Annotated in this window: 104 protein-coding genes and 4 tRNA genes (2 of these 108 running past the window's edge); 69 read left to right on the forward strand and 39 right to left on the reverse strand. The window is 61.4% G+C overall.

Annotation, left to right across the window (positions count from 1 at the left end):
- Window positions 1–774 carry the 5' portion of a 23S rRNA (adenine(2030)-N(6))-methyltransferase RlmJ gene (locus tag FKV68_RS06255; RefSeq protein WP_180940649.1) on the reverse strand. The gene continues 96 nt to the left of window position 1, outside the view, so the window shows 774 of its 870 coding nt (coding positions 1–774); the start codon lies at window positions 772–774; its stop codon lies beyond the left edge, outside the window.
- 69 nt (window positions 775–843) lie between these two features.
- On the opposite strand from FKV68_RS06255, the gene FKV68_RS06260 reads away from it, so the two are divergent.
- The 4 genes from FKV68_RS06260 to FKV68_RS06275 all read left to right on the forward strand — a co-directional run bounded on the left by FKV68_RS06260 (window position 844) and on the right by FKV68_RS06275 (window position 7730).
- Window positions 844–2976 (forward strand): molybdopterin-containing oxidoreductase family protein, encoded by a 2133-nt coding sequence (locus FKV68_RS06260; RefSeq protein ID WP_180940650.1) that lies wholly within the window; start codon window positions 844–846, stop codon window positions 2974–2976.
- 67 nt (window positions 2977–3043) lie between these two features.
- A complete protein-coding gene (locus FKV68_RS06265; protein ID WP_180940651.1) occupies window positions 3044–3640 on the forward strand; it encodes an NUDIX domain-containing protein in 597 nt (198 codons plus the stop codon).
- A gap of 104 nt (window positions 3641–3744) precedes the next feature.
- Window positions 3745–6357, forward strand: coding sequence for a bifunctional lysylphosphatidylglycerol flippase/synthetase MprF (mprF, locus tag FKV68_RS06270; protein ID WP_180940652.1), 2613 nt, complete (start codon window positions 3745–3747; stop codon window positions 6355–6357).
- Window positions 6354–7730, forward strand: a complete 1377-nt coding sequence (locus tag FKV68_RS06275) for a virulence factor family protein (protein WP_180940653.1) — start codon at window positions 6354–6356, stop codon at window positions 7728–7730. The genes mprF and FKV68_RS06275 overlap by 4 nt, the downstream gene beginning before the upstream one ends.
- 16 nt (window positions 7731–7746) lie before the next feature.
- On the opposite strand, the gene purN is transcribed toward FKV68_RS06275, so the two are convergent.
- Together purN and purM are read right to left on the reverse strand one after the other, a co-directional pair.
- Window positions 7747–8409 carry a phosphoribosylglycinamide formyltransferase gene (gene purN / locus FKV68_RS06280; RefSeq protein WP_180940654.1) on the reverse strand — a complete coding sequence of 221 codons (663 nt, stop codon included), beginning with the start codon at window positions 8407–8409 and terminating at the stop codon, window positions 7747–7749.
- Window positions 8406–9476, reverse strand: a complete 1071-nt coding sequence (purM, locus tag FKV68_RS06285; protein WP_180940655.1) for a phosphoribosylformylglycinamidine cyclo-ligase — start codon at window positions 9474–9476, stop codon at window positions 8406–8408. Before purM ends, purN begins: the two co-directional genes overlap by 4 nt.
- A gap of 251 nt (window positions 9477–9727) precedes the next feature.
- Here purM and FKV68_RS06290 point away from each other — a divergent pair, with 251 nt between their 5' ends.
- From FKV68_RS06290 to ppx, 4 genes are all read left to right on the forward strand, one after another.
- Window positions 9728–10849, forward strand: a complete 1122-nt coding sequence (locus FKV68_RS06290; RefSeq protein ID WP_180940656.1) for an AI-2E family transporter — start codon at window positions 9728–9730, stop codon at window positions 10847–10849.
- A 25-nt stretch (window positions 10850–10874) separates the two neighbouring features.
- On the forward strand, window positions 10875–11564 hold the full coding sequence (gene hdaA, locus FKV68_RS06295; protein ID WP_180940657.1) for a DnaA regulatory inactivator HdaA: 690 nt from the start codon (window positions 10875–10877) through the stop codon (window positions 11562–11564).
- Between the two features lie 64 nt (window positions 11565–11628).
- Complete coding sequence (locus FKV68_RS06300) at window positions 11629–13815, forward strand: RNA degradosome polyphosphate kinase (protein WP_180941423.1); 2187 nt, start codon at window positions 11629–11631, stop codon at window positions 13813–13815.
- An 11-nt stretch (window positions 13816–13826) separates the two neighbouring features.
- Entirely contained in the window at window positions 13827–15350 is a 1524-nt protein-coding gene (gene ppx, locus FKV68_RS06305) for an exopolyphosphatase (RefSeq protein WP_180941424.1), read from the forward strand.
- 61 nt (window positions 15351–15411) lie between these two features.
- On the opposite strand, the gene FKV68_RS06310 is transcribed toward ppx, so the two are convergent.
- Window positions 15412–16770 carry an esterase-like activity of phytase family protein gene (locus FKV68_RS06310; protein ID WP_180940658.1) on the reverse strand — a complete coding sequence of 453 codons (1359 nt, stop codon included), beginning with the start codon at window positions 16768–16770 and terminating at the stop codon, window positions 15412–15414.
- A 188-nt stretch (window positions 16771–16958) separates the two neighbouring features.
- Between FKV68_RS06310 and FKV68_RS06315 the strand changes: the two genes are divergently transcribed.
- Complete coding sequence (locus FKV68_RS06315) at window positions 16959–17366, forward strand: DUF2000 family protein (protein ID WP_180940659.1); 408 nt, start codon at window positions 16959–16961, stop codon at window positions 17364–17366.
- 77 nt (window positions 17367–17443) lie between these two features.
- Here the strand turns inward: FKV68_RS06315 and FKV68_RS06320 are convergent, their stop codons facing one another.
- The 4 genes from FKV68_RS06320 to FKV68_RS06335 form a co-directional block, all read right to left on the reverse strand.
- Window positions 17444–18508: an adenylate/guanylate cyclase domain-containing protein gene (locus FKV68_RS06320; protein WP_180940660.1), complete on the reverse strand. Its 1065-nt coding sequence runs from the start codon at window positions 18506–18508 to the stop codon at window positions 17444–17446.
- A 164-nt stretch (window positions 18509–18672) separates the two neighbouring features.
- The gene (gene rnd, locus FKV68_RS06325; RefSeq protein ID WP_180940662.1) at window positions 18673–19824 is read right to left on the reverse strand and encodes a ribonuclease D; all 1152 of its coding nucleotides are present in this window, start codon (window positions 19822–19824) and stop codon (window positions 18673–18675) included.
- A gap of 79 nt (window positions 19825–19903) precedes the next feature.
- Entirely contained in the window at window positions 19904–21304 is a 1401-nt protein-coding gene (locus FKV68_RS06330; protein ID WP_180940664.1) for a multicopper oxidase family protein, read from the reverse strand.
- Between the two features lie 99 nt (window positions 21305–21403).
- Window positions 21404–22636 (reverse strand): MFS transporter, encoded by a 1233-nt coding sequence (locus FKV68_RS06335; protein ID WP_180940666.1) that lies wholly within the window; start codon window positions 22634–22636, stop codon window positions 21404–21406.
- 295 nt (window positions 22637–22931) lie between these two features.
- On the opposite strand from FKV68_RS06335, the gene aspS reads away from it, so the two are divergent.
- Together aspS and FKV68_RS06345 are read left to right on the forward strand one after the other, a co-directional pair.
- Window positions 22932–24719 (forward strand): aspartate--tRNA ligase, encoded by a 1788-nt coding sequence (aspS, locus tag FKV68_RS06340; RefSeq protein WP_180940668.1) that lies wholly within the window; start codon window positions 22932–22934, stop codon window positions 24717–24719.
- 183 nt (window positions 24720–24902) lie between these two features.
- Window positions 24903–25283 carry a rhodanese-like domain-containing protein gene (locus FKV68_RS06345; protein ID WP_180940670.1) on the forward strand — a complete coding sequence of 127 codons (381 nt, stop codon included), beginning with the start codon at window positions 24903–24905 and terminating at the stop codon, window positions 25281–25283.
- 125 nt (window positions 25284–25408) lie between these two features.
- Here the strand turns inward: FKV68_RS06345 and groL are convergent, their stop codons facing one another.
- The 3 genes from groL to FKV68_RS06360 form a co-directional block, all read right to left on the reverse strand.
- Window positions 25409–27037, reverse strand: coding sequence for a chaperonin GroEL (groL, locus tag FKV68_RS06350; RefSeq protein WP_180940672.1), 1629 nt, complete (start codon window positions 27035–27037; stop codon window positions 25409–25411).
- Window positions 27038–27178: 141 nt separating this feature from the next.
- Window positions 27179–27403: a hypothetical protein gene (locus FKV68_RS06355; protein WP_180940674.1), complete on the reverse strand. Its 225-nt coding sequence runs from the start codon at window positions 27401–27403 to the stop codon at window positions 27179–27181.
- Between the two features lie 291 nt (window positions 27404–27694).
- A complete protein-coding gene (locus tag FKV68_RS06360) occupies window positions 27695–28888 on the reverse strand; it encodes a hypothetical protein (protein WP_180940675.1) in 1194 nt (397 codons plus the stop codon).
- Window positions 28889–29299: 411 nt separating this feature from the next.
- Between FKV68_RS06360 and parC the strand changes: the two genes are divergently transcribed.
- Window positions 29300–31576: a DNA topoisomerase IV subunit A gene (gene parC / locus FKV68_RS06365; protein ID WP_180940676.1), complete on the forward strand. Its 2277-nt coding sequence runs from the start codon at window positions 29300–29302 to the stop codon at window positions 31574–31576.
- Between the two features lie 229 nt (window positions 31577–31805).
- Window positions 31806–32138 (forward strand): ArsR/SmtB family transcription factor, encoded by a 333-nt coding sequence (locus FKV68_RS06370; protein ID WP_180940678.1) that lies wholly within the window; start codon window positions 31806–31808, stop codon window positions 32136–32138.
- 63 nt (window positions 32139–32201) lie between these two features.
- Here FKV68_RS06370 and FKV68_RS06375 read toward each other — a convergent pair whose 3' ends face one another.
- The 4 genes from FKV68_RS06375 to hemB all read right to left on the reverse strand — a co-directional run bounded on the left by FKV68_RS06375 (window position 32202) and on the right by hemB (window position 35585).
- Complete coding sequence (locus tag FKV68_RS06375) at window positions 32202–33104, reverse strand: DMT family transporter (protein WP_180940680.1); 903 nt, start codon at window positions 33102–33104, stop codon at window positions 32202–32204.
- 3 nt (window positions 33105–33107) lie between these two features.
- A complete protein-coding gene (locus FKV68_RS06380; protein WP_180940682.1) occupies window positions 33108–33884 on the reverse strand; it encodes an arginyltransferase in 777 nt (258 codons plus the stop codon).
- 141 nt (window positions 33885–34025) lie between these two features.
- Complete coding sequence (locus FKV68_RS06385; protein ID WP_180940683.1) at window positions 34026–34490, reverse strand: RDD family protein; 465 nt, start codon at window positions 34488–34490, stop codon at window positions 34026–34028.
- Window positions 34491–34571: 81 nt separating this feature from the next.
- Window positions 34572–35585, reverse strand: coding sequence for a porphobilinogen synthase (gene hemB, locus FKV68_RS06390; RefSeq protein ID WP_180940685.1), 1014 nt, complete (start codon window positions 35583–35585; stop codon window positions 34572–34574).
- A gap of 214 nt (window positions 35586–35799) precedes the next feature.
- Between hemB and FKV68_RS06395 the strand changes: the two genes are divergently transcribed.
- From FKV68_RS06395 to FKV68_RS06425, 7 genes are all read left to right on the forward strand, one after another.
- On the forward strand, window positions 35800–36237 hold the full coding sequence (locus tag FKV68_RS06395) for a DUF6163 family protein (protein WP_180940687.1): 438 nt from the start codon (window positions 35800–35802) through the stop codon (window positions 36235–36237).
- A gap of 130 nt (window positions 36238–36367) precedes the next feature.
- Window positions 36368–36880, forward strand: coding sequence for a transcriptional regulator LdtR (ldtR, locus tag FKV68_RS06400; protein ID WP_180940688.1), 513 nt, complete (start codon window positions 36368–36370; stop codon window positions 36878–36880).
- A gap of 468 nt (window positions 36881–37348) precedes the next feature.
- Window positions 37349–38674: a L,D-transpeptidase family protein gene (locus FKV68_RS06405; protein WP_180940690.1), complete on the forward strand. Its 1326-nt coding sequence runs from the start codon at window positions 37349–37351 to the stop codon at window positions 38672–38674.
- A 182-nt stretch (window positions 38675–38856) separates the two neighbouring features.
- Window positions 38857–40152 (forward strand): serine hydroxymethyltransferase, encoded by a 1296-nt coding sequence (gene glyA / locus FKV68_RS06410; RefSeq protein WP_180940692.1) that lies wholly within the window; start codon window positions 38857–38859, stop codon window positions 40150–40152.
- Window positions 40153–40164: 12 nt separating this feature from the next.
- Complete coding sequence (nrdR, locus tag FKV68_RS06415; protein ID WP_003529310.1) at window positions 40165–40638, forward strand: transcriptional regulator NrdR; 474 nt, start codon at window positions 40165–40167, stop codon at window positions 40636–40638.
- 18 nt (window positions 40639–40656) lie between these two features.
- Entirely contained in the window at window positions 40657–41745 is a 1089-nt protein-coding gene (gene ribD / locus FKV68_RS06420) for a bifunctional diaminohydroxyphosphoribosylaminopyrimidine deaminase/5-amino-6-(5-phosphoribosylamino)uracil reductase RibD (protein ID WP_180940694.1), read from the forward strand.
- Window positions 41745–42365 carry a riboflavin synthase gene (locus tag FKV68_RS06425; RefSeq protein ID WP_180940696.1) on the forward strand — a complete coding sequence of 207 codons (621 nt, stop codon included), beginning with the start codon at window positions 41745–41747 and terminating at the stop codon, window positions 42363–42365. The genes ribD and FKV68_RS06425 overlap by 1 nt, the downstream gene beginning before the upstream one ends.
- 63 nt (window positions 42366–42428) lie before the next feature.
- Here FKV68_RS06425 and FKV68_RS06430 read toward each other — a convergent pair whose 3' ends face one another.
- The 3 genes from FKV68_RS06430 to FKV68_RS06440 form a co-directional block, all read right to left on the reverse strand.
- Window positions 42429–42779: a hypothetical protein gene (locus FKV68_RS06430; RefSeq protein ID WP_180940698.1), complete on the reverse strand. Its 351-nt coding sequence runs from the start codon at window positions 42777–42779 to the stop codon at window positions 42429–42431.
- 269 nt (window positions 42780–43048) lie between these two features.
- Complete coding sequence (locus tag FKV68_RS06435; RefSeq protein WP_180940700.1) at window positions 43049–43585, reverse strand: GNAT family N-acetyltransferase; 537 nt, start codon at window positions 43583–43585, stop codon at window positions 43049–43051.
- Between the two features lie 35 nt (window positions 43586–43620).
- Window positions 43621–44124 carry a cupin domain-containing protein gene (locus FKV68_RS06440; protein WP_180940701.1) on the reverse strand — a complete coding sequence of 168 codons (504 nt, stop codon included), beginning with the start codon at window positions 44122–44124 and terminating at the stop codon, window positions 43621–43623.
- Window positions 44125–44595: 471 nt separating this feature from the next.
- Between FKV68_RS06440 and ribH the strand changes: the two genes are divergently transcribed.
- The 4 genes from ribH to FKV68_RS06460 all read left to right on the forward strand — a co-directional run bounded on the left by ribH (window position 44596) and on the right by FKV68_RS06460 (window position 49109).
- A complete protein-coding gene (gene ribH / locus FKV68_RS06445; RefSeq protein WP_180940703.1) occupies window positions 44596–45054 on the forward strand; it encodes a 6,7-dimethyl-8-ribityllumazine synthase in 459 nt (152 codons plus the stop codon).
- Window positions 45051–45530 carry a transcription antitermination factor NusB gene (nusB, locus tag FKV68_RS06450; RefSeq protein WP_180940705.1) on the forward strand — a complete coding sequence of 160 codons (480 nt, stop codon included), beginning with the start codon at window positions 45051–45053 and terminating at the stop codon, window positions 45528–45530. Before ribH ends, nusB begins: the two co-directional genes overlap by 4 nt.
- 29 nt (window positions 45531–45559) lie before the next feature.
- Window positions 45560–46765, forward strand: coding sequence for an MFS transporter (locus tag FKV68_RS06455; RefSeq protein WP_180941425.1), 1206 nt, complete (start codon window positions 45560–45562; stop codon window positions 46763–46765).
- A 208-nt stretch (window positions 46766–46973) separates the two neighbouring features.
- Entirely contained in the window at window positions 46974–49109 is a 2136-nt protein-coding gene (locus FKV68_RS06460; protein ID WP_180940707.1) for a sodium-translocating pyrophosphatase, read from the forward strand.
- A 68-nt stretch (window positions 49110–49177) separates the two neighbouring features.
- Here the strand turns inward: FKV68_RS06460 and FKV68_RS06465 are convergent, their stop codons facing one another.
- On the reverse strand, window positions 49178–49690 hold the full coding sequence (locus FKV68_RS06465; protein WP_180940709.1) for an outer membrane protein assembly factor BamE: 513 nt from the start codon (window positions 49688–49690) through the stop codon (window positions 49178–49180).
- A gap of 136 nt (window positions 49691–49826) precedes the next feature.
- Here FKV68_RS06465 and FKV68_RS06470 point away from each other — a divergent pair, with 136 nt between their 5' ends.
- The 6 genes from FKV68_RS06470 to FKV68_RS06495 all read left to right on the forward strand — a co-directional run bounded on the left by FKV68_RS06470 (window position 49827) and on the right by FKV68_RS06495 (window position 54338).
- On the forward strand, window positions 49827–50363 hold the full coding sequence (locus FKV68_RS06470; protein WP_180941426.1) for a ubiquinol-cytochrome C chaperone family protein: 537 nt from the start codon (window positions 49827–49829) through the stop codon (window positions 50361–50363).
- Between the two features lie 87 nt (window positions 50364–50450).
- Complete coding sequence (locus tag FKV68_RS06475) at window positions 50451–51002, forward strand: YceD family protein (protein WP_180940710.1); 552 nt, start codon at window positions 50451–50453, stop codon at window positions 51000–51002.
- Window positions 51003–51201: 199 nt separating this feature from the next.
- Entirely contained in the window at window positions 51202–52245 is a 1044-nt protein-coding gene (gene plsX, locus FKV68_RS06480) for a phosphate acyltransferase PlsX (RefSeq protein ID WP_180940712.1), read from the forward strand.
- A 19-nt stretch (window positions 52246–52264) separates the two neighbouring features.
- Window positions 52265–53236: a beta-ketoacyl-ACP synthase III gene (locus tag FKV68_RS06485; RefSeq protein WP_180940714.1), complete on the forward strand. Its 972-nt coding sequence runs from the start codon at window positions 52265–52267 to the stop codon at window positions 53234–53236.
- A 94-nt stretch (window positions 53237–53330) separates the two neighbouring features.
- Window positions 53331–53669 carry an integration host factor subunit alpha gene (locus FKV68_RS06490; RefSeq protein ID WP_180940716.1) on the forward strand — a complete coding sequence of 113 codons (339 nt, stop codon included), beginning with the start codon at window positions 53331–53333 and terminating at the stop codon, window positions 53667–53669.
- 135 nt (window positions 53670–53804) lie between these two features.
- Complete coding sequence (locus FKV68_RS06495) at window positions 53805–54338, forward strand: MerR family transcriptional regulator (protein WP_180940717.1); 534 nt, start codon at window positions 53805–53807, stop codon at window positions 54336–54338.
- 155 nt (window positions 54339–54493) lie between these two features.
- On the opposite strand, the gene FKV68_RS06500 is transcribed toward FKV68_RS06495, so the two are convergent.
- On the reverse strand, window positions 54494–54997 hold the full coding sequence (locus FKV68_RS06500; protein ID WP_245181247.1) for a hypothetical protein: 504 nt from the start codon (window positions 54995–54997) through the stop codon (window positions 54494–54496).
- A 231-nt stretch (window positions 54998–55228) separates the two neighbouring features.
- Between FKV68_RS06500 and FKV68_RS06505 the strand changes: the two genes are divergently transcribed.
- A tRNA-Pro gene (locus FKV68_RS06505) sits at window positions 55229–55305 on the forward strand.
- 384 nt (window positions 55306–55689) lie between these two features.
- Entirely contained in the window at window positions 55690–55896 is a 207-nt protein-coding gene (locus FKV68_RS06510; protein WP_180940719.1) for a hypothetical protein, read from the forward strand.
- Window positions 55897–56059: 163 nt separating this feature from the next.
- Here the strand turns inward: FKV68_RS06510 and FKV68_RS06515 are convergent, their stop codons facing one another.
- Genes FKV68_RS06515 through FKV68_RS06535 form a run of 5 tightly spaced genes read right to left on the reverse strand, consistent with a single transcriptional unit; the run spans window position 56060 to window position 61848 of the window.
- Window positions 56060–57238, reverse strand: a complete 1179-nt coding sequence (locus tag FKV68_RS06515; RefSeq protein ID WP_245181246.1) for a glycosyltransferase family 4 protein — start codon at window positions 57236–57238, stop codon at window positions 56060–56062.
- Window positions 57235–58479: an O-antigen ligase family protein gene (locus tag FKV68_RS06520; protein ID WP_180940721.1), complete on the reverse strand. Its 1245-nt coding sequence runs from the start codon at window positions 58477–58479 to the stop codon at window positions 57235–57237. The genes FKV68_RS06515 and FKV68_RS06520 overlap by 4 nt, the downstream gene beginning before the upstream one ends.
- Entirely contained in the window at window positions 58476–60038 is a 1563-nt protein-coding gene (locus FKV68_RS06525; protein WP_180940723.1) for an undecaprenyl-phosphate glucose phosphotransferase, read from the reverse strand. Before FKV68_RS06525 ends, FKV68_RS06520 begins: the two co-directional genes overlap by 4 nt.
- Before the next feature lie 59 nt (window positions 60039–60097).
- Window positions 60098–61267, reverse strand: coding sequence for a glycosyltransferase family 4 protein (locus FKV68_RS06530; RefSeq protein WP_180940724.1), 1170 nt, complete (start codon window positions 61265–61267; stop codon window positions 60098–60100).
- A 5-nt stretch (window positions 61268–61272) separates the two neighbouring features.
- Window positions 61273–61848 (reverse strand): polysaccharide biosynthesis/export family protein, encoded by a 576-nt coding sequence (locus FKV68_RS06535; protein ID WP_180940726.1) that lies wholly within the window; start codon window positions 61846–61848, stop codon window positions 61273–61275.
- Between the two features lie 196 nt (window positions 61849–62044).
- On the opposite strand from FKV68_RS06535, the gene FKV68_RS06540 reads away from it, so the two are divergent.
- Window positions 62045–64183, forward strand: a complete 2139-nt coding sequence (locus FKV68_RS06540; protein ID WP_180940728.1) for a GumC family protein — start codon at window positions 62045–62047, stop codon at window positions 64181–64183.
- Window positions 64184–64207: 24 nt separating this feature from the next.
- Here the strand turns inward: FKV68_RS06540 and FKV68_RS06545 are convergent, their stop codons facing one another.
- From FKV68_RS06545 to FKV68_RS06555, 3 genes are all read right to left on the reverse strand, one after another.
- Window positions 64208–65344: a GNAT family N-acetyltransferase gene (locus FKV68_RS06545; RefSeq protein ID WP_245181272.1), complete on the reverse strand. Its 1137-nt coding sequence runs from the start codon at window positions 65342–65344 to the stop codon at window positions 64208–64210.
- A gap of 354 nt (window positions 65345–65698) precedes the next feature.
- Window positions 65699–66439 carry a metallophosphoesterase family protein gene (locus FKV68_RS06550; protein WP_180940731.1) on the reverse strand — a complete coding sequence of 247 codons (741 nt, stop codon included), beginning with the start codon at window positions 66437–66439 and terminating at the stop codon, window positions 65699–65701.
- A gap of 15 nt (window positions 66440–66454) precedes the next feature.
- Complete coding sequence (locus FKV68_RS06555; protein ID WP_180940733.1) at window positions 66455–66667, reverse strand: DUF2842 domain-containing protein; 213 nt, start codon at window positions 66665–66667, stop codon at window positions 66455–66457.
- 241 nt (window positions 66668–66908) lie between these two features.
- Between FKV68_RS06555 and FKV68_RS06560 the strand changes: the two genes are divergently transcribed.
- Window positions 66909–68012 carry a COX15/CtaA family protein gene (locus tag FKV68_RS06560; RefSeq protein WP_180940734.1) on the forward strand — a complete coding sequence of 368 codons (1104 nt, stop codon included), beginning with the start codon at window positions 66909–66911 and terminating at the stop codon, window positions 68010–68012.
- A gap of 71 nt (window positions 68013–68083) precedes the next feature.
- Here the strand turns inward: FKV68_RS06560 and argC are convergent, their stop codons facing one another.
- The 3 genes from argC to FKV68_RS06575 form a co-directional block, all read right to left on the reverse strand.
- Entirely contained in the window at window positions 68084–69016 is a 933-nt protein-coding gene (gene argC, locus FKV68_RS06565; protein WP_180940736.1) for an N-acetyl-gamma-glutamyl-phosphate reductase, read from the reverse strand.
- 87 nt (window positions 69017–69103) lie between these two features.
- Window positions 69104–70060 carry an agmatinase gene (gene speB, locus FKV68_RS06570; RefSeq protein ID WP_180940738.1) on the reverse strand — a complete coding sequence of 319 codons (957 nt, stop codon included), beginning with the start codon at window positions 70058–70060 and terminating at the stop codon, window positions 69104–69106.
- Window positions 70061–70253: 193 nt separating this feature from the next.
- Window positions 70254–71045, reverse strand: a complete 792-nt coding sequence (locus FKV68_RS06575) for a phenylalanine 4-monooxygenase (protein ID WP_180940739.1) — start codon at window positions 71043–71045, stop codon at window positions 70254–70256.
- 112 nt (window positions 71046–71157) lie between these two features.
- Between FKV68_RS06575 and FKV68_RS06580 the strand changes: the two genes are divergently transcribed.
- Window positions 71158–71631, forward strand: a complete 474-nt coding sequence (locus FKV68_RS06580; protein ID WP_180940741.1) for an Lrp/AsnC family transcriptional regulator — start codon at window positions 71158–71160, stop codon at window positions 71629–71631.
- Between the two features lie 69 nt (window positions 71632–71700).
- Here FKV68_RS06580 and rpsI read toward each other — a convergent pair whose 3' ends face one another.
- The 3 genes from rpsI to FKV68_RS06595 form a co-directional block, all read right to left on the reverse strand.
- Window positions 71701–72168: a 30S ribosomal protein S9 gene (gene rpsI / locus FKV68_RS06585; protein ID WP_136504255.1), complete on the reverse strand. Its 468-nt coding sequence runs from the start codon at window positions 72166–72168 to the stop codon at window positions 71701–71703.
- Between the two features lie 2 nt (window positions 72169–72170).
- Window positions 72171–72635: a 50S ribosomal protein L13 gene (gene rplM, locus FKV68_RS06590; RefSeq protein ID WP_173510290.1), complete on the reverse strand. Its 465-nt coding sequence runs from the start codon at window positions 72633–72635 to the stop codon at window positions 72171–72173.
- Window positions 72636–72859: 224 nt separating this feature from the next.
- Entirely contained in the window at window positions 72860–73291 is a 432-nt protein-coding gene (locus FKV68_RS06595) for a PaaI family thioesterase (protein ID WP_180940743.1), read from the reverse strand.
- A 181-nt stretch (window positions 73292–73472) separates the two neighbouring features.
- On the opposite strand from FKV68_RS06595, the gene FKV68_RS06600 reads away from it, so the two are divergent.
- The gene (locus FKV68_RS06600; RefSeq protein ID WP_180940744.1) at window positions 73473–74294 is read left to right on the forward strand and encodes an enoyl-CoA hydratase; all 822 of its coding nucleotides are present in this window, start codon (window positions 73473–73475) and stop codon (window positions 74292–74294) included.
- 2 nt (window positions 74295–74296) lie between these two features.
- Here FKV68_RS06600 and FKV68_RS06605 read toward each other — a convergent pair whose 3' ends face one another.
- Window positions 74297–75133, reverse strand: coding sequence for an EamA family transporter (locus FKV68_RS06605; protein WP_180940746.1), 837 nt, complete (start codon window positions 75131–75133; stop codon window positions 74297–74299).
- A gap of 198 nt (window positions 75134–75331) precedes the next feature.
- On the opposite strand from FKV68_RS06605, the gene FKV68_RS06610 reads away from it, so the two are divergent.
- The 3 genes from FKV68_RS06610 (at window position 75332) to FKV68_RS06620 (ending at window position 77521) form a co-directional block, all read left to right on the forward strand.
- On the forward strand, window positions 75332–75760 hold the full coding sequence (locus FKV68_RS06610; RefSeq protein WP_180940747.1) for a CoA-binding protein: 429 nt from the start codon (window positions 75332–75334) through the stop codon (window positions 75758–75760).
- Between the two features lie 117 nt (window positions 75761–75877).
- Window positions 75878–77161 carry an O-acetylhomoserine aminocarboxypropyltransferase gene (locus FKV68_RS06615; RefSeq protein ID WP_180940749.1) on the forward strand — a complete coding sequence of 428 codons (1284 nt, stop codon included), beginning with the start codon at window positions 75878–75880 and terminating at the stop codon, window positions 77159–77161.
- Between the two features lie 15 nt (window positions 77162–77176).
- The gene (locus FKV68_RS06620) at window positions 77177–77521 is read left to right on the forward strand and encodes a cupin domain-containing protein (protein WP_180940751.1); all 345 of its coding nucleotides are present in this window, start codon (window positions 77177–77179) and stop codon (window positions 77519–77521) included.
- Between the two features lie 29 nt (window positions 77522–77550).
- Here FKV68_RS06620 and FKV68_RS06625 read toward each other — a convergent pair whose 3' ends face one another.
- The gene (locus FKV68_RS06625) at window positions 77551–78009 is read right to left on the reverse strand and encodes a MarR family winged helix-turn-helix transcriptional regulator (protein WP_180940752.1); all 459 of its coding nucleotides are present in this window, start codon (window positions 78007–78009) and stop codon (window positions 77551–77553) included.
- Between the two features lie 217 nt (window positions 78010–78226).
- Here FKV68_RS06625 and FKV68_RS06630 point away from each other — a divergent pair, with 217 nt between their 5' ends.
- Window positions 78227–79042 carry an SDR family NAD(P)-dependent oxidoreductase gene (locus FKV68_RS06630; RefSeq protein WP_180940753.1) on the forward strand — a complete coding sequence of 272 codons (816 nt, stop codon included), beginning with the start codon at window positions 78227–78229 and terminating at the stop codon, window positions 79040–79042.
- 70 nt (window positions 79043–79112) lie between these two features.
- On the opposite strand, the gene FKV68_RS06635 is transcribed toward FKV68_RS06630, so the two are convergent.
- A complete protein-coding gene (locus tag FKV68_RS06635; protein WP_180940755.1) occupies window positions 79113–80360 on the reverse strand; it encodes a cytochrome P450 in 1248 nt (415 codons plus the stop codon).
- Between the two features lie 215 nt (window positions 80361–80575).
- On the opposite strand from FKV68_RS06635, the gene FKV68_RS06640 reads away from it, so the two are divergent.
- The 7 genes from FKV68_RS06640 (at window position 80576) to FKV68_RS06670 (ending at window position 91268) form a co-directional block, all read left to right on the forward strand.
- Window positions 80576–81433 carry an endonuclease/exonuclease/phosphatase family protein gene (locus FKV68_RS06640; RefSeq protein ID WP_180941429.1) on the forward strand — a complete coding sequence of 286 codons (858 nt, stop codon included), beginning with the start codon at window positions 80576–80578 and terminating at the stop codon, window positions 81431–81433.
- Window positions 81434–81453: 20 nt separating this feature from the next.
- Window positions 81454–83013 carry a phospholipase D family protein gene (locus tag FKV68_RS06645; RefSeq protein WP_180940757.1) on the forward strand — a complete coding sequence of 520 codons (1560 nt, stop codon included), beginning with the start codon at window positions 81454–81456 and terminating at the stop codon, window positions 83011–83013.
- Between the two features lie 252 nt (window positions 83014–83265).
- On the forward strand, window positions 83266–83898 hold the full coding sequence (gene clpP, locus FKV68_RS06650) for an ATP-dependent Clp endopeptidase proteolytic subunit ClpP (protein ID WP_180940759.1): 633 nt from the start codon (window positions 83266–83268) through the stop codon (window positions 83896–83898).
- 290 nt (window positions 83899–84188) lie between these two features.
- Window positions 84189–85466 carry an ATP-dependent Clp protease ATP-binding subunit ClpX gene (gene clpX / locus FKV68_RS06655; protein ID WP_180940760.1) on the forward strand — a complete coding sequence of 426 codons (1278 nt, stop codon included), beginning with the start codon at window positions 84189–84191 and terminating at the stop codon, window positions 85464–85466.
- Between the two features lie 372 nt (window positions 85467–85838).
- Window positions 85839–88259 (forward strand): endopeptidase La, encoded by a 2421-nt coding sequence (lon, locus tag FKV68_RS06660; protein ID WP_180940762.1) that lies wholly within the window; start codon window positions 85839–85841, stop codon window positions 88257–88259.
- Window positions 88260–88479: 220 nt separating this feature from the next.
- Window positions 88480–88752, forward strand: a complete 273-nt coding sequence (gene hupB, locus FKV68_RS06665; RefSeq protein WP_180940763.1) for a DNA-binding protein HupB — start codon at window positions 88480–88482, stop codon at window positions 88750–88752.
- Window positions 88753–89072: 320 nt separating this feature from the next.
- Complete coding sequence (locus tag FKV68_RS06670; RefSeq protein WP_180940764.1) at window positions 89073–91268, forward strand: esterase-like activity of phytase family protein; 2196 nt, start codon at window positions 89073–89075, stop codon at window positions 91266–91268.
- 79 nt (window positions 91269–91347) lie between these two features.
- On the opposite strand, the gene FKV68_RS06675 is transcribed toward FKV68_RS06670, so the two are convergent.
- Window positions 91348–91821: a MarR family winged helix-turn-helix transcriptional regulator gene (locus FKV68_RS06675; RefSeq protein ID WP_180940765.1), complete on the reverse strand. Its 474-nt coding sequence runs from the start codon at window positions 91819–91821 to the stop codon at window positions 91348–91350.
- Window positions 91822–92127: 306 nt separating this feature from the next.
- On the opposite strand from FKV68_RS06675, the gene FKV68_RS06680 reads away from it, so the two are divergent.
- The 3 genes from FKV68_RS06680 (at window position 92128) to FKV68_RS06690 (ending at window position 97409) form a co-directional block, all read left to right on the forward strand.
- On the forward strand, window positions 92128–93402 hold the full coding sequence (locus FKV68_RS06680; RefSeq protein ID WP_180941430.1) for a metallophosphoesterase family protein: 1275 nt from the start codon (window positions 92128–92130) through the stop codon (window positions 93400–93402).
- Entirely contained in the window at window positions 93402–96896 is a 3495-nt protein-coding gene (locus FKV68_RS06685) for an ATP-binding protein (protein ID WP_180940766.1), read from the forward strand. The genes FKV68_RS06680 and FKV68_RS06685 overlap by 1 nt, the downstream gene beginning before the upstream one ends.
- Window positions 96897–97010: 114 nt before the next feature.
- Window positions 97011–97409 carry a (R)-mandelonitrile lyase gene (locus FKV68_RS06690; protein WP_180940767.1) on the forward strand — a complete coding sequence of 133 codons (399 nt, stop codon included), beginning with the start codon at window positions 97011–97013 and terminating at the stop codon, window positions 97407–97409.
- A gap of 57 nt (window positions 97410–97466) precedes the next feature.
- Here FKV68_RS06690 and FKV68_RS06695 read toward each other — a convergent pair.
- A tRNA-Val gene (locus FKV68_RS06695) sits at window positions 97467–97542 on the reverse strand.
- 456 nt (window positions 97543–97998) lie between these two features.
- Between FKV68_RS06695 and FKV68_RS06700 the strand changes: the two genes are divergently transcribed.
- From FKV68_RS06700 to FKV68_RS06790, 19 genes are all read left to right on the forward strand, one after another.
- A tRNA-Asp gene (locus FKV68_RS06700) sits at window positions 97999–98075 on the forward strand.
- Between the two features lie 72 nt (window positions 98076–98147).
- Window positions 98148–98224: transfer RNA gene (locus tag FKV68_RS06705), tRNA-Asp, on the forward strand.
- A gap of 306 nt (window positions 98225–98530) precedes the next feature.
- Window positions 98531–98896: an NADH-quinone oxidoreductase subunit A gene (locus FKV68_RS06710; RefSeq protein ID WP_180940768.1), complete on the forward strand. Its 366-nt coding sequence runs from the start codon at window positions 98531–98533 to the stop codon at window positions 98894–98896.
- Window positions 98887–99465 carry a NuoB/complex I 20 kDa subunit family protein gene (locus FKV68_RS06715; RefSeq protein WP_180940769.1) on the forward strand — a complete coding sequence of 193 codons (579 nt, stop codon included), beginning with the start codon at window positions 98887–98889 and terminating at the stop codon, window positions 99463–99465. The genes FKV68_RS06710 and FKV68_RS06715 overlap by 10 nt, the downstream gene beginning before the upstream one ends.
- An 18-nt stretch (window positions 99466–99483) precedes the next feature.
- Complete coding sequence (locus tag FKV68_RS06720; RefSeq protein ID WP_180940770.1) at window positions 99484–100089, forward strand: NADH-quinone oxidoreductase subunit C; 606 nt, start codon at window positions 99484–99486, stop codon at window positions 100087–100089.
- A gap of 57 nt (window positions 100090–100146) precedes the next feature.
- Window positions 100147–101337, forward strand: a complete 1191-nt coding sequence (locus FKV68_RS06725) for an NADH-quinone oxidoreductase subunit D (RefSeq protein WP_180940771.1) — start codon at window positions 100147–100149, stop codon at window positions 101335–101337.
- Window positions 101337–101591, forward strand: a complete 255-nt coding sequence (locus FKV68_RS06730; RefSeq protein WP_136504278.1) for a hypothetical protein — start codon at window positions 101337–101339, stop codon at window positions 101589–101591. Before FKV68_RS06725 ends, FKV68_RS06730 begins: the two co-directional genes overlap by 1 nt.
- A gap of 16 nt (window positions 101592–101607) precedes the next feature.
- A complete protein-coding gene (locus tag FKV68_RS06735; protein ID WP_180940772.1) occupies window positions 101608–102747 on the forward strand; it encodes an NADH-quinone oxidoreductase subunit E in 1140 nt (379 codons plus the stop codon).
- Window positions 102748–102758: 11 nt separating this feature from the next.
- Window positions 102759–104063 (forward strand): NADH-quinone oxidoreductase subunit NuoF, encoded by a 1305-nt coding sequence (gene nuoF / locus FKV68_RS06740; RefSeq protein WP_180940773.1) that lies wholly within the window; start codon window positions 102759–102761, stop codon window positions 104061–104063.
- 6 nt (window positions 104064–104069) lie between these two features.
- Entirely contained in the window at window positions 104070–104708 is a 639-nt protein-coding gene (locus tag FKV68_RS06745) for an NADH:ubiquinone oxidoreductase (RefSeq protein WP_180940774.1), read from the forward strand.
- Between the two features lie 114 nt (window positions 104709–104822).
- A complete protein-coding gene (gene nuoG, locus FKV68_RS06750) occupies window positions 104823–106904 on the forward strand; it encodes an NADH-quinone oxidoreductase subunit NuoG (RefSeq protein WP_180940775.1) in 2082 nt (693 codons plus the stop codon).
- Between the two features lie 20 nt (window positions 106905–106924).
- On the forward strand, window positions 106925–107968 hold the full coding sequence (gene nuoH, locus FKV68_RS06755; protein WP_180940776.1) for an NADH-quinone oxidoreductase subunit NuoH: 1044 nt from the start codon (window positions 106925–106927) through the stop codon (window positions 107966–107968).
- Between the two features lie 64 nt (window positions 107969–108032).
- Window positions 108033–108524: an NADH-quinone oxidoreductase subunit NuoI gene (gene nuoI, locus FKV68_RS06760; protein WP_026612510.1), complete on the forward strand. Its 492-nt coding sequence runs from the start codon at window positions 108033–108035 to the stop codon at window positions 108522–108524.
- Window positions 108525–108668: 144 nt separating this feature from the next.
- Window positions 108669–109283 (forward strand): NADH-quinone oxidoreductase subunit J, encoded by a 615-nt coding sequence (locus tag FKV68_RS06765; protein WP_180941431.1) that lies wholly within the window; start codon window positions 108669–108671, stop codon window positions 109281–109283.
- Window positions 109284–109311: 28 nt separating this feature from the next.
- Window positions 109312–109620, forward strand: coding sequence for an NADH-quinone oxidoreductase subunit NuoK (gene nuoK / locus FKV68_RS06770; protein ID WP_180940777.1), 309 nt, complete (start codon window positions 109312–109314; stop codon window positions 109618–109620).
- 7 nt (window positions 109621–109627) lie between these two features.
- Window positions 109628–111622: an NADH-quinone oxidoreductase subunit L gene (gene nuoL / locus FKV68_RS06775; RefSeq protein WP_180940778.1), complete on the forward strand. Its 1995-nt coding sequence runs from the start codon at window positions 109628–109630 to the stop codon at window positions 111620–111622.
- Window positions 111622–113133: an NADH-quinone oxidoreductase subunit M gene (locus FKV68_RS06780; RefSeq protein WP_180940779.1), complete on the forward strand. Its 1512-nt coding sequence runs from the start codon at window positions 111622–111624 to the stop codon at window positions 113131–113133. Before nuoL ends, FKV68_RS06780 begins: the two co-directional genes overlap by 1 nt.
- A 19-nt stretch (window positions 113134–113152) precedes the next feature.
- Window positions 113153–114598 carry an NADH-quinone oxidoreductase subunit NuoN gene (gene nuoN / locus FKV68_RS06785; protein ID WP_180940780.1) on the forward strand — a complete coding sequence of 482 codons (1446 nt, stop codon included), beginning with the start codon at window positions 113153–113155 and terminating at the stop codon, window positions 114596–114598.
- On the forward strand, window positions 114595–114746 hold the 5' end (the start) of the coding sequence (locus tag FKV68_RS06790; protein ID WP_180940781.1) for a biotin--[acetyl-CoA-carboxylase] ligase. It continues 616 nt past the right edge of the window; 152 of the gene's 768 nt are visible here — the first part of the coding sequence; it begins with the start codon at window positions 114595–114597; its stop codon lies off the right edge, out of view. The genes nuoN and FKV68_RS06790 overlap by 4 nt, the downstream gene beginning before the upstream one ends.

Consider the following 114746-nt stretch of genomic DNA (forward strand, 5'->3'; position numbering starts at 1 on the left):
CAGGATATCGAGCTCACCTTTCAACGTGAAGGGCGGGTTGACGATGACCAGCCCCGACCCGGCAAGCCCGGTCGTGTCGCGATCACTGCGCACCGAGAGTTCCACACAGAGCATTTTCGGAATCTCCAGCGCCTTCAGCGCCGCGTGGAAATCATTTATCGGCGCGCCTTTCTTCAGCGGATACCAGAGGCAGTAGATGCCGCCGGCGAACCTGCGGTATCCCTTCGCAAGGCCATCGACCAGCCGCTCGTATTCGCCCTCGATCTCGAACGGAGGATCGACGAGGATAAGGCCGCGCTTTTCCTTCGGCGGGAGGTGGGCGCCGAGCGCCAGCCAGCCGTCGAGATGGGTGATGCGGCTCTGGAAATCGCCGTCAAACTGGCGGTGCAGTGTCTCGTAGTCGTCCGGATGCAGTTCCATCGCCGAGAGCCGGTCTTGCGGCCGGAACAGCATGCGGACGAGTTTCGGTGAGCCGGGATAATGGGTGAGGCCGCCGTCGGGATTGAGGTCGCGAACGGCCGTGAGATAGGGTTCGAGAATCGCGGCGATCGGAGCGGGGAGCTCCGCGTCCAGCAATCGGCCGATGCCATCGCGCCATTCGCCGGTCTTCCGCGCCTCTTCGCTCGAAAGGTCGTAGAGCCCGATGCCCGCATGCGTGTCGAGCACCCGAAACGCCTTGTCCTTTTGCTTGAGGTAGGTGACGAGCCGCGCCAGCACCGCATGTTTCAGGACATCCGCGAAATTGCCTGCGTGATAGATGTGCCGGTAGTTCATGAGCGTTGCCGATGGCTCTGATCAATTGTTTCGATGGATTGGCGAATGGGGCTTTGAGCCCTTTGGCGCATGCCATATAGAAAAGCCATGAACGTTGCGACCCCTATCAAAGCAGAAAAATCGATCGGTTATTCGGTCTGTCCGCACGACTGTCCGTCAGCCTGCGCGCTTGAAGTCGATCTCACGGCCGAAGGCCAGATCGGTCGCCTGCGCGGCGCGGCTGGAAACAGCTACACCGCCGGCGTTATCTGCGCCAAAGTCGCGCGCTATGCCGAACGTATCTACCACCCCGGCCGGCTGATGGTGCCGCAGCGCCGCACCGGCGCCAAGGGCGCGGGAAGCTGGCAAGAGATTTCCTGGGACGCGGCGCTCGACGAGATTGCCGACCAGTTCGTCAAGGCCGAACAGAAGCACGGCTCGGAAGCGGTCTGGCCCTATTTCTACGCCGGCACGATGGGACAGGTCCAGCGTGACTCCATCGAGCGGCTGCGCCATGCCAAGCGTTATTCCGGCTTCTTCGGCTCGATCTGTACCAACATGGCCTGGACCGGCTTGACGATGGCGACCGGAGCCTTGCGCGGTCCCGACCCGCGCGAGATGGCCAAGGCCGACTGTGTCGTGATCTGGGGCACCAATGCGGTCGCGACGCAGGTGAACGTGATGACCCATGCGGTCAAGGCGCGAAAGGACCGCGGCGCGAAGATCGTCGTCATCGACGTCTACGAGAACCCGACCGTCAAGCAGGCCGATATGGGGCTCGTCCTGAAACCGGGCACGGATGCTGCGCTCGCTTGCGCGGTCATGCACATCGCCTTCCGCGACGGTTATGCCGACCGCGCCTACATGGCAAAGTTCGCTGACGATCCGGCTGGTCTCGAAGCGCATCTCCAGACACGCGGCCCGGATTGGGCCTCCGCCATCACCGGTCTGTCGGTGGAGGAGATCGAAGCCTTCGCCAAGCTCGTCGGGACCACGGCCAAAACCTATTTCCGCCTGGGCTACGGCTTCACCCGCCAGCGTAATGGCTCCGTCGCTATCCACGCGGCCGCTTCGGTCGCCACGGTGCTCGGCTCCTGGAAGCACGAGGGAGGCGGCGCGTTCCACTCGAACAATGACATCTTCAAGCTGGACAAGCGTGAACTCCTCGGTTCCGCATTCCACGATCCCGACGTGCGCATGCTCGACCAATCGCAGATCGGCCGTGTGCTGACCGGCGACGCCGAGGCGTTGCGCCATCGCGGTCCTGTGACCGCGCTCCTTATCCAGAACACCAACCCCGCCAATGTCGCACCCGAGCAGCGATTGGTGAAACGGGGCTTCCTGCGCGACGACCTCTTTGTTGCCGTGCATGAACAGTTCATGACCGATACTGCCCGGCTCGCGGACATCGTCCTGCCTGCCACCATGTTCCTTGAACACGACGATCTTTATCGCGGCGGTGGTCACCAGCATATTCTTATCGGTCCGAAGGTCGTTGAGCCGCCGCCGACCGTGCGGACCAATCTCTTCGTCATCGAGGAGTTGGCAAGACGCCTCGGGGTATCCGACCGCCCGGGCTTTGGGCTCACAGAACAGCAGCACATCGACCAACTGCTGTCCAATTACGGCATCGGTTACGAGCGGATGAAGGAGGAGAAGTGGCTCGATTGCCAGCCGGCCTTCGAGGAGGCGCATTTTCTCAACGGCTTCGGGCATCCCGACGGCAAGTTCCGCTTCAAGGCCGATTGGACCGGCACGCCCGCACCGAACCGGCCGCCGAAATCGATGGGTCTGCAAGGTCCGCACGGCAGGCTGCCGGACTTTCCGGACCATGTCGATCTGATCGAAGTGGCGGACGAACGTCATCCATACCGACTGGCGACGTCCCCGGCGCGCTCGTTCCTGAATTCGACCTTCTCCGAAACGCCGTCGTCCACACAAAAGGAGGGACGACCGGAGGTCATGATCCACGCTGAAGATGCAGTTGCGCTCGGCATTGCCGAGGGCGACGTCGTTGTGCTCGGCAACGACCGTGGCGAAGTCCGGCTGCATGCGAAGGTCGGCGGCGGGGCGCGCCGCGGCGTCGTCATCGCCGAAGGGATTTGGCCGAACGGCGCCCATCTCGACGGCGAGGGGATCAACGTCTTGACCGGCGCCGATGCCGTCGCGCCCTACGGCGGCGCGGCTTTCCACGATAACCGGGTCTGGATGCGTCGCGCCTGAAGATTGGCCGTGCGACCGCGCCTCGTCGGGTGCTTCAGCCAAGTTTCCCTTTCAACAAGGATCTCTCATGCCGAAACATGCCGACTCGCGCGTCCGGATCATTGAGCGCAAAACCCTCTGGAAAGGCTTCGTCAGTCTCGAAGAGATCACGCTTGAACAGGAAATGTCCAATGGTCAAACCGCCCGGCTGGTTCGTGAGATTCACGACCATGGTCGCGCTGCAACGATCCTTCTCTTCGATCCGGAGCGGCGGTCGGTGGTCCTCGTCCGCCAGCTTCGCATTCCCGTCTTGCTGCAGGGCGAGCCGGGATATCTGATCGAAGCGCCGGCTGGCCTTCTCGATGGCGAAGAGCCGGCAGTGGCGATTTGTCGCGAAGCGATGGAGGAGACCGGCTACAGCATTGAAAGTGCCACACATCTCTTCGACGCCTATATGACCCCGGGCTCGGTGACGGAGCGAACGAGCTTCTTCTTCGGCCGCATCGATGCATCGAGGAAGGTGGCTGCAGGCGGCGGGCTCGCCCATGAGGGCGAAGACATCGAAGTCCTTGAAATTCCCTTCGAAGAAGCGGTGGCGATGATCGGCACCGGCGAAATCTGCGACGCCAAGACCATCATGCTGCTTCAATGGGCAATGCTCAACCGCGCCGTTATTTCATCATAGGCCTTTGATTAATCGATATATTATACATTACCGATATTTCACTTTCTGATTGCGCTCGCGTGGGCTAAAGCCTTTGATGTCTTCAACAATGACACGGGCGAGCTATGACGTTCCCCTCCGCCTCAGAGACTGAAGTCGATGAAGAGCAAAGGAACGAAGCGGGGTGGCGGCCGTTTCTGAGGCGCAATCAGCGCTATTTTTCCGCCATCGCTACGCTTCTCATAATTGCGCTCTTCGGAGCGGCCATCTTTCATCTGACCGCCGAGGTGCACTATGACGAAGTCGTCTCGGCACTGGCGGACACGAGTTGGACGTCGGTCGCAGCCGCAATGCTGTTCACCGGCTTGAGCTTCCTCGCGCTCACCTTTTACGATGTCGCCGCCCTCGATTACATCAAGCGCAAGCTACCTTACGCGGATGTAGCGCTCACGGCCGCCTGTGCCTATGCCGTCGGCAATACGGCCGGTTTCGGACCCTTGAGCGGCGGAGCGATCCGCTACCGGTCCTACTCCCGACTCGGTCTGCAGCCGGAAGAAATAGCCCGCGTCGTCGCCTTCGTGACGCTCGCCTTCGGGCTTGGCCTTGCCACGGTCACTTGCCTCAGCTTGCTGACGGTCGGCGAATACGTCGCTCCGCTGACCGGGCTCGAACCGTTCTGGCTGCGGACGATCGCCATCATTGTGCTCGGCGGCCTGTTGACCACCTTCATCCTGGCCGGAGAGGGCCGCGAAGTCAGCATTGGACGCTTTTCCCTGCGTCTGCCCGACTCCAGAACCGCCTCCCGCCAGTTCCTGGTAACAGCGCTCGATCTTGCGGCATCGGCGAGCGTTCTCTACGTCCTGTTGCCATCGGGGACGATCGGCTGGCCCGCCTTCCTGGCGGTCTATTCGTTTGCGGTCGGCATCGGCGTGCTCAGCCACGTGCCAGCGGGGCTTGGCGTCTTCGAGGCGGTGATGATCGCGACGCTCGGCCGCACGGCCGACGTCGATACGATCCTCGGCGCGCTGGTTCTCTACCGTCTCATCTATCACGTGCTGCCGCTGCTGATCGCGATTGTGATGATTGTCGGCGTGGAGATTCGTCAGTTCGCCGGTCACCCTGCGGCATCGAGCGTCCGGCGCATAGGCGGCCGCATGGCTCCACTGCTCCTGGCTACGCTCGCACTCGTACTCGCCATCATGCTGGTGCTGTCGAGCGTGACGCCGACGCCCGACGAGAACCTGGCGTTTCTTGAAAGCTATGTTCCGCTGCCGCTTGTCGAAGGCGCGCATTTCCTCGCGAGCCTGCTCGGCCTGGCACTGGTCATCGTCGCGAGGGGACTGGCGTTGCGCCTCGACGGCGCCTGGTGGGCATCGGTAGTGATCGCGGCGGCTGCATTGCTGCTGTCGTTGCTGAAGGCGGTGGCACTGGCGGAAGCGGGCATGCTTGCATTCTTCGTTGTCGGATTGCTTGCCAGCCGCCGGTTTTTCGTTCGCCCCGCGTCGCTGTTCGGCCAGGCCCTGACGCCGCCGTGGCTCATGGCGATCGGCGTCATCTGCCTGGGCGCGTTCGTCGTCCTGCTCTTCGTTTATCGCGATATCGAATATAGCCATGAGCTCTGGTGGCAGTTCGAGTTTTCCGCCGAGGCGCCGCGCGGGCTGCGCGCCTTGCTCGGCGTTACAATCGGCGCGAGTGCGATCGCCATCTGGAGCCTTATGCGTCCGGCCACGACCACGGTGGAGCCGGCATCGGAAGAGGCGCTGGAGCGGGCGATCGCCATTGTCGACGCTCAGGGCATGTCGGATGCCAACCTCGTGCGGATGGGCGACAAGAGCATCATGTTCTCTGCCGACGGCAGCGCCTTCATCATGTACGGTCGCCGGGCGCGTTCCTGGATCGCCCTCTTCGATCCCGTCGGTCCCCTGGAGGCTTGGCCTGATCTCATCTGGCAGTTCATGGAGACCGCCCGGGCCAATGGCTGCCGGGCGGTCTTCTACCAAGTTTCGCCGGTAGGGCTCGCCTATTACGCCGACGCCGGCTTGCGGGCGTTCCGGGTGGGCGAGCTTGCCGAGGTCGATCTGACGCGGTTCGAACTGAAGGGTGGAAAATGGGCAAACCTGCGCCAGCAGGTCAGTCGTGGCCAGCGCGATGGGCTGGAATTTTCCATAGTTGAGCCCGAGGGAGTGCCGGCAATCCTGCCGGAGCTCGCGACAGTTTCGTATGCCTGGCTCGCGCATCACAGCGCACGGGAGAAGGGTTTCTCCCTCGGAGCCTTCGATCCCCAATACCTTGCGGCACAGCCGGTCGGCGTCCTTAAATGCGCCGGGCGCATCGTAGCCTTCGCCAATATCCTCACGACCGCGACCAAGGAGGAGGGCTCGGTCGATCTGATGCGTTTCTTGCCGGACGCACCCAAGGGTTCGATGGACTTCCTGTTCGTGCAACTGATGGAATACCTCAAGGCGCAGGGTTACCGGCGCTTCAATCTCGGCATGGCGCCACTCTCCGGCATGTCTTCCCGGCAGATAGCGCCCGTGTGGGACCGGGCGGGCCGGGCATTCTTCGAGCACGGCGAACGCTTCTACAATTTCAAGGGCCTGCGCGCCTTCAAGTCCAAGTTCCACCCGCGTTGGCAACCGCGCTACCTTGTTGCGAGCGGCGGACTCAACCCGATCCTGGCTTTGATGGACGCAACGTTCCTCATCGGCGGCGGTCTCAAGGGAGTGATAAGGAAATGACCGGCACGCGAAAGATCTGGAAGCTCGCGCTTTCCGCGGCATTGCTTGCCACGGCAGCCTTTTTGCATGCGTGGGCCGACGATCCGCCGCAGTTCGACACCGGCATGATCCCGTCGCCGCATATCCTTTTCCCCAAGGAACAGGCTTCCGCGGTTGTCGTGCTGCTTTCGGATGTGGCCGGGTGGACGACGAAGGAAGACACGGTTGCGCGTGCGCTTGCAGACGAAAAGGCGCTCGTCATCGGCATCGACCTCAAGGCCTATCTCGCTTCGCTTGCAAAGGATGACGGCGACTGCATCTACACGGTCTCCGATATCGAATCGCTGAGCCAGCAGGTCCAACGCGCTGCCAAGAGCAATGCCTACCAGCTACCGATCGTCGCGGGTGTTGGCGCCGGCGGGGCGATGGCGCTGGCGATCGCCGCGCAGTCTCCGGCTGCGACCATCGGTCAGACGCTTGCGGTCGATCCCGAAGAGGGCATCGCATTGACGAAGCAGCTCTGTACGCCGGCCGAGAAGGTTCGAAAGGGCGACCGCATGGCCTACGGCTTGGCCGACGGGCCGTTGCCCGATCCCGTGACCGTTACGTTTTCGCCCACTGCCTCCGCTGTGGGCAAGGATCACGTGACTGCACTTGTCGCCAAACACCCGGAGATCGCAACGCGCGATAGCGGGGATGATGCCTATACGGCGCTTTCGGATGCGCTTTCCGGGTCACTCGCCGAGGGCGGCGAAGCGGAAAATCCTTTCGGCCTTCCGCTGACGATCCTCGATGCGAAGCCAACGCGTGACACGATGGCTGTTATCTACTCGGGCGACGGCGGCTGGCGGGATATCGACAAGGAGGTCGGTAATGTCCTGCAACAGCAGGGCGTTCCGGTGGTGGGGGTGGATTCGCTGCGCTATTTCTGGTCCGAACGCCAGCCGCAAGCGACTGCCGACGATCTTGCGCGGATCATGACCTATTATCGAAAGCGGTGGAATGTCCGAAACGTGCTGCTGATCGGTTATTCCTTCGGTGCCGACATCCTGCCGCGCACCTACAACCTGCTCCCGCCAGCGGATCGCGCGCGTGTGCGTCAGCTCACGCTCTTGGCGCTCTCGCATCATGCCGACTACAAGATCTCGGTTCTAGGCTGGCTGGGTGCGGAGGGCGAGGGGGGTGATCCAGTCGACGATCTCAAGGCGATCGATCCCGCGCTCGTCCAGTGCGTCTACGGTACCGACGAAGACGACGACGCTTGCCGAGGTCTGAAATCTTCGGGCGTGGACGTGGTCGCCATCGAGGGGGGCCACCATTTCGACGAGGACTATCCCGCCTTGACACGGCGCGTACTCGACGCGCTCGACCGCCGCCTTGCGACGGCGAGGTGATGCGCAACGGCCTCTGTCAGATCGCGGGAGAAACGAGGATGCCCGATCCTTCGCCGACGGCATGGCTTGCAGCCCGCCCGTCTTTCATTTCGACCTTGCCCTCGGCAACCAGTCTCAGCGCCATCGGGTAGGTCTTGTGTTCCACCGTCAGAACGCGGGCGGCAAGCGTTTCCGCCGTATCGCCGGCGAGAACCGGAACCGCGGCTTGGGCGATGATCGGGCCGTCGTCCATGCCTTCGGTGACAAAATGAACCGTGCAGCCGGCGAGCCTCATGCCGGCATCGATCGCCCGCTGATGGGTGTGGAGCCCGGGAAATAGAGGCAGAAGCGACGGATGAATATTGAGGATGCGGCCTTCATGGCGCTGGATGAATGCTGCCGACAGCAGCCGCATGTAGCCGGCAAGGCAGATGATGTCCGGGCGGAGCCGGTCCAGTTCCGCAAGGATCGCCGCTTCGTGCGCTTCCTTGCTGTCGAAATCCTTTCGGACGAACGAAAAGGTCGGGATGCCGAGGGCGGCCGCCTTGGCCAGGCCACCGGCTTCCGCCTTGTCAGCAATCACGGCAACGACTTCGGCGGGGAAGTCCGGCTCCGCCGCTGCCTTCACCAGCGAAAGCATGTTCGAGCCGCCGCCGGAAATGAAGACGACGACCCGTTTCTTAGCCGTAGTCGTGCTCATAGAGAGAGGCTGCCCTTGTAGATCGTACCCGCGGCGCCCTCGGCACGCCCGACCATGCAGCCGAGCGTGAAGACTGTCTCACCTTCACCCGAGAGGATCGTCGCGACCGTTTCAGCCTCCGTCGCCGGAACGACGACGATCATGCCGACGCCGCAGTTGAAGGTGCGCAGCATTTCGTTGGCGGCGACCCCGCCGGTCTTGGCCAGCCAGGAGAAGACTGCCGGCGGCTTGATCGCGTCGAGGTCGATCTCGGCGGCAAGGTGCTTGGGCAGTACGCGCGGAATGTTTTCGGGAAATCCGCCGCCGGTGATGTGCGCGAGCGCCTTGATCGCGCTCGTCTCGCGGATCGCTTTCAGGAGCGGCTTCACGTAGATGCGCGTCGGCGTCAGCAGAAGGTCGGCAAGCGTGCCTTCGCCGAACGGGGCGGGCGCGTCCCAGGCCAGTCCCGAAAGCGAGACGATCTTGCGCACCAGCGAGTAGCCGTTCGAGTGTACACCAGACGAAGCAAGCCCGAGGATGACGTCACCTTCGGCAATGTCGCCCGCCGGCAGCAGCTGGCCGCGCTCGGCCGCGCCGACGGCAAAGCCGGCGAGATCATAGTCGCCGCCGGAATACATGCCCGGCATCTCGGCCGTCTCCCCGCCGATCAAAGCGCAGCCCGCATCGCGGCAGCCGGCGGCAATACCGGCGACGATCGCGGCACCCTGGTCCGGGTCGAGCTTTCCGGTCGCAAAATAGTCGAGGAAGAACAGCGGTTCCGCCCCCTGCACAACGAGATCGTTGACGCACATGGCGACGAGATCGATGCCAACCGTGTCGTGCTTGTTCGCGTCGATGGCGATCTTGAGCTTGGTACCGACGCCGTCGTTCGCGGCGACCAGGACCGGATCGGTGAAACCGGCGGCCTTGAGATCGAAGAGACCGCCGAAACCACCGATCTCTCCGTCGGCGCCCGCGCGTCGCGTGGAGCGCACATGGGGTTTGATCTTCTCCACCATCAGGTTGCCGGCATCGATGTCGACGCCCGCGTCGCTATAGGTGAGACCATTCTTGCCCGACTGGCTCATGCTCGTTCTCCAAGGCTCGCCGTATTTTGCGGATGCGATTGGCACGGCGGGGCAAGGAGTGCAAGCCAACTGCCAACGCTTGACGGCTTTTTTTGCCATTTTACCCGCATCTCACCGCGTTTCGACCGGCGAGGGGCCGATTTGCCTCCGCATCAAAGTCGGCGGGCTTGACCAGCGTGCGCACCGCGCCCTATCTCGTCCAAATGGATGAAACGCAAGGCGCTTGCGCCGGACGCGGGACGGGGAGCGCAATGGGCAGTCAGGTCAGCGGTGTGAGTCTCAAGCGCCAGATCGTTTTCTGGTTGCTGGTGCTCGCCGGCTTCATCGCCTTCCTGACGCTCTTCAGTTCGATCCTGCTGCCGTTTCTCGCCGGTATGGCGCTAGCCTATTTCCTCGATCCCGTCGCCGACCGGTTGCAGCGTTTGGGCCTCAGCCGGCTGATGGCGACGATCGTCATCCTTGTTGCCTTCGTCGTCGTGCTGGCGCTGTCGCTGATGATCATCATCCCGTTGATCTTCACGCAAGCGGCCGACTTCGTTCAGAAGATGCCCGGCTATATAGCCAGCCTTCAAGCCTTCCTTACCGATAGCCAAACGACGCTGCTCCCGGACTGGCTTGCGGACCAGATGGTGGCGATCAAGCAGAATTCGGCCAAGCTGCTCGAACAGGGCGCAAGTTTCCTCGGCACGCTGTTCCAGCAATTGTGGAACTCCGGCATGGCACTGCTGGACATTCTTTCGCTCTTTATCATCACGCCGGTGGTGGCCTTCTATCTGTTGCTCGACTGGGACCGCATGGTCGACAAGGTCGACAGCTGGATACCGCGCGATTATGTCGACATCGTCCGCCAGATCGCCCGCGAGATGAACACGACCATCGCCGGCTTCGTGCGCGGCCAGGGATCGCTGTGCATTATTCTCGGCCTCTACTATGCCATCGGCCTGTCGCTCGTCGGCCTCAATTTCGGGCTGCTGATCGGCCTTTTTGCCGGCATGATCAGCTTCATTCCCTATGTCGGGTCGATGGTTGGTCTAGTCCTCGCGGTCGGCGTGGCGCTGGTCCAGTTCTGGCCGAATTACATCACGATCCTGCTCGTCTTGGCCGTGTTCTTCAGCGGCCAGTTCATCGAGGGCAACATTCTGCAGCCGAAGCTGGTCGGCAAGAGCGTCGGTCTGCACCCCGTCTGGCTGATGTTCGCGCTGCTCGCTTTCGGTGCGCTCTTCGGCTTCGTTGGCCTTCTCGTCGCGGTCCCCGCCGCCGCCGCGATTGGCGTCCTTGTCCGTTTCGGCATACAGCGGTACCTTGATAGTGATCTCTATCACGGGCATAGGACAGCCGCGGAGAAGCAGCCGGAAGGCCAGGAGCCCCGCTGAGCCGCGCCATTGTCCAGAGTACAGCATGACAAGACGTCCGTCCGAACAACTGCCGCTCGCTTTCGGCCATGATCCGGCCACCGGTCGCGAGGACCTGCTCGTCTCCGACCGGCTGAGCGCTGCCATCGCCATCGTCGACCATTGGCCCGAGTGGCCATCGCCTGTCGTCATCATCGCCGGACCGGTCGGCTCCGGGAAGTCGCACCTTGCTAGCATCTGGCGGGAGAAGGCGGGGGCCGAGACGATCCATCCCGTCGTCGGCTCGGATGCCGCCGACGTCGCTGCGAAAAGACCGGTTCTCTTCGAGGATGCTGATCGCCAGGGCTTCGACGACACGGCGCTCTTCCATGTCATCAACAGTGTGCGCCAGCACGGCACTGCCCTGCTGATGACATCGCGCCTGTGGCCGATGTCATGGCCCGTGACGCTTCCGGATCTGCGCTCGCGCCTGAAGGCCGCTACGGTCGTCGAAATCGGTGAGCCGGACGACGAGCTGCTGACGCAGGTACTCGTGAAGCTCTTCGCCGACCGCCAGCTCTTCATCGACGAGCGTCTCGTCGGTTATATCGTGGCGCGCATGGAGCGTTCGCTGGAGGCAGCCCAGACGATCGTAGAGCGACTGGACCGCCTGGCCCTTGCGCGTGGCACGCGGCTGACACGCACCCTGGCGGCGGAGGTGCTGGCAGAGCTTGGAAATCCCCAACTGCCCGATTGACTGTCACAGTTCCGTCGTCAAAGTGGGATAGCTCGTGCATTTGGAGTAGTGGGGTCTGATGGGCATGGATAAGGCGACGTCTGCAATCATCGAACAGGAGACGTCTGCGGAGCAGATAGACCTGCTGACGAGCCCCGAGCGCTTCATCAATCGCGAATTCTCCTGGCTTCAGTTCAACCGCCGCGTCCTCGAAGAAACGCTGAACACGGCGCATCCTTTGCTGGAGCGTGTCCGCTTCCTGTCGATTTCCGCCGCCAACCTCGACGAATTCTTCATGGTCCGCGTCGCAGGTATCGAAGGCCAGGTGCGTCAAGGGATCGCCCTTCGTAGCCCCGATGGGAAGACGCCGGCTGAACAGCTCGACGACATCCTCAAGGAAATCGACAACCTGCAGATGGAGCAGCAGGCGTCGCTTGCCGTGCTGCAGCAATATCTCGCGAAGGAAGATATCCTCATCGTCCGGCCCGCCTCCTTGTCCGCTCAGGACCGGAGCTGGCTCGCCAACGAATTCGACCAGTCGATCTTCCCGGTGCTGACGCCGCTGTCGATCGATCCGGCGCATCCTTTCCCGTTCATCCCCAATCTCGGCTTTTCGATCGGGCTGCAACTGGTCAGCAAGACGGGCCGCGAGCCGATGACGGCGCTGTTGCGCCTTCCGGTGGCGCTCGACCGGTTTATCCGCCTGCCGGATGTGAAGAACGTCATCCGTTACATCACGCTCGAGGACGTGGTCAGCCAGTTCATCGACCGCCTCTTCCCAGGCTACGAGGTGCAGGGTTCGGGAACCTTTCGCATCATTCGCGACAGCGATATCGAAGTCGAGGAAGAAGCAGAAGACCTCGTCCGCTTCTTCGAGACCGCGCTCAAGCGCCGCCGTCGCGGTTCGGTCATCCGCATCGAAACGGATTCGGAAATGCCGGCATCACTGCGCCAGTTCGTGGTGCAGGAGCTCGGGGTTCCGGATAACCGTATCGCGGTGCTTCCAGGCCTTCTCGCGCTCAACACGCTTTCGGAGGTCACCAAGGCGCCGCGCGAGGACCTGCGCTTCGAACCTTACAATCCGCGCTTCCCCGAGCGCGTGCGCGAGCATGCCGGCGATTGTCTGGCGGCGATCCGCGAAAAGGATATGGTCGTCCATCACCCGTACGAATCATTCGATGTCGTCGTGCAATTCCTGCTGCAGGCGGCGCGTGATCCGGATGTGCTGGCGATCAAGCAGACGCTCTACCGCACCTCGAACGACAGCCCAATCGTGCGTGCCCTGATCGACGCCGCCGACGCCGGCAAGTCGGTGACGGCGCTTGTCGAGCTCAAGGCGCGATTCGATGAAGAAGCGAATATCCGCTGGGCGCGTGACCTTGAGCGTGCGGGTGTCCAGGTCGTCTTCGGGTTCATCGAGCTCAAAACGCACGCCAAGATGTCAATGGTCGTTCGCCGCGAGGAAGGCAAGCTCAGGACCTATTGCCACCTCGGCACCGGTAACTATCACCCGGTCACCGCGAAGATCTACACCGACCTGTCGTTCTTCACCTGCAATCCGGTGATCGCTCACGACATGGCGAACATCTTCAACTTCATCACTGGCTATGGCGAACCGGAAGCGGGCATGAAGCTGGCGGTCTCGCCGCACACGCTGCGCCCGCGGATCCTCAAGCATATCGAGGAAGAGATCGGGCATGCAGCGGCGGGCCGTCCTGCCGCGATCTGGATGAAGATGAATTCGCTTGTCGATCCGGAAATCATCGACGCGCTCTACGGGGCAAGCCGTGCCGGCGTCGAAATCGATCTCGTCGTGCGCGGCATCTGCTGCCTGCGTCCGCAGGTGCCCGGCCTCTCCGACAATATCCGTGTCAAATCGATCGTCGGTCGCTTCCTTGAGCATTCGCGCATATTCTGCTTCGGCAACGGTCATGGCCTTCCGTCCGAAAATGCACTTGTCTATATCGGCTCGGCGGATATGATGCCGCGCAATCTGGATCGGCGGGTCGAGACGCTAGTGCCTCTCATCAACCGGACTGTGCACGAACAGGTTCTTTCGCAGATCATGCTGGGCAATCTCATCGACAACCAGCAGAGCTACGAGATTCTTCCGGACGGCACGTCACGCCGCATGGAAGTCGGCAAGGATGCCGAGCCGTTCAATGCGCAGCATTATTTCATGACCAACCCCAGCCTCTCAGGCCGGGGCGAGGCTCTGAAATCCAGTGCACCAAAGCTGATTGCCGGCTGGAAAAGCGGTTGGCACAAGTAAACTGGAATTGCATGGTCGAATCTGAAGCGCAGGGGCGTCTGCCCGGCATCCGCCCGGTCTCCGTCGTGGATATCGGTTCCAACTCTATTCGTCTTGTCGTCTACGAAGGGCTCAGCCGCTCGCCGGCGGTGCTTTTCAACGAGAAGGTGATGTGTGGCCTCGGCAAGGGCATTGATGCGACCGGCCGGATGGCGGAGGAGAACGTCGAACGGGCGCTGAAGGCGCTTCAGCGCTTTCGGGCGCTGTCGGATCAGGCGCGCGCCACCACGATGTATGCGCTGGCGACGGCCGCCGCGCGCGAAGCCTCCAACGGTCCGGCTTTCATCGAAAAGGCAGAGGCCATCCTCGGGTGCAAGGTTCGCATTCTGACGGGCGAGCAGGAAGCCCATTACTCCGCCATGGGCATTGTCAGCGGCTATCATGACCCTGACGGGATCGTCGGCGACCTTGGCGGTGGTTCCCTTGAACTCATCGACGTCGAGGGCAAGCGCATCGGCAAAGGCATTACGCTACCGCTCGGCGGCATCCGTCTCTCCGAGCACAGCAACGGCTCGCTGCCGAAGGCGCGGACCTGGGTCCGCAAGTTCATGAAAGAAGCGGCCGTGCTGAAGGGCGGCACGGGGCGCACGTTCTATGCCGTCGGCGGCACATGGCGGTCGATCGCCAAGCTTCATATGGAAGCACGCAACTACCCGCTGCATATGATGCAGGGCTACGAGATTTCCTATGACGAGGCGATGTCTCTGCTGCCGGAGGTGATCGAGCCGAAGAACATCAAACCCTCCGCCTACGCGACAATCTCGAAGAGCCGCCGCAGCCTGTTGCCCTTCGGTGCGGTCACGATGCAGGAAGTCCTCTCGATCATGAAGCCGGGGCGGATCTCGTTCTCAGCGCTCGGCGTTCGCGAAGGCTATCTTTTCTCGCTGCTTTCCGAGGCCGAACGCGTGCTGGACCCGCTGTTGACGGCCGCCGACGAGATCGCGATCCTGCGCGCCCGCTCACCCGAACACGCCCGTGAACTCGCGGAATGGACCGGGCGCATGGTGCCGCACTTCGGTGTGGAGGAGACGGAAGAGGAGAGCCGATACCGCCAGGCGGCCTGCCTGCTCGCCGACATCAGCTGGAGGGCCCATCCGGACTATCGGGGTCTACAGGCGCTCAACATTATCGCGCACTCGTCCTTTTCCGGCATCACGCATGCCGGCCGGGCCTATATCGCCCTTGCAAACTACTATCGGTTCGAAGGCCTTAACGACGACGGCGCCACCGAGGCCCTTGCAGGTATCACGACGCCGCGCCTGCTTGAACTCGCCAAACTTTTGGGCGGCCTGCTGCGCGTCGCTTATCTTTTCTCGGCTTCGATGCCGGGTGTCACGCGCCATCTCGGCTTGCGGCAATCGCCCCGTCCGGACGTCGATCTCGAATTCATTGTGCCGGCGGCCTATTCCGGGTTCGACGGCGAACGGCTGGATGGCCGTCTTCAGCAGCTCGGCAAGCTGACGGGCAAGCGGCTGGCCTTCCATTTCGAGAGCTGATCGAGATTACGCAGGTACGCTGTGAAGGCGGCTGCGCTTGGATCGCGCAGCCGCCTCTGATTTATTCGGCCTTCAGGAACTCGCTGACCTCAAGCAACACGAACTCATTGTCATCCGCCTTGTCGATGGCGCGGCCGGCGGAGAAGGGCAGGTTGTTGTCGTTGCCGACGATGATATGCGTGTCGTCGACACGATCGACGTTCTCGATGGTGACCAAGGGCATGTCGTAGTAGCCGTCACCGCCGCCCTGACGCTTTCTGCCTTCCGGATCCGCGATCTTGAGAAGATCGATGTAACCGATCTTGCGCGCGGCCTTGCCGGCATTTTCGTCGCCCATCTCGATCTTGTAGATGCGCTTGAGCTTGGAGCCGACGGCGAAGCAGTCAGGCTTCGGATCCTTCGGGTCTGCGCAAGCCTTGTCGACAGTGCCGGCCCCGTTGTCGCGCTCGATGACCAGCGCGGTCTTCTCGTCGAGCATGTTGAAGTCGCCGATTGCTTCGCCGCCTTCGGAGAGCGGATAGAGCCAGCTGCGGCCGGTCCAGGCTTTGCTCGCGACATCGAGTTCGATGATTCTGAGCGCCGGTCGACCATCGGCCTGCTCGACCGTTTCGTTGTCGGTCCAGATTGGCCCTTCAAGGAGGCCGTAGAGCTTGCTGCCGTCCTTGGACATCGCCATGCCCTCATAGCCGCCGGACCGCTTCAGGTTGAAGGCCGGCGTTTTCTTGGACGGGTCCGCCTGCAGCGTCAGTGTGGGATTGTCGGGAGACATCACCGGCTTGCGGTCGACAGCCGTCGGAATGACATCGGTCAGTTTGCCGGCCGTATCGAACTTCAGGATGTAGGGGCCGAATTCTTCGCCGACCCAGAAGCCTTCGGCGACCGGCTGGATCGATTCCACGTCGAAATCGGCGCCGGTGAGATAGCGGTTGGCCGAGCCTTCCATGACGATCGGGAAAGGAGCCTTCCGGTCGGGATCGGACAGGAAGACGGTTTGCAGCGCTTCGACCTTGCCGGCATCCCAGTCGATCTTGAGATGATGCAGCATCAACATCGCGTCGGTCGAGTTCAGCTTGTTGCCGAACCCATTGTCGGAAAGACTCCAGAAGGTCCCGTCCGGCATCGTCTTGATGCCGGAAAAGCCCTGCATCGGCTGGCCATTGAAAGGCAGCGACAAGCCGGTCGGCCGCACGCCATCCGTGCCGGGCACGCTGGCGAGTTCCACGGCACGCTTCCGGTCGGCGGTCGAGAATTTCCCCGAGGTCTTGAGATAGTCAGCCGCATCAGCCGGTGCCGCGATGATCGTGTTGGCCGGCAGGATGGCATGTGCTTTCAGCGTCGCCGGAAAGACCTTCTCTTCGGCAGCGGCCGTCGTTGTCATCAAAAGGGCCAGTGCGGCGGAGGCCAAAAATGCTTTCGTCATGAAGTTCACCTTGGGTTGGAGGTCTGAGACCGGTCCCCGATAGGCGCGTTTGATGACGGCTGATTGATGCTTGTTTTACAGCCTCGTGAAGCTTTGGTGACACTCGATAGCTTGCTCGAACGTTCAAGATCTACAGTCATTTCGGGCGGTAACGTTGGCCGGAAAAATGCGGAGATAGAGCGGTTACTATGTTCGAGACGAAGTTTGCAATCGTCCTGCGGGACGACCTCGCCATGTGGCAGAAACTGAACGTCACAGCCTTCCTCGCCACCGGTATAGTCGGGCAGAAGCCGGGGATTATCGGGGAGGCGTATCGTGACGCTGCGGGCAATATCTACAACGCGCTAAGCGTCCAGCCCATCATCGTCCTGTCGGCAGGCGGCGCTACGCTTGGCGATATCCAGCGGCGGGCGTTGGCGAAGGATGTTCGCACGTCCATCTACATCGACGAAATGTTCTCCACCGGCCACGACGCCGCCAACCGGGAAGTCTTTTCCAAATCGGCGCCCGACAGTGCCCGGGTTGCGGGGATCGCGATCCACGCGGAGAAGAAGCTCGTGGACAAGATCACAAAGGGGGCAAAGCTGCACGGCTAGAGCGGGATGAGGAAAAGTGTGAGCGGTTTTCCGCCCGCATCCCGCTCTAACCTATTAGAATCGATCACGTTTATGATTTAGGTCGGCCTAAAATCATCGTGATCGAGAATCGGCGCCGCGGACTTCGACCCGCCTTGAAAGAGGCTGGCGGCGCGAAGGGAAGATACGCCAAGTTTCTGGCCGCGGCCCTTGATCTCATGTTCGCCGAGATCCTCGCTTCTGACCGAGGCCGGCAGGCGCATGCGGCGCAAGAGATCCGCGGAAATCAGGATCTGCCGATCGAGCGTTCGGCAAAGACCTTCGAGGCGGGCCGTGGTGTTCACCGTGTCGCCGAAATAGGTGATCTTGTGCCTGTCGACGCCGATTTCGGCCGCAACGATTGTTCCGCCGTGCAGTGCGGCGCGAAGGCGAGGGACCTCGCCGTAGTCTTTGCGCCAGCGGTGGGCCTCCGCCTCGATCCGGTCGAGAATATCGACGGCGCAACGAATGCAAGCCGCGTCGGCGGTGGCGCGATCGAAAGGCCATGTAATGACCGCCGCGTCGCCGACATAGTCATCAATGGAACCGCCGTAGCGAAGCACCGGATCGGCCATAGTTGCGAACAGTCTTCCGAGGTATTCTTGGGTGCGCAGATCGCCAAAGCGCTCGGCGAAGGAGGTTGATCCTGCGAGGTCGACAAAGAGGAACACACGCTCCTCTTGCACCGGCTTGCGGTAGCGCCCGGTCAGCAAGCTGATGAATACGTCGCGGCCAAGCAGTTCGCGCACCCTCAGGACAAAGATGATCGGGCCGGAGATTGCCAGTGCAATGAGGAGTACGTTCAGCGATGGCATCATCTCGCCGGGATGGCCCACGAGACGCAGAAGGGACCCTGCGATTGCAAAGCCGGCGTAGACAAGCGCGATATAGACGGCAATGGAAGATAGTAGAAAGCCTGGCGTCGAAAGGCCGTGAACCTTTCTGTAGACGCGCCGGAATATGATGCGCCGTTCGAAGGCGAGGATCGGCATGCAGACGAACAGCGCATAGATTGCGCCGATCAGTCCGCCATCGCCGTAGACCACCCAGGCATAGGCCACGCCGCTGCCCGCGACGACGAGCAGCAACAGGATGAACTCAAGCGTGGAAAATCTCCAGCGCATGCGCGGAAGCCTCGGAACGGGAAACCTAAAAGAACAATTGTGGATCGGGCGGCGATCCGCAATGCAGTGAGACGGCTCATCCAGCGCCGTTCGGGCCAGATCAGTTCTCTCGTCCTCGCTATTGCTGGATTCAGGCGGAAAGTTGTTTTCTCACCTGCGGCATTTCAACCGCCGATTTCCATCGCCTCGATCCGCTTGCCGACGAAGCGCAGGGCGACTTCGCCGTTGATGAGCTTCAGCGCCATTTCACCAAAGAGCTCCCGCCGCCAGCCCTTGAGCGCGTCCACATCGGCCTTCTCGCCTTCCGCGGCGATCCTGTCGAGGTCCTCGCTGTTGGCAATGATCTTGGCTGCGACGCCTTCCTTTTCGGCGATGAGCTTCAACAGCACCTTCAGCATTTCGCCGGCCGCCGCAGCACCCTCGGGCGCGTGGTTCTGGCGCGGCAGGCGCGGCAGGTCCGGCTTCGGAATGCCAAGCGCCTCGTTCACAGCTTCTACAACGGACGTGCCTGCGCTCGAACGCTCCCACCCCTTGGGGATGGTCCTGAGCCGACCCAGCGCCTCGGCGTCCTTGGGCTGCTGCTGGGCGATCTCGTAGATCGCGTCATCCTTGAGTATCCGTCCGCGCGGAACGTTGCGCGTGCGAGCCTCACGCTCACGCCAGGCCGCTACCTTCTGCAGCACCGCGAGTTCTATCGGCTTCTTGATGCGCATCTTCAGCCGCTGCCAGGCGTTGTCCGGGTGCAGGTCATAGGTTTCCCGGCTTTCCAGGATCGCCATTTCTTCGGCCAGCCAGGACGAACGACCCTCACGGGCGAGTTCCGCTGTCAGATACTGGTAGATCTCCCTGAGATGCGTGACGTCGGCGAGCGCGTAGTCGAGCTGCTTGTCCGTGAGCGGTCGGCGGCTCCAATCGGTAAAGCGCGAAGACTTGTCGATCTGCTCGTTCTTGATGCGATTGACCAACTGGTCGTAGGAAACGCTGTCGCCGAAGCCGCAGACCATCGCCGCGACCTGCGTGTCGAAGAGCGGATGCGGGATAAGGTTACCGAGATGATGAATGATCTCGATGTCCTGGCGCGCGGCGTGAAAGACCTTGACCACATCCGCGTTGCCCATCAGCGCAAAGAACGGCGCGAGGTCGATGCCCGGCGCCATCGGGTCCACGATGACGGCCAGATCGGGGCTCGCCATCTGGATCAGGCAGAGCTCCGGCCAGAACGTCGTTTCGCGCAGGAATTCGGTGTCGATCGTAATATAGCTTGATTGGGCCAACCGTGTGCAGGCGGCCTCTAGATCTACTGTGGTTTGGATCATCGGGTTTTTAATCACTGTGGCAAAAATGCGGCTTGCCCTTCCGTGTATCGTTTCGCGGCTGCTGTCACAATCGAAATTGTCAGACCACCTTGAAATAACCGGTCATCCCGGTCTTTTGATGTTCGATGATGTGGCAGTGGATTACCCAGTCGCCAGGGTTGTCCGCAACCAGTGCGACTTCCGCCTGCTCGTCCGGCAGGAGAAGGATGGTGTCGGTCGGCGGCGGCAGGAAGCTCCGTTTGTTGGAGTTCAGAATGCGGAAGCTCAGGCCATGCAGGTGGATCGGGTGCGCGTGTGGCGTGCGATTGGAGATCTGTAGCACGTAGCTCTTGCCAAGCTTCAACTCCTCGATCGGCGCGACCGGATCCGGTGTATCGCCAGGCCACGGAACCTGGTTGATCGCCCAGAATGTGTAGCCGAGCGAGCCGCAGATCGAGGGCGTTGCCCTGTGCTCGGCCGTTGCCGTCAGTTCGATCGGAATCCGTTTGGCGGTGGAGAGATCGGCTTCCGCGATCGGATTGGGGGGCAGGGGAGCGACGTCGCGCAGGTCGCGCTTCAGCGAGGCTCCCACCGACCGGAATGTCGCGATGGTCCAGGGCTGCGAGCCGCGGTCGTTGCCAAGTTTTGCTGTCTGGCCTTCACTCTCCGGCATCCGCACGACGAGATCCATGCGCTGCCCGGGGCCGACGTCGAGGCGATCCAGCGGGAAGGGGGCCTCCGTCGGGTTGCCGTCCAGGGCAACTACCTTCGCCGCCGCGCCCTCGAGCGCCATCGTGTAGATGCGTGTTACGTCAGTGGCGACAATCCTCACGCGGACCAGACCGCCGGCAGGCGCCTCGAACACCGGCTCGCGCTGCCAGTTCGTCGTCCTGACCGTGCCATAAGTGCCGCCCCGGGCCGCATCGCGGGGTTTGAACGGGTCGATGAACTTGCCGCCCGCCCCGAGCCGCCAATCCCGGAGGTTAAGGACGATCTCGGCGTCGAAGACCGGGTCCTCGGGATTCTCGACAACGATCACGCCCGCAAGCCCTCGGCCGATCTGCGTCAGCGTGTTGCAGTGCGGGTGGTACCAGAAGGTACCGGCATCAGGTGGCGTGAAGACATAGTCGAAGCTGTCGCCGGGATAGACGTAGGGCTGCGTTATCTCCGGCACGCCATCCATCGCGTTGGCGATCCGCAAGCCGTGCCAATGGACCGTGGTCGGTTCGTCGAGCCGGTTCATCAGTCTTGCCGCATAGGCCTCGCCTTTGCGCATTCGCAAGACCGGAGGCACGCTCGTGTGTAGAGCATCGCCGAGGCCGTAGGTCATGACCTTGGGCGTCACGCCATCGACCGCGATCCTTGCGTCCGCGAATTGTGCCGTCAGGACTTGCGGAGCGGGAGAGGCGCCGGCTCGAGCGGCAACGCCGGCGCCCAGCGCGAAAGCGCCTCCAAGCGCAGCCGAGCCCTGGAGAAACGTTCGGCGGTTCAACAACGGCATCATGACGTCCCATAGTGAGGATAAGCGATCGGGCCGGTTCTAAACCTGATTTTCATAATCAGCAATTCGCCGCGCCGGTCATCTTGCCGCAGAGGCCTGTCACGCGTCCTCTCGCTGACCGCCGGCAAGCTTGTTGAAGAAGGACGAGGTGCGCAGGAGATTGCGAAACGGCATGGCGCGCTCTTCCGTCGGAACTGGTGCACGCGCCGTCATGCGCCGGAGGGTGTAGAGCATGAAGAGGGCGAGGATCACCGCGGTATAAATGAAGAGCGCCTGCGGTCCGTAGAGATCGAGCATGAAGGAGGCGAAGAGTGGGCCGATGATCGCGCCGAGCGACCAGAAGAACAGCATGCCGGCGGAGACCAGGGCATGCTGCCCCTCGGCCGCGTGATCGTTGGCATGTGCCGAACAGAGCGAATAGAGCGGCATCGCAAATGCGCCGAAGGCGAAGATGCCCGAAAAATTCAGCCACTCGTCGCTGCCTGCGCCGAAGGCGAGGAACAGCCCGGCCAGAAGCGAACCGAACGTCGCGATCAGGATGATCAGCCGGCGGTCGATCTGGTCGGAATAGTGCCCGAGCGGATATTGCAGGACCACGCCGCCGATGATGCCCGCGCTCATGAAGGTCGCGATCGCGGTGACAGAGAGGCCGATGCCCTGCGCATAGATCGGCCCGAGCGAGCGAAAGGCCGCGTTGGTGAGGCCGACGACGATGCAGCCGACCGTCGCAAGCGGCGAGATGTTCCACAGCGCCTTGACGTCGAACCGGATCGCTTCCGGCGCCACGGGGCTTGATCGGTCGGCAAAGGAAATTGGCACCAGCGAGAGTGTCAGCGCCATCGAGATGATCGCGAAAAGCTCGAAACCGCCGATGCCGACTCCCGGAATCACATATTGCGCGGCGGTAACGAAACCGAGATCCACCAGACGGTAGACGGAAAGCGTGCGCGCCCTGTTGGCGTTGGTGACGCTCGCGTTCAGCCAGCTCTCGACGGTTGCAAAGAGGCTCGCGAAGCAGATGCCGGCAACAAGCCGCATCAGGAACCAGAACCACGGGTCGATGAGCAGCACCATCGAGATGGCCGCTGCCGATGCGATCGCGGCCATCGCCGAGAAGGTGCGGATGTGGCCGATTGCCCGGAGGATGCGAGTGACATAGACGCAGCCGATGGCAAAGCCGATATTGTAGCCGGCGCCGACGAGCCCGATCAGCGAGGTCGAGAATCCCTCCTCGAGCGCTCGCAGCGAAATGAACGTTCCCTGGAGACCGTTGCCGCCGATGAGAATGCCTGCGGTGACGAGAAGCGGGATGAGCGGGCGGATCTGGGACATGGGGGCAGGAAGCATCCGGATAACGGCCGCGAGTCAGGGGAAACACCGGCCTGCTTCCTGTTTAGCGGTGGCCCACCGTCGGGGACAGTCCTGATTTGTGGCCTTTTGCGTTCTTTTTGCGCCACCTGCCGGCAATGATAGTGACGACAGCAGCGCGCCGGCTTACTACTCTGGCCACCGGAACAAAGCCGCGGCCTTGACAAAACCGGCGCATCATGCGCTTTTCCGCCCGATTTTGATCTGCCGTGCGCCCCCATGCGGCTTGCGCGGTTTTCAGCAATTCCAGGATTAGACGATGCACCGTTACCGCAGCCACACCTGTGCCGCCCTCCGCAAGTCGGATGTCGGCTCCACCGTTCGCCTCTCCGGCTGGGTTCACCGCGTCCGCGACCATGGCGGCGTGCTTTTCATCGATCTGCGCGATCATTATGGCCTGACCCAGGTCGTCGCCGACCCGGATTCTCCGGCCTTCAAGACGGCGGAGACGGTGCGTGGCGAATGGGTCATCCGCATCGACGGAACGGTCAAGGCGCGCACCGACGAAACCGTCAACAAGAACATGCCGACCGGCGAGATCGAGCTCTATGCCCGCGAGATCGAGGTTCTGTCGGCGGCCAAGGAATTGCCGCTGCCGGTTTTTGGCGAGCCGGACTATCCGGAGGATGTGCGCCTTAAATTCCGCTTCCTGGATCTTCGTCGCGAGACGCTGCACCGCAACATCGTCAAGCGTACCGAGATCATTTCGGCCATGCGGCGGGGCATGAGCGAGATCGGCTTTACCGAATACACGACGCCGATCCTGACAGCCTCCTCGCCGGAAGGCGCGCGCGACTTCCTCGTGCCGAGCCGCATTCACCCCGGCACCTTCTACGCGCTGCCGCAGGCACCGCAGCAGTACAAGCAGCTTCTGATGGTCGCGGGCTTCGATCGCTATTTCCAGATCGCTCCCTGCTTCCGCGACGAGGATCCGCGCGCCGACCGGCTGCCGGGCGAATTCTACCAGCTCGACCTCGAAATGAGCTTTGTCGAGCAGGAAGACGTATGGGACACGATGGAACCGATGATCCGCTCGATCTTCGCGGATTTCGCCGGCGGCAAGCGGGTGACGCAAAAGTTCCCGCGCATTCCCTATGACACGGCGATCCGCAAGTATGGCTCCGACAAGCCGGATCTCAGGAACCCGATCGAGATGCAGAGTGTGACCGAGCATTTCGCCGGTTCGGGCTTCAAGGTCTTCGCCAACATGATCGCATCCAACCCGCGGGTCGAGGTCTGGGCGATTCCGGCCAAGACCGGTGGCTCCAGAGCGTTCTGCGACCGCATGAACGCCTGGGCCCAGAGCCAGGGCCAGCCGGGTCTCGGATATATCTTCTGGCGCAAGGAGGGCGAAAAGCTCGAAGGCGCCGGCCCGCTCGCCAAGAATATCGGCGAGGAACGTACTGACGCGATCCGCACGCAGCTTGGCCTCGAGGACGGAGACGCTTGCTTCTTCGTCGCCGGCGAACCGGCGAAGTTCTACAAGTTTGCCGGTGAAGCCCGCACCAAGGCGGGCGAGGAACTGAACCTCGTTGATCGCGACCGCTTTGAACTGTGCTGGATCGTCGACTTCCCGTTCTACGAATGGCTGGACGAGGAAAAGAGGATCGATTTCGCCCACAATCCCTTCTCGATGCCGCAGGGTGGCCTCGAGGCGTTGAACGGCGACGACCCGCTCTCCATCAAGGCCTACCAATACGACATGGTCTGCAATGGGTTCGAGATTGCGTCCGGCTCCATCCGTAACCAGCTGCCGGAACTGATGGTCAAGGCTTTCGAGTTGACGGGCAAGTCCCAGCAGGAAGTCGAGGAGCAGTTCGGCGGGCTCTACCGCGCCTTCCAGTACGGCGCGCCGCCGCACGGCGGCATGGCCTTCGGCATCGACCGTATCGTCATGCTGCTCGTCGGCGCCAAGAACCTGCGCGAGATTTCGCTCTTCCCGATGAACCAGCAGGCTCAGGATCTGCTGATGGGCGCTCCGTCGCTGGCGACGCCGACCCAGTTGCGCGAGCTGGCGATCCGTCCGATCCCGCAGAAGAAGGACTGAGGTTCTTAAACGTACAAACATGGCCCGGCGGTCTCTACCGCCGGGTTTTTTTGATCGAGCTGCAGGCCGCGCTGCGACCGTCGCCCCAAACGTTGCCGTCCCATTGCTCGCCTTGACAGCATTTCCCTCCAGGCGTTTCCTTTCTCCGCTGCTCCATGGCAGCGTTTTTGGGTGGAGTGAACGATGGCGAAGAACGTCAAGGACCTACTGGCGGAAGCAAATAGTGTTGTCCCGAAATTGTCGCCCACCGAGGCGGCCGAGAAGATGCGTTCCGGTGATGTGCTCATCGTTGATGTCCGCGATCCGACCGAGGTTCAGCAAACCGGGAAGATCAAGGGCGCGGTGAACGTCTCGCGGGGGATGCTGGAATTTCGCGCAGACCCGGAAAGCCAGTACCACAATCCGGCCTTCCACAAGGACAAGACGGTCCTGCTGCATTGTGCGTCTGGCGGCCGTTCGGCCCTTGCCGGAAAGACGCTGCAGGACATGGGCTACACGGCAGTATTCAACATCGGTGGCTTCAAGGAGTTGGTCGAGGCGGGCGTCGATACAGAACCGGCTTGAGGCGCCTGGATCGATCAGGTAGCCGAGATTGAGGCTCCTCGGGAGCTCCGCACCTGCTCGGCGGCATGACATGAAGGCGCCGGGACGCGTCTGCGCCTCGGCGAGCCTGCGTGTTGAGTTGCTTATTAGAAATCCATTCCGGGCGCGCCGGGCATCGGAGGCGGCGCTTCCTTCTTGGGTTTCTCGGCGATCATCGCTTCGGTCGTGACCAGCAGGCCTGCCACGGAGGCGGCGTCCTGCAGAGCCGCGCGCACGACCTTGGCCGGATCGATTACGCCCATGTCGTAGAGGTCACCGAATTCCCCCGTCTGGGCGTTCCAGCCGTAGGAGAAGTCCGATTTTTCACGCAATTTGCCCACGACGATCGACCCTTCGGCGCCTGCATTCTCGGCGATCTGGCGCACGGGTGCCTCGATTGCACGGCGAACGATCTCGACGCCGACGCGCTGGTCATCATTGGCCGTCGGTACGTTGCCGAGCGTCTTGACGACGCGCAGCAGCGCAACGCCGCCGCCGGGAAGGATGCCTTCTTCGACCGCTGCCCGCGTCGCATGCAAGGCGTCGTCGACGCGGTCCTTCTTTTCCTTGACCTCCACCTCCGTCGAACCGCCGACGCGGATCACCGCGACGCCACCGGCGAGCTTGGCGAGCCGCTCCTGCAGTTTTTCACGGTCATAATCCGACGTCGTTTCCTCGATCTGCGCCTTGATCTGGCTGATGCGCCCGCCGATATCGGCCTTCTCACCGGCACCATCGACGATGGTCGTCGTCTCCTTTTCGACGATGACCCGCTTTGCCCGCCCGAGCGTATCCATTGTCACGTTCTCGAGCTTGATACCGAGATCCTCGGAAACGACCGTGCCACCGCTGAGGATTGCGATATCCTCGAGCATGGCCTTGCGGCGGTCGCCGAAGCCGGGCGCCTTGACGGCAACGATCTTCAGGCCGCCGCGCAGTTTGTTGACGACGAGCGTTGCCAATGCCTCACCCTCGACGTCCTCCGCGATAATCAGGAGCGGCTTGCCGGACTGGATCACCGATTCGAGAATCGGGATCATGGCCTGGAGGTTGGAGAGCTTCTTTTCGTGGATCAGGATGTAGGGATCTTCGAACTCGACCCGCATCTTGTCCTGATTGGTAATGAAATAGGGAGAGAGGTAGCCTCTGTCGAACTGCATGCCTTCAACGACTTCGAGCTCGATCTCGGCGGTTTTGGCCTCCTCGACGGTGATCACGCCCTCGTTGCCGACCTTCTCCATCGCCTCGGCCAGGTAACGCCCGATCTCGGCATCGCCATTGGCGGAGATCGTTGCCACCTGGGCGATTTCGGCGTTCTTTGAAACCTTGCGGGCGTGGGTCTCGAGTTCCTTGACGATGGCCTCGACGGCAAGGTCGATGCCTCGCTTCAGATCCATAGGGTTCATCCCGGAAGCGACGGCCTTGGCGCCTTCCTTGACGATCGCCTGGGCCAGCACGGTCGCAGTGGTCGTGCCATCACCGGCAACGTCGCTCGTGCGCGAGGCCACTTCGCGCAGCATTTGTGCGCCCATGTTCTCGAACTTGTCCTCGAGTTCGATTTCCTTGGCGACCGACACTCCATCCTTGGTGATCCGCGGCGCTCCAAAGGATCTGTCGATGACCACGTTCCTGCCCTTGGGGCCCAAGGTGACCCGAACGGCGTTGGCCATGATGTCGACACCGCGCAGCATGCGGTCGCGGGCATCGGTATTGAATTTGACTTCCTTGGCAGCCATGTGCTCCTCCCTCAACACGGAAAATGTAGGATGATCGCCGATGGCCTCCGCAACAGGCTACCGGGTCACCCCTGTCATCAGGTCCTTGCGAACACCGACTCCAGGGCGGACGCTGTCGTCCGCCCTGGAGTCGGACTGCTACTATAATTCCTCGTTGTCTTCTTCAGGTGTCAGGATGTCGATCAACGCCGCGACGCGGCCGGCCGGAAGATGACGGCCTTCGCCGATCAGGGCCTCGTCATTGTTGACCCAAGCAATCGCCTCGGCGAGTTCGCTCGCTGTCGCGCCCGTCGCAAGTAGCTCGGCCATTAGTGTCTCGTCGACCGGGCCGAGGATAGCGGTGATATCCGAATGCTTCAGTCCCATGGCGTCCTCCTTCCGTTTCATCGGTCGGGAATGCGCGATTGTCGGCAACCATACGCAAAAATAGATAGGTGATCGCCTCAGAGCATCAAGCAGTGGATGATAGCATTAATCAATCGGGATAGAAAAAGCCCGGCGGGCGCCGCCGGGCTCGATCGGGATCGGAGTATCGCTTCGCGAGCGCCTACTGCGTCGCACGTCTTATCCGACGGGCAATGGACGCTGTAACACTTTGAATTGCTGCGTATTTTTATCCTTAAGTCGGATCCGATTTAAGGAAACCTGGAGGAGGCGTTAGTCGTTCGCTGTCACCTTCACGCCGAGTACCGAGGGGATCGTGTTCGGCGCACCCATGGCGGCGCCCATGATCATCGGGAAGGGAACCGGCTTCTCGGGCTTGGCGCTGATCGTCAGGCTCTTCGGTCCGTCAAGAAAGGCGTTGACGGCGGCCGAAACCTGGTTTTGCAACTCCGGTACGTTGAGCTGCGCCATCATGATCGGCACGAGGCCTTTCAGCGATTGTGCCAGTTGATCGCCTGTGACGCCCTGCTGGCTACCGGCGTAGTCGAGCGCCTTCTTGGTGATCGAAGCATCGTCGAAGCGGATCGAGGCGCTGTTGAACGTCAGCTGCTGCATGAGGCCCATCATTGCGAGGCCCATCGCCTGATTAGCCTCTTCCTTGTTCGGGTTGGCTTCTGCGGCTTTTGTCGCTTCCTGCAGCGCCTTCATGAACTGCAGCGTATATCCGGAAAAGTCCATGGCGATGTTCAGCCGGCCGACGTTCTTGAAGTCGAGGGCGTATTCATTGAGGGCAAGATTCCCGCTCTGCAGTGCCCAACTGCCCTTCATGGTGACCTCGCCGTCGAGCGTGGTCAGCCCCAGCTTTTCGATCGCTTCCTTTGCTTTGGCGTCCTCGACGTCAGAGAGATCTGCCTTGAGCCCGGCGAGCGATGCGTCGAAGTCGAAGCCGGCATCATTTTCCTGCCGCGTCAGATTGGCTTCGGTGCTCTCGACCGTGAAGACGTCCTTGCCCTTGACATTGACCACGATCGGTCCGGTTCCTGCCGTCTCGTAAAGCAGGATATCGTTGATCGTGTCGCCGGCCGGATTGCCTGGGATCGACAGGCCGCCGATCGACAGGTTCCGTGCGGAGAAGCTGGAGCCTTCTTGGCTGACATTGATGTCCGGGAGGGTAACGGTCTCGGCGTAATAGCCGCCATTTTCGCGCTCCTCGACACCTTCGAAGGTGACGTTACCGATGTTGGCCGCCTCTCCGGGGTTCGCCGCCATCTGCAGCTTGACGCCGGTCACAGTGACGACGTCGCCGTTCACGTCCGCCTTGTCGAACCGGATCGAGGTACCGTTGGCGGATAGAGCCGCATCAAGCTTTTTCATCATGTCCGCGCCATCCAGCGCGAAGGCGGGGCCGGCAAGTGTGAGAAGGGCGGCGCTCGCCATCATCAGGCGGATCTTGCGCGTATGCGTCATTATCGAGTTCCTTATCAAAAATGTTTGATGCGAAGCTGTTTCTGGGATCGGTTATCGCTAATCTGAGTGATCTCTGCGGGCTCCGTCAACTCGCCAGCCCCGACGGAGCCTGAAACGATCCCTGCGACGGTCGGCCTGCCCCTTGCAGACAGCCTGACATCTCGAACACGGATACCCTCACTCGAATCCTCAATTTCAAATCGGCCAAATCAGCACACGCTGAAGCTAATACGAAACAGGGCAAAATTATATTCGTCAGATCGGATGGTGCTTGTTCCCCGCGGATTATCCCTTCCGGAACCTTACCGGCCGTCGGCCGTCTAGAAGCGCGGCGCTGTAGAGGCCGCGTTCTCCACAAGGCGGTGCCTTGAAATTCTTGCCGTTGGCGGCCGGTTGCGGTAGCAAGAGGGCATGGGACAAAGCCTTTTGCCGCCATCGGGCGGGGACGACAACATTCAGCCGGTTGACCTCAAGGCGGCGCTGGAAGAGCGCTATCTCGCCTATGCCTTGTCAACCATTATGCATCGCGCGCTACCGGACGTCCGCGACGGCCTGAAACCCGTCCACCGCCGGATCATCCACGCCATGAGCGAGATGGGGCTGAGACCCAATTCCTCCTTCAAGAAATGCGCGCGTATCGTCGGCGACGTCATCGGTAAGTTCCATCCGCATGGCGACCAGTCCGTCTATGATGCCCTTGTGCGCCTCGCGCAGGATTTCTCGCAGCGTTACCCGGTTGTCGACGGACAGGGCAACTTCGGCAATATCGACGGCGACAATGCCGCCGCCTACCGTTACACCGAAGCGAAGATGACCGAGGTTGCGGCCCTTCTTCTCGAAGGTATCGATCAGGACGCCGTCGATTTCCGCCCGACCTACAACGAGGAAGACCAGGAGCCGGTCGTGCTTCCCGGCGCTTTCCCGAATCTTCTCGCGAACGGCGCCTCGGGTATCGCCGTCGGCATGGCCACCTCCATTCCGCCGCACAACGCCCATGAGCTTTGCGACGCGGCCCTCCATCTCATCCGCCATCCGGATGCGACGGTCGAGGACCTGCTGTTCGATCCCGCCAACCCACAGAAGGGTGGCATCGAGGGGCCGGATTTGCCGACGGGCGGCGTGATCGTCGAAAGCCGGGCTAGCATGATCGAGTCCTACCGGACCGGTCGCGGCGGCTTCCGGGTCCGCGCGCGTTGGGTTTCGGAGGATCTCGGCCGCGGCGGCTATCAGATCGTCGTCACGGAGATTCCCTATCAGGTCCAGAAGTCGCGGCTGATCGAGAAGATTGCCGAGCTGCTCGTTGCCCGCAAATTGCCGCTGCTCGAGGACATTCGCGACGAATCGGCCGAAGACGTGCGCATCGTGCTCGTGCCGAAAAGCCGCTCGGTCGATGCCGGCATCCTGATGGAATCGCTGTTCAAGCTGACCGAGCTCGAAAGCCGCATTCCGCTCAACATGAACGTGCTGTCGATGGGCCGCGTGCCGCGCGTCATGGCGCTGAACGAGGTGCTGACGGAGTGGCTGGCTCACCGGCGCGAGGTGTTGCAGCGGCGCTCGCGCCATCGGCTGGCCGCGATCGACCGCCGACTGGAAATTCTCGGTGGTTATCTCGTCGCCTACCTCAACATCGATGAGGTGATCCGGATCATCCGCGAGGAGGACGAGCCGAAGGCGGTGATGATGGAGCGTTTTACGCTCACCGATCTCCAGGCCGAATCGATCCTCAACATGCGCCTGCGCTCCTTGCGCAAGCTCGAGGAATTCGAGATCCGGACGGAGTTCGATGCGCTGTCGAAGGAAAAGGCGGAGATCGAGGCGTTGCTTGCCTCTGATGAGAAGCAGTGGCAGGCCGTCGCCTGGGAAATCGGCGAGGTCAAGAAGAAGTTCGCCAAGGCGACCGAGCTTGGCAAGCGTCGCAGCACTTTTGCCGATGCGCCGGAGGCCGATGTCGAGGCCATTCAGCAGGCGATGATCGAGAAGGAACCGATCACCGTCGTCATTTCGGAAAAAGGCTGGATCCGCGCCCTGAAGGGACACATCTCCGACACGTCATCGCTCCAGTTCAAGGAGGGAGACGCGCTGAAAGTGGCTTTCCCGGCGCAGACGACGGACAAGATCCTCATCTTCACGACGGGCGGCAAGGTCTACACCCTTGGCGGCGACAAGCTGCCCGGCGGGCGCGGCCATGGCGAACCCTTGCGCATCATGGTCGACATGGAGAACGATCAGGACGTGCTGACCGCCCTAGTCCATGATCCGGCACGCAAGCTCATCATTTCATCCGCTGCAGGAAACGGCTTCGTCGTTACCGAAAGCGATATCGTCGCCAATACCCGCAAGGGAAAACAGGTGATGAACGTCGGCATGCCGGACGAGGCGAAGCTCGTCGTTCCCGTCAAGGGCGATCATGTCGCCGTCGTCGGCGAAAACCGCAAGATGCTTGTTTTCCCGTTGGTGCAGATCCCCGAAATGGCGCGCGGCAAGGGCGTCCGGCTGCAGCGCTACAAGGATGGTGGCATTTCCGACATTCGATGCTTTACCATTGCGGAGGGGCTCACCTGGGAAGACAGCGCCGGTCGCGTCTTCACCAAGATGAAGGATGAACTGATCGAGTGGCTCGGCGACCGTGCCGCGGCCGGACGAGCCGTGCCGAAGGGCTTCCCGCGCAGCGGCAAGTTCAACGGATGATCTAGGATGCCGTGCGCCTTCAGGCGCATAAAGGATGCTGTAGTCTTTGCAACTTACGCATCGTGCTTTCCGAAAATCGATTCCGATTTTTGGGTCGATACGCTAGCACTTTGAATTGCTGCATATTTTGTCCTTAAATCCGCTCAGATTTGAAGAAATATGCAGTCAAAGGCGGCGCTGAGGCGATTGCCTTCGTGGTTCAATGTTCCTCTCCAGAGGGGTGAATGTCATGGCCTCCGCTCTTGACGCAGCCTTGCTGGCGCTTGCCGATCCGATACGCCGCCGCATATTCGAGGTCTTGTTTGCAGGCGCGACGCGTGCCGCGGAGATTGCCACTGCCGTCGGCATGAAACGGGATGACCTTTCCGGTCATCTTGCCATCATGGAAAGCGCAGGCCTGATTGCCCGGCAACAGAGCGAGGGCGGGGAGATCGTCACCGCCGATCCGGCGCCGCTCGAGATCGTGGCGAAGTGGATCAATACCAATCGCGAACTCTGGACAATGCGCTCGCAGATGCAGAGCGTTTCGCACGAGCCTGGACCCGGCGACGAGGGACAGTGATCGCCGACTCGGAGCCGCGCGTCTTATCGTGCGTGCAAGGAAGCTATCGCAGTAAAGGCGCGCCTATCCAAGTTCCGCACATTGCATCTGCGCCTTCATCGCCCTGCTGCGGATCTGCCAGAGCGAATGGCCGATCAGGGCGAAGATGAGGATGGCTCCCCCAAGGAGTGTCTGCGTCGTTGGCGTTTCCGAAAAGACGATCCACACCCAGATCGGAGCGAGGATCGTCTCCAGCAGATAGAACATGCCGACCTCCGGCGCGGAAAGAAACCGCGGGCCCGTCGCGAGGCAGAAGAAGGCAAGCGGGATCATCACCAGGCCGTTGAAGAGGATGTAGCCGGGTTCCGCAATCGAAATACCGCTCGACGGCAGGAGCACGAAGGCGGCGACGGCGGGGAAGATTGCCGTCGTCAGCGGCACCAGCGCCATGTCCCGGCCGCTCCTGCGCGCGATGGTGATCGCGCCTGCCAGGAGGAAGGCGGAGCACGCGGCCATCGCGTCACCGAAGAGATGTCCGCTTTCGAGCCCGTCCTGCACGATCACCCCGACGCCGAAAACCATAACGGCCATCGTCATGAGGGTGGCGTTCGAGGGCCGTTCCTTGAGGAAAATCCAGGAGAGGAGCGCCGCGAACATCGACGTGAAGGCCAGCACGAAGACGACGTTTGCCGTCGAGGTGTTGAACACGGCGAGCAGGAAGGTGAAGGAATTGATGGCGTAGAACAGACCGGCGACCAGACCCGCCTTACCGGGAATCAATGCAACGCGGCGGCCAAGTACGCGATTGAGCACGAACCAGGCCGCAAGTGCGACGAAGAAGGTTGAAAGGCTGCGCAAGGCGAGAATCGACCAGACCTCGCCGTTCGCCGAACGGATAAGCGGAATGTCGAAGGAAAGGGCGAGGCCGCCGAGGCCGGTGATGGCAAGGCCGCGCCGGTGCCGGGCGGCGTCAGAGGAAGGTGTCAATTCTCAGTCCGTTTCGGTGGGTGCGTCATCGTCGCCACAATAGCGTTCCCACCCACGGGCCATAAGGTGCTCTTGCGGCAAAAACTTTGTTTTATACCCCATTTTGCGCGAGCCCTTCACCCAATAACCCAGATAGACATGGGGAAGGCCGCGCTCCTTCGCCCGGCGAATATGATCGAGGATCATGAAGGTGCCGAGCGAACGCTCCGAGAGGGCCGGATCGAAGAAGGAGTAAACCATCGATAGGCCGTCGCTCATACGGTCGGTCAGGGCGGTGGCGACCAATGGTCCCCTGGCCTTGTCGTTGATGCTGTCGCCTTCGATCCGCAAGCGGTATTCGATGATCTTCGTATGCACGTGGGTGTCCTCGACCATCATGGCGTAATCGAGCACCGACATGTCGGACATGCCGCCCTTCTGATGCCGCCGGTCGAGATAGCGGCGGAAGAGGTTGTATTGTTCACTCGAGGGTTCGGCGGGGTATTCGGCCGACACCACGTCCCGATTGGCGGCGAGCACCCGACGCATCGAACGCGTCGGCGCGAACTCGTTCGCAAGGATGCGCACCGAGACGCAAGCGCGACAGGTTTCGCAGGCCGGCCGGTAGGCGATGTTCTGGGAGCGGCGGAAGCCGCCCTGCGTCAGGAGATCGTTCAGTTCCGGGGCCCGTTCGCCCACCATGTGGGTGAAGACCTTTCGCTCCATCTCGTTCGGCAGATACGGGCAGGGTGCCGGTGCAGTCAGGTAGAATTGTGGAGACGGTGTGGTCTGCGTGTTCATCGAGCGTGGGGGCCACTCTTCGTGCGGTTACTCATCGCAATAGCATGGCCTAAGAATGAAAAACGTCAACTCACTCGTTTAGGCATTCCTCACGGAATTGGTGCCTTGCCGTCCGCAAGGCGCAAAGATAACCCGCAGGCATTAGTACATATCGCGGCGTACCGTGACCGTGCCGATCAGAAGGTCGTGCAAAAGCCGGCCGCGGTCGGTGAAGAGACCGATCAGCAGGATGAGCGGTGTCAACAGCGCGTTGGCGATCCAGAAGATCACCAGATGAACGATCGCTGTCAGAAAATCCATCGGCCGTCCGTCCGTCCGGGCGATCGCCACGCCCATGATTCTCATGCCCGGCGAGGCCTGCTCGCGGCCGCCGACGGTCATCCCGAAATAGAGCATTGCCACAAGGGCGAAGAGCACGGGATAGAGGAGGAACCCGAGGCCAAGCGTGAGAATGCCCAGGAAAAACACGACGACCGCCGCCGGAATCCAGAGCAGGGCAATGATCACGTAGTCGATGATGAAGGCAAAGACTCGCCGCGACAGCACGCCCTGATAGGCGCGCCAGTCATCGCTCGGGAATCTGACTTGTTCGTTATGCATGCTCATCGGCGTGCCTCACATTGTTGCCGATCAGATATGGGGAAGGAGCCCGGACAAAACAATGCATGGCTGAATGCGGTCTGCCACTTAGCGTTTTGCCAGGATGCGCGCCACTTCGACCGAAAAATAGCTCAATATTCCGTCGCAGCCCGCCCGCTTGAAGGCCAGCAGCGTTTCCAGCATGACCCGTTCGCCATCGATCCAGCCATTGGCCGCAGCGGCCTTCACCTGCGCATACTCTCCGGAAACCTGATAGGCGAAAACCGGCAGGCCAAAGGCCTCCTTCATCCGCCAGCAGATGTCGAGATAGGGCAGGCCCGGTTTGACCATGAGCATGTCGGCGCCTTCCTCGACATCAAGCGCGGCATCGCGGATCGCCTCGGTACCGTTGGCCGGGTCGATGTAGTAGGTCTTCTTGTCGCCCTTGAGCAGACCGCCGGTGCCGATTGCCTCACGGTAGGGGCCGTAGAAGGCGGAGGCGAATTTCGTCGCATAGGACATGACGCCGACATTCTGGTGGCCGGCGGCGTCGAGCGCCTGCCGGATCGCGCCGATGCGCCCGTCCATCATGTCGGACGGGGCAATGATGTCCGATCCCGCATCGGCCTGCGTCACCGCTGCCCTGGCGACAACCTCCACGGTTTCGTCGTTTACGATCTCGCCGTCGCGGAGGATCCCGTCATGGCCATGGCTGGTGAACGGGTCGAGTGCGACGTCGGTGATGATGCCGATGTTCGGCACCGCCCTCTTGATCGCCCGGGTCGCCTCGTTGATCAGGTTGTCTGCGGCGAGGCTATTGGAGCCGGTTTCGTCACGCAACGCCATGTCGATGTTCGGAAACGTGGCAACTGCCGGGATGCCAAGGTCGGCCGCCTCTTTCACCGCCTCGACCGCTTTGTCGACGCTCATGCGGTTGACCCCCGGCATGGCGTCGATCGGCTGGACGATGCCGCTGCCCGGCACGATGAAGATCGGCCAGATCAGATCGTCGACGGTCAGGCGGTTTTCCCGCACCAGCCGTCGCGTCCAGTCCGCCTTGCGGTTGCGGCGCATGCGGCGGTGTCCGGTTATCCTGTCCACAAGATTCGTGTTGTCGCTCATCGCGCCGCTTCCTTCTGCATTTGCACTGGAGAACGCGCTTTACCATGTGCTGCCGTCGGTTGAAAACCGCACAACCTCGCCGTCGGCTGCGGCATTTGCTCCCGGCTCATGTTTCCTCTGCGTGTTCTGATTGGACGCACGGTGCTGCAGGGCTGCGCGAGCCTGTGGTTCTTGCTGGTAGATCTGACGAAGTACTCGGCCTATGTTGCCGCGCATGCTTCACGATTCTGCTCATGTCCCGAAGCCGTCGCTGACCGAAGTGCTCCTCGGCTGGTTCCTCCGCCTGGTCTCGGCGTCCTGCTTCTGGTTCGCCCTGAACTATTGGGCAATGCTCATCGGCTTCTCCCACAACGGTGCCGGCCGGTTCGATCTGCTGCCGCCGGAGTGGCGCGCCGCGGCCACCGCGCTTGCCGTCGTCTACCCGGTCGCTGCGATCGGCCTATGGCTTTTGGTTTCCTGGGGCCCCGTTGTCTGGGTCCTCGCCGCGGCGATCGAAATCGCCGTGCATGAATTTTACCCCGGCACTTTCGGTGCCCGGCCTTTGCTGTTCCTGCTCCACGGGGCCGTCGCCGTAACCTTCGTTCTTTTCCGCGTTGCGCTGTTCGTGCAGCGACTGCGGCAAGCGCGGAAGGTAAGGGTTGATTCACCCTGAGACAGGCTCGCCCGACGGTAAGCTCATGTTAAGGCTGCGGTTTAAGTAGAATTTTATACGTATTCGATAGGGTCTCACTCAAGGCGGGAAGACAAACAGACACCGCCAAACAGAACAGTGAGGCAGTCAAATGAACACGAAAATGAAGCCGCAGGCAGTTGCGCCCCGAGACCCGCAGGAAGAAACGATCCGTGGTCTCTACATGGAATCCCTTCACCTTGTCGAGCGTCTGCATCGCCGCTTGCTCGACGTTATCAAGGACGAGTTCGACCGTCAGGGCCGCAGCGACGTCAATGCCGTCCAGGCGCTGTTGCTCTTCAACATCGGCAACTCCGAACTGACCGCCGGCGAACTCCGCTCGCGTGGCTATTATCTCGGCTCGAACGTCTCCTACAACGTCAAGAAGCTGGTCGATCTGGGGCTCATCAACCATCAGCGCTCACGCGTCGACCGCCGCTCGGTCCGCATCAGCCTGACCGAAGAGGGCCAGGACATCGCCGAAACCGTCGCTAAGCTCTACGAGCGCCACATCGGCTCGATCCAGAAGGTCGGCGGCATCGGTTCCGACGAATTCACCCAGATGAACAAGCTCCTGCAGCGTCTCGATCGCTTCTGGAACGATCAGATCCTCTACCGCCTCTGATCAAATCGGAGACCTCCAATTCAAGGGTCGGGCGCAACCCCTGCGTGTCCGACCCTTGCTGCGTTCGGTCGTCGTGGTTCCCGCTGCAAATTCATGATCGGGCGCGAACGTGGCCGCCGCGGACGATGGATCGATAATTCCGAGACACGAATTGGCCATATTGCTGTGGGAGCGACGCTTTGATGCCGCAGGTGTGCTCTCGGGTTTACGACGGGGATTCGTTTCGTGTTCCGCCTGCCGGCTGGATGCTTTCGCTCGCACTACTGCATGATTCCTTGGATCGGAGTCGATTTAAGGACGAAATCATGCAGCTGTTCAAAGTGCTACGGCGACCTTCGCGCGTCCGATCGGACGCGGGGCGCTGTAACCGACGTGAGAGCTGGGTGGCACAGGGGTTGACCTTTGTTAACCACGTTCGTGCTAGGGCTCGGGCAGCGCGCCTCTCGGCGCATTGGGATGGTAGGGACTATGTCGAAAAAGAACGGAATTGATGCTTTCTCGCGCCGTGCATTTCTGCGCTCGGCCGCAACGCTCAGTGCTGCCGCATGGGCAGGTGCCGCCAGCGCGCAGGATGCTCTGAACGAGATCATCAATTCACCGCGCCGCGGCTCCTGGGACGACCAGTTCGACGCCAAGGCATCGCGCACGGCAACGGCCGTTCTTTCCAACACGCCGGTCTTCGGCCCCGAGACGATCAGCCACCTTCAGCAGGCGATCTATGATTATCAGCAGATCGTTGCCTCCGGCGGTTGGCCGACAGTCACCGCCTCGGTGAAGATGGAACTGGGCGTCACCGATGCCTCCGTTCAACAGCTGCGCCAGCGCCTGATGGTTTCCGGCGACCTGCCGCGTTCGGCCGGTATCTCCTCTTCCTTCGATTCCTATGTCGACGGTGCGGTGAAGCGTTTCCAGGCGCGCCACGGCCTGCCGGCCGACGGTGTCATCGGCGAATACACGCTGAAGGCGTTGAACGTCGATGCCACGACCCGCCTTGGTCAGCTTGAAACCAACCTTGTCCGCCTTCAGTCGATGTCCGGCGATCTCGGTCGCCGTTATGTGATGGTCAACATCCCGGCCGCCTATATCGAGGCTGTCGAGAATGGCCGGGTGGTGCTGCGCCATACGGCGATCGTCGGCAAGATCGACCGCCAGTCGCCGATCCTCAACTCGAAGATCTACGAAGTCATCCTCAATCCTTACTGGACCGCGCCGCGCTCGATCATCCAGAAGGACATCATGCCGTTGATGCGCAAGGACCCCACTTATCTGAAGCGCAACGCCATCCGCCTCTTCGACGGCAGCGGCAACGAAGTGTCGCCCGAGACTGTGGACTGGTATGCGGAGAAGGCGCCGAACCTGATGTTCCGCCAGGACCCGGGCAAGATCAACGCGATGTCCTCGACGAAGATCAACTTCCACAACGAGCATCAGGTTTATATGCACGACACGCCGCAGCAGGGCCTGTTCAACAAGCTGATGCGCTTTGAATCTTCCGGCTGCGTGCGCGTGCAGAACGTTCGCGACCTTTCGACCTGGCTGCTGAAGGAAACGCCCGGCTGGTCCCGCCAGCAGATCGAGGCGACGATCAAGTCCGGCGTCAACACGCCGATCACGCTCGCGGAGGAAGTGCCGGTTTACTTCACCTATGTTACCGCCTGGTCGGCAAAGGACCGGGTCGTGCAGTTCCGCGACGACATCTATCAGCGTGACGGTGCTGCCGAGCTCGCGCTCCAGACCACCACGGGAATCGAACAGTCGGCAGGCTCCATCGAGCAGGACGCTCTGCCGCAATAAGCAAACTCCCGACTTCACCTGTAAAGGCCGCGCATCTGAACGAACGCGGCCTTTTTCTTGGCGTGCGCGCTGACTCGTTCGGCGCGGCGGATGGTGGAAATGGCGCAAACCGCACAGCGGATATTGCTCTCCGCGTGCGAGGAAGCTAAAGAACGACCACCTTTGAGAGGAGCCTCGAGCCGATGCTTGCACAAACCAATGACGCCTTCTTCACCCGCTCTCTCGCGGAAAGCGATCCGGAGATCTTCGGTGCGATCGAGAAGGAGCTGGGGCGCCAGCGCCACGAGATCGAGCTGATCGCCTCCGAGAACATTGTTTCGCGTGCCGTGCTCGAGGCCCAGGGCTCGATCATGACGAACAAATATGCCGAGGGCTATCCGGGCAAGCGCTACTACGGCGGCTGCCAGTTCGTCGATATCGCCGAGGAACTGGCGATCGAACGCGCCAAGAAGCTCTTCGGCGTCAACTTTGCCAACGTCCAGCCGAACTCCGGCTCGCAGATGAACCAGGCCGTATTCCTGGCACTGCTGCAGCCGGGCGACACCTTCATGGGCCTCGATCTTAACTCCGGTGGTCACCTGACCCACGGCTCGCCCGTGAACATGTCCGGTAAGTGGTTCAACGTCGTCTCCTACGGAGTCCGCGCCGACGATCACCTGCTCGACATGGACGACGTTGCCGAAAAGGCTCGCAAGCACAAGCCGAAGCTCATCATCGCCGGCGGCACCGCCTATTCGCGCATCTGGGACTGGAAGCGCTTCCGCGAAATCGCCGATGAAGTCGGCGCCTGGCTGATGGTCGACATGGCCCATATCGCCGGTCTCGTTGCCGGTGGTCAGCATCCGTCTCCGTTCCCGCACTGCCACGTCGCCACGACGACGACGCACAAGTCGCTGCGCGGTCCGCGCGGCGGCATGGTGCTCACGAATGACGAGGACATCGCCAAGAAGATCAATTCGGCCGTCTTCCCCGGCCTTCAGGGCGGCCCGCTGATGCACGTGATCGCGGCCAAGGCCGTTGCTCTTGGCGAAGCGCTGCAGCCCTCCTTCAAGGAATATACGGCTCAGATCGTCAAGAACGCCCGCACGCTCGCCGAAACGCTGAAGGCGAACGGCCTCGACATCGTTTCGGGCGGTACAGACAACCACCTGATGCTCGTTGACCTGCGCAAGAAGAACGCGACGGGCAAGCGGGCGGAAGCCGCTCTCGGCCGCGCCTACATCACCTGCAACAAGAACGGCATTCCCTTCGATCCGGAAAAGCCCTTCGTCACGTCGGGCGTCCGTCTCGGTGCGCCGGCTGGCACGACGCGCGGCTTCAAGGAGGCGGAATTCAAGGAAATCGGCGAGTTGATCGTCGAGGTGCTTGATGGCCTCAAGGTTGCCAATTCCGACGAGGGCAACGCCGCCGTGGAAGCTGCGGTGCGCGAGAAGGTGATCAAGCTCACCGACCGGTTCCCGATGTACAGCTACATGTGATCGGACGGCTGCATGCGCTGCCCCTATTGTGGTTCCGAAGACAGCCAGGTGAAGGATTCCCGTCCGGCAGAGGACGGGAATGCCATTCGCCGCCGCCGCATCTGCCCGGATTGCGGCGGCCGCTTCACGACCTTCGAGCGGGTGCAGCTGCGTGAGCTCATGATCATCAAGAAAACCGGCCGGAAGGTACCTTTCGACCGGGACAAGCTGTTGCGTTCATTCGAGATTGCCCTCAGGAAACGCCCCGTCGATCGGGACCGCATCGAGCGCGCGGTGTCGGGCATCGTCCGCCGGCTTGAGAGTTCAGGCGAAACGGAAATCCCTTCCGAAGAAATCGGTCTGCAGGTGCTCGAGGCCTTGAAGAGCCTCGACGATGTCGCCTTCGTCCGCTACGCGTCGGTTTATCGCGATTTCTCGCACGCGGAAGATTTCGAGAAAGTCATCGCGGAGATCAGCGCCAAGATCGCGCGTGATCCTGGCGAATAGGCCCAAGCGGAGCACAGCATGACAGTGCCGACGCGCGAGGACGAAAAGTTCATGGCGGCGGCGTTGCGTCTCGCCCACCGCAACGTCGGGCAGACGTCGACGAACCCTTCTGTCGCATGCATCATCGTCAAGGATGGAACGATCGTCGGACGGGCGGTAACGGCGCCGGGAGGGCGCCCGCATGCCGAGACGCAGGCGCTCGCCGAAGCCGGGGAGAAGGCGAGGGGAGCAACCGCCTATGTCACGCTCGAGCCTTGCTCACATCACGGCAAGACGCCGCCCTGTGCCGACGCCTTGATCGCCTCCGGCGTCTCACGCGTCGTCATTTCAATTCTCGACCCGGACGAGCGTGTCGCCGGACGCGGCGTGGTGATGCTGCGCGACGCCGGCATCGCCGTCGACATTGGCACGCTCCATCGCGACGGAGAGCGGACTCTTGAGGCCTACCTCATGCGTCAGCGCATGAAACGCCCGCAGGTGACACTGAAGCTTGCAGTTTCCCAGGATGGAATGATCGGTCGTGGCGGGGAGGGGCAGGTTCGGATTACCGGCACGGTTTCGCGTGCGCAGGTGCAGGTGCTGCGCGCCGAGACCGACGCGATACTGGTCGGGGTTGGCACGGCGACCGCCGATGATCCGGAACTGACCGTGCGCTTGCCGGGACTGCAGGACCAGTCCCCAATTCGAATCGTTCTCGACCGCCGTGTCGATTTGCCAGTCGGGTCCAAACTCGTCCGTTCCGCGCGCGAAGTTCCGGTAATTGCGGTGGCAGAGGCAAGGCTGGATGAGGATGCTGCCAAGCGTCGCGCGGCGCTCGAGGCCGCTGGCGTCGAGGTGCTGGACGCCGGCAGCATCCCCGACCTTTTGACGGCTCTTGCCTCGCGCGGCATTTCCTCGCTGCTGGTCGAAGGTGGCGCGCGAGCAGCCCGCGCGTTCCTGGATCCGGGCTTGGTTGACCGTATCCTGCTTTTCACCGGCCCGATCACCATTGGCGAAGACGGCATTCGATCCCCATTTGATCGGCAGTCCGTTCCAGCCGGTTTCGTCCGTCGGCGGACGGCGCGTTATGGCGACGATATTTTCGAGGATTACGAGAGAGACATCTGATGTTCACAGGCATTGTCACCGATATCGGTACCGTTGAGGCGGTCACTCCATTGAGGGAAGGCATCAAGCTGCGCGTTGCCACCAATTACGATCCGAAGACGATCGATATGGGCGCCTCGATCGCCCATGCTGGCGTGTGCCTGACCGTCACGGCACTGCCAGAGGTAGGCAGCAACGAGCGCTGGTTCGAGGTCGAGGCATGGGAGGAGGCGCTTCGGCTGACGACGATCGCCGGATGGCAAAAGGGCACGCGCATCAATTTGGAGCGCTCCTTGAAGATCGGTGACGAGCTTGGCGGTCATCTTGTCTCTGGCCATGTGGACGACAGAGCCGAAATCCTCTCGGTGGAGCCGGAAGGAGACGCGGTGCGCTTCCGGCTGCGCGCGCCGGAGCAGCTTGCCAGGTTCGTGGCGCCCAAGGGCTCGGTCGCCCTCGACGGGACCTCGCTCACCGTCAACAAGGTGGATGGCGCCGAGTTCGACGTGCTCCTTATCCGTCACTCGCTCGAAGTCACCACGTGGGGCGAGCGGCGCGCCGGCGATCTTGTCAACTTCGAGGTTGATACTATGGCGCGTTACGCGGCACGGCTGGCAGAATTTCCCGCACCCAAGGCGAAATAGCGACGGTGGAAATGGATCCGCCCCCGACAAGCGGGGGCGGAACTGCCGCTCGGGGCAATGGCTTCAACGCACGTAGAGTGTGAGACTGCCGTCGGCCGCCTGCGCCGCGCCTGCGATGTTGTTCATCTCGACGTCGCGTGCCTTCAGCTTGGCGGCGAGCGCCCTGTTGGCATTGACGGCGGCATGGAGGGCTGCCATCTGTTGCGGGCTTTCCGCGTCGATCCTGGAGCGGGTTTCGCTCATCCGGCTCAGCGTGTCGACATCGACGATGCTGAAATTGTCGCCCTTGAAGTTTCGAACGGTCCGATCGATCTGGTTCGACCAGTTCATTTCGGCGCTGGCTGCGTAAGAGATGCCGCCGAAACTCAAGGCGGAGAGGGTGGCGATGACGGAGATTTTCGCAAAGCGGTTCATGGTCATGCTCCTTTGATTGCCCGCGGGTCTCCGGCGCGTGTCAACGGGGCCGAGGCGTCCCGCGATGGCCAGCACCCATCCTTGGCGGGTGAGGTCACCCGCGGTGAAAAAGGTGCTCGACTGTTTCGACTGGTTGAGGCGGCGCTCTCGTCGCGCGACCGAGAGTTATGTCGTTTCAACGGTTCACACGCTGGGCTGGAATGTGGCCCTTTCAAAGGCATAACGGACTGAAAAATAATTAAAAATTGTTCATGTTCGAGGAAGCTCGTCTAGGCCGCGAACTTCAGGTGCCGTTCGAACAGGATGACGTGGTTGCCGTGATAGGTCGTGCGCCAGAATTCCAGAAAGCCATGCTTGGCCGCCACCCGGATCGATGCCTGGTTGCCGATGTCGATGACGCAGGTCTTCTTCAAGGCCGGAAATCGGCGATCGGCCCAGGCGAGGGCCGCGGTCACCGCTTCCGTGGCCAGCCCTTTGCCATGTGCTCTGGGGGAAAGCGCCCAGCCCATTTCCATCGTGCCTTCGAGGGAGGGCGTGATTATCCGGTGGGCGTCGTGGAACCCGGCTTCGCCGATGAAGGCGGCGGTTGCCTTCTCCTGAATTGCGAAGAAGCCGAAGCCGAAATAGTGCCACATACCGACCTGGCGCAGGAAGCGCGTCCAGGACTGCTCACGCGAATAGGGTATTCCGCCGATGTAGCGTGTGACCTCCTCGTCGGCGAACAAGGCGGTATAGGCGGCAAAGTCGTCGCGCCGGTAGGGGCGTAGCAGAAGCCGTTCGGTTTCGATGGTGGGGACGCTGTGCATGTTTCGATCCAAATTTTTGGGAGGGGAGTTTTAGATCAGGCGCCCGGTTCGCCGTCCCAGTAGTCGGTCGTGGATGCGGCGCGGCCTATAAACCGGAATGAAGCTTTTGGCGAACCGGGACGCCGCGTCTTTGCCAGGAATTTGCCGGAATCGGGGTATTCGCAGATCTCCGTGGCCGCCATCGTCGAGATGGAAAGGTACTTGAGCGCCACCGTTCCGGTGTTGATCAGATGATGCGCGGTTTCGGGGCCACCGGCCGGCGCACCCAGCACGTCGCCAGGACCGACTTCGTGGCGTTCGTTGCCGAAGCGATAGGTCCCCTGTCCCTCCAGGACGATGAACAGCTCTTCCTCCACATGATGGTTGTGAAAGGGGCAGCCAGATTTGCCCGGCGGCACCTCGCCGTAGCCGATGCCCAAATCCTTGAGCCCGAGCAGAGCGCCGAAAGAAACGTCGCTCGACTCGAAAAACGAGCCACGCTGCCAGTGCTCGAGTTTGAGGTTCTTCAGGTTAACGATCGGCTTTCGCGCTTCCGTCATCGTGTTCCTCCCAATCTTTGCGACGCTGCCGTTGCCATCTCGATCACCGAACCTACAGCGCCGCGCGTATCATCAAACGCGCAAAGGTCGCTGTAGCACTTTGAATTTGCTGCATGTTTTTATCCTTAAACCGGCTGCGATTTAAGAAAATCAGTGAGGACAGCTCCACCTTGCAGGATCGACGCCACTGCACCTAAGGTTTAGCTGCAATTAAAGCTGTTGCAAGCAAATACGTTCCTGCAGGCCTGTACTTTTGGCAAGTTCATGGACCGGACTGTGCCCGCTTGGGCTTCGTCCTCGTTACTGTCTCACCCGGGCGGCGGAGAAGCCGTCGCGTCCGCGCCGCAAGCGGCAGCGGCGCGGCAAATGGCCTCCGGCTGGCGGAATTTGCTTGCCATTCTGCGTCGGGCGTGGTTTGACCGCCGCCTGCGCCGGTCAGGTCCGGCCCAAATTTTCAAAGACAGGTGATCCATGGCGAAGACCTCCGCCCACATCTTGATTGTGGAAGCGCGCTTCTATGATGATATGGCCGACGCCTTGCTCGACGGCGCAAAGCACGCGCTCGATGCAGCCGGCGCGACTTATGATATTGTGACAGTTCCAGGGGCGTTGGAAATTCCCGCGGCGATTGCGATGGCGCTCGACGGCGCCGACGAGGGGGGAACCGAATATGACGGCTTCGTCGCGCTCGGCATGGTTATCCGCGGCGAGACCTACCATTTCGATATCGTTGCGAACGAATCCTCGCGCGCCCTGATGGACCTCGCCGTCAGCGAAAGCCTTGCGCTCGGCAACGGTATTCTGACGGTCGAGAATGATGACCAGGCCTGGGCACGCGCCCGCCGGTCGGAAGGCGACAAGGGTGGTTTCGCCGCGCGTGCGGCGCTGACCATGATCGAACTGAAGAAGAAATTGGGCGCAGAACAGTGACGAAGACTCCCTCGGATCAGCCGCTGAAGCAGGTCAACCAGCGTGGTGCCGCGCGCCTCGCAGCCGTCCAGGCGCTTTATCAGATGGATGTCGGCGGCACCGGCGTGCTGGAGATCGTCGCCGAATACGAAGAGCACCGGCTGGGTCGGGAACTCGACGGAGAGACATACCTGAAGGCGGACGCCTCGTGGTTCCGTTCGATTGTGTCGGGCGTCGTGCGCGACCAGCGTATGCTTGACCCGCTGATCGGCTCCGCCCTTCAGGACGATTGGGCACTGTCCCGGCTCGATTCCACCGTCCGTGCGATCCTGCGCGCCGGCACCTTCGAAATGCTCGAGCGCAAGGATGTCCCGGTTCCGGTAATCGTTACCGAGTATGTCGAGATCGCCAAGGCCTTCTTCGAGGATGAGGAGCCGAAGCTCGTCAACGCTGTTCTCGACCGGATCGCCAAGCAGGTCCGCGGCCAGCGGAAATAGCAAAAATGGTGGCAGCGACTGCGGAAGACATGGGGGCGGTTCTCCGCGAGGCACGCCGCAACGTCCTTCTGTTGACCTTTGCGCAAGCGTTGCTCGGCGTGGTCGGGCCGATCAGCTTCGCGGTCGGCGGTGTCGCCGGCCACCAACTCCTCGGCGAAGACAAGTCGCTGGCAACGGCACCGCTTACCGGCTTCAACGTAGGCCTGGCGCTCGGTGTCGTACTTGCCGCGACGCTGTCTCGGCTGGTCGGCAGGCGCTCGGCTTTCATCGGCGGCGCCGTTATCGCCGCGTTGGGCGGGCTGGTTGCAGCCGCGGCGTTATTCCGTGAGAGCTTCTGGCTGTTCACCTTCGGCTTGGCCGTTCTCGGCTCGTCCAGCGGCTTCACGCAAAAGCTTCGCTTCGCGGCGGCAGACGCATCGCCCTCCTTCTACAAGCCGAAGGCGATTTCCTGGATACTGGGCGGCGGCATCATCTCGGCGATACTCGGGCCGCAGATCGTCATTTTCGCCGGTGACTACTTCGCGCCCGTATGGTTTGCGGGTGCCTTCGTGGCCTTGCTGCCGGTCTGCCTTGCGGCCATTGTTTTTTTTGTGCCTCTTCGCCTGCCGGATATCAGAAGCGTTTCGGACCTGCACGCGGCCGCGCCGGTTCGTCCGCTCCGCGAGATCGTCGGTAACCAGCGGTTCCTGAGCGGCATGATCTGCGGCGTTTCCGCCTACGCGCTGATGACCTTCATGATGACGGGCGCACCGGTCGCCATGGTTGTCGGCTGCGGTTTTTCGACCGACCTCGCGACACTCGGAATACAATGGCACGTGCTCGCGATGTTTGGCCCGAGCTTTGCAACGGGCTGGCTCATCGCCCGCTTCGGCGCGGAGCGCATCGTCGCCTGCGGCTTTGTGCTGCTTCTCGCTTGCGCGGCGATCGCTCACATGGGAGTGGCGCTTTGGAATTTCTGGGGTGCACTCGTTCTCCTCGGGCTCGGCTGGAATTTCGCGTTCATAGGCTCGACGGCAATCGTTGCGCAGAGCTATCGGCCGCATGAGGCGGACAAGGTTCAGGGCTTCCACGATATCGTCCTGTTTTCGACGGTCGCCATCGCGTCTTTCGCCTCCGGCAAGGTACTTTCCGCCTATGGGTGGGACGTGCTCAACGCACTCGTCTGGCCGGTTGCTGGCATCTGCCTCTTCCTTCTTCTGATGCTGATGCGGAGGAACGGGCGCATTGCCGCCTGAGCGACGGCCAGCCGAGGCTCAGTAAAATCTTCCGACTCCCTCCAAACGCGATCACTCCGGTATTTTCAGGGGCTTGACGATCCCCATTCGCGCCCGCACTCTGGCCGCGCCGTGAGGGGTGCCGCTTGAGGATGCGGCGCGCGATTCGCGGAATGAGGGGCCTGCGGGAGGGAGTGAACCTGCAGGTTGAAACGGAGGATAATGCGAAATGACCTTACTTTTAGGCGTTATCGCATGCGGGTTGCTCGCGGTGGCCTATGCCATCTGGGCAACGCAGTCGGTGCTTGCCGCCGATCAGGGGAACGCCCGCATGCAGGAGATCGCAGGCTTTATCAGGGAGGGGGCGCAGGCCTACCTCACACGTCAATACAGGACCATTGCCATCGTCGGTGTCGTCGTTTTCATCGCCGCGTGGATTCTTCTCTCGAGTGCAGCCGCAATCGGCTTCCTGATTGGTGCGGTGCTGTCGGGGGCGGCGGGTTTCATCGGCATGCATGTCTCGGTCAGGGCCAACGTTCGCACGGCCCAGGCCGCATCGGTCAGCCTCGCCTCCGGTCTCGATATTGCCTTCAAATCGGGCGCAATCACCGGCCTGTTGGTGGCCGGCCTGGCCCTGCTCGGCGTCTCGGTCTACTACCTCATCCTGACGGCGGGCTTCGGGCACGATCCGGCTTCGCGTGAGGTTATCGATGCGCTTGTGGCGCTCGGCTTCGGAGCATCGCTGATCTCGATCTTCGCCCGCCTCGGCGGCGGCATCTTCACCAAGGGAGCCGACGTCGGTGGCGATCTCGTCGGCAAGGTGGAAGCGGGCATTCCGGAAGACGATCCGCGCAACCCGGCGACCATCGCCGACAACGTCGGCGACAATGTCGGCGATTGCGCAGGGATGGCAGCAGACCTTTTCGAAACCTACGCGGTTTCGGTCGTGGCGACCATGGTGCTGGCATCGATCTTTTTCGCCGGTACTCCGCTGCTCGCGACGGTGATGGTCTATCCGCTGGCGATCTGCGCGGCTTGCATCATCACGTCGATCATCGGCACCTTCTTCGTCAAGCTCGGCACCAACGGCTCGATCATGGGCGCGCTTTATCGCGGCCTGATCGTCACGGGTGCGCTCTCGATCATCGGTCTTGGCGCCGCGACTTCGCTGACGATCGGTTGGGGTTCGATCGGGACCGTCGCGGGCAAGGATGTCACCGGCTGGGGACTGTTCATCTGCGGCATCCTGGGCCTTGTCGTCACCGCACTGATCGTCGTCATCACGGAATACTATACCGGTACCAACAAGCGGCCGGTGAATTCGATTGCGCAGGCCTCCGTTACCGGTCACGGCACCAACGTGATCCAGGGCCTGGCCGTCTCGCTGGAGTCGACCGCATTGCCGGCGATCGTCATCGTCGGCGGCATCATCGCCACCTACCAGCTCGCGGGCCTCTTCGGTACCGCCATTGCAGTCACCGCCATGCTCGGTCTCGCAGGCATGATCGTGGCACTCGATGCTTTTGGTCCGGTCACCGACAACGCCGGTGGCATCGCCGAGATGTCGCATCTGCCGCCGGAAGTGCGTAAGTCGACCGACGCGCTTGATGCCGTCGGCAACACGACCAAGGCGGTGACCAAGGGCTATGCGATCGGTTCCGCGGGCCTCGGCGCTCTCGTGCTTTTCGCGGCCTATTCGAACGACCTCACCTACTTCGCCGCCAATGGCGACAAACATCCCTATTTCGCCGATGTGGGTGCGATCTCGTTTGACCTGTCCAACCCCTATGTCGTCGCCGGCCTGATCTTCGGCGGCCTCATTCCCTATCTTTTCGGCGGCATCGCCATGACGGCCGTCGGCCGTGCAGGCGGCGCTGTCGTCGAGGAAGTGCGCCGCCAGTTCAAGGAGAAGCCGGGCATCATGGAAGGCAAGGACCGGCCCGACTACGGCCGCGCCGTCGACATGCTGACCAAGGCGGCGATCCGGGAAATGATCGTGCCTTCGCTGCTGCCGGTGCTGGCGCCGATCGTCGTCTACTTCGGCGTGCTGCTGATTTCCGGCTCGAAGGCCTCGGCCTTTGCCGCGCTCGGGGCGTCGCTCCTCGGCGTTATCGTCAACGGGCTTTTCGTCGCCATATCGATGACGTCCGGGGGCGGGGCATGGGACAATGCCAAGAAGAGCTTCGAAGACGGTTTCGTCGACAAGAATGGCACGCGCCACATGAAGGGTTCCGATGCCCACAAGGCTTCGGTCACCGGCGACACCGTCGGCGATCCCTACAAGGATACGGCTGGCCCCGCGGTCAACCCGGCGATCAAGATCACCAATATCGTGGCGCTGCTGTTGCTGGCTGTCCTGGCCTGACAGAGGCTCCCGCAAAAACAAAAAAGGCCCGCGAACCATGTTCGCGGGCCTTTTTTGCATGTCGCGACTTATGGGCCCTTGCCAAAGTCCTTGAAGAGGTTTCGCGCCGCTGCCTGTCCGGCGCCCGGGCCGCTCAGGAGCTGGCCGAGGAAGCTCGTTTCCTTGCCGCCGGTCGGCGTCGTGCGCGACAGCATGTCGAAGACCTTACCGTCCTTCATCGTATAATGTGCGAGCTGGCTTACGACGCCTTCCTTGTCGAAGTAGACGGCAAGGATCGATTGGTCGATGAGCTTCGGCTTCATGAAGGCGACCGGCCGCTTGCGCGTCTGCGAGATGTAATAGAAGACCTCGTTGTCGAAGGTGGCGGTCGTCGACGGCGTGCCCAGAGAGAGCAGCACCTGCTCGCGGCTCGATCCGACCGGGACAAGGTTCAGCGTTTCCTGGTCAACGACATAACCTTGATGGAGGACCTCGCCCATATTCGCCGTCGTGCAGGCGGCAAGCGTTGTTGTGCAAAGGGAAGCCACGAGCACGGCACGGCTTAGAACATTCAGGTTTGATATCAAATACCGCTTCGACAAGGACTGTTCCCCTGGAGTAACGATGGCAGATCCGCCATTGCAATTCGTGCCTGCTTCGGTAAACCAGCTTCGGCTATCATGCAATAACGTCGTGGGCGCCGCCCACATTTCGAGAAAGCCAGAGCTGGGCTTTGTGATGATTTTTGGACTGTTCAAGAGAAAAAGCGGCAATATTGCGATTGTGGAGCGCCAGTATGCGTTGCTGACCGCCGCCGCACGCCAGCCGTTTCTGTACACCGACCTTGCTGTCCCCGACACGGTCATGGGCCGCTTCGAGATGTTGTCGGCAATCCTGATTCTCTATTTTCGGCGGACACGCGCCTCCGCGCGCACCGGGCAGGAGATCGCGCAGGAAATCGTCGATGCCTTTTTCGAAGACGTCGACCACTCGATCCGCGAACTCGGCGTTGGTGACGTGGGCGTGCCAAAGAAGATGAAGAAGTTCGCCGGCATGTTCTACGGCCGCCTCGAATCCTATGCCGCCGCGCTCGAGCAAGGGGATGGAGAGGCGCTGGCCGCCGCGCTGCGCCGCAACTTCCATCCCGATGCCCACGAAGGGCCGGCGATGGACGGACTGGCCGCCTATCTTCTGGCCACCGAAGCGGTCCTGTCCGAGACGCCGGAAGAGGTGGTCGAAGCGGGCCAGTTGCGCATGCCGCCGGCAGGAGCGTAATAGGCCGATAGCGATGCCGCCCGAAGATCGCGCTCGGCGGCTGTATGCGCGGCATGGAGATCCGATGCCGCGAGGAAGGATCTTGTCATGAGAGACGATAGCAAACCGGCGTTCTCCTACCCGGTGAAGGTGGGACACATCTCGGCAAACGCGGTCAGCGTCCATCTTTCGGCGAGCGAGGCCGAGCGCCGGGCGCTTGCCAAGCTCTGGAATGTCGAAGAAGTGCTCTCGCTCGCCGCCGACCTCCAGATCGCGCGCTGGAAGAAGGACGGAGTGAAGATCAAGGGAGATGTCGCTGCCCGCGTTGTCCAGTCCTGCGTGGTGACGCTCGAACCGGTCGAGGCGGAGATAAACGAGTCCGTCGAGGCGATTTTCGTGCCGGAAGGATCGCGGCTTGCACGCCAGGCGCACAACGACGGTGGCGAGATGGTACTCGATCCGGATGGTCCGGACATTCCCGACACCTTTGCCGGCGATACCATCGATGCGGGCGTCGTGGTCAGCGAGCATGTCGCCCTCGCCATCGATCCCTATCCGCGCAAGGAAGGTGCGGTCTTCGGTGAGCGCATCGAAAGCTCTGCGGAGGATGACAAGCGGCCGAACCCGTTTGCCGCGCTGAAGGACTGGAAAAAGGATTGAAACGGCGAAAGCCGCGCCTACAATTCGGTTGTCACGCAGACGAAAAGCAGTATTTTGGCCCGACTCCAGCCGATGGGGCCGATGCGCCGTGACGTCGCATGTCGGCTCAAGCGTCAGAAGGAACAAGGATCGCCCCGCGTGAAAAGTGATGCGCAGGGCGAGACGCGTTGCGTGGGCAGGAAAAAAGGATAAGACACGCGTGGTCAGAATTTCACTTGACGTGATGGGGGGCGACTATGGTCCTGAAGTCGTCATCCCGGGCGCAGCAAGAGCGCTCGAACGTCACCCGGACATAAGATTCGTCTTGTTCGGTCAGGAAGCGCGATGCGCCGAGCTTCTGGCCAAGCATCCGAAGCTGAATGCAGCGAGCACTTTCAACGATTGCGAAATCGCCGTCGCCATGGACGAAAAGCCTAGCCAGGCGCTCCGGCGTGGGCGTGGCAAATCGAGCATGTGGAAGGCGATCGACGCGATCAATGCCGGCGAGGCGGATGTGGTCGTTTCCGCAGGCAATACAGGCGCGCTAATGGCGATGTCCGTCTTCTGTCTCAGAACCATGCAGGGGATCCAGCGCCCTGCGATTGCCGCCATCTGGCCGACACTCAAAGGGGAAAGCATCGTCCTCGACGTTGGCGCGACGATCGGCGCGGACGCGCAGCAACTCATGGATTTCGCCTTGATGGGCGGCGCGATGGCTCGCGCACTGTTCGAGGTCGAGCATCCTTCGGTCGGCTTGCTCAATGTCGGCGTGGAAGAAATCAAGGGCCAGGAAGAGGTCAAGGAGGCCGGACGGCTCATCCGCGAGGCCAACATCGAGGGCATCGACTATTACGGTTTCGTTGAAGGCGACGATATTGGCCGCGGAACCGTCGATGTCGTTGTGACCGAAGGCTTCTCTGGGAATATCGCCTTGAAGGCGGCCGAAGGAACGGCGCGCCAGATTGCCGAATATTTGCGCGCGGCGATGTCGCGCACATTGCTCGCGAAGATCGGTTACGTGTTCGCCAAGGGCGCCTTCGACCGGTTGCGTGAAAAGATGGACCCGCGGAAGGTCAACGGCGGCGTGTTCCTCGGCCTCAATGGCGTCGTCATCAAGAGCCATGGTGGCACCGACGCCGAGGGTTTCGCGGCCGCAATCGATGTCGGCTACGACATGGTAAAGAACGGCCTCAAGGCCAAAATAGAAAGCGACCTGGCGAAATATCACGGCGCGCAGCCGTCTGAACCCCTCCCGCCGGCATGAATGATGAGGTTTTGAGTAAATGATCCGTTCCGTCGTTCGCGGCTTCGGGGCAGCGCTGCCGAAGCAAGTGATGACCAACAAGGAAATGGAATCGAAGGTCGACACGTCCGACGAATGGATCGTGCAGCGGACCGGGATTCGCCAGCGTTACATCGCCAGCGAGGGCGAAACGACGGCATCACTCGGGGAAAGTGCCGCGCGCGCCGCGCTTGCGCGGGCCGATCTGACGGCCGACGATCTGGACCTGATCATCGTCGCCACATCCACTCCGGACAACACGTTTCCGGCGACGGCGGTGAACATCCAGAACCGCCTCGGCATGCGGCACGGCGCGGCCTTCGATCTGCAGGCGGTCTGTTCCGGCTTCGTCTATGCGGTGGCGACGGCGGATGCCTACATCCGCGGCGGCCTCGCCAAGCGCGCTCTGGTGATTGGGGCGGAGACGTTCTCGCGCATCCTCGACTGGTCCGATCGCACGACTTGTGTCCTCTTTGGCGACGGTGCCGGCGCGATCATCCTTGAAGCCCAGGAGGGCGCAGGCACGAATGCCGACCGCGGCGTGCTGACGGCACAACTGCGCTCAGACGGCATTCATGGCGACAAGCTTTACGTCGACGGCGGCCCATCGACCACGGGCACCGTGGGTCATCTCAGGATGGAAGGGCGCGAGGTGTTCAAGCATGCCGTCGGCATGATCACGGATGTGATCGAGGCGGCTTTCGAGGCAACGGGAACGACGGCAGATGACGTCGACTGGCTGGTTCCGCACCAGGCCAATCGGCGCATCATCGATGGCTCTGCAAAGAAGCTTGGCATCCCGCTCGATAAGGTTGTGGTGACGGTCGACGTCCACGGCAATACCTCGGCCGCCTCCATTCCGCTCGCGCTTGATACCGCGGCCGCCGACGGGCGGATAAAGAAAGGCGACCTCGTGATGCTCGAGGCGATGGGCGGCGGCTTCACCTGGGGTTCCGTTCTCATCCGGTGGTAAAGAAAATAATGAAGCACCGCAGGCGCTTGACCGCAAAAGGCAAGGGCAATAGTCTTCCTTCGCTGATCGGCATGCCAGACATCGGTGGGGGAAGATGAGCGGAAAAACAGTAACACGGGCGGACTTGGCTGAGTCGGTTTTTCGCAAGGTGGGCCTATCTCGTACAGAGTCGGCCGAACTCGTGGAAACGGTCATTGATGAAATATGCAACGCAATCGTGCGTGGCGAGAGCGTGAAACTATCCTCCTTTGCGACGTTCCAGGTGCGCGACAAGAATGAGCGCATCGGGCGCAATCCGAAAACCGGCGAGGAAGTTCCAATTTCACCGCGCCGGGTGATGACCTTCAAGGCGTCCAACGTATTGAAACAGCGCGTGCTGAAGGCGCATTTGAGCCGCAAGGCCAAGCAGAGGCCGGCCGCTCCGGCGTCGTGATCCCCTGCTCGAAACCACAAATGTGGTTGAAAACCTGTCCATAACCCATTGAAATGGGCGCGACTCGTGCGATCATCGCGCGGTGATCCGTCCATTGCGGTGCTGACAAGCCGCGTGATCTGTAATGGGGATGATATGGACAAAAGCCCGGACGCCTTCCGCACAATCAGCGAGGTCGCAGACGAACTCGATCTGCCGCAACACGTTCTGCGTTTCTGGGAGACACGATTCCAGCAGATCAAACCGATGAAGCGGGGCGGCGGTCGGCGATATTATCGCCCGGAGGACGTCGATCTCCTCAAGGGCATTCGCCACCTCCTCTATGATCACGGCTACACGATCAAGGGCGTGCAAAAGCTCCTGAAGGCCAACGGCAACAAGTTCGTTGCGGCGATCGCAAGCGGCGATCTTGCAACTGTCGAAGCACTCGCAGCTTCCAGCAACGAGGAGCCGCAACCGCCGAAGGTCGGTGTCGCCGACGAGGACCAGATCGTCGGTCGCGCGAAGGCTCCGGCGGGCCGGCGGTTTTTCTCCTTCGGCGGTGGCGGTGGCGACGACGCGGAGATATCGATCGGCAAGGCTTCCGTAAGCAAGGAAGACCGGGCGCTGTTGCAGGAGGCGCTTTACGATCTTCTGGAATGCAAGCGGCTGCTCGATCAGGTGCGGTGACACCGCTACTTGATCATTTCACTGTTTCATTGAAACAGGTGAAATGATCTAACTCGTTGAAACTGCGCAATTCCGGACGGAAAACCGTTACACACTTTTCCTAGAATTGCTCCAAGGCATCTAGATGAGTGTGATTGGTGGCTACCGGTGCAGGGCTATTTTGCTCTGCGCGGCTTGGAAGTGCCGTTCGTAAGTCGATCCGGAGTGAAGGCAAACGCCGGGAAATGAATACGCTCAAGGAAGGCAAGATCGTTCGCCCCTGCCTGAGGCTTCGCCGTCGGCGCGACTTGCATCGCCGCTGAGAGCTGATCGAGATATTCCAGCGCCTCGTGGGCCGCCAGGACCGTTAGCATCCTGCCGTCTGCCTGGCCCGCCTGCTGCAGGTCGTTCCTTGTACTCTCCACCGCCTCGCGGACGAAGCCTCGTGGGTCAGGGCTCTGTGAAGCGGCCCATTCGAGAAGGCGGCACATCATCATTTCATTCACACGCAAGGCGGCGACGGTTTGACCAAGTAGCAGCGTCAGTTTCTGAAGCTTATCTTCGTTTACCTTCCGGGACATCTGTATCTTTCCGTCGTTTGGCTTTCTTCTGGAGCGTCTCCCACGGCCAACGAAATGTGCGGGCGGCTCAGCCGGCATGGACCGAACGGCACCGCGCATGGTTTTGTTCCCCGTAGGTCTGGTCAGGTATATCCCGGCTTCGACCCCGCAAGTCCCCGTCGGCAAGCTTCGTCGCATCGCATTGGCGTGGGCGGTAGAGCGGTTACGGGCGAAGGCGCCTGTTGCATGAAGGTTCGTCCGACATATCGACGCGGGTGGTTCGTTTTTCCTGTCGACATCGAATTTCGGGCTTGCGCTCCCAGCGTTGAGAATATAGGGATTTTCTCGGTTCGGAGCGTAGCGCAGCCCGGTAGCGCACTTGACTGGGGGTCAAGGGGTCGTGGGTTCGAATCCCGCCGCTCCGACCATTTTTTCCCCAGCGATTTCAACGGATTGAGTTTTCCGATATTTGTTCGGCTAGGGGTCGTTGGTTCAAGTCCAGTTCGCTCCGACCATCTAATCACTTTGCAACTTCCTTTGCGATGAACGTCTGACTACGGCGTCGTTGAAGGTAAAGCCCATCAGCCCAAGCAAACTCCCTAAGTCCCTGAGGAAAATCCTGCGTCACGCGACAAGCAGGCTTGCGGTACCGGCTGGGAGCTGGTGCTTCCCCGCTTCTGGCTGCCTCCGTGTCGTGGCACTGCGAAACGCATTTTACCCCCCCGATCACAACCGACCAGAGAACGGTTTTGTGATTTGGTCGGGGCCACGGCGGCGGATAGACTGCGCCTGCAACAACAAGGAGAAGCCTTATGAAGACCATCCTCGTATTTGCAGCCGCCCTCGCATTCTCGACAACAGTGGCTTCTGCCGAATGCATAGGCCATTCCAAGACCACAGCTTCTGTAGACGAAGAGATGACCACGGCGAGCGTCACCAAGGCCGAACAGTTGACGCCGGCGGAAGAGATTCTTCTGCAGCAGAAACAGCAGCAGGAAGAGCGGCAGGCGGAACAATAGGGCAAACAACGTCGGATGCGGGGCCTCCCTGATGGGCGTGGCGCACAGCATCCGACGCCTCTCGACGAACCACCCGCAGTCCCCCTTCAGCAAGTCAGCGTCCTTTGCGCGTCTGACTAAGACGTGCGGCGCCGTTGTGTCTGCCTTGCGGATAGGTACTCGCTCAGCGCCGCTTCCGCGCCGCCAAACGGCGGTAGAGTTCTTCCGTCCGGTCAAGCATTATGTCGAGCGTGAACCGATCCTTGCGGACCTCGGCCGCCTTGAGGAACGCGGGATAGCTTTCCGGGCTTGCCGCCGCGATCATTGTCTTCGTGAGCTGCGAAACATCGTCGCTGTTGGGAATGATGAAGCCGTTCTCGCCGTTGTGAATGACGGTTCTGGCGCCGCCGACATCGGCGATGATGATCGGCCTGCCCGCGGCCGCGGACTCCAGCATGACATAGGACATCGCTTCGTAGCGGCTTGGCATGACGACGAGATCAAACGCGGCCACCGCCTGCGGCCCGGTAAAGGCGGAGGTCAGGTGAATGCGGCTTTGCAACCCGCTTGCCGCGATCGCGCGGCGAAGCTCCTCCTCCAGTTCGCCGGCACCGATCATCACGAGATAGCTGTTCTTGACCGACGATGCCGCGCCTTTGAAGGCGTCAATGAGCCGTTCCGGCGCCTTCTGGCTGGAAAGACGCCCAATGAAGCCGAAGACAAACGCGTCTGCCGGAATCCCGAAGCTCGCGCGAACCGTCTTTGCCATATCGGGCGAGGGGGGAGAAACCCCGTTGACGATCACGGATATTCGTCGTTCGGGCATGCCGAGCGACAGTGCATGGGTGCGCTCGTCATCGGAAACCGTGATGAGGTGATCGGTAAAAAACCACGCCAGGGCCCACTCGATGGCGCCGTAGATTAGTCGCCCGCTACGATCAAGCGCCGGGTCCATCGTCCGGAAGGCATGGGGGGTGTAGACGCGCGGCGTGTGACGTCCGGGCAGCCGCAGACGCGTGAGGGCGCCAGCCTTGGAACTGTGGCCGTGCACGACGTCGAACGGCCCAGCGGTTCGACTGATGTGCCGAATGGCGCGAAAGGCCGCGAGGTCGGACGGTCCAGGTGCACGCTCCATGTCGACCGCGTGGACAGCGGGCAAGTCGATTGCCTTGAGCTCCCGGACGAAGCCGTCTTCCGCTCGTACCGGCGAATAGATCGCCTCGACGTGATGGCCGCGCGCCTGCATGCCGCGGCAAATATCGAGGAAATGCCGGCCGGACCCGCCCCCGCTTGGCTCCAGCACTTCGAGAAGGCGCAACGGACGGGCGAACGATCCGTCGGTTGCGGGCGTGTCCATGGTCATATGTGCCTTCCGGCGGGGGCGCACCTTTGAAAGCGATATTCGAGCGCGGCACATCCCCAGACGATGCCAAGCAGCATGTAGAAATGACGCCAATGGTCCGTGTCTATGACGTTGCCGACGCCAGCATGGCCGATCAGCGTCACCCACGCAATCATCAGGTACGGTTGCCATGGCCGGTCGAGCAGGAGGAAGCGGAAGCCGAGCGAAAGCGTCCACGCGATCAGCGTCACGTAAGCGATCAAGCCGATCCAGCCGTAGGATGTCAGGCACTTCAGCCAGATATTGTGCTCGTCCTCCGGGAAGATGGTGCTGAAGACCAGGGGGCCGATGCCGAGCGGTTTTTCCATCGCCATCAGAAAACCGATCCGGTGGCGGTCGAACCGCCCGAGATGTCCGCCATCATACTCCTGAACAAGCTGGGAACGGCTGGAGAAAAGGGTTGCGACCTGCTCGGACTGCAGGGCGGCTGCCAGTGCGGCGACGATGAAGAGCGCGCCACAGAGCGCGAGCACCAGTATGCGCAGGCGGAAGAGGCCGCTTCGCTCCTTCAGCAGCATGACGAAGACAAAGGCGACGACGCAGAAGAGATTGAGCGCCCAGGCCGCTCGCGAGAAGGAGAGGAAAACGCCGAGCGCCAGGATAAGAAGGCCGACGATCTTCGGCGGCGCTCGGCGGATCGGCTGGGTAAGGAGGCCGTGAATGAGATAGAGCGCCGGCGCGGCGAGGAAGGGGCCGAAAACGTTCGGATCCTGGAACGCTCCCTTCGCGCGATCGTAGAGCGTGAAGTTGGCACCGCCCGGCATTGCGCCGAAATAGCCGAGAATGCCGAGGAGCGCCGTGATGATCGCGGCAGCAACCCAGGCATTAAAGATCAGCCGCAGCCTTTGGTGACGATCTTCGATGATCGCCGCGAAGAAGACCGCCGAGAGCGCGAGGAAGCCCGAGACGGCCATGTACATCGGCCCGGTGGCAAGGTCCGCCATCACGGTCAGCGACAGCATCCCGCCAACCATGAACAGCACGAGCAGAGACAGCAACGGCGCCACATAGCGGGAAATCTTCAGCCCGAAGAGTGCCCACAAGCCGATGAGGCACGCCATGAAGAGTTCGTAAGGCGCCGGCTCGTCGATGACGAAGCCGGAAAGAAAAACCGCGACCGTGACCAGGCCGGAACCGACCAGCGAAACCGCGGCAAGCTGGGAGCGGAGAACGATCGGCGGGGATGCGCTCGCGGAGATCAATAGGCGTTATCCGTGTTGAGCAACCGGAACGGCGTGAGCACAAGGATCTTCAGATCGAAGAGCAGCGACCAATTCTCGATGTAGTAGAGATCGAAAGCGGTGCGGAACCGGATCTTTTCATCATTGTCGATCTCGCCACGCCAACCGTTGATTTGTGCCCAGCCCGTCACCCCCGGCTTGACGCGATGGCGGGCGAAATAACCCTCGACGACATCGGAATAGGTTCGGTTGCGGGTTTGCGCCAGAACGGCGTGGGGGCGCGGGCCGACCAGCGAGAGTTCGCCCTTCAATACGTTGAAGATCTGCGGCAGTTCGTCGATCGAAGACTTGCGCAGGAAGCGGCCGACAGGGGTCACCCGCGGGTCTCCCTTGGTGACGGCGCTGCGAGCGGTCGGATCGCTCATATGCGCGTACATCGAGCGGAACTTGTAAACCTCGATCGTCTCGTTGTTGAAGCCGTGTCGGGCTTGTTTGAAGATGATCGGCCCTGGCGACGTGATCTTGACGGCGACAGCGGCGGCAAGCATCACCGGCCATAGGAGAAGGAGCGCGACGACGCTGAAAAAAATGTCGAAACAGCGCTTCGCCACGGAATCCCAATCGGCGATCGGCTTGTCGAAGATGTCGAGCATCGGAACCTGTCCGACATGGGAATAGCTGCGCGGGCGGAAGCGCAGGTTGTTGGCGTGTGCCGCCAGGCGGATGTCGACCGGGAGGATCCAGAGCTTCCTCAACAGTTCGAGAATTCGCTTTTCCGCAGTCAGCGGCAGCGAGATGATCAGCATGTCGATCCTCGCAAGCCGGGCGAATTCGACGAGTTCGTTGACCGTGCCCAATTTCGGGTAGCCGGCGATCATGTTTGGCGATCGCCGCTCGTCGCGATCGTCGAAGATGCCACAGATGCGGATGTCGTTGTCCGGCTGATGTTCGATCGTGCGGATCAGGTCCTTGGCCGCCTGGCCGCCACCAACGATGACCGCACGACGCTCCATCGTCCCGTTGCGCGACCAATGGCGGATCGAATAGGCGATGAAGGCGCGTTGAGCGATAAGGAAGAGCGCGCCGCCGATGAACCAACCCGCGATCCAGACGCGGGAATATTGATGCCCGGTTTTCAGAAAGAAAAGCGCGAGCGCTATCGCGCCGAAGGCGGTCACCCAAGCGCCCAGAACGCGGGGCGACATTCGCAGCCAGGCCCTGAGCGCCGGTACATGATAGCCATCTGCGATCTGGATGGCCGCGACGGCGAGCGCCGAGCCGCCGGCGAGAATTGCAAGATAAACGGGCAGTTGTTCGACGGCCGGTTGGACATAATACGCGTTGATGCCATAGCCGATGGCGAAGAGAACGCAGAAATCGAGCAGCCGGATGAGGCCGGTGATCATGGCCGGCGAATAGGTGTCGGCGCGAAACTGAAGCGCGATCTGTCGAGCCAGCGGATTAAGCTCCGTGGCGCCTTTCTCCCCGATCGTCTCTTCGGGGGCGGCCGTGCGAATCTCGGAGATCTTCTTGCGAAGCACTTCCGGATTGAATGCTTCGGGCCTCTCGTAGTGGTTCATGGTCTCTTCCTGGCGCTGAAGTCCCTGCGCCCGGATAGCAGAAAGCCACTAAGAAACGCTTACGTTGTAAGCAGCTGTTCTCGTGCGCGAGCCGCATCGCCTGCCAGATCGCGATATAGCCGCATCACGCTCCTCGTCATGACCGACGCGGCGAAGCGGGATTTGAACGCGTGGGGATCCGGCATCATTCTTTCGGGCCAGTCCTGCTCGACGATCGTGGCGGCCATGATCTGAGCGAGCGAATCGACCTTAGGTTCGGCAAGAGCGCCGCTGTCGGCGCCGAAAACCTCGGGGATCCCTCCGACCCGTGTTGCGATGACGGGCTTACCGGCGGCAAGCGCCTCAAGCACGATGTAGGGCATCGCTTCCGCCCGCGACGGGATGACGACCGTACGCGCAAGCGCGAAGGCTTCTCGCGCCTTCATGGCCGGAAGCATCCTGATGCGTCGCCCCAACCCCTTGCGCAGTTTCATCTCTTCGTATTGCTGCTGTTGCGGCCCGTCGCCGATCATCAGAGCGGAGAGAGGCCGACCGGCGATCCGCTCGGCCGCGGCAAAACTCTCCACAAACAGATCGGGACCCTTGAGGTCCCGCATCATGCCGATGTACAAAAAATCCACCGCGTCGGGCGCAATCGTGACGGGATCGAATTCGCGGTCGTCGATGCCATTGTAAATCAGTTCGTTGCGACCGGGCGGCCGGCCGATCTTGGTGAAATAGGTTTGGCGTTCGTAATCGCAGACGAAGACAAGAGCGTCGGTGAGGCGCTCCTGCAGCCGCTCGAGACGGAAAATCGCACGACCTTTCAGCGATCTTGAATCGTAGTGGAGGCTGCCGCCATGGGGCGAATAGAGGCGGGCTACGCGATACTTGTTGACCCGCAAGGCTGAACCGATGATGCGCGCAAGGACGCCGCCTTTGGCGCCGTGCCCGTGCAGCACATCCGGTTGCAAACTTCTGATTTCCTTATAGCTGCGCCACAGTGCGAAGATGTCGGACGGTCCGATGGCGCGGTGAATGGGCAGGCGAACGATGCCGAGCGCCAGATAGGGGCGGATAGCATCGAACAGCGCGTCCTCGTGGGCGCCGCCGGTCGTGCTGTCACACAGAATTCCAACCTCGTGCCCGGCATTGGCGTGGGCTTCGGCAAGATCGCGCACGTGCCGGAATATGCCGCCGACTGGCGACCTGAAGCAGTGAAGGATGCGCAGTGGGCGTTCGTTCTGCATGGATGTCAGAACAACCGTTCGCGGACATAGATCGTGTCGCCGGCCATGACCGGATCGGAAATCGGCACGCGGCCGGTAATGATGCGGCCGTTGATCTTGCGGGTGATGTCGGCGTTCGACTGGTTCGCACGCGGCGAGAAGCCGCCGGCCACCGCGATCGCATTCTGGACCGTCATGCCGGGAACGTAGCTGTATTGGCCAGCTTGGCCCACTTCGCCCATGATGAACACCGAACGATAGCGGTCCACCTCGATTGTGACGTCCGGATCGCGGAGAAAGCCCTCGCGCAGCTTTGCGGCGATCATGCCCTCCAGCTCCGGCAGCGTATGGCCACGCGACGGTATCGCGCCGATCAGCGGGAAGGCGACATAACCGGCCTGATCGACGGTATAGGTGCCGGTAAGGCCGGCCTGTTCGAAGACGTTGATGCGAAGGCGGTCGCCGCTGTCCAGCCTGTAAGGCTGGATGGTGGCCTCGCTGAAGGCTTTGGGAGCCGGCTGGTAGCTTGTGCAGCCGCCGACCAGTGCAGACAATATCGCCAATGCGATAGCGCGTGCTGTCTTTTTGCCTGCGGTCGACATGCGGGTCTCGGGCTCCGGAAACGATCACCTGTGGCGACGTTATCGATCCGTTAGGGTTAATAGCCGGTAAACTCGCCGAGGAATTTTGCTTTGACGTCGACAAGGAGCGCCGCCTTAGGGTTGTGCTGGAAATTAACCCTTGCGTTACCATGTTCCTTTACTTTCCGGCCGAATGAAGAACCTTCGGAGTTGGGGCATGTCGAGCATCGGCGGCGGGCAGCAGGATGTGGATATAGATCTCGGCGGCCTCTTCCGCGCGGTTTGGAAGCGGCGAACCCGGGTCTTGCTCGCCACGGTGTGCGTCGCGGCTGCGGCTTTCGCCACCGCGACGATGATCGCGCCACAGTATCAGAGCGAAGCGCGGCTGCTGATCGAGTCGCGCGAACCGGAATTCAGCGGAACGAACCAGCTTGCCCCGGCGGGATCCGATCGGGTTTTCGATGAATCGGGTATTTCGAGCCAAGTGCAAGTGCTGCGCTCCGCCGATCTGATCAAGCAGGTCGCGCGCAACATGAAGCTGCATGAACGCAAGGAGTTCGATCCTTCGGCCGAACCCTCGGCGCTTTCAGATCTTCTGGTAATGCTCGGCCTCAAGAAGAACCCTCTCGACTTGCCGCCCGAAGAGCGAGTGCTGAAGGAGTTCGACTCCAAGCTTCAGGTCTATCAGGTTGAAAAGTCGCGGGTGATCGCCATCGCCTTCACCTCGAAAGATCCCAAGCTCGCGGCGGCCATCCCCGATGAGATGGCAAAAGTCTACTTGTCCCTGCAAAGCGGCGCGAAGCTCGACTCGAATTCGGAGGCGAGCCGCTGGCTGGAGCCGGAAATCGCCAACCTCCGCGAGAAGGTGCGTGAGGCGGAAGCGAAAGTTGCGGCCTACCGTGCCTCGTCCGGCCTGCTGCCAACCGGTCAGACGGAAAATTTTGCCACGCGTGAGCTTACCGATATTTCGAGCGAGCTCGCCCGCGTGCGCGGAGAGCGGGCCAATGCCGAGGCGCGCACGAAAGGCGTGCGGACGGCGCTCGCCGACGGTCGTGCGCCGGACACACTGACCGACGTCGTCGGCTCGCAGATGATCCAGCGGTTGAAGGAAAACGAAGCCAACGTCCGGGCGCAGATTGCGGATCTGTCGACATCATTGCTCGACGGCCACCCGCGGATCAAGGCATTGAAGTCCCAGCTTGAAGGCATCAGGCAGCAGATACGCACCGAGACAAGTAAGGTTCTTGTCAGTCTGGAGAACGAAGCGAAGGTCGGGCAGTTGCGCGAAGAACAGTTGCTGCAGCGCCTCAACACGCTCAAGGCGCAATCCGCCCAGGCGGGAGAGGAAGAGGTCGGCCTGCGCGCACTGGAGCGCGAAGCAACCGCGCAGCGGCAACTTCTCGAAACCTATCTCGGCCGGTATCGGGAAGCGACGTCGCGCACCGTTGCGAACGCAATGCCGGCAGATGCGCGCGTGATCTCGAACGCTGTCGTTCCAAGCACCCCGGACTTCCCGAAGGTAATGCCGATCACGGTGGTCGCGGCACTCGCCGCCTTCCTGATCAGTTGTGTCGTCATCATGCTAACCGAACTCTTCAGCGGACGGGCGCTCCGGCCCGTTTCCATTGCGGAACCGGACGCTTCCGAACAACTGCCCGCCGTCAAGGCGGAACCGGAGTCTGCGGAGTCGATGCTTGCGCTGGCGGACACCGAAGCGGAGGAACAGGAATCTGAGCCCCCGGAGGACACGAAGACGTCGGAAAGCGACTTCTCGATAGAATTCGTTGCCGCCCACCTTCTCGACCAGGACGTCCGTATCGCAGTTTCGGTATCGCCGGGCGGTGACGAAGGGTCGACCGCGACTGTCATGCTGGCGCGGCTCCTGGCGGAGGACGGGCAGAAAATCGTTCTCATCGATCTTTCCGGCTCGGCTTGCCCCACGCGGCTGATGGCACAATCGCCGGCGCTGCCGGGAATAACGAACCTGCTCTCGGGCGAAGTCGCCTTCGGTGAATCGATACACGCGGACCGCTTCTCGGAGGCGCATCTCGTTCCCCGGGGGAATTCCGACCCGCGGACAGCAATGCGCGGTATCGAGCGGCTGCAGATGATCATCGACGCGCTCACCAATGCCTATGACCTGGTCCTGATCGAGTGTGGCGCAGCTGACGCCAGCGCCGTATCCAGAATTGCCCGGCGAGAAGGCACGGAAATCATATTGTCGGCTTCGTCCGTCAGCGATGAGCGGATTGTGGAACTGCTCACAGACTTCGGCGAGGCTGGATACCGCAATATCGTGCTGATGACCGGACAGCGCGAAAGCGACCCCGACTTTCCGGATCGCCACGCGGCCTGAAGCGCACGCGCGCCGTTCAAACGCTCAATGCTCCTCCGCCGCAGCCGCCGGCTTCAGTGGTGATTGACGCCGCTGGCGCAGCCGCTGGACGAACGCGTAGGATGCTTTGTTGGCCTTTATCATGCGCTTGGTCAGCATCGCTGCGCGATGAAGATTGGCGGCCAAGTGTCCGCGGAGCGTAACGGGCAAGACGATGTCTCGCAACGAGGTTTCGATCGTACACCACGAGCGTTTGTAGGGCTGATCGCCGATCCCGAAATCGAAGAGCGCCACGCCCTCGGAACACAGCCGCTCGATTATCCTGTAAAACAACAATTCTCCCGGGCTGCTGTTGGCGGCAACCTCCTCGTCAATCGAGCCAAACTGGCAGATGACATGGTCGCCCTTGCGCGAAAGGCCGGCGATCGCAAGGACCCGGCCTTCATGCTCATCCTTGAGGCGGAGGGCGTTTAGCTCCAGCAACTTGCCGTCGGCCGCTTGACCGCTCTTCGCGAGCTGGTGGAAGAAGGCGCGTGTATCGGTATCCTGAAACACGTCCGGCAGGCCATGCGCCTCGAAGCGTGCCGCCTTCTGCTGGAAGAAGGTGTCGAGCAGCGCGCGCGCTTCCGATGTCTCGCGGGCGACCACATAATCGTAGCCGCCGAGGGCGGCGAGGCGCCGCTCCGATATCCGCATCTTTCTGCGCCGCCGCTTCGCGTTGAGCTGCGCCAGCGTGCGTTCGATATTCCCGAGGAGCGGCAGTTGGAATGACGAGTCGGCGTTCTGCAAGGCGGGCAGGGCGGCAAGCGGGTGAACTTTCCCGCGCCAGGTTTCCGGCGTCTTGTCGAGCGTGACGATATCGGCGAACCCTCGCAGCTGGCGTTTGACTCCGCAGGTCAGCACGCTCACGAGTTCCGTAGGCGGCATTGCATCCTCATCGGCAAACAAACCGGTGTTGAGATTGCTGTGATCGGAGCCGATCAGCCGCGCCGTGCGGAAGAGCCGACCGCGGTCGATTTCGAGCGGCAGGATAAAGAGCGTTCGCCGGCCGCGCGCACCGCGAACGAACAGCGTCTGGCTCTCGTGCGTTTTTTGCCATGCGGCGCACCAGTCGAAGCTCTGGTGTAGCGAGTTCTGGCCGTTCTCGTCCAGAACGCGCCACTCCGTTTCGACGGCGCCCATGTCGGTGTGGATGGAGACCGTTGTCTTTTCGGCGTCTTGTGCTGTTGAACACTGGGTCGAGACGCGATCACTCGGCAGCGGGTCGTTCAAAGACGTCAAAGTGAAACAGGCATTCGTCATTTCATCTACCGTTCGAAAGCGGGGCCGTGCATCCATTGAAGCGTAGATGTCGCTACATTCGGCTTAATTTCGAGCAGAGCGGCGGCTATTTCGCGGGCGACAGCAGAATGCGGTTAGCAAAGCATGAAGCGCCGCCAGTGAGCTCGTGTTCCGCGGGCCGGTCGACAAGGTGACGCGAAACATTGCTGCAATCACCGGCGCGGACCTGCACGCGTTGAAACACGCGCAGTGAGCTCAGTCGAGAAAGCCGGTTGCAAGCGCCTTTGCCCATTCGGGGCGGTTGCGACGCGCCGCGAGGCGCGACATGGCCATATGATCGTAGCGCACGCAACGGAAGGTGACATTCCAGTCGCCGGCAGTGCGTTCGACGATGGCATAGCGCGCGTCCGGCGAACCGGTTTCGACCCTGTGGGGAACGGGCTTGTCATCGTCGTAACCGGGGCAGCCGACGCTGCCGGGGTTGACGACGAGGCGGCCGTCGGCGAGGCGGATGGCCCGCGGAATGTGCGTATGTCCGCAAAGGATCACGGGATAGTCGATGTTCGCGGCGAAGCTCTCGATGATGTCGCGTCCCGCCATGTGGACCACGCCATCGGCCGTCAGCGTTTCCAGCCAATAGGTTTCATCGCTGCGCGGCGTGCCGTGACAAAGGAAAAGCGCATCTCGATAGACGAGCGTTTCAGGCATATCCGCGAGCCACGCAAGGTGCGACGGTTCAAGCTCGTCATGCGCGGCACGGTCGGAAGGCCCCATGCGGGCGGGATCGAGCGTGAGAAGATAACGATCGTGATTGCCGCGGATCGCGAGCATGTTGCGCTTGGTCAGGATGTTGGCGGTTCTCGCGGCGTTGAGCGGGCCGCTGAGATGATCGCCGAGATTGACGATCTCCGCGATCCCCTGCGCGGCGATGTCGGCAAGAACCGCCTCCAGCGCGATGTCGTTGCCGTGGATATCGGAAATAACCGCGATCCTCATCTTGCGCCTCGGCAATCAACGGTTCTTGGCCGGCTTTTCCATCCACTTGATGATCAGCATCGCGGGGAGGATCCACAACAGGCCCGTCAGGAAGAAATAGATGAGATGCACCCACCACGGCGATGTGCCGAGCAGCAGCGAAGCGAAGGTAATGGCCGCCAGCGCATAAACGATGACGAGGATGATGATGAGGATTGTGCCGATCAGTTTTCTGAGGCGTACGGGCATTTCATTTCCTTCGGATGACTGCGCTTCACTACAGCGCCGCGCGTCTTATCAGACGCGCCAACGACGCTGTAGCACTTTGAATTCCCAAAATTGACTACGATTTAAGGAAACACGCAGTAGCCGCGACGGCATGCCGCAAAGGCTTCAGCCTTGTTTTGCACGGCACTCTGGTGCAAATCAACGGCTTTCGGGAACCTTGCCGCAGGGGCGGCCGCGTTCCGGTGAGAAATGAGGAAAAGTCATGGCCCACGTCGAGTTGGCAACAGAACAGACGCTCCTGAAGGAGATCGGCAGGACAGAGAGCAACCGCCGGCAGATCCGCGGCTGGCTCGCGGTCGTTCTCTTCGCTCTGTTTGCCTTGGTGCTCGTCGGGGGTGCGACGCGGTTAACTGAATCCGGTCTTTCGATCACCGAGTGGAAGCCCATTCATGGCGTCATACCGCCGCTTTCCGCCGAGCAATGGGAAGAGGAGTTCCAGCTCTATCAGCGCATTCCGCAATACGAACGGCTCAACAAGGGCATGACGGTCGAGGAGTTCAAGACGATCTTCTGGTGGGAGTGGGCGCACCGATTGTTGGCGCGCACCATCGGCGTGATCTTCGCCCTACCGCTCCTCTTCTTCTGGGTAACGGGTCGGATCGAGCGGCGCCTCAGGTGGCCGCTTGTCGGCATTCTGGCGCTCGGTGGCTTCCAGGGCTTCATCGGCTGGTGGATGGTCTCCTCCGGCCTCGTCGAACGCACCGAGGTCAGCCAGTACCGGCTTGCCACGCACCTCGTCATCGCCTGCCTGATCTTCGCTGGCTGCATGTGGATCCTGCGCGGTCTTTGCCCGCATTCGGGCGACCCCGCGCCGACCAAGAAATCGCGATCGATGGCCGCGATCCTCGCTGTCATGAGCCTGTTCCAGATCTATTTGGGCGCGCTGGTGGCCGGTCTCGATGCAGGTTTCACGTACAATACCTGGCCGCTGATGGACGGCGCGATCATCCCGGGAGGGCTGTTCGTGCAGCAACCCGCCTGGATCAATCTCTTCGAGAACCCGAAAACCGTGCAATTCCTCCATCGTGCCGGCGCCTATCTGCTGTTCGCATTGGCACTGGCGCACATGCTTGCTTCGTTACGGGCGGCACCTGAGACGACGCATGCGCGGCGCTCTGTGGTCCTGTTCGCCCTGGTGACGATCCAGGCGATGATCGGCATTACGACGCTCGTGCTTGAGGTGCCGATCGGCTGGGGCGTGCTGCACCAGGCGGGTGCACTGGTCGTGCTCGGCTTCGCCATCGCGCATTGGCGCGGTTTCGTCGGCGAATACCCGAAATCGACAGCGATCGAACTCCGCGATTGAGCGAACCTGCAACGGCAAAAAAAAGCCCCCGGCAGGCGACTGTCGGGGGCTCTGTTTTTGTACGGCTTCATTCAGGCCGAAAGCATCAGGTCCATATTCTGGACCGCGGCACCTGACGCGCCCTTGCCGAGATTGTCGAGCAGGGCGACGAGATTGACATGGGTTCCGCCACTCGCTCCGAAGACAAAAATCTTCATCGTGTCCTCGCCTGCGAGCTCCGTCGCGTCGATGCGGGCGAGCTGGGCGCTTTCTGCAAGCGGGGCAACCTCGACGATCGATTGGCCGGCATAGTGCTCGACGAGCGCGGCATGGATGCTTTCAAGCGTCGCGCCGGCGGCAAGGTCATCGAGATACAGCGGCACCTGCACGATCATGCCCTGCGGGAATTTGCCGACGGACGGCGAGAAGATCGGGGCGCGTTCGAGCAGGCCATGCATCTTCATTTCCGGGACGTGCTTATGCTTGAGCGTCAGCCCGTAGAGGAAATGCGGGGCGCTGATGTGATCCGGGTTATTCTCGTCCTCCATCTGCGCGATCATCTGCTTGCCGCCACCGGTATAGCCGGAAACCGCGTTGACGGTGACCGGATAGCCGTCCGGCAGGATACCCGCCTGGCGTAGCGGCCGGATCAGGCCGATGGCGCCTGTCGGGTAGCAGCCGGGGTTGGCAACATGGCGCGCTTCGCGGATCTTGGCCGGCTGCGCCTTGTCCATCTCGGCGAAGCCATAGGCCCAGTCGGGCGCGACACGATGCGCGGTCGACGTGTCGATGATACGTACGTGATTGTTGCCGGCGACCATCGATACCGCTTCGCGCGACGCGTCGTCCGGCAGGCACAGTATGGCGATGTCGGCGCCGTTGAGCAGGTCCTCGCGCATCACGGCGTTGCGGCGCTCCGCTTCCGGGATCGACAGCAATTCGACATCCGTACGACCCGCCATGCGGGTGCGGATCTGCAGCCCGGTGGTGCCGTGTTCGCCATCGATGAAGATCTTCGGTTTCATGATTTACCTGTTCCTGCAGACGGTTGCGGAGATTTCCGGATTCAGTCTGGCATAGAATTGAATCATTTTCTTAGCGGCCGCTGCGAATTAGCCGCGCCTTTCCGCGAGCCATTCGGCGCGCAGGCCCAGCATATACATGGCGATGGTCGAGCCAGCAATGGCGGTCATGTCGGCGTGGTCGTAAGCAGGCGCCACCTCAACGACGTCGCTGCCGGCGATGTGGAGAGCACCGAGCTTGCGCAGCACCGAAAGGATTTTCGCGCTGGACGGACCACCCGCCACCGGCGTGCCGGTGCCAGGCGCATAGGCCGGGTCGAGGCAGTCGATATCGAAGGTCAGATAGGCGGGCTGGCTCCCGACATGCCGGACGATCGTGTCGGCGATTTCCTCGGCGCGCATATCCTCGACCTCGTAGCCATAGACGATCCTGATGCCGCAATCGTCGGGGGCGTGCGTCCTGATGCCGATCTGGATCGAACGCTCGACGTCGATCAACCCCTCGCGCGCGGCGCGGCCGACGAATGAGCCGTGGTCGATGCGACCCTTCTCGTCGGGCCATGTATCCTGATGGGCGTCGAACTGAACGAGGGCGAGGGGGCCATGCAGGGCGGCGTGAGCCTTGAGGATGGGATAGGTGACGAAATGGTCGCCACCGAGCGTCAGCATATAGGCACCGGATTTCAGGATCCTCGCCGCCTCGCGCTCGACCGTCACGGGCGTCCTGGCATGATTTCCGTAGTCGAGCAGGCAATCGCCATAGTCGATCGTTGCCATGTCGGCGAAGAGATCGCGCTCGAACGGATATTGCGGATCGTTGTCGAAGATAGCAGAGGCGCGGCGCATCGCCTGTGGCCCAAAGCGGGCGCCGGGGCGGTTGGAGGTTGCCGCATCGAACGGAATGCCCCAGACGACGGTGTCGACGCCCTTCAGTTGCTTGGTGTATTTCCGCCGCATGAAGGAAAGGATACCGGCGTGGGTGGGATCGGACGCCGCCGCAGTCAGTGATCTTGCCGTGATCGCGTGGTCGATCGTCTTGTTTGCCATGCCCGTCTCCCGTCAGTTTGACGGGACGTTGGACAATCGATGCCGGCAAGGCAAGAGCTTGCCGGCAAAATCATGTGCACTCTACGCGCTGCGGGCCTCTGGACGCGTAAAGGACGCCGTGGCACTTTGAGTTGCTGCATGTTTTGTCCATAAATCGGGTACGATGTAACGAAACATGCAGCGGGGGATACCCTTAGGACGCCTTGGCCTCGAAGGTCGGCTCAAAATCACCAAGCGCCTTGGCCTCGTTGATCCGCGCCGCAATGTCCTCCTCGATGATCGTTTCGAGCTGGGCAAAGCTGTGAATGACGTAGTAGATCGGCTGGACGATATCGATGCGGTAGGGCGTCCGCAGAACGCTCATCAGATCGAAGGGACGGAACTCGCTGGTCGACGGCTCCATTGCGTTGTGTGTTTCGCTCGGCGACGAAACGACGCCTGCTCCGAAGCAGCGTCGGCCCTTCGGCGTGTTGATCAGGCCGAACTCGATCGTGAACCAGAAAATACGGAACAGGTGCCACGAATAGTCCTTGCCGAGCTTGACTGCCTTTTGGCCAAAGCGCCGGACGAAGTTGGCGTAGCTCCGGTTTGTCAGCAGCGGGCAATGGCCGAATACCTCGTGGAAGAGGTCTGGTTCCTCGATATAGTCGATGTGCTCCCGCCGGCGCATGAAAGTGGCGAGCGGGAACTTGCCCTGGGACAAAAGCTCATAGAAGCGGGAAGGCGGAATGAGCGCCGGCACGCCCTCGACACCGAAGCCCGTGGTTTCGGCAAGTCTTCGGTTGACGTCCTTGAGCTGCGGGACATGGTCCGGATTGAGGCCGAGGGTCCGCACGCCTTCGAGATACTCGTCGCATGCCTTGTCGGCAAGCAGCTTCATCTGCCGCCGATAGAGTTCGCCCCAGACCGCATCTTCCTCCGGTGTGTAGAGATAGGTGCCGTCCGGTTCCGGCAGTTTCGCGGTGTAGGTGCTTTGCTTGGTCATGACGTCTCCTCATTCGTCAGAACAGATTGCTGTTGCAATTGTATCCCCAACGGGCTGAGTATTTGTTTCACAGTTGCCGGTTGCCGGCGTCCTGGCGGGAGGAATTTTCGAAATGCCGTCAGATTTGAAGGAATCGTTCCAGCCGTTGCGCCGATTGCTTCGCCTGATCCAGGCCGACGGCGGCCAGTCGCTCGCGGAGCTGGCGGAGAAGGCCGGCATGTCGCAAAGCTCGGCCTGGCGTCGTCTGCAGGAACTCGAGGCTGATGGCGTGATCCGCAAGCGCGTGGCGCTGCTCGATCCGGCAAAGCTGGATCTGAAGCTCTGCATCATCGCCCATGTGACACTCGAGGATCACCATGACGAGGCGATCGAGTCGTTCTCGGCCGTGGTCAGGGACAGGCCGGAAATCATGGAATGTTACGCCCTCTCGGGGACGTTCGACTATATGCTGAAGATCCGGGCGGCGGATGTCGAAAGCTATGACGCCTTCATGACACGCTACCTTATGCGCAATCCGCATGTGCGGACGGTGGTGTCGAGCTTCGTGCTGAGGGAGCTCAAGTCGACCACGGAACTGCCGATCTGACTCATTGAAATTCCGCAACAAAAAAGGCCGGGACATGCCCGGCCTTGGAAGTGCAGTAACTGCCAGCGATTAACGCTTGGAGAACTGGAACGAACGGCGTGCCTTTGCACGGCCGTACTTCTTGCGCTCGACCACGCGGCTGTCGCGGGTGAGGAAGCCACCGCGCTTCAGAACGGAGCGCAGGCCCGGTTCGAAGTAGGTGAGAGCCTTGGCGATGCCGTGACGAACGGCACCGGCCTGGCCGGAGAGACCGCCACCGGCAACGGTCGCGTCGATGTCGAACTGGCCGTCACGGGCAGCAGCGACGATCGGCTGCTGCAGGATCATCTGCAGAACCGGGCGAGCGAAGTAAGCCGCATAGGGCTTGCCGTTGATGGTGATCTTGCCGGAGCCGGGCTTCACCCAAACGCGGGCGACAGCGTCCTTGCGCTTGCCGGTCGCGTAGGAACGACCCTGCGCGTCGACCTTCTTGACGTGAACCGGAGCAGCCGGTTCCGCGGTCGTGGCGATATCCTTGAGAGCGGAAAGGTCAGCCATTATCAGGCGCTCCTTGTGTTCTTGCTGTTCAGCTTGGCGACGTCGAGGACGGTCGGCTGCTGTGCTTCATGCGGGTGGTTGGAGCCGGCGTAGACACGCAGGTTCTTCATCTGACGACGTCCGAGCGGGCCACGCGGAACCATGCGCTCAACGGCCTTCTCGATGACGCGCTCCGGGAAGCGGCCTTCGATGATCTGGCGCGCGGTGCGCTCCTTGATGCCGCCCGGGTAACCGGTGTGCCAGTAGTACTTCTTGTCGGTGTACTTCTTGCCCGTGAGAACGGCCTTCTCGGCGTTGATCACGATGACGTTGTCGCCGTCGTCAACATGGGGGGTGAAGGTGGCCTTGTGCTTGCCGCGCAGGCGATTTGCGATGATGGAAGCGAGGCGACCGACAACGAGGCCTTCGGCGTCGATGATGATCCACTTCTTCTCCACCTCTGCAGGCTTCTGAACGAAGGTTGCCATATCTAAACTCTTTCTTTGGACCCGGAAGCGTACCGCCGGGCGTTTCTTGTTGCTTGGTTTGACCCGCGGGCGGGTCAAAAAAGAAGGCGGCCCGAAGGGGACCGCGATCTGCGGGCAGCTTATACGCAAGTGCGAAAATGCCGTCAAGGGCATCGCCTCGTATCGTGCAAAAGAATGCTTCGGAAAATCAATGACTTACATATGTGGTTTGATGACACCACAATTTAACGCGGCGGAATCGAATAGGTCGCAGTAGCGTGAGCAACCAATTCGTCGCCGCCGACGGCCGTTATCGAAGCATCGAGAACCGCGAGCCGCTTGCCAAGTTTCAGGATGCGGCAGGTGCATTCGAGCGGCTCCGGCTCGGGCTTTCGCAGGAAGTTGATGTTGAGGCTGGTGGTAACGGCAAGGGCAATCGGGCCGATATGCGCAATCAGCGCGATATAGGCGGATACGTCGGCAAGAGCGAACAGCGTCGGGCCGGACACTGTGCCACCAGGACGGATGTGTCGTTCGTTCGGATCGAGCCGCATCGTTGCAAAGCCCGGCCCGGTACCGGTTACTGCGAAGACCTTGCCGTCCGTATGGACCTGCGGAAAATCGGTATCGAGGAAGCGGTTCAACTCATCGACGGTCATGATCGGCTGCAGGGTCATCGCTTTCCTCCTCTTCTCTGCTGTCGTTACAGGATGTCCGCGCCGAACACGCAAGCTGGAAAATGGTCTTACAGCGCCGCGCCTCTCTTACCAGACGCGCAAAGGGCGTATGGAGCAGGCTTGAAAGCGCGGCTTGAGCGGCGTACCACGCGTTGCCAACGGCAATCATTCGGAGAAGGTCATGGCGGACGTCGTTTCATTCAGGAAGGAAGAGCCGAACGGCTTGCTGCTGCGCGAGGTAAACGGCCCGGTCCTGCGGCTGACGCTCAACAACCCGCTGGCGAATGTGCTCTCGATCGCCCTGATGGAGGCACTCCTGGCCGAGTTCGAGGCGGTCGCTACGTCGAAGGACATCAAGGTGATCGTGATCGCGGCTGCGGGCAAGCTCTTCTCCGCCGGTCATGATCTCAAGGAAATGACCCAGCATCGAGCTGACGACGATCGCGGCCGGGCCTTTTTCGAGCGCACGATCCGGCTCGCTGCGGACCTGATGGTGAAGATCACCCGGCTGCCCCAGGCGGTGATCGCCGAGATCGATGGTCTGGCGACGGCTGCCGGCTGCCAGTTGGTGGCAAGCTGCGATCTGGCGATCTGCACGGATAGCTCGACCTTCTGCACGCCGGGCGTGAACATCGGTCTGTTCTGTTCGACGCCGATGGTTGCGCTCTCGCGCGCCGCACACCGCAAGCAGGCGATGGAGATGCTGTTGACCGGCGAGACGATCGACGCCTCCACGGCCAAGGATTTCGGCCTCGTCAACCGCATCGTGCCGCAGCAATACCTGCGCCAGGTGGTGGACAAATACGCCGCCGTCATCGCCTCGAAGTCGCCGCAGGCGCTGAAAATCGGCAAGGAAGCCTTCTATCGGCAGGCTGAACTGCCATTGGCGGACGCCTACGACTATGCGGTTGGTGTGATGGTCGAGAACATGCTCGCGCGCGATGCCGAAGAAGGCATAGGAGCCTTTCTCGGCAAGCGCATGCCGGAGTGGAAAGAGGACTGACGTCAGGCAAGCTTCAGAAGCAAAGCGCCGACCGCGATGACCGATGCGGCGGCGATGCGCCAGATGCTGACGCGCTCCTTGAGGAAGACGACGGAAATTACAACCGCGAATAGGATCGATGTTTCGCGGAGCGCCGCGACCGTTGCGACCGGCGCCTTGGTCATCGCCCAGAGCGCGAGCCCGTAGGCACCGATCGACCCGGCACCGCCGATCAGCCCGCGCCACCAATGCTGATGGACATGGCGCAGCACGGGCTTGACGCCGCGCCGAACGAACGCCCAGACGAACAGAAGCACGGGCGGCAGCAAAGCCATCCATAGCGTGTAGGAAATGGCATTGCCGGAGATCCGCGCGCCGACGCCGTCGACATAGGTGTAGCATGCGATCACGCAGGCATTGGCGAGCGCCAACAGGATCGCATGCTTGCGGCCCTTGCGGGCTTCGAATGCGAGGGTGAGGACGCCGGCGCAAATCGTCATGATTCCGGCAACGGCCCCGCGGCTTAGTTCCTCGCCGACAACGATGCTGCTCGTCGAGGCGACGATGAGCGGTGCGACGCCGCGCATCAATGGATAGACGAGGCCGATGTCACCGGCGCGATAGGACGCCGCGACCAGTTGGAAATAGGCGAACTGGAAGATTGCAGAAACCAGGATGAAGGGCCACGCTTCGGATTTGGGTAGCGGCAGCAACGGCAGGAAAGGCACTGCCACGGCCGCCGCGCCGAGCGCGATCATGGCGGCATCCAGCGACTTTTCCGAACCGGCCTTGACGAGTGCGTTCCAGGTTGCGTGCAAAAGCGCTCCGAAGAGGACAAGCACGATAACATCAAGCGGCAAAATGAACCTCGGCGGGACGATGTGGAGCGCTCCGGAGTTGTGGAGCGAGGCCGGGCGAAAAGCAATCGGATTCCATCAGGCGAAGCCGAAATGCCGGCGCGGCTGTTGAAATGGTGAACGATCCCGCCGACGTTCGGTTGACTTGTCGGCGCGCGGGGCCAAGTATCCGCCCGTACGAATAATCCCTGGATGTGCAGCATGAATCACGACGTCTATCCGGATTTTTATCTCGCCGACATCCTGCGCACGACGAAGACGATCGCCCTGGTCGGCGCCTCGCCCAAGGCAGAGAGGCCGAGTCACCGCGTGATGGCATTTCTGTTGCGCAAGGGATATCGCGTGATTCCGGTCAATCCGGGGCAGGTCGGCAGGACGATCCTTGACCAGCCAGTCGTGGCGAGGCTCTCGGATATCGACGAGCCGATCGACATGGTCGATGTCTTCCGCGCCGCACATGCACTGCCTGCGCTCATCGACGAAATCCTTGAGCTTCCGTCCTTGCCGAAGGTGATATGGGGACAACTGTCCGTGCGGGATGACGCGGCTGCCGCCAAGGCGGAGACCGCCGGGATCAAGGTCGTCATGGACCGCTGCCCCGCGATCGAATATCCGCGCCTCATAGGCTGACTGCATGATGCCTTGATCGCAGGCGCTACCGGCAAATAATGCAACAATACAAGGTACTTCGGTGACTTTGCGGGTCTGATTACGACGCGCGGCGCTGGAGGGCTCAGGGAGGAACGAATGACGAAAGCCGGTCCCGGTTTCAGCACGCTTGCAATTCACGCCGGGGCCCAGCCGGATCCGACGACTGGCGCGCGGGTGACGCCGATTTACCAGACGACGAGCTACGTTTTCGACAACACCGATCACGCGGCCGCACTCTTCGGCCTGCAGCAGTTCGGCAACATCTACACCCGGATCATGAATCCGACGCAAGCCGTGCTGGAAGAGCGCATCGCTGCGCTCGAAGGGGGCACGGCGGCACTGGCGGTCGCGTCTGGACATGCGGCGCAGCTTCTGGTCTTCCATACGATCATGCGGCCGGGCGACAACTTCGTTGCCGCGAAACAGCTATACGGCGGCTCGGTCAATCAGTTCGGCCATGCCTTCAAATCGTTCGACTGGCAGGTTCGCTGGGCGGACTGCTCGGATCCCGCAAGCTTCGATGCCAAAATCGATGAGCGGACCCAGGGGATCTTCGTAGAAAGTCTTGCCAATCCCGGTGGCACCTTCGTCGATGTCGCGGCAATCGCCGAGGTGGCGCGCAGACATGGCCTGCCGTTGATCGTCGACAACACGATGGCGACACCCTATCTGCTGCGGCCGCTGGAGCACGGCGCGGACATCGTGGTTCACTCGCTGACAAAGTTCATCGGCGGCCACGGCAATTCGATGGGCGGGATCATCGTCGATGGCGGCACCTTCGATTGGTCGAAGTCGGGCAAATACCCGCTCCTTTCCGAGCCGCGCCCGGAATATGCCGGCGTCGTGCTCCAGGAGGCCTTCGGCAACTTCGCCTTCGCCATCGCGGCGCGGGTGCTCGGCCTGCGCGATTTCGGGCCGGCGATCTCACCCTTCAACGCGTTCATGATCCTGACCGGCATCGAAACGCTGCCGCTCAGGATGCAGCGCCATTGCGACAATGCGCTGGCGGTCGCACGGTGGCTAAGGGAACACGACAAGATATCCTGGGTTCGCTATTCCGGTCTGGACGATGATCCGAACAACGCGCTTCAGAAGCGCTATTCTCCGAAGGGGGCGGGTGCCGTCTTTACCTTCGGGCTCGAGGGTGGCTACGACGCTGGAAAACGCTTCGTCGAGGGGCTCGAACTGTTCTCGCACCTCGCCAATATCGGCGACACGCGGTCGCTCGTCATCCACCCTGCATCGACCACGCATCGCCAGTTGACGCCGGAGCAGCAGGTCGCGGCCGGCGCCGGGCCCGACGTTATCCGGCTCTCCGTCGGCATCGAGGACGTTGCCGATATCATCGCCGACCTTGAGCAGTCGCTTGCGAAGATCTGAAACGGCGGTGCACCCATGACCAGTTTCCTGAAGTTTGATCTGTCCTCCATCGAAGCCGAGATTGGAGCGCCGGCGCCCGACCGGCTGATTTCCGGGAATCCTGAGTTTCGCACTTGGAACCTGGAGGAGGCAGACGGCGAGCTCTATGCGGGCATCTGGGAAGCGACCCCCGGAAAGTGGCGGATCGTTTACGACGAGTGGGAGTATTTCCACGTATTGTCCGGCCATTCGATCGTGACGGAGGAGGGGCGGGAGCCCATCCACCTGAGGGCCGGTGACAGCATGATCCTCAGACCCGGCTTCAAGGGAACCTGGGAAGTCGTTGAAACGACTCGGAAGGACTATGTTATCCGCCTGTAACGTCGCTACACCGCGACCAATGCTCCGTCTCAGCCACTTCTAAAGGCATCGGCAAAGCTGCTGGCTGCGATCAGGTTCAGGTCCTTGCGCAGCGCTTCCGACTGCGTCTTGCCGTAACTTTTCTCAAAGCGCGCCTGCGCTTCGGCCCAAAGTGCCAGCGCTTCCTCTTGTTTCCTCAAGCCGAGCGGGGTGAGTCGCACCCGCTTCACGCGGCGGTCATTGCGATCGGGCACGAGCTCGACATAGCCGTCGCGAATGAGCGGCTTCAATGTGTGACCGAGCGCCGAGAGATCCATGACCATGAGGTCGGCGAGCGTCTTGAGCGAGGCGTCACCGCTTCGCCAGATCTGGCTCAGCAGAGAGAATTGCGTGATCTTGAGGCCACTTGGCGCGAGGACATCGTCATAAAGCTGGCTCAGTTGGCGCGACGCGCGCCTCAACGCAGTGTTGGTGCAGACATCCCATACGCCGATATCTTCCTTCGTCACCAATCGCCTCCTCTGCGCTGCCGCGCTAGCATCGGCCCGAAAATCGGAATCGATTTTCGGAAAGCACGATGCGTAGATTCAAAGACTTACAGCGTCCTTTGGCGTTTGTCCGAAGGCGCGGCACTCTAGCACTTTCGTAGTGCCTCACTTGTCGAGCGTCCAGTTGTGGATTATATAGTGGCATATACCAGTAAATTTAACCACGACGGAGCGAAAAATGAGTGCAGCAGTCAACAAGGGAACGGCGCTGGTCACTGGCGCTTCTTCAGGTATCGGCGCCACCTATGCGGACCGTCTCGCGCGGCGCGGGCACAATCTCGTTCTCGTCGCGCGTGATGAAAAGCGCCTGCGCGAACTCGCCGCCCGCCTTGGCGCGCAACACGGCGTCAAAGTGGATGTCCTGAGAGCGGATTTGACGTCGAAGGACGATGTGCGAGCCGTGGAGAAACGGTTGCGCGAAGACGGCGCGATCGAGCTTCTCGTCAACAATGCCGGCATCGGGCCGAAGGGACCGCTGTTGAACGACGACCCTGACTATCTCGACACGATGATCGATCTCAATATTGTCGCCGTAAATCGCCTGGCAGTCGCCGCGGCGCAGACCTTTGCCCAACGTGGCAGGGGTGCGATCATCAACATCGCCTCGGTCGTCGCGCTCATTCCCGAGCGGTTCAACGGCACATACAGTGCAAGCAAGGCATTCGTGCTCAATCTCACGCAAGCGATCGATGCGGAAGTCGCGGACAAGGGCATCAGGGTTCAAGCCGTGCTGCCGGGCATCACTCGCACTGAGATCTTCGAACGCGCCGGCGTATCCTCGAGCCGCTTCGATCCTTCGATGGTTATGGATGTGACGGACATGGTCGATGCGGCCCTTGCGGGCTTCGACCAGGGCGAACTGATCACGGTTCCCTCGCTGCCGGATGCGCGCGATTGGCAGGCCTTGTTCGAAGCGCGCATGGTGCTCGCGCCCAATCTGTCCCACGACCGGCCGGCGGAGCGCTACGGGGTGCGGCGGGCCGAGGCCGTCTAGAATAATTCCAGGAAAAGTGCCCAGCGGTTTTATGAGGCAATGACAAGCTCTACCGCCGTCGACCCGCCGACTACCAGACGAGATCCAGACGCTCCAGGCCGTGGAAATGGAAACTGTCTTTGACATGCGGCTCGTGCTTGAGCCGCATGCCGGGCAGGCGTCGGAACAGGATCGGCAGGGAAAGCTTGAGTTCGAGGCGCGCGAGCGGCGCGCCGATGCAAAAGTGCAGGCCCGCACCAAATGAAACGTTCGGACCTTCGTCCCGATCCGGTTTGAATGTGTCGGGTGCCGAGAACTTCCGCGGATCGACATTGGCCGCACCCAGCATTAGTCCGATCTTGTCGCCCTTCTTGAGGGCGATGCCGTCCTCGAGCTCTATATCCGTCAGCGCATAGCGCTGGAAGATATGCAGCGGTGCGGCGAAGCGCAGGCACTCTTCGACGGTCCGTTCCGTCGCGTCCTCGGTTGCGAAGAGTTCCGCCGGGGAAAGACCCGATTGAAGGATTGTACGCACGGCATTGCCGATCTGATGGACCGTCGCCTCGTGGCCGGCATTCAAGAGCAGGACGGTCGTCGAGATCAGCTCGGCGTCCGAGAGTCGCTCCCCATCCTTCTCCGAAATGATCATATGCGTCAGCAGATCGTCGCCCGGATTGGCGCGCTTGTTCGCAATGATGTCGCGGAGATACGCGGCGAATTCGGCGGACGCTTGATTGGCATCGAGCTCCGTTTCGAAGCTCGGGTTGAAGACGTACATCCGGACCATGCGATGCGACCAGTCGAGGAGGCGAGGGGCGGCTCCCACAGGGATCCCCAGCATACGCGCGATGATGGTTACTGGGATCGTCTCGGCATAGGTCTTCAGCAATTCGACCTCGCCGTTCTTCTCGAAGCTATCGATGACGGCGTGCGAAAGCGCCTCTATCTCCGGTCTTAGCTGTTCGATCTGCCGCGAAACGAAAGCGCGGTTGACGAGCGTCCTCAACCGCGTGTGCGCCGGCGGCTCCAGTTCCAGCAACGAATGCGCCTCCAGCGCATCGAAATCCTTCAGATGCGGTTTCGGCTCCGGCATCCCGAGTTCGTCGCGCGTCGCGACATGCAGGATCTGGCGACCGAAACGGCGGTCACGCAGAAGGCCGTTCACCTGATCATAGCTGGCAAAGTACCATTGCTGCCGTTCCTCCCAGAAGAAGGCCGGACAGTGTGCATGGAGGGCCCCATAGGCAGGGAGCGGATTGCGGAAGAAGTCCGGATTGCGAACGTCGAGAGAAACGTGGCGGCTGGAACCGTCGATCGAAATACCGGGAGGAACAGGCATGACTCAACTCTTCACGTATGGCTAGACTTGCTGCTTCACCTCACTCTCTATTGCTCCGGACACGGGTGCTGCAAGCCCAATCGAGCGGCGGATGTGCGGTGCCGCCTCTCGACACGAGTCCGACGGCTCGGAAGGAACAAGATGCTTGGCCCGGACTTTTTCGGTGGCATGGGCCAACCTATTTGAGCATGATGCGGCAGCAAGCAGGGAGCGGCATGGCAAAAGTTCAGAACAGTTTATCCGCAGGTATTCTGGCGGCGATCCGCAAGCGACGGCCCACGGTGGTGGCGCGCGATGCGGCGGTGGACCGCGGGGACATCGTCATAGCCTCCTACAACATCCACAAATGCGTCGGCACCGATGGCCGGTTTGATCCAGCACGCACGGCTCAGGTCATCGGCGAGATCGGGGCGGATATCGTAGCCCTGCAGGAGGCGGACCAGCGCTTCGGCGAACGGGCCGGTCTGCTCGATCTCGAACACCTGCGGCGCGAGGCGCATCTGGTTTCGGTGCCGATCTCGCCCTTTTCGGCCAAAGGGCACGGCTGGCACGGCAACGTCCTCTTGCTGAGAGAAGGGGCGGTTTCTGACATCCGCCAGTTGAGGCTGCCTGGTGTCGAGCCGCGGGGCGCGCTGGTCGTCGATCTCGACCTCAAGGCCGGGCCGCTGCGGGTGATCGCCGCCCACCTTGGACTGTTGCGTCACTCGCGAGCCCAGCAGGCCGAAGCCCTTCTGCGCGCCGCAGCCGATGGGGTCGGCCGGCCGACGCTGCTTATCGGCGACCTCAACGAATGGCGCATGGGCAAACGTTCATCGCTCAAGTTTCTGAGCCCGACGTTCGATCCATCGCACGCAACTGTTGCCAGTTTTCCGTCGCGTTTTCCCCTGCTGCCGCTCGATCGCGTGCTTGGCAATCCGTATCATCTGGTCACGTCGGTGGCGGTGCACGACTCACCGCTTGCGCGCGTTGCTTCGGACCACCTGCCGGTAAAGGCATCGATTGATCTGAAGGCCGTTCACAAAAGCGACAACGATCAAGGTCGCACCGAACTGATTGGGACGGATCCGGCTTAAGCGGGCTGAGGCGGCGTGCGATGGTGCTCTGGATTACGCTCTTTCTTGCCGTTGTGATCGCCCTTGCCGGTGCGGCGATCCTCTACATCTACGGGCGGTTCGGACGTCGCCCGCAGGCGCAGCCCTCCTTTGCGCTGCCGGTGGGCGAGAACGAAACCGAGATCGATCTAGATACCGGTTTGCTTCTGCTCGATCATCCTCACCAAAGCGGCGTGGCGTTGATATCCGACAACATCGAGGCGTTTGTCGCGAGAGCGCACGCCGCGCGGCGAGCCGGGCGTAGCCTCGACCTGCAATATTACTACTGGAAGGACGATTTGACCGGGTTTCTGCTGACCCGCGAACTCGTCATGGCCGCCGACCGCGGCGTGCGCGTTCGATTGCTGCTCGACGATATCAATGCGGGCATCCATGATCGCCTGTGCATCTCGCTCGATGCTCATCCGAATATCGCGGTGCGCCTGTTCAATCCAAGCCGGGCGCGGACGGACCGCTTTCGCCGTGGCTTCGAGATGGCTATCCGCGCGTTCAGCGCAACACGCCGCATGCACAACAAACTGTGGGTAGCGGACGGGCGGTTGGCGATTGCCGGCGGACGCAATATTGGCGATGCCTATTTCGACGCGGCCGAACTCTCGAACTTTCGCGATCTGGATGTGTGGATGATTGGACCGGTCGTCGATCAGGCGACGGAGATGTTCGATCGCTACTGGAACAGCGCCTCCGTCCTGCCGATCGCGGCGCTGCGTACGCCGCGCAAGCAATTTCTGCCGGCGCTGCGTGAAACGCTCGATGCGCTTGCCCGCACCCCCGCCGCGCGTTTCTACCTGGAACAGGTCGACAAGGCGGTCGCAGAGAAGGGCTGCTTTCGGGGCAGCCGCCCGCTCCACCGGAGCGCGGACGTCCGTATTGCCTTCGATCCGCCTGAAAAGGCGCTGATGCAGAAGCGCCAAAACTGGCTGCTGCGTGAGCTCTTTCCGCTGATCAACGCCGCCAAGCGCGATCTGCGCATCATTTCCCCCTATTTCATCCCGGGCGCCGAAGGAACGCGCGAACTGACGGCGCTCGCCAAGAAGGGGGCGAAGGTGGCCGTGCTGACGAATTCGCTCGCGGCGACGGACGTCGCCGCCGTACATGGCGGCTATGTGAAATATCGCAAAGGGCTGCTGCGCGGCGGAATTGACCTGTTCGAGCTCAAAGAGCGCGGCGATTTCATCGATCGGCACCGCATGTCTCTGTTCGGCGCCCGCAATGCAAGCCTTCACACCAAGGCCTTCGTCATCGACGGGGTGACCGGATATGTCGGCTCGATGAATTTCGATCCGCGTTCTGCCTCGCTCAACACGGAAATGGGGGTCGTGTTTTCGGATGAAGCGTTGGCAAAGGAACTTCAATCGATATTCGACGACGAGACATTGCCGGAAATGAGTTATAGGCTGGCGTTGGAGAATGGCAGGCCGGTCTGGCGTGATCGCTCGAACCGGACGGAAAGATTGCTGCGGCGCGAGCCGGATGCTGGCATTCTTCGGCGGATGATCGCCGGAGCAATCCGCTTCTTGCCGCTGGAGTCTCAACTATGAAAGCGCGGCACGTTTCAAGTGTGGCGAGCTTTACCGATCGTTTACCGATGCGTCCGCAATGCCTGTTAGCAATCGGGGCAAGATGGGCATGTCGGGGAGGTCAGACCTTGAGGCGGATGGCCCGCGACCATTATGCCTATCGAATGTTCGCGACTTGAAGTGAAGGGCATTGACACTCTATGTAAGGGTAGAGGCTTATCCGATGATTCCCGGTCCGCGAGGGATTGCGGCCCCGATTGATGAAGGTTCGATATGAGAAATCCAGTTGATACGGCCATGGCGCTGGTGCCGATGGTTGTTGAACAGACCAACCGCGGCGAACGTTCCTACGACATTTTTTCGCGTCTGCTCAAGGAGCGGATCATCTTCCTGACGGGCCCGGTCGAAGATCAGATGGCAACGCTCGTCTGCGCCCAGCTGCTTTTCCTCGAGGCTGAAAACCCGAAGAAAGAGATCGCGCTTTACATCAATTCGCCGGGCGGCGTCGTGACGGCCGGCATGGCGATCTACGATACGATGCAGTTCATCAAGCCGGCTGTCTCCACGCTTTGCATCGGACAGGCGGCATCCATGGGTTCGCTGTTGCTCGCGGCGGGCCACAAGGACATGCGTTTCGCGACTCCGAATTCCCGCATCATGGTGCATCAGCCTTCCGGCGGCTTCCAGGGGCAGGCGTCTGATATCGAGCGGCATGCGAGAGATATCCTGAAGATGAAGCGCCGGCTCAACGAGGTCTATGTCAAGCATTGCGGACGGACCTATGAAGAGGTCGAACAGACGCTCGATCGCGACCATTTCATGAGCTCTGACGAGGCTCTGGACTGGGGGCTGATCGACAAGGTCATCACGTCGCGTGAGGCAGCCGAAGGCGCTGAACAAGCTTGATTTCAAGCTTTTGTGTCACCGGCGATGCAATTGTGACACATTTGTAATAGCTAAGGGGCTTTATCGACAGGGTAAAGCCGTTAATATGAACCAAAGTGCTGTGTTGGAGTTTGAAAACATGGTGCTCGGGTTTCGGCGGGAGAGTCGTTGCGGCCGAAATTCAGGCGATTGCCTGGTACGGTGAGTACTCCCAAGAACCTTGCGATGGGTGGCAAGCTTTTTGCGCAAGGTGAATTGAGTGGTCCGGGATATCTTTCCGAAGGTGTCCGGCGTGCTGGAAGGAAGTGGAAATGAGCAAGGTCAGCGGTAGCAACGGCGGTGACTCGAAAAATACCCTCTATTGTTCGTTTTGCGGCAAGAGCCAGCATGAGGTTCGCAAGCTGATCGCAGGGCCGACCGTGTTCATCTGCGATGAATGCGTCGAACTTTGCATGGACATCATCCGCGAAGAGAACAAGACCTCGATGGTCAAGTCGCGCGATGGCGTTCCTACTCCGCAGGAAATCATCAAGGTTCTCGACGAATACGTCATCGGCCAGCAGCAGGCCAAGCGCATTCTGTCGGTCGCCGTTCACAACCACTACAAGCGCCTCGCGCATGCCGCGAAGAGCAGCGACGTGGAACTGGCGAAATCCAACATCATGCTCGTCGGGCCGACCGGTTGCGGCAAGACCTACCTGGCGCAGACGCTCGCCCGGATCATCGACGTTCCCTTTACGATGGCCGACGCAACGACGTTGACGGAAGCGGGCTATGTCGGTGAGGACGTCGAGAACATCATCCTGAAGCTGCTGCAGGCGGCCGACTACAACGTCGAGCGCGCTCAGCGCGGTATCGTCTATATCGACGAGGTCGACAAGATTTCGCGCAAGTCGGACAATCCCTCGATCACCCGCGACGTTTCGGGCGAAGGCGTGCAGCAGGCTCTTCTGAAGATCATGGAAGGCACTGTGGCGTCCGTGCCGCCACAGGGTGGCCGCAAGCATCCGCAGCAGGAGTTCCTGCAGGTGGACACGACAAACATCCTCTTTATCTGCGGCGGCGCGTTCGCAGGGCTCGACAAGATCATTTCGGCTCGTGGTGAAAAGACGTCGATCGGCTTTGGCGCCACCGTCCGTGCTCCGGAAGACCGCCGCGTCGGCGAGGTATTGCGCGAGCTTGAGCCGGAAGATCTCGTCAAGTTTGGCCTGATCCCCGAGTTCATCGGCCGTCTGCCGGTTCTGGCGACGCTCGAGGATCTCGATGAGGATGCACTGATCCAGATTCTTTCGGAGCCGAAGAACGCTCTGGTCAAGCAGTATCAGCGTCTGTTCGAAATGGAGGACGTCGAGCTGACCTTCCACGAGGACGCTCTGCGCGAGATCGCTCGACGCGCCATCGTGCGCAAGACCGGCGCGCGCGGCCTGCGCTCGATCATGGAAAAGATCCTGCTCGACACCATGTTCGAACTGCCGACGCTCGAAGGCGTTCGCGAGGTGGTGATATCGGACGAGGTGGTCAAGGGAACCGCCCGGCCGCTCTACATCTACTCGGAGCGCTCCGACGAGAAGACCAACGTTTCGGCCTAGTTCTTCTCTTTCACGAATGTTTGAAAAGCCCGCCCCGCGCGGGCTTTTCCATTTTGTGCACATAGCTGTTGAGATGGGGTCGCAGCCCGTTCGAATTAATGAAACTGTGGTTGCTAAAGCGCAGTAACAACGCGATGATGCGACGATTCAGTGAAGGCCCGTTTGCTGCCTGTCGTTGATGTTTCGACGTCCTTTCGCAAGGTCCGCAACAGCGTCCAAGCGTAAGGAACGGGAACTGTCCATGAAAGGGAGACTGCGCCGTACCTTGAAAAGGCCGCTCTTGCACTCCACTTTCATGAAGAAAAAATGACAGCCGGGAGTGCCATAGGGCTCCCGGGAACGGGCCCGAAATCGGGACGGAAAGGAAATGACATGACGAACAAAACGTCCTCGGCGACTGAAAGCGCGACATATCCGGTTCTGCCGCTGCGTGACATCGTAGTCTTCCCGCACATGATCGTGCCGCTCTTCGTCGGGCGGGAGAAGTCGATCCGCGCGCTGGAAGAGGTCATGGGCACCGACAAGCAGATCATGCTTGCCACCCAGATCAACGCCACCGACGACGACCCGGAACCTTCCGCCATCTATCATGTCGGAACCATCGCAAACGTGTTGCAGCTGCTGAAGCTTCCCGATGGGACCGTAAAGGTTCTCGTCGAAGGCCGCGTGCGTGCGGAGATCGATCGCTATACGCAGCGCGAGGAATTCTACGAAGCGCAGGCCCATGCGCTGCATGAACCGGAAGAAGATCCGGTCGAGATCGAAGCGCTGAGCCGCTCGGTGGTGTCCGAATTCGAGAGCTACGTAAAGCTCAACAAGAAGATTTCTCCCGAGGTCGTCGGCGTTGCAAGCCAGATCGAAGACTATTCGAAGCTTGCCGATACGGTCGCATCGCACCTCTCCATCAAGATCGTCGAAAAGCAGGAGATGCTGGAGACGACGAGCGTGAAGATGCGCCTCGAAAAGGCGCTCGGCTTCATGGAAGGCGAGATTTCGGTCCTGCAGGTCGAAAAGCGTATCCGTTCGCGCGTCAAGCGCCAGATGGAGAAGACCCAGCGCGAATATTACCTCAATGAACAGATGAAGGCGATCCAGAAGGAGCTTGGCGACAGCGAGGACGGCCGCGACGAGATGGCCGAAATCGAAGAGCGCATTGCGAAGACCAAGCTCTCCAAGGAAGCGCGCGAGAAGGCTGATGCGGAACTGAAGAAGCTGCGCCAGATGAGCCCGATGTCCGCGGAAGCGACCGTCGTGCGCAACTATCTGGACTGGCTGCTTGGTATGCCGTGGGGCAGGAAGTCCAAGATCAAGACCGACCTCAATCACGCCGAGAAGGTGCTCGATACCGACCACTTCGGCTTGGACAAGGTCAAGGAGCGCATCGTCGAGTACTTGGCGGTGCAGGCGCGCTCGTCCAAGATCAAGGGCCCGATCCTGTGCCTCGTCGGCCCTCCCGGCGTCGGCAAGACCTCGCTCGCCAAGTCGATCGCAAAGGCAACCGGCCGTGAATACATTCGCATGGCGCTTGGCGGCGTTCGCGACGAGGCTGAGATCCGCGGTCACCGCCGGACCTATATCGGCTCGATGCCCGGCAAGGTCGTCCAGTCGATGAAGAAGGCGAAGAAGTCCAACCCGCTCTTCCTGCTCGACGAAATCGACAAGATGGGCCAGGACTTCCGCGGCGACCCGTCCTCGGCATTGCTGGAAGTGCTCGATCCGGAACAGAACTCGACCTTCATGGATCACTACCTGGAAGTCGAATATGACCTCTCGAACGTGATGTTCATCACCACCGCGAATACGCTGAATATTCCGGCGCCGCTGATGGACCGCATGGAAGTGATCCGGATTGCCGGTTACACCGAAGAGGAAAAGCTGGAGATCGCAAAGCGGCACCTCTTGCCGAAGGCGATCCGCGACCACGCACTGCAGCCGAAGGAATTTTCGGTGACGGACGACGCGCTGATGGCCGTTATCCAGACCTATACGCGTGAGGCCGGCGTCCGCAATTTCGAGCGCGAACTGATGAAGCTCGCTCGCAAGGCCGTGACCGAGATCCTCAAGGGTAAGGCCAAGAAGGTCGAAGTGACAGCGGAAAACATCGCCGACTACCTCGGTGTTGCGCGGTTCCGCCACGGTGAGGCCGAGCGGGACGATCAGGTCGGCGTGGTCACGGGACTGGCCTGGACCGAGGTCGGCGGCGAATTGCTGACGATCGAAGGTGTCATGATGCCCGGCAAGGGCCGCATGACGGTGACCGGCAACCTGCGTGACGTGATGAAGGAATCGATTTCGGCGGCCGCCTCCTATGTCCGTTCGCGTGCGATCGATTTCGGCATCGAGCCGCCGCTCTTCGACAAGCGCGACATCCACGTGCACTTGCCCGAGGGCGCTACGCCGAAGGACGGCCCGTCCGCGGGCGTTGCAATGGCAACGGCGATCGTCTCGGTGATGACCGGCATTCCGATCTCCAAGGACGTGGCGATGACCGGCGAGATCACCCTGCGCGGTCGCGTGCTGCCGATCGGTGGTCTGAAGGAGAAGCTGTTGGCGGCTCTGCGCGGCGGCATCAAGAAGGTGCTGATCCCCGAGGAGAACGCCAAGGATCTCGCCGAGATCCCGGACAATGTGAAGAACAACCTCGAAATCATCCCGGTTTCGCGGATGGGCGAGGTTCTCGAACATGCCCTGACGCGTCGGCCCGAACCGATCGAGTGGGACCCGGCGAACCAACCGTCGCCGGTCGCATCGGTCGATTCGCAGGACGAAGCAGGCGCTTCGATCGCCCACTGATCAAGTCCCGGAAGGGGCGGGGGACTGTGTCCCGCTTGCGCCCCTCGCCAGAAAAACAAGGAAGACCGGCACTTTGCCGGTCTTTTTTGTTGTAAAAACCCTTCGCAAGCCTTGCATTCCAAGGGATTAGGCGCAATTGGGAATGGCAAGACGTGGGCGATGCGCAAGCTGCCCCGGCTTAACAAGACAGTCGTTTCGAACCAATGAAAGGGGTGGAAACATGAACAAAAATGAGCTCGTGTCTGCGGTTGCTGAGAAGGCCGGACTTTCCAAGACCGATGCGTCTTCTGCAGTTGATGCAGTTTTCGAGACCATCCAGGCTGAACTGAAGAGCGGCGGCGATATCCGCCTCGTCGGTTTCGGCAACTTCTCCGTGACCCGTCGCGAAGCCTCGAAGGGCCGCAACCCGTCCACGGGCGCGGAAGTTGACATCCCGGCCCGCAACGTGCCGAAGTTCACGGCCGGCAAGGGCCTCAAGGACGCTGTCAACTAATCTGGTGTTTGCGGGTTCCAGAACCCCAGCGAACATCTCACTGCACCCTGTCTTGCCGTTTCCCTTGTGAGAACACAGGCAGCAGGGAGGTTCATGTTTCATCTGCCGCGGCGCCGCCTGATGGCGGAAGCAAGCAAGCAGATCAATTGAGGCCCGGTTCGCCCGGGCCTCTTTTCGTTTCTACCTCCGTGTCATTGAGCTGTTACACGACGGTTGCACAAGCCTCCCATCCGGCGCGTGAGACGATCGGGCGATTCCGGATGCCAACAGCGGCACAGGGCAGGGGCTATTTGCCCATGTGTCGCGACACGGAGGGACACGTGAAGACATTTTCAATCACCACAGCATTGGCGGCAGCGCTCGCCGCATCGACGGCATCAGCCGTCCATGCAGAACAGGTTTTCAACCGCGTCGCATCCTTTGCCGTCGCGGACAATCTGCCGGAAGGTGCGGATCGCAAAGCCGCGACCTCGGCCGAAATCATAACGGCAAGCGAGGATGGCAACACGCTCATCTATTCCGACAGCCCCGGAAAGCGCATCGGCTTCATCGACATCACCGATGCCAAGGCACCGAAGGCGGGCGGCATCGTATCGTTCGACGGCGAGCCGACGTCGGTTGCAGTCGCTGGCGCGAGGGCGCTTGTTGCCGTCAATACCCGCGAAAGCTTTACGAAGCCCTCGGGCCTCGTCGCTGTCGTCGACCTCGCGACGAAGAAGGTCGACACGACTTGCGACCTTGGCGGCCAGCCGGACTCGGTTGCGGTCAACAAGGACAAGACGCTTGCGGCCATCGCGATCGAGAACGAGCGTGACGAGGAAGTGAACGACGGGAAGATTCCGCAGATGCCGGCCGGCGATCTCGTCGTCCTGTCGCTGAAGGATGGCGTCCCGGATTGCTCGAGCATCAAGCATGTGGCGCTGACAAGTCTCGCCGACATAGCCGGCGAAGACCCGGAGCCGGAGTTCGTCGCCTTCAACAGCAAGGATGAAATCGCCCTGACGCTGCAGGAGAACAACCATATCGTCATCATCGACGGCAAGTCCGCCAGCGTAAAGACGCATTTCTCCGCAGGCACCGTCGATCTCAAGAACATCGACACCAAGCGTGATGGCGCCATCTCGTTCACCGGCGAGCAGGCCGGCGTAAAGCGGGAACCGGATGCCGTGAAGTGGCTCGATGACAGCCGTCTGGTCGTTGCCAACGAGGGCGACTACGAAGGCGGCGCGCGCGGCTTCACCATCTTCGATACGACCGGCAAGGTGCTGTTTGAATCCGGTGCAGCCTTCGAACATGCGATCGCGGCAATCGGCCACTACCCCGAGAAGCGGTCCTCGGCAAAGGGTGTCGAGCCGGAAGGCGTGGAACTGGCGCAATATGGCAAGGACAAGCTCTTCTTCGTGCTCACCGAGCGCGCCTCGATCGTCGGCGTCTACAAGGACACCGGCGGCGAACCGGAACTGCTGCAACTCCTGCCGTCCGGAATTGGACCCGAGGGCGCCGTTGCCATCCCGGGCCGCAATCTGTTTGCGACCGCCAACGAGACGGACCTCGTCGAGGAAGGCGGTGCGCGGGCACACGTGATGATCTATGAACGGAGGGAGGGCGAGCCGGCCTATCCGCAAATTCGCTCGGCTGAGAAGGATGGCCTGCCGATCGGTTTCGGGGCGCTCTCCGGCCTTGCGGCAGTTGCAGAGAAGCCAGGCTTCGTGCGCGCTGTCAGCGACTCGGTATTTTCGTCGCAACCGACGATCTTTACGATCGATGCCACGCAGAAGCCCGCTCTGATCACGGAAGCGCTGCGGATCACCCGCGATGGCGCTCCTGCCCAGAAGCTCGACATCGAAGGCGCTGCCAATGACGGCGAAGGCGGCTTCTGGCTCGCCTCCGAAGGCGATGCGGACAAGCTCTACAGCCATGCGCTCATCCACGTGAACAAGAAAGGCGAGATCAAGCAGGAGATCGTGATCCCGGCAGAGCTGCGTGCAAACGAGACCCGCTATGGCTTCGAGGGCATTGCGACGGTGGGCGAAGGCGACAGCCAAGTCCTTTGGATGGCAATCCAGCGTGAATGGAAGGACGACGAGAAGGGCTTCGTCAAACTCGTCTCCTACAAGCCGGCGAGCAAAGAGTGGGGCGCCGTGCGCTATCCGCTCGACAAGTCGGAAGAAGGCTGGGTCGGCCTTTCGGAAATCGCCGTCCATGGCGACTATGCCTATGTCATCGAGCGCGACAACCTGATCGGGCAAGCGGCCAAGCTGAAGAAGCTCTACCGCATCGCGCTCGCCGACCTGAAGCCGGCTGCACTCGGCGGCGAACTGCCGGTCGTCAAGAAGGAAGAGGTTCGTGATCTCATTCCGGAGCTCAAGGCTCTAAACGGCTACGTCGTTGACAAGGTCGAGGGCTTTACCATTGACGCGGCTGGAAACGGTTATGTCGTGACGGACAACGATGGCGTCGACGACTCCTCCGGCGAGACCCTGTTCTTCTCCATCGGCGCCATCGACGCGATGTAAGCGCGAACGCCTGGAGAAAACGTAAGGGGCCGGGACATGACGTCCCGGCCCCTTGTGATTCGGAGCTTTTCAGTGTTGTCTAGCGTGCGACGGCGACCTGTGCCTCTTCGGCCTCTTCCTTGCGCTTGCGGATTTCGTCGGTCTTTTCCACCAGCTTGCTGACGATATCGTAAAGCTGGTCGAGTTGCTCGTCGTCGAGCGCCGAGAAGATTTCCTCGATAAGCTGTTTGCGCGGATGTTCGGCCGCTTCGAGCACGACCCGCCCGGTTTCGGTGATCGAGACGATCTTCGCGCGGCGGTCCTCCGGATCAGGCTTCCGCATCACCAGACGGTCGCGCTCCAGTCCGTCGATGGCCTCGGTGACGGTCCGCGGCGCGAAATTAAGCGCGCAGGCGATATCCGTGGATCGGCAAGGACCGAGCTTGCTCAGAAAGAACAGGAACTTGCTTCGGGCAAGCGATACGCCTTCCTCCGTCATCGACTCGTTCACCAATCGATGAACGCGATGATAAAGTTCGAACAGCTTGTCGGAAACTTCGAATGTCTTCTTCATGACCTTCATAGGTATTTGTTGAGGTGCCATGTCAAATGGCAGTAACACTATTGATAGTTACAATTGGCACATTTGTCGACAAAAACCTCTTAATTCTTAAGGCGTGTTGGTTCAGCGGAAAGAAACGGCCCGGTTGTCGAGGGCGTTTTGTGTGATCAGCCGGGAAACTGCGAACCACATCGTGCAGGCGTGGCGCAGTCCTGCCACGGGAAGCGATCATCGCCAGCGACGCTGGCAGTGTGATCATCTGTGGCCGACCGGTTGGGCGCCATTGACGGGCGAGGCAGCGTCGGGCCATGGTCGGCCATGCCCTTCCGCTTCGTCCACACCGCAGATCTCCACCTCGATTCACCCTTGCGCAGCCTGGCTCTCAGAAATGGGGAACTCGCCGACCTCGTGCGCGGAGCAACCCGCGGCGCATTGGCAAGCATCGTCGATCTATGCATCGCCGAAAGCGTCGACGCGCTGCTGATTGCCGGCGACCTCTATGATGGCAGCCAGACCTCCATGAACACCGCGCTTTTCCTTGCCGGTGAATTGCGTCGCCTGGACGCGACCGGTATCCGGACTTTCGTCATTCGTGGGAACCACGACGCGCAGTCCCAGGTGACGCGCGAGTTGACCTTGCCACCGTCGGTTCACGTGTTCCAGGGGCGAAGCAAGCCGATGCTTGCCAAGACACTGGCAAGCGGCAGAACGGTTCATATTCACGGGGTGAGCTTTGCCAACCCGCACGCACCGGAGAGCCTCCTGCCGTCATTTCATCCGCCGGTTGCCGACGCGATCAACATCGGCATGCTGCACACGAGCCTTTCCGGCTCGCAGGGACATGATCGCTATGCGCCCTGCAGCGTCGCCGATCTCCAACGGCATGGTTTCGACTATTGGGCGCTCGGCCATGTCCACCAGCGTCAGGTGCACAGCGAGCAACCGTTCATTGTGATGCCGGGCATGCCGCAGGGCCGCGACATCAACGAGGCGGGAGCCAAAGGTGTAACCCTCGTCACGATCGACGATGACGGGCGTATCGAAATAGAGGAGCGCCCGATCGGTGCGGCCGTGTTCGAGCGACTATCCGTGGATATCACGGACGCGGCGGAGTGGCGCGACGTACTGGATCTCGTGACCCGCGCTCTCACCCGTCTGCGGCATGAGATATCGGCGGAGAATCTCATCCTGCGCTTATCGCTGACAGGCAGCTCTCCGCTGGCTTGGCGCCTGAAAAGGGACGCGGACCTTCTGCAAACCGAACTCGCAAACATCTCTGCCGGGCTCAGTGGATGCTGGGTCGAGAAAATCGACCTTCTCTGCCGGGAACCGCGAGCGCAGGGCGATCGGCCGTCGCGGGAGCCGGTGGAGGAACTCGCCTCGCTGGTCGAAAGCGAAGTGTTGCCGGCCTTCGGCTTTCGCGAAGAAATAAGAGCTGTCGCCGAAGAACTCTTGCAGCAGCTACCGCCTGAGTTGCGACAGACGCTGGCGCCCGATGAAGACGCGCTTGAAGAACTGGTGGTGAATGCCGGCCTCATGGGGAGTGGAAATGTGCTGGCACATCTCCACGGCGCCGCCGCCGGTGGCGACTGATGCGGCTCCAGCAACTCGATCTGGTGCGCTACGGAAAGTTCACCGCGCGCAGCCTCGATTTCGGCAACGCCAAGTCCGAAAAACCGGACTTTCATCTGGTTTACGGTCCGAACGAGGCCGGCAAGTCGACCTTGTTTTCCGGTTTCCTCGATCTGCTTTTCGGGATCGAGCGCCTCAGCCCCTATGGCTTTCTGCATCCCTATCAGACGATGCGCGTCGGTGGCATCGTGGAGACTGCCGGCAGGCGACATCAGGCGTATCGCATCAAGCGCAACGCAAACAGCCTGATTGGCCCCGACGAGCATCCGCTGCCCGAAAATCTCTTTTCGGCCGCCCTCGGCTCTATCGATCGCGCGACCTATCGCACGATGTTTTCGCTGGACGATGACAGCATTGAGCAGGGCGGTGAAAGCATCCTGAAGAGCGAGGGCGAGCTTGGCTCGCTGCTGTTTTCCGCGAGTTCCGGCCTGCCGGACAGCAGCGCCGTATTGGCGACCTTGCGTGCCGAGGCAGATGCCTTCTACAGGCACCAAGGACGCAAGCACGAACTTGCGGAGCTGAGGGGCGCGCTCGACACGCTGAAGGCCGAGCGCAACGCGCTCGACATCAACGCCCGCGAATACGCGTCGCTTCGCAAGACGGTGGCAAGTGCCCGTGAGCGCCATGATGGCGCGTCGACGCGGCGCGCGGAACTGCGCGTTGCCCGGGACCGCACACGTGCCCAGCTCGATTGCATGCCGCTTCTCGGCCGGCTTCGCAGCGTGCGGGAAGATCTCGCCCGCCAAGAGGCTCTGCCGGTGCCGCCTTCGCAATGGTGGAGCGACCTGCCGGCGCTCCGCAAAACAGAAACGGAAATCGTCGCCCGGTTTTCGCAGCTGAACGAAGAGTTGCGGCGCCGACGCGAAGAACTGGAAGGCTTGCCTCTGGACGCGCTGGCGCTGGCGCTTGCTGAGCGGTTTGAACTGCTGCGCGAAACGGCGCTCGACGCCCGCTATCTCACGGCAGCACGCGACATGCCGTCTCGTATCGAGGAGCTTGCCGTTACGTCAGCCGGTATCGAGGCCTGTCTCGTCCGCCTCGGTCAAAAAAGTCATCCCGATCCCGCCGCCCTTCTTCTGCCTGCTGCAGCCGGTGCCCGGCTGCAGGATCTCGTGCGGCGTCACGCAACGCTCGCCGAGAGGCTTTTATCCGCGTGTGAGGAGGTCGGGAAGGCGAAGCGGCAGTGGCAGGAGGCCGACCGCGACCTCGCCCGGCTCGATGGAAGCGGGAGGGATCTCAGGCATCTCGCGGAACGTCTGCGGTTGGCGCGGCAGAGCGACTGCCTGCTTCGACAACAGGCGGCAAGCCGGGAGATCGATCGCCTGGAAGCGGAGCTTTCCGACAAGCTCGACAGCTTGCGGCCGTTCAAGGGAAGCGCCGACGAGCTTGCGGCGGTCTCTATCCCGGCGCCCGGTGTGGTCGAGGCTTGGCGGGCCGAAGCAGCGTTGCAGGCAGAGCGGCGACTGCGTCTCGACGCCAGGATTGCAGACGAGAGCGAACGTCAGGCCGGAGACGAAGCGCGTCTTGCGGCGCTCAGCTCTTTCGGCGGGGCCGTGGACGACGCCGCCGCAAATGAGTTGCGCCTGCGGCGTGATCTTGCCTGGCAGGAGCATCGGCTCCGGCTGGATGACGTCACCGCGGGCACCTTCGAGACGCTGCTTAAAGAGGACGACCGAGCAATCGCGTTCCGGCTGGGGCAGGCGGAACGGGTCGCGGAGCTGCGCGGCCTGACATGCGCGATTACCGAACGCCGCGCCCGCCTGCGCGAACTTGAAGAGCAAAGACGCGTGGCGGTCAGCGAACGCGGGCAATTGGACGCCGCAGTTGGGCGAGCCGCCGGCGCCTGCGGGTTACCCTGCGTCATCCCGTTGCCGCAACTGGAAGCCTGGTTGGGGGCACGCGCCGCCGCGCTCGAAGTCCGGGCGGCGTTGCGCGCGGCGCGTCTTGAGCACGAGCGGGCGGCCAACGAAGAAGCGATAATGGTTCGCGCACTGCAGGACGAGCTTGCATGCGTTGGAGCGACCGAGAACTTGCCGGTGCATCTCGACGGCTTGCTCGCAGCGGCGGAGCGCGTCATATCCGAGGCGCAGACGGCCGCCGCCGCCCATCGTGCCGCTGTTGAACAGCATCGCCGGACCTCGGAATCACTGGAAAACCGGCAGATCACGCTCGAGATCGCGGAGGCGGAAATGGCCGCCTGGCAGCGTGAATGGCACGAGGCGCTCGTAGGGACCTGGCTCGCAGGACAAATCGGGCAGCCAAATCCGCAAGAGCCAAATCCACGAGGGCCAAATCCAAACGAGATTGGGCCGATGCTTGCGGTCCTGCAGGACTTCGACAAGCTGATGCAGCGCAAAGCCGATCTCGATCACCGAATAGCAGGCATGCGCAAGGACCAGATCGCGTTTGCCGAGGCGGTTTCAAGTTTGGCCGAAGCATTCGGGTTGCGGGAGAGCGCCGGTGACCCCCTGATGCTCTTTGCCGCCTTGCGCGATCGGATCGGTTTCGCTCACCGGCAGCAGGAGCGCCGCGGGACGGCGATCGTCAGCATTGAGCGAATGGAAGAGGACCTGCAAAGGCTGCACGCGGAGGAGCGGCTTCACATCTGCGCGAAGCAGGTCATGCTCGATTTCTTCGGCTGCGTCACGCTTGACGAAGCCGGCACTTGCCTGGACGCCGCGCGCGAGCAGGAGAGGCTCAGGCAAAGGCTCGCCGAACTCGAGGACGATCTTGCCACGCGGCTCGGCGTCGGCACCTGTGATGAGGCCGAGGCGATGCTGGCAGCGGTCGACGAGACGGCCTTGCGGCACGAACTCGCCGGGTTGGAAGAAGCGATTGACGCTGCAGATCGCGATGTCAGCGAGTTGCATGCCGAGGTGCGGAGCAGGGAAAAGGCGCTCGGTGACGTCGAAGGCGGAGACAGCGTTGCCGTACTGGAGCAGCGGCGCCGAACACTGCTTCTCGACATCGAGAACAAGGCGATCGGCTATTTGCGGTTGAGGGCAGGGGTGATCGCGGCCGAGCAGGCGCTACGGCTGTTTCGCGAGCGCCACCGCAGCGCCATGATGCAACGGGCATCCCGGATGTTCATGCAGATCAGCGGCGGCGAATATTCCGGTCTCTCCACCCATGCGGACAAGGGGCAGGAGTTCCTGATCGCCAATGTCGCCTCGGGCGGCTCGAAGCTCGCCGGCGATCTTTCGAAGGGCACGCGGTTCCAGCTCTATCTCGCTCTCCGAATCGCCGGCTACCACGAGGTTGCTGCCGCTCGGGAGGCGCTGCCGTTTATCGCGGACGACATCATGGAAACATTCGACGACGATCGCGCCGGTCGCGCTTTCGAATTGATGGCGGACATGGCACGGGTGGGACAGGTGATCTATCTTACCCATCATGAACACCTTTGCGATGTCGCGCGGGACGCTTGCCCGTCGGTAACCATTCACAGGCTGTAGCGAAGCGCCGGCTTCACGCTGTCTTGGACCCGAGCAATTCCAGGAAAAGTGTATAACGGTTTTCCGTCCGGAATTGCGTTGTTCCAAGAGTTCTACAACACGGAGGATCCAGGCATGGAAATCATCGAATGTGGATCGCGGCCTTCGGTGCGGGGCGCGACTGAGTATTTCACCGGATCGGTGCGGCAAGACCCCGTGCTAGAGGCACCCCATCCGGCGCGCGTTCGTGTCGTCACCGTGACCTTCGAGCCCGGCGCACGCACGGCGTGGCATACACACCCGCTTGGCCAGACCCTGATCGTGACGGCCGGCCGCGGATTGGCCCAAACCTGGGGCGGAACGCTACGCGAGATTCGCGCGGGCGACGTCGTGTGGTTTCCGCCGGGCGAAAAACATTGGCACGGGGCCGGGCCGGATACCGCGATGGCGCACATCGCCATCCAGGAAGCGCTCGACGGCAAGGTGGTTGACTGGCTCGAACACGTGACGGTTGAGCAGTACAGCGGAGCGTGAAGAGGTCGCGCGGTTTAAGAGGCGGATGCCGCTGTGTCGCTTCGTTTTTTGGATGAATGGTGGGCGATGAGAGACTCGAACTCCCGACATCCTCGGTGTAAACGAGGCGCTCTACCAACTGAGCTAATCGCCCTCTCGCGTTTCGAACAAGCGTGTCCGCCGCGTCGGTGGGCGTGATCTATGCGCAACCGGGAAAAACCGCAAGAGCATTTGCAGGTTTTTTCGAATTTTTTTGTGAACACGGGTTTCGCGCCAGAGCGTATTGCCATCGCTTGTGGACAACTTCCGGCGGGATCACTGGTTGTCTTCAGTCAGGGGCTTGGCTCGCATGTGCGCCGGTAGACGCGGCGGCCGCCGTCACACAGAGAGATCGCACGAAGATGTCGGATGGTGCTTGCCGCATGGCGTGTCGGGTCGTGCCTGAATCCGTATCGCCAAGCGGGCTGTGGATCAAAAACCGCTCGGTCACGGATTTGTCTTCAAACACGCTTGACACCCAAATGCGAACCGCTTAGTTAGCCGCTCATCGAACGGCAGGGCCGCTTTGATGCGGGGCGAACAAAAGTCGCTCCGGCCTAGTCAAGATGATGCGGGTGTAGCTCAGTCGGTTAGAGTGCCGGCCTGTCACGCCGGAGGTCGCGGGTTCGAGCCCCGTCACTCGCGCCACTCTTGAAAGGCAAAGCAGCGGCATTCTCAAAATGTGCCGATGATGTAATAATGGCCGCATGGCCATGATGCGCGGGTGTAGCTCAGTCGGTTAGAGTGCCGGCCTGTCACGCCGGAGGTCGCGGGTTCGAGCCCCGTCACTCGCGCCATTTCTCCTGTCTTTCGATGCGATCTGTTGGCGCGGTTTTCGGCATTTTGCATTGCGGCATTCTGTCTCGGTTGGCAATCGTCTGCGGCGAAGTTCCTCTATTCCCGCAAATGCGCGCTTTGACGCTGCTGTAGCGAATAATGTCGCATTATCCTTGCGCCGCGAAGCGGTTTAAATGCCCCTTGAAGGCTTGCGCGCGGGCGCGGCCTGCGCTAACCACTCTGGCGTTGCAACATATTTTTCGGCCTGCGAGATTTGTTGTTCTGGCGCTTCTCCGGCGCTCTCCCGCAGGCAGGGACGGATAACAATGACTGAACTTCTCGGTTCCTATGTTCCGATCGCGATTTTCATTGGAATCGCTCTTGTGATCGGCCTCGCACTCTTGGTCGCCCCCTTCGCTGTTGCCTTCAAGGCGCCCGATTCGGAAAAGCTGTCGGCCTACGAGTGTGGCTTCAACGCGTTCGACGACGCTCGCATGAAGTTCGACATCCGTTTCTATCTCGTGTCGATCCTCTTCATCATCTTCGATCTGGAAGTGGCGTTCCTCTTCCCCTGGGCAGTTTCGTTCAGGGACATGGGCTGGTTCGGCTTCTGGTCGATGATGGTCTTCCTCCTGGTGCTGACGGTCGGCTTTATCTATGAATGGAAGAAGGGAGCGCTGGAATGGAATTGACCTCCGGCACCACGCTCGTTGCGCCGCAGCCGAAGGGGATCATCGATCCCGCGACCGGCAAGCCGATCGGCAGCAATGACGCTTTCTTCGGCGAGATCAACAACGAGCTCGCCGACAAGGGTTTTCTCGTTACCTCGACCGACGAGCTGATCAACTGGGCCCGCACCGGTTCGCTGATGTGGATGACCTTTGGTCTTGCCTGCTGCGCCGTCGAAATGATGCAGATGTCGATGCCGCGCTATGACGCCGAACGTTTCGGCTTCGCGCCGCGCGCCTCGCCGCGCCAGTCCGACGTCATGATCGTCGCCGGTACGCTGACCAACAAGATGGCGCCTGCGCTTCGCAAGGTCTACGACCAGATGCCGGAGCCGCGCTATGTCATCTCGATGGGGTCCTGCGCCAACGGCGGCGGCTATTATCACTATTCCTATTCGGTCGTACGTGGTTGCGACCGCGTCGTTCCCGTCGACATCTATGTGCCAGGCTGTCCTCCCACGGCAGAAGCGCTGCTTTACGGCGTGCTTCTGCTGCAGAAGAAGATCCGCCGGACCGGCACGATCGAGCGCTAAGGGCAGGGGGTCTTTAAGATGAGTGAAGCCCTGAACGAGCTTGCCTCCTATCTTCGCGAGACGCGCGGTGCGCTGATCGCCGATGCAGAGATCAAATTCGGCGAGCTGACCGTGACGGTCACGGTGGAACATGTCGTCGCGCTGCTGACGTTCCTGCGTGACGACGTGCAGTGTGCCTTCGTCAACCTGGTCGATGTCTGCGGTGTCGACTGGCCGCAGCGGCCGGACCGTTTCGATGTCGTCTATCACCTGCTGTCGCCGCGGCAGAACCTGCGCATCCGCGTAAAGGTTCAAACCGGCGAAGGTGAGCCTGTGCCGTCGGCGACTGCGGTCTATCCGGGCGCGGACTGGTTCGAGCGGGAAGCCTACGACATGTACGGCATTCTCTTTACCGGGCACCCGGATCTGCGCCGCATCCTGACGGACTACGGCTTCGAAGGTCATCCGTTGCGCAAGGACTTCCCGGTGACCGGTTTCGTCGAAGTGCGTTACGACGACGAGGCCAAGCGCGTCGTCTATGAGCCCGTCGAACTGAAGCAGGAATTCCGCAACTTCGATTTCCTTTCGCCATGGGAAGGGACCGAGTATGTCCTGCCCGGCGATGAGAAGGCGAAGGCACGGTAAGACTAAGTCGGCCCGTGACGATCCGTCGAGGATGTCATCCGGCCTGGAGCAATCGGTATGACCGAACATAACGTCCGCAACTTCAACATCAACTTTGGCCCTCAGCATCCGGCGGCGCACGGTGTTCTCCGCCTGGTACTCGAGCTTGATGGCGAAATCGTCGAGCGCGTCGACCCGCATATCGGGCTGTTGCATCGCGGCACCGAAAAGCTGATCGAGACCAAGACCTATCTGCAGGCTATCCCCTATTTCGACCGGCTCGATTACGTTGCGCCGATGAACCAGGAACATGCCTTCGCGCTTGCGGTGGAGCGGCTGACGGGCACGGAAGTGCCGATCCGCGGCCAGCTCATCCGTGTTCTTTATTCGGAAATCGGCCGCATCCTCTCGCATCTTCTTAACGTCACTACGCAGGCGATGGACGTCGGTGCGCTGACCCCGCCGTTGTGGGGGTTCGAAGAGCGCGAAAAGCTGATGGTCTTCTACGAACGCGCCTGCGGCGCCCGCATGCACTCGGCGTACATTCGTCCGGGCGGCGTGCACCAGGACCTGCCGCATCAGCTGGTCGAGGATATCGGCAAGTGGATCGATCCGTTCCTGAAGACCGTCGACGATATCGACGAGCTCCTCACCGGAAACCGCATCTTCAAGCAGCGCAACGTCGATATCGGCGTCGTCAAGCTGGAGGATGCCTGGGCCTGGGGCTTTTCCGGCGTCATGGTGCGCGGCTCGGGTGCCGCCTGGGACCTGCGCCGCGCGCAGCCCTATGAATGCTACTCCGACCTCGAGTTCGACATCCCGATCGGCAAGAACGGCGACTGCTACGACCGCTACCTGATCCGCATGATCGAGATGCGCCAGTCGGCGATGATTATGCGCCAGTGCGTGAACCGTCTGCTCGGCGACGCGAAGGCGGGGCCGGTCTCGTCGATGGACGGCAAGATCGTGCCGCCGAAGCGCGGCGAGATGAAGCGCTCGATGGAAGCATTGATCCACCACTTCAAGCTCTATACCGAGGGCTACCACGTGCCGGCCGGCGAGGTTTATGCCGCAGTCGAAGCGCCGAAGGGCGAATTCGGCGTCTATCTCGTCTCCGATGGTTCGAACAGGCCGTACCGGTGCAAGATTCGTGCCCCGGGCTATGCGCACTTGCAGGCCATGGACTTCATCTGTCGCGGACACCAGCTCGCCGACGTCTCGGCCGTGCTGGGCTCCCTGGATATCGTTTTTGGCGAGGTAGACCGCTGATGCGTCTGGCGCCGCTTGCCGTTCTCGGGCTTCTTGCGTTCACTTCTGCGGCTTTCGCCCAGGAGGACGTGAACAGCGCGTCGTCCGAGGCGCTGCGCGGCGGCTCCATGTCCGCGCTCCTGTCGAAGGGCTATGAGATCAAGGCCGCGGTCGCCAACGGCACGCGCTACATCGTATTTTTGCAGAAAGACCAGTCAGCCTATGCCTGCGAATTCGTCTCGGTGGCGAAATCGCGGTGCGGTTCGATTAACTGATAAGGTGTCCACTAGAATGTCCGTTCGTCGACTAGCCGAAGACACTGTCCAGCCAGCGAGCTTTGCGTTCAACAAAGAGAATGCTGCCTGGGCCAAGGCAACGATCAAGAAATATCCGAAGGGCCGCGAGCAGTCGGCGGTCATTCCCTTGCTGATGCGCGCTCAGGAGCAGGACGGCTGGGTGACGAAGGCAGCGATCGAGTCGGTCGCAGACATGCTTGGCATGCCCTATATCCGCGTTCTCGAAGTCGCGACGTTCTACACGCAGTTTCAGCTGAAACCCGTTGGGACACGTGCACATGTGCAGGTTTGCGGGACGACGCCTTGCATGCTGCGCGGCGCGGAGGACCTGATCAGGGTCTGCAAGAGCAAGATCGCCTCGGAGCCCTTCGCTCTGAACGAGAGCGGCACCCTGTCGTGGGAAGAAGTCGAGTGTCAGGGCGCCTGCGTCAACGCGCCGATGGTGATGATCTTCAAGGACACGTTCGAGGACCTGACAGCCGAGCGTCTGGAGCAGATCATCGACAGTTTCGAAGCAGGCAAGGGTACAGGGGTCACGCCCGGCCCGCAGATCGATCGCGTCTATTCTGCGCCGATTGGTGGTCCGACGACCTTGCTGACACAGGATCCGGCGAAGGAAAATAGCCCGGCACCGGCCAACCCCGGCCGGGCGAAGAAGGTTTCGAGCGAGCCGGCAGTCAGCATCCCTCCGGCGAATGCGGCAAGGGCGAAGACTGCGAGCGCCGTTACCAATCCGACATTGAAGACGCCGGTGACCGCCAGGAAAGAAGCGGCCGCCATCGCCAAGATCGAAGGCGAGACAATCGACAAGTCCAAGCCGGCCAAGCCCGCCGTCGCGGGCCGGCCGTCTCTCGAAGACAAGAACCGCCCGGCGGCTATCGAGAAGCCGGTGGCCGTCGACGATCTCAAGCTGATCTCGGGCGTCGGCCCCAAGATCGAGGCCACCCTGCACGAGATCGGTATCTTCACGTTTGCGCAGGTTGCCTCCTGGAAAAAGGCCGAGCGCGAATGGGTCGACGGGTACCTGAATTTCACGGGCCGCATCGAGCGCGATGACTGGGTCAAGCAGGCCAAGGCGCTCGCCAAGGGCGGCGAAGCCGAATACATCAAGGTTTTCGGCAAGAAGCCGCGGTAAAGAGGTGAACCATGCTAAGAGATGAAGACCGCATCTTTACCAATCTCTACGGCCTCAAGGACAAGTCCCTGAGGGGCGCCATGGCGCGCGGCCATTGGGACGGCACCAAGCAGATCCTGGAAAAGGGCCGGGACTGGATCATCAACGAAATGAAGGCGTCGGGCCTTCGCGGTCGCGGTGGCGCCGGCTTCCCGACCGGGCTGAAGTGGTCCTTCATGCCGAAGGAAAGCGACGGACGGCCGCATTATCTGGTGGTCAACGCCGACGAGTCGGAGCCCGGTACCTGCAAGGATCGTGACATCATGCGCCACGATCCGCACACGCTGATCGAAGGCTGTCTGGTCGCGAGCTTCGCCATGGGCGCCCATACCGCCTACATTTACGTGCGCGGCGAATACATCCGCGAGCGCGAGGCGCTGCAGGCGGCGATCGACGAGTGCTATGACGCGGGTCTGCTCGGCAAGAACAACAAGCACGGCTGGGACATGGACATCTTCGTCCATCACGGCGCCGGCGCCTACATCTGCGGCGAAGAAACCGCATTGCTCGAAAGCCTTGAGGGCAAGAAGGGACAGCCGCGGTTGAAGCCGCCGTTCCCGGCGAACATGGGTCTCTACGGCTGCCCGACGACCGTCAACAATGTCGAATCGATCGCGGTCGCCCCAACCATCTTGCGTCGTGGTGCCAGCTGGTTCTCCTCGATCGGCCGTCCGAACAATGTCGGCACCAAGTTGTTCATGATCTCCGGCCACGTCAACAAGCCGTGCACGGTCGAAGAGGCGATGGGTATCACGTTCCGCGAGCTGATCGAAAAGCATGCGGGCGGTATCCGCGGCGGCTGGGACAACCTCCTGGCCGTCATTCCGGGCGGTGCGTCGTGCCCGGTTGTCAAGGCGGAAGACATCATCGACTGCCCGATGGACTTCGACGGTCTGCGGGAGGTCAAGTCGTCCTTCGGCACCGCTGCCGCGATCGTCATGGACAGGTCCACCGACATCATCAAGGCGATCGCCCGCATCTCGGCATTCTTCAAGCACGAGAGCTGTGGCCAGTGCACGCCGTGCCGTGAGGGCACGGGCTGGATGTGGCGCGTGATGGAACGCATGGTGCAGGGCCGCGCGCAGAAGCGCGAGATCGACATGCTTTTCGACGTGACGAAGCAGATCGAGGGCCACACCATCTGTGCGCTCGGCGATGCGGCTGCCTGGCCGGTCCAGGGCCTCATCCGCAACTTCCGTCCGGAGATCGAAAAGCGCATCGACGAATACACACGCAACGCGACGCCATACGGCGCGGTGCTCGAAGCAGCGGAGTAACGACCGATGGCCGGGACACGTAAGGACGGAGAGAGCATGGAAAAGGCCGACGCAGTCGGTCCATTCGCGCGCTCCCTCGGCGTCGACCCGGCCGATCCGTTCGGCATGGCTGAATGGATGAAGAACATGCCGAACCTTTCGCTGGCCCCGCTGATGGCGCATCCGACGGCGGCCGTTGCGGCCGCAACGGCCCTTGGTTTCGGCCTATCGAGCCACATCGCCGGCATCATGTTCGGCGCGATGCAGGGCGCGGTCGGTGCGATGCAGAAGAGCATCCCGACGCCGGAGCAGCCAAAGGCCGCCGTGCCCAAGCCTACGGCTGCGCTAGCCAAGCGGGCGGTGCAGCAAGCCCCGGAAACCTCGCCGGCTCCCGTTGTTGTTGCGCGGTCTCCCAAGGTGTCCAAGCCGAAGGCGAAGGCGCGGGCCAAGACTGCGAAGCAGGATGCTGGCGATGACCTCAAGCGGATTTCCGGCATCGGTCCGAAGCTCGAGCAGGTCTTGAACGCCAGGGGCATTCGCCGCTTTGCCGACATGGCCGGCTGGAGCGAGGCGGACGTAGCTCGGCTGGATAAGGAACTCGGCTTCGATGGCCGCATCCTGCGTGACGACTGGGTAGGGCAAGCTAAGGCGCTCAAGGGCGCGTGATGAAGGATTAAGAGGCGATGACCCCCAGCGGCCATCGCCGGAAAGCCGCGTGGCTGTAAAGGAATTGTCTGCCGCCGAGGGGCAGGCGGACGGAAGACAGGATTGAGTGCGAAGATGGCAAAGCTGAAAGTCGACGGAAAAGAGATCGAGGTCCCGGATCATTTCACCCTGCTGCAGGCGTGTGAAGAGGCCGGTGCCGAGGTTCCGCGCTTCTGTTTCCACGAGCGGCTTTCGGTCGCCGGTAACTGCCGCATGTGTCTGGTCGAAGTGAAGGGCGGACCGCCGAAGCCGGCAGCCTCCTGCGCGATGGGCGTGCGCGATCTGCGCCCCGGCCCGAATGGCGAGGTGCCGGAAGTCTTCACGACCACGCCGATGGTCAAGAAGGCGCGCGAAGGCGTGATGGAATTTCTGCTGATCAACCATCCGCTCGACTGCCCGATCTGCGACCAGGGCGGTGAGTGCGACCTGCAGGACCAGGCCATGGCCTTCGGCATCGACTCGTCGCGCTATCAGGAAAACAAGCGCGCGGTCGAGGACAAGTACATCGGCCCGCTGGTGAAGACCGTGATGAACCGCTGCATCCACTGCACGCGCTGTGTCCGTTTCACCACGGAGGTCGCCGGCATTGCCGAGCTTGGCCTCATCGGCCGTGGCGAGGACGCCGAAATCACCACCTATCTCGAACAGGCGATGACCTCCGAGCTGCAGGGCAACGTGGTTGACCTCTGCCCGGTCGGCGCCCTGACCTCGAAGCCCTTCGCGTTCACGGCCCGTCCCTGGGAACTGAACAAGACCGAGTCGATCGATGTCATGGACGCGCTTGGCTCGGCGATTCGCGTCGACACGCGCGGTCGCGAAGTGATGCGCATCATGCCGCGCGTCAACGAGGACATCAACGAGGAGTGGATTTCCGACAAGACCCGCTTCATCTGGGATGGCCTGAAGACACAGCGCCTCGACCGTCCCTACGTCAAGAAGGATGGCCGTCTTCAGCCTGCAAGCTGGAGCGATGCGTTCCAGGCGATCAAAGCTGCTGTGGCAAACAGCTCGGGCGACAAGATCGGTGCGATCGCGGGCGACCTCGCTTCCGTCGAGGAAATGTACGCGCTGAAGGAACTTGTCGCGTCGCTCGGCTCTGAGAATATCGACTGCCGACAGGATGGTGCCGCGCTTGACCCGTCGCTCGGCCGCACCAGCTACATCTTCAACCCGACGATCCAGGGTATCGAAAGCGCCGATGCGCTGCTTATCATCGGCTCCAATCCGCGCTTCGAAGCGTCCGTGCTCAATGCACGTATCCGCAAGCGCTACCGCATGGGCAACTTCCCGATCGCGGTGATCGGCGAACAAAGCGAGTTGCGGTATGAGTATGAATATCTCGGCGCAGGGAGCGAAACGCTTGCCGAAGTTCTTTCTGGCAAGGCCAAGTTCTTCGCGACCTTGAAGAAGGCTGAGCGGCCGCTGATCATCGTCGGCCAGGGCGCGCTGGCAGGGGAGGACGGGGCAGCCGTCCTCGCCAACGCGGCAAAGCTCGCGGCCGCGGTTGGCGCGGTCGGTGCGGACTGGAATGGCTTTGCCGTTCTTCACACCGCGGCCTCGCGCGTCGGCGGTCTCGATCTCGGCTTCGTCCCCGGCAAAGGCGGCAAGTCGGCGGCGGAAATGGTCGGCAGCGCCGAAGTGCTGTTCCTGCTCGGCGCGGATGAGATTGATCTTTCGACGCGCAAAGCCGGCTTCACTGTCTATATCGGTTCGCATGGCGACAACGGTGCGCACGCGGCCGATGTTATTCTGCCGGGCGCGACCTACACGGAAAAATCCGGGACGTGGGTGAACACCGAAGGCCGGGTCCAGCTCGGTAACCGCGCGGGCTTCGCCCCGGGCGATGCGCGCGAAGACTGGGCCATCATCCGCGCGCTTTCCGATGTGCTCGGCCGGAAGTTGCCCTTTGATTCGCTTGGCGAATTGCGTGCAAAACTCTACGCAGCGCACCCGCATTTCGCGGAGATCGATGCGATCGCAGCCGGCAACAGCGATGAAATTGCCGCACTCGCGCAAAAAGCAGGTGAGATGGCAAAATCCGCGTTTGCGTCTCCGGTCAAAGACTTCTATTTGACGAACCCGATAGCGCGCGCATCCGCCGTCATGGCCGAATGCTCGGCTTTGGCACGCAACAATTTCAAAGCTGCGGCGGAATGAGCGCGAGGGAATAGAGCATCATGGACGCTTTCGTTTCGACCTATGTTTGGCCCGCGGCCATCATCATCGCCCAGTCGCTGCTGCTGCTGGTCGCGCTGCTGGTCTTCATCGCCTACGTTCTGCTGGCCGATCGCAAAATCTGGGCTGCCGTTCAGCTTCGCCGCGGCCCGAACGTCGTCGGTCCCTGGGGACTGTTCCAGTCCTTCGCCGACCTCCTGAAGTTCGTTTTCAAGGAGCCGGTCATTCCGGCGGGCGCGAACAAGACGATCTTTCTTCTTGCGCCGCTGGTCTCGGTGACGCTTGCGCTGGCTGCCTGGGCGGTCATTCCGCTCAACGCGAACTGGGTGATCGCGGACATCAACGTCGGTATCCTCTTCGTCTTCGCCATATCTTCTCTCGAAGTTTATGGCATCATCATGGGCGGCTGGGCGTCTAACTCAAAGTATCCCTTCCTCGGTGCCTTGCGTTCCGCGGCGCAGATGGTGTCCTACGAAGTCTCGATCGGCTTTGTCATCGTCACGGTTCTGCTTTGCGTCGGCTCGCTCAACCTGTCGGACATCGTCGTTGCGCAGACCGACGGTCTTGGGACGATGATCGGCCTGCCGGCTTCCTTCCTTGACTGGCATTGGCTGTCGCTCTTCCCCATGTTCATCGTGTTCTTCATCTCGGCCCTTGCCGAGACCAACCGTCCGCCGTTCGATCTGCCCGAAGCCGAATCCGAGCTCGTCGCCGGCTTCATGGTCGAATACGGCTCGACCCCGTACATGATGTTCATGCTCGGCGAATACGCGGCGATCTGCCTGATGTGCGCGCTGACGACGATCCTGTTCCTCGGCGGCTGGCTTCCCCCGCTCGACGTGTGGTTCCTGAACTGGGTCCCGGGCATCATCTGGTTCGTGCTCAAGGCCTCGTTGGTGTTCTTCATGTTCGCGATGGTCAAGGCCTTCGTGCCGCGTTATCGCTACGACCAGTTGATGCGCCTCGGCTGGAAGGTCTTCCTTCCGCTCTCGCTCGGCATGGTCGTCATCGTCGCATTCGTTTTGAAGCTGATGGGGTGGGCTTGATGTCCGCTCGAGCTTCGCTGCATACCGCCGGCGTCTCTGAGGCCGGCAACTTTGGAGGTAAATGATGGCCGGTCTTTCGCAAGCCGTCAGCTCGCTGTTCCTCAAGGAATTCGTCGGCGCGTTCTTTTTGTCCATGCGCTATTTCTTCAGGCCGAAGGCGACGGTGAACTATCCCTTCGAAAAAGGACCGGTCAGCCCGCGTTTCCGCGGCGAGCATGCGCTTCGCCGTTACCCGAACGGGGAAGAGCGTTGCATCGCCTGCAAGCTGTGCGAGGCGATCTGTCCTGCCCAGGCAATCACCATCGAGGCAGGCCCGCGCCGTAACGACGGCACGCGCCGCACGGTGCGCTACGACATCGATATGGTGAAGTGCATCTATTGCGGGTTCTGCCAGGAAGCCTGTCCGGTCGACGCCATCGTCGAAGGACCGAACTTCGAATTCGCCACCGAAACGCGCGAAGAGCTTTACTACGACAAGGAAAAGCTGCTCGCCAACGGCGACCGGTGGGAACGGGAAATCGCGCGTAACATCGCGATGGACTCGCCCTACCGCTGAGGCTATCTGCGTGACGCTGTATCGCGCCGCTTGAGGGCGGCGCTTGTGAAACAGGTATTGGGCGCTCGCCGGACCGTGTCCGGCTTTGCCCGTGGAGTGGAGGCAGGCGCCTTCACGCCGAGCAAGACGAAAAAGGCACCGATCATGGGTCTGCAGGTTCTTTTTTTCTATCTCTTTGCCTTCATTGCGGTGGCATCGGCATTCATGGTCATTGCGTCGAAGAACCCGGTTTATTCGGTTCTGTTCCTGATCCTGACCTTCTTCAACGCGGCGGGGCTCTTCCTGCTGACGGGGGCCGAGTTCCTGGCAATGATCCTGCTCGTCGTCTATGTCGGCGCGGTGGCGGTGCTGTTCCTGTTCGTGGTGATGATGCTCGACATCGATTTCGCGGAGCTGCGTGCAGGTGTGCTTGAATATGCGCCGATCGGCGCGCTGATCGGCTTGATCCTTGCGGCGGAACTCATCATCGTCGTCGGCGGAGCGGCGTTCTCGCCGGAAATCGCCAAGGGCATCGCGATGCCGATCCCGCCGGTTACCGAGCGGACCAACACGGCCGCACTCGGCGACGTTCTCTACACGCATTACATCTACTTCTTCCAGATCGCAGGGCTCGTGCTGCTCGTCGCCATGATCGGCGCCATCGTACTGACGCTGCGGCACCGCGAGAACATCAAGCGCCAGAACATTCCGCGGCAGGTTGCCCGCGCACCCGAGACCGCCGTCGAGGTGGTCACCGTCAAGCCCGGGCAGGGCATCTAATCCGGACGCGAGGTCGAGGAACTACAACATGGAAATCGGAATTTCCCACTATCTGACCGTCAGCGCCATCCTGTTCACGCTCGGCGTCTTCGGCATCTTTCTGAACCGGAAGAACGTCATCATCATCCTGATGTCGGTGGAACTCATCCTGCTCTCGGTCAACATCAACATGGTCGCCTTCTCGGCCTTCCTCAACGACATCACCGGCCAGGTCTTTGCGCTGTTCATTCTGACCGTGGCGGCCGCCGAGGCGGCCATCGGGCTTGCAATTCTCGTCGTCTTCTATCGCAACCGCGGCTCGATCGCCGTCGAAGACGTCAACATGATGAAGGGCTGATTGGGCTATGGACACCATTATCAAGGCTATCGTCTTTCTGCCTCTGATCGGCTTTCTCGTTGCTGGTCTTCTCGGCACGCAGATCGGTGCCAAGGCATCCGAATATGTGACCACCGGCCTGATGCTCGTCGCGGTCGCGCTGTCCTGGCTCGTTTTCTTCAACGTCGCGCTCGGCGAAGAGGAGATGATCAAGGTATCCGTGCTGCGCTGGATCCAGTCCGGCAGCTTCGATGTCGAATGGGCCTTCCGGGTCGACACGCTGACGGCCGTGATGTTCGTGGTCGTCAATACGGTCTCGTCGCTGGTGCACGTCTATTCGATCGGATACATGCATCATGACCCGAACCGGCCGCGCTTCTTCGCCTATCTGTCGCTCTTCACCTTCGCGATGCTGATGCTGATCACGTCGGACAACCTCTTGCAGATGTTCTTCGGCTGGGAAGGCGTGGGTCTTGCGTCCTATCTGCTGATCGGCTTCTGGTACAAGAAGCCTTCAGCGAACGCTGCGGCGATCAAGGCCTTCATCGTCAACCGCGTCGGTGACTTCGGCTTCTCGCTCGGCATCTTCCTGGTCTTCGTGCTCTTCGGTTCGATCAATCTCGAAACCGTTTTCGCCGCCGCGCAGAGCTACCTGCCGGCAGAAGGCGCGGAGGCCGGGGAAGCCGTCATCACGCTCTTCGGCATGCACCTCGACAAGGCGAATGCCGTGACGGCCGCCTGCCTGCTGCTCTTCATGGGCGCGATGGGCAAATCGGCACAGTTCCTGCTGCACACCTGGCTTCCGGACGCCATGGAAGGCCCAACGCCGGTGTCGGCCCTCATTCATGCAGCAACCATGGTCACCGCCGGTGTCTTCCTCGTCGCACGCATGTCGCCGCTGTTCGAACTCTCGCCCGATGCATTGACCGTCGTTACCCTGATCGGCGCCATCACGGCTTTCTTTGCCGCGACCGTCGGCCTGGTGCAGAACGACATCAAGCGCGTCATCGCTTACTCGACGTGCTCGCAGCTCGGCTACATGTTCGTGGCTCTGGGCGTCGGCGCCTATGGCGCTGCGATCTTCCACCTGTTCACGCATGCCTTCTTCAAGGCGCTCCTGTTCCTTGGCGCCGGTTCGGTGATCCACGCCGTCGATGGCGAGCAGGACATGCGCTACATGGGCGGCCTGCGGACGCACATCCCGGTCACCTACTGGATGATGTTCATCGGCACGATTGCGCTGACGGGCGTCGGCATTCCGGGAACCGTCTTCGGTACCGCCGGCTTCTTCTCGAAGGATGCGATCATCGAGTCGACCTTCGCCTCGCATAGTGCCGTCTCCACCTTCGCCTTCATCCTTCTGGTGATCGCCGCTCTGTTCACGAGCTTCTATTCTTGGCGCCTGACCTTCATGACGTTCCACGGCAGACCGCGGGCTTCTTCGGACGTCATGCATCACGTCCATGAATCTCCGCAGGTGATGTTGGTGCCGCTTTATATCCTGGCCGCCGGCGCGCTCGTCGCGGGCTTCCTGTTCCACGATTATTTCTTCGGCCATCACTATGTGGAGTTCTGGCAGGGCTCTCTCTTCACGCTGCCGGAAAACGAAATTCTCGAGGAATACCACCACGTTCCGCTATGGGTGCGGTGGAGCCCATTCGTCGCCATGGCGCTCGGCCTGTACACCGCCTGGTATATGTACATCCGCTCGCCGGAGACGCCGAAGTACCTCGCCAATCAGCACCGCGGTCTTTACCAGTTCCTGCTCAACAAGTGGTATTTCGACGAGCTCTACGATTTCCTCTTCGTGCGCACCGCGAAGCGTCTCGGCACGTTCCTCTGGAAGGAGGGTGACGGCCGGGTAATCGACGGCTTTGGACCGAATGGTGTTGCGGCGCGTGTCCTCGATGTGACCGATCGCGTCGTGCGGATGCAGACCGGTTACCTTTATCACTACGCGTTCGCCATGCTGATCGGCATCGCTGCGCTCGTTACATGGATGATGCTCGGGAGTTCCTTCTGATGACCGATTGGCCCGTACTTTCCGCGGTCACCTTCATGCCGCTCGTCGGCGTTCTGCTTCTCTTGCTGACAAGGGAAGACAGCGCCTACGGCCGCCGGAACATCCTGAACGTATCGCTGCTGACGACGATCTTCACCTTCGCCGTCTCGCTCTACATCTGGTATCAGTTCGACCCCGCGGATCCGGGCTTCCAGATGATTGAGAAGCGCGAGTGGCTCGGCACCGGCATCTCCTATCACCTCGGCATCGACGGCATTTCGGTGCTGTTCGTACCGCTGACCGCGCTCTTGATGCCGTTCTGCGTGCTGGCCAGCTGGCTGACGATCGAGAAGCGCCTGAAGGAATACATGATCGCGTTTCTGATCCTGGAAACGCTTATGCTCGGCGTCTTCGTCTCGCTCGACATCGTGCTCTTCTACGTCTTCTTCGAGGCGGGCCTCATTCCGATGTTCATCATCATCGGCGTGTGGGGCGGCAGGGACCGCGTCTATGCGAGCTACAAGTTCTTCCTCTACACGTTGCTGGGCTCCGTACTTATGCTGCTCGCCATCATGGCGATGTACTGGCAGGCCGGTACGACCGACATCACCGAACTGCTTGCCTACAAGTTCCCGCGGGGAATGCAGACCTGGCTTTGGCTCGCCTTCTTCGCCTCTTTCGCCGTGAAGATGCCGATGTGGCCGGTCCACACCTGGCTTCCGGACGCGCACGTCCAGGCCCCGACCGCGGGTTCGGTCATCCTGGCCGGCATCCTCCTGAAGCTCGGCGGCTACGGCTTCTTGCGCTTCTCGCTGCCGATGTTCCCGCTCGCTTCGGACTATTTCGCGCCGTTCGTCTTCACACTGTCGATCATCGCGATCATCTACACCTCGCTGGTGGCGATGATGCAGACCGATATCAAGAAGCTGATCGCCTATTCCTCGGTGGCGCACATGGGCTATGTCACCATGGGTACGTTCGCCGCCAATACGCAGGGCGTGCAGGGCGCCATCTTCCAGATGCTGTCGCACGGCGTCGTCTCGGGCGCGCTCTTCCTTTGCGTCGGCGTCGTCTATGACCGGCTGCATACCCGCGAGATCGCTGCCTATGGCGGCCTCGTCAACAACATGCCTAAATATGCGGTCGCTTTCATGGTCTTCACCATGGCGAACGTCGGACTTCCCGGCACCTCGGGCTTCATCGGCGAAGTGCTGACGCTGGTGGGCGCCTTCCGTGCCAATACGTGGGTGGCCTTCTTCGCGACCAGCGGCGTCATTCTCTCAGCCGCCTATGCCCTCTGGCTTTATCGTCGGGTGATCTTTGGCGCGCTCGAGAAGGAAAGCCTGAAGGCGCTCCTCGATCTGTCGGCACGTGAGAAGCTTATCCTCTATCCGCTGGTGATCCTGACGATCTTCTTCGGTGTCTATCCGGCACCGGTCTTCGATGCGACCGCGGCCTCCGTGGATCTGCTCGTCAACAACTACTCCGCAGCCCTGCAGGCAGCGCAAGACGTTGCGCTTTCGGTGCAATGACCACAGGACGTGACTGGACATGACTGCTGAAACCCTCTTTGCAAGCCTGCAACTCTCGGTTCCCGAGCTGATCCTCGCGGTCGGCGCGATGGTTCTGTTGATGATCGGTGTCTTTTCGAGCGAAAGGTCGGCCACGTCGACGGTAACCGGACTTGCCGTCGCACTGCTGATCATCGCCGGGCTGTGGCTGGTCCTGAAGACGGGCGAGGGTGAGGCCTATGGCGGCGCCTTCCTTTCCGATCCCTTCGCCAGATTCATGAAGGTCCTGGCCCTGATCGGCTCGATTACGGCGATGGTGATGACCGTCGGGCATGCCCGTTCGGCGCAGATCGATCGCTTCGAGTTTCCGGTCCTGTTGGTGCTGGCGACCCTCGGCATGCTGCTGATGATCTCCGCCAACGACCTGATCTCGCTCTATCTGTCGTTGGAACTGCAGTCGCTGGCGCTCTACGTCGTGGCGGCGATCAACCGTGACAGCGTCCGTTCGACCGAAGCCGGGTTGAAATACTTCGTTCTCGGCGCTCTGTCGTCGGGCATGCTGCTTTACGGCATGTCGCTCGTCTACGGCTTCACCGGTCATACCGGCTTCGACGAGATCGCCGCGGCGCTGACGGCGGAAGGCCGGTCGCTGGGTCTCGTTTTCGGCCTGGTCTTCATTCTCGCGGGCCTGGCCTTCAAGATTTCCGCAGTTCCTTTCCACATGTGGACGCCGGACGTCTATGAGGGCGCACCGACCCCGGTGACCGCCTTCTTCGCAGCCGCACCGAAGGTGGCGGCGATGTCGATCCTCGTCCGCATCGTCATCAACGCCTTCGAACCGGTGGTGGCGGACTGGCAGCAGATCGTCGTCTTCATCTCGATCGCTTCCATGCTGCTCGGTGCCTTTGCGGCAATCGGCCAGAGGAACATCAAGCGGCTGATGGCCTATTCCTCGATCGGTCACATGGGTTATGCCCTGGTCGGCCTTGCGGCCGGCTCGATGGCCGGGGTGCGCGGCGTGATCCTCTATATGCTGATCTACATGATCATGACGCTCGGCACTTTCGCCTGCATTCTGGCGATGCGCCGCAAGGAAGGCGAGTACGTCGAGAATATCGATGACCTTGCCGGCCTCTCGCAGACCAATCCGTTCATGGCGTCGGTTCTGACGGTCCTGATGTTCTCGCTGGCAGGCATCCCGCCGCTTGCAGGTTTCTTCGCGAAGTATTTCGTGTTCGTCGCCGCAATCGAGGCGCATCTCTACGCGCTCGCGATCATCGGCGTACTCGCGTCCGTCGTGGGTGCCTATTATTACCTGCGCGTCATCAAGGTCATGTGGTTCGATGAGGCCAAGGGTGAGTTCGCGCGCACCGCCGGCGAACTGCGTCTTGTCTTCGGCCTCTCCGGTCTGTTCGTGCTCGGATACGTGCTGATTGGCGGACCGCTCGGGAGCGCCGCGGAAGCTGCGGCCCGGACCTTCTTTTGACCGGCGGGAAGGGCGGCGGCCGGATTTCGCCTGACGATTTCCGGCACGTCGCGCTCGCCGAGACCGTCTCGACCAACAGCGAGTGCCTGGCGAAGGCGCGCGAAGGTGATCCGGGCAATCTCTGGATCACTGCCGGCCGCCAGACGGG

This window comes from Sinorhizobium mexicanum (genome assembly GCF_013488225.1).
Classification (GTDB): domain Bacteria; phylum Pseudomonadota; class Alphaproteobacteria; order Rhizobiales; family Rhizobiaceae; genus Sinorhizobium; species Sinorhizobium mexicanum.

Coding starts and splice junctions, on each gene's coding strand:
- FKV68_RS06615 (WP_180940749.1), top strand. CDS start 75,878: ATGACGAAAGCCGGTCCCGGTTTCAGCACGCTTGCAATTCACGCCGGG.
- FKV68_RS06485 (WP_180940714.1), top strand. CDS start 52,265: ATGATCCGTTCCGTCGTTCGCGGCTTCGGGGCAGCGCTGCCGAAGCAA.
- FKV68_RS06600 (WP_180940744.1), top strand. CDS start 73,473: ATGGCGGACGTCGTTTCATTCAGGAAGGAAGAGCCGAACGGCTTGCTG.
- FKV68_RS06275 (WP_180940653.1), top strand. CDS start 6,354: ATGACCGGCACGCGAAAGATCTGGAAGCTCGCGCTTTCCGCGGCATTG.
- aspS (WP_180940668.1), top strand. CDS start 22,932: ATGCACCGTTACCGCAGCCACACCTGTGCCGCCCTCCGCAAGTCGGAT.
- FKV68_RS06430 (WP_180940698.1), bottom strand. CDS start 42,779: ATGAACCGCTTTGCGAAAATCTCCGTCATCGCCACCCTCTCCGCCTTG.
- FKV68_RS06730 (WP_136504278.1), top strand. CDS start 101,337: ATGCGTCTGGCGCCGCTTGCCGTTCTCGGGCTTCTTGCGTTCACTTCT.
- FKV68_RS06675 (WP_180940765.1), bottom strand. CDS start 91,821: ATGAAGAAGACATTCGAAGTTTCCGACAAGCTGTTCGAACTTTATCAT.
- FKV68_RS06765 (WP_180941431.1), top strand. CDS start 108,669: ATGGGTCTGCAGGTTCTTTTTTTCTATCTCTTTGCCTTCATTGCGGTG.
- FKV68_RS06545 (WP_245181272.1), bottom strand. CDS start 65,344: ATGGGCGCCGTCGAAACGGAGTGGCGCGTTCTGGACGAGAACGGCCAG.
- FKV68_RS06715 (WP_180940769.1), top strand. CDS start 98,887: ATGGAATTGACCTCCGGCACCACGCTCGTTGCGCCGCAGCCGAAGGGG.
- ppx (WP_180941424.1), top strand. CDS start 13,827: ATGGTCGAATCTGAAGCGCAGGGGCGTCTGCCCGGCATCCGCCCGGTC.
- FKV68_RS06550 (WP_180940731.1), bottom strand. CDS start 66,439: ATGAGGATCGCGGTTATTTCCGATATCCACGGCAACGACATCGCGCTG.
- FKV68_RS06620 (WP_180940751.1), top strand. CDS start 77,177: ATGACCAGTTTCCTGAAGTTTGATCTGTCCTCCATCGAAGCCGAGATT.
- ribH (WP_180940703.1), top strand. CDS start 44,596: ATGGCGAAGACCTCCGCCCACATCTTGATTGTGGAAGCGCGCTTCTAT.
- nuoH (WP_180940776.1), top strand. CDS start 106,925: ATGGACGCTTTCGTTTCGACCTATGTTTGGCCCGCGGCCATCATCATC.
- FKV68_RS06720 (WP_180940770.1), top strand. CDS start 99,484: ATGAGTGAAGCCCTGAACGAGCTTGCCTCCTATCTTCGCGAGACGCGC.
- FKV68_RS06460 (WP_180940707.1), top strand. CDS start 46,974: ATGACCTTACTTTTAGGCGTTATCGCATGCGGGTTGCTCGCGGTGGCC.
- FKV68_RS06310 (WP_180940658.1), bottom strand. CDS start 16,770: ATGACGAAAGCATTTTTGGCCTCCGCCGCACTGGCCCTTTTGATGACA.
- ldtR (WP_180940688.1), top strand. CDS start 36,368: ATGAACACGAAAATGAAGCCGCAGGCAGTTGCGCCCCGAGACCCGCAG.
- FKV68_RS06495 (WP_180940717.1), top strand. CDS start 53,805: ATGGACAAAAGCCCGGACGCCTTCCGCACAATCAGCGAGGTCGCAGAC.
- parC (WP_180940676.1), top strand. CDS start 29,300: ATGGGACAAAGCCTTTTGCCGCCATCGGGCGGGGACGACAACATTCAG.
- FKV68_RS06640 (WP_180941429.1), top strand. CDS start 80,576: ATGGCAAAAGTTCAGAACAGTTTATCCGCAGGTATTCTGGCGGCGATC.
- hemB (WP_180940685.1), bottom strand. CDS start 35,585: ATGAGCGACAACACGAATCTTGTGGACAGGATAACCGGACACCGCCGC.
- nuoI (WP_026612510.1), top strand. CDS start 108,033: ATGGCCGGTCTTTCGCAAGCCGTCAGCTCGCTGTTCCTCAAGGAATTC.
- rpsI (WP_136504255.1), bottom strand. CDS start 72,168: ATGGCTGACCTTTCCGCTCTCAAGGATATCGCCACGACCGCGGAACCG.
- FKV68_RS06440 (WP_180940701.1), bottom strand. CDS start 44,124: ATGACGGAAGCGCGAAAGCCGATCGTTAACCTGAAGAACCTCAAACTC.
- lon (WP_180940762.1), top strand. CDS start 85,839: ATGACGAACAAAACGTCCTCGGCGACTGAAAGCGCGACATATCCGGTT.
- FKV68_RS06500 (WP_245181247.1), bottom strand. CDS start 54,997: ATGCGCGGTGCCGTTCGGTCCATGCCGGCTGAGCCGCCCGCACATTTC.
- FKV68_RS06735 (WP_180940772.1), top strand. CDS start 101,608: ATGTCCGTTCGTCGACTAGCCGAAGACACTGTCCAGCCAGCGAGCTTT.
- FKV68_RS06490 (WP_180940716.1), top strand. CDS start 53,331: ATGAGCGGAAAAACAGTAACACGGGCGGACTTGGCTGAGTCGGTTTTT.
- clpP (WP_180940759.1), top strand. CDS start 83,266: ATGAGAAATCCAGTTGATACGGCCATGGCGCTGGTGCCGATGGTTGTT.
- ribD (WP_180940694.1), top strand. CDS start 40,657: ATGACAGTGCCGACGCGCGAGGACGAAAAGTTCATGGCGGCGGCGTTG.
- purN (WP_180940654.1), bottom strand. CDS start 8,409: ATGAGCACGACTACGGCTAAGAAACGGGTCGTCGTCTTCATTTCCGGC.
- FKV68_RS06530 (WP_180940724.1), bottom strand. CDS start 61,267: ATGCAGAACGAACGCCCACTGCGCATCCTTCACTGCTTCAGGTCGCCA.
- argC (WP_180940736.1), bottom strand. CDS start 69,016: ATGAAACCGAAGATCTTCATCGATGGCGAACACGGCACCACCGGGCTG.
- FKV68_RS06475 (WP_180940710.1), top strand. CDS start 50,451: ATGAGAGACGATAGCAAACCGGCGTTCTCCTACCCGGTGAAGGTGGGA.
- FKV68_RS06455 (WP_180941425.1), top strand. CDS start 45,560: ATGGGGGCGGTTCTCCGCGAGGCACGCCGCAACGTCCTTCTGTTGACC.
- FKV68_RS06405 (WP_180940690.1), top strand. CDS start 37,349: ATGTCGAAAAAGAACGGAATTGATGCTTTCTCGCGCCGTGCATTTCTG.
- FKV68_RS06315 (WP_180940659.1), top strand. CDS start 16,959: ATGTTCGAGACGAAGTTTGCAATCGTCCTGCGGGACGACCTCGCCATG.
- FKV68_RS06780 (WP_180940779.1), top strand. CDS start 111,622: ATGACCGATTGGCCCGTACTTTCCGCGGTCACCTTCATGCCGCTCGTC.
- nuoF (WP_180940773.1), top strand. CDS start 102,759: ATGCTAAGAGATGAAGACCGCATCTTTACCAATCTCTACGGCCTCAAG.
- FKV68_RS06370 (WP_180940678.1), top strand. CDS start 31,806: ATGGCCTCCGCTCTTGACGCAGCCTTGCTGGCGCTTGCCGATCCGATA.
- rnd (WP_180940662.1), bottom strand. CDS start 19,824: ATGATCCAAACCACAGTAGATCTAGAGGCCGCCTGCACACGGTTGGCC.
- FKV68_RS06630 (WP_180940753.1), top strand. CDS start 78,227: ATGAGTGCAGCAGTCAACAAGGGAACGGCGCTGGTCACTGGCGCTTCT.
- FKV68_RS06355 (WP_180940674.1), bottom strand. CDS start 27,403: ATGGGACTGAAGCATTCGGATATCACCGCTATCCTCGGCCCGGTCGAC.
- glyA (WP_180940692.1), top strand. CDS start 38,857: ATGCTTGCACAAACCAATGACGCCTTCTTCACCCGCTCTCTCGCGGAA.
- speB (WP_180940738.1), bottom strand. CDS start 70,060: ATGGCAAACAAGACGATCGACCACGCGATCACGGCAAGATCACTGACT.
- mprF (WP_180940652.1), top strand. CDS start 3,745: ATGACGTTCCCCTCCGCCTCAGAGACTGAAGTCGATGAAGAGCAAAGG.
- FKV68_RS06380 (WP_180940682.1), bottom strand. CDS start 33,884: ATGAACACGCAGACCACACCGTCTCCACAATTCTACCTGACTGCACCG.
- clpX (WP_180940760.1), top strand. CDS start 84,189: ATGAGCAAGGTCAGCGGTAGCAACGGCGGTGACTCGAAAAATACCCTC.
- FKV68_RS06360 (WP_180940675.1), bottom strand. CDS start 28,888: ATGACGCATACGCGCAAGATCCGCCTGATGATGGCGAGCGCCGCCCTT.
- nuoN (WP_180940780.1), top strand. CDS start 113,153: ATGACTGCTGAAACCCTCTTTGCAAGCCTGCAACTCTCGGTTCCCGAG.
- FKV68_RS06320 (WP_180940660.1), bottom strand. CDS start 18,508: ATGCGCTGGAGATTTTCCACGCTTGAGTTCATCCTGTTGCTGCTCGTC.
- FKV68_RS06330 (WP_180940664.1), bottom strand. CDS start 21,304: ATGCCGTTGTTGAACCGCCGAACGTTTCTCCAGGGCTCGGCTGCGCTT.
- FKV68_RS06290 (WP_180940656.1), top strand. CDS start 9,728: ATGGGCAGTCAGGTCAGCGGTGTGAGTCTCAAGCGCCAGATCGTTTTC.
- FKV68_RS06425 (WP_180940696.1), top strand. CDS start 41,745: ATGTTCACAGGCATTGTCACCGATATCGGTACCGTTGAGGCGGTCACT.
- hdaA (WP_180940657.1), top strand. CDS start 10,875: ATGACAAGACGTCCGTCCGAACAACTGCCGCTCGCTTTCGGCCATGAT.
- FKV68_RS06575 (WP_180940739.1), bottom strand. CDS start 71,045: ATGACCAAGCAAAGCACCTACACCGCGAAACTGCCGGAACCGGACGGC.
- nuoG (WP_180940775.1), top strand. CDS start 104,823: ATGGCAAAGCTGAAAGTCGACGGAAAAGAGATCGAGGTCCCGGATCAT.
- FKV68_RS06510 (WP_180940719.1), top strand. CDS start 55,690: ATGAAGACCATCCTCGTATTTGCAGCCGCCCTCGCATTCTCGACAACA.
- FKV68_RS06515 (WP_245181246.1), bottom strand. CDS start 57,238: ATGACCATGGACACGCCCGCAACCGACGGATCGTTCGCCCGTCCGTTG.
- FKV68_RS06645 (WP_180940757.1), top strand. CDS start 81,454: ATGGTGCTCTGGATTACGCTCTTTCTTGCCGTTGTGATCGCCCTTGCC.
- FKV68_RS06335 (WP_180940666.1), bottom strand. CDS start 22,636: ATGTCCCAGATCCGCCCGCTCATCCCGCTTCTCGTCACCGCAGGCATT.
- rplM (WP_173510290.1), bottom strand. CDS start 72,635: ATGGCAACCTTCGTTCAGAAGCCTGCAGAGGTGGAGAAGAAGTGGATC.
- hupB (WP_180940763.1), top strand. CDS start 88,480: ATGAACAAAAATGAGCTCGTGTCTGCGGTTGCTGAGAAGGCCGGACTT.
- FKV68_RS06680 (WP_180941430.1), top strand. CDS start 92,128: ATGCCCTTCCGCTTCGTCCACACCGCAGATCTCCACCTCGATTCACCC.
- groL (WP_180940672.1), bottom strand. CDS start 27,037: ATGGCTGCCAAGGAAGTCAAATTCAATACCGATGCCCGCGACCGCATG.
- FKV68_RS06395 (WP_180940687.1), top strand. CDS start 35,800: ATGCTTCACGATTCTGCTCATGTCCCGAAGCCGTCGCTGACCGAAGTG.
- FKV68_RS06690 (WP_180940767.1), top strand. CDS start 97,011: ATGGAAATCATCGAATGTGGATCGCGGCCTTCGGTGCGGGGCGCGACT.
- FKV68_RS06595 (WP_180940743.1), bottom strand. CDS start 73,291: ATGACCCTGCAGCCGATCATGACCGTCGATGAGTTGAACCGCTTCCTC.
- FKV68_RS06260 (WP_180940650.1), top strand. CDS start 844: ATGCCATATAGAAAAGCCATGAACGTTGCGACCCCTATCAAAGCAGAA.
- FKV68_RS06725 (WP_180940771.1), top strand. CDS start 100,147: ATGACCGAACATAACGTCCGCAACTTCAACATCAACTTTGGCCCTCAG.
- nuoK (WP_180940777.1), top strand. CDS start 109,312: ATGGAAATCGGAATTTCCCACTATCTGACCGTCAGCGCCATCCTGTTC.
- FKV68_RS06535 (WP_180940726.1), bottom strand. CDS start 61,848: ATGTCGACCGCAGGCAAAAAGACAGCACGCGCTATCGCATTGGCGATA.
- FKV68_RS06435 (WP_180940700.1), bottom strand. CDS start 43,585: ATGCACAGCGTCCCCACCATCGAAACCGAACGGCTTCTGCTACGCCCC.
- FKV68_RS06470 (WP_180941426.1), top strand. CDS start 49,827: ATGATTTTTGGACTGTTCAAGAGAAAAAGCGGCAATATTGCGATTGTG.
- FKV68_RS06265 (WP_180940651.1), top strand. CDS start 3,044: ATGCCGAAACATGCCGACTCGCGCGTCCGGATCATTGAGCGCAAAACC.
- FKV68_RS06610 (WP_180940747.1), top strand. CDS start 75,332: ATGAATCACGACGTCTATCCGGATTTTTATCTCGCCGACATCCTGCGC.
- nrdR (WP_003529310.1), top strand. CDS start 40,165: ATGCGCTGCCCCTATTGTGGTTCCGAAGACAGCCAGGTGAAGGATTCC.
- FKV68_RS06555 (WP_180940733.1), bottom strand. CDS start 66,667: ATGCCCGTACGCCTCAGAAAACTGATCGGCACAATCCTCATCATCATC.
- FKV68_RS06300 (WP_180941423.1), top strand. CDS start 11,629: ATGGATAAGGCGACGTCTGCAATCATCGAACAGGAGACGTCTGCGGAG.
- nuoL (WP_180940778.1), top strand. CDS start 109,628: ATGGACACCATTATCAAGGCTATCGTCTTTCTGCCTCTGATCGGCTTT.
- FKV68_RS06635 (WP_180940755.1), bottom strand. CDS start 80,360: ATGCCTGTTCCTCCCGGTATTTCGATCGACGGTTCCAGCCGCCACGTT.
- purM (WP_180940655.1), bottom strand. CDS start 9,476: ATGAGCCAGTCGGGCAAGAATGGTCTCACCTATAGCGACGCGGGCGTC.
- FKV68_RS06525 (WP_180940723.1), bottom strand. CDS start 60,038: ATGAACCACTACGAGAGGCCCGAAGCATTCAATCCGGAAGTGCTTCGC.
- FKV68_RS06745 (WP_180940774.1), top strand. CDS start 104,070: ATGGCCGGGACACGTAAGGACGGAGAGAGCATGGAAAAGGCCGACGCA.
- FKV68_RS06685 (WP_180940766.1), top strand. CDS start 93,402: ATGCGGCTCCAGCAACTCGATCTGGTGCGCTACGGAAAGTTCACCGCG.
- FKV68_RS06560 (WP_180940734.1), top strand. CDS start 66,909: ATGGCCCACGTCGAGTTGGCAACAGAACAGACGCTCCTGAAGGAGATC.
- FKV68_RS06710 (WP_180940768.1), top strand. CDS start 98,531: ATGACTGAACTTCTCGGTTCCTATGTTCCGATCGCGATTTTCATTGGA.
- FKV68_RS06540 (WP_180940728.1), top strand. CDS start 62,045: ATGTCGAGCATCGGCGGCGGGCAGCAGGATGTGGATATAGATCTCGGC.
- FKV68_RS06345 (WP_180940670.1), top strand. CDS start 24,903: ATGGCGAAGAACGTCAAGGACCTACTGGCGGAAGCAAATAGTGTTGTC.
- FKV68_RS06580 (WP_180940741.1), top strand. CDS start 71,158: ATGCCGTCAGATTTGAAGGAATCGTTCCAGCCGTTGCGCCGATTGCTT.
- FKV68_RS06385 (WP_180940683.1), bottom strand. CDS start 34,490: ATGAGCATGCATAACGAACAAGTCAGATTCCCGAGCGATGACTGGCGC.